The following is a 115,343-nucleotide window of genomic DNA, read 5'->3' on the forward strand; positions in this document are numbered from 1 at the left end:
GGAAGTTTGGGGACAAATTTCCAAGCCTTTTGTTTTTATTTATTTCATTTTGGACATAACTCGCTTGAAGGATGGGAGATTATTTTTGGGAAGCAGTCTCCCGAAGTGGAATTTAAGGGGCAGATCGCAGATAAAAGGAGCTCCGGGTGGGGAAACGGTGCGGCAGGCAGCTGCGCCAGGACAAAATGGCCCGGGAGGACGAAGCCGGTAGAAGGCGCACCGCGGCACTCATGACCGGTATCTTGTGCAGGTTGCATGCCGTTGGCAGCGCACCGTTGGCACCGCCGTGTTAAGCCGGCACCGCAGCATTGTAGGAGCAAATTGTATTACGGTCACCGGGGACTAAAGCGTGGTCTCTTTCGCAGCTTGTATGCCGCAGGCGCCGCCGGGCTAAACGCCCTACCGAATTCGAAATATAAGACGGCCGATCGAAGGCATCAAAGACGCTACCATTTTATAGCTTAGTTTAGGGTTTACTTAGGGTTTAGTTAGGGTTTGTTTAGGTTTAGTATAGGTTGAACCCATACTAAACCTAACTTAAGACTAAGCTATAGGTAAACAAATTCTAGACTAATGAATAAAAGAGTTATTACATTGTTTTCCATATTCAATCCACACTGAAACGGGATACGCTCAAAAAAGCCACCGCCAGCTCGCATGGCGAGAATGCTTCCACAATAGGTTCATTCAGAAAGCCATCAAATATAAATCGCAAGTACACACCTCGGTTAATCAGCGATCGACAAAATAATAGAAATAGAAACAATTTACAATCAGCTAGAACTGCTGCATTAGGAAATAAAGAAATAAATTAGTCCTTTTCATCAGTTTTAAAAACCCAAAAACGTTGAAGTGTATAGTTGAAGCCCAAAGAAACGAGCAACTCTACAACAAGTTTTGAGAAAAGGAAATTCACATGATATACATCAACTAAAAAATGAATACCTGTAGACTTCAGTGCAATGCTACCACAAACAACAATCACAAATTTCCATAGTTGGCTTCCTACAGACTTTTGTGTGCTTCCAAACGACCAGTAGCGATTGATCAGAAAATTAACAATTGCTCCAAGGCTGCCGCTAATAGCATTAGAAAAAGGAGCACTGATATGAAGTAATTTATAGCACGCTGAGTATACCCCAAAATCAAACAAACCGCCTAAAAAGGCGGAAAGTTGCGCTTTTAAAAAAGTAACAAACTTGGAAGACATCGTTAAATATTCTCCTCCTGCTGTTTCATCAATTTATCCTCTTTATCTTTTTCATCGCCCAATTTGAGAAGTAGGCGCGTATCATTTGCATTAATTATAAATAGCGCAATACAAATTACAAGTACGCACCAATTAATGGATCCAGGCATTAAGACTTCGAAGAGCATGACTAATGAAATAACCACGCGGATTTCAGTGGGGCCCAAAATCCCAGCATCTATTGTATACTTATCCGTAATTCTATACCTAAGCTGAGAAATAATCATTGCCCAACCATATAATGCCACTAATGAAAAACCCAGGTACTTGTAATCTCCTACAGTGTAAAGCACATATCCCAGTCCAATGAAAACCGTACTGATCCAATCCATTACAATATCCAACGCAAAACCGTACCACCGACGGGATTTATTCCGATAAAATGCGATCCGTCCATCCAATGAATCACCAAACCACTGCACAAAAAAACCAGGAATTCCTAGAAGTAAATAACGGATATCAACGTATTCGGCCAGTATAAAACTTCCCAATATCATTAACGAACCTAGAAATCCGATGGCTGTAAGTCCATCAGAAGTAATCCAATTTGGGATTCGGGGAACGAGATACGAAATAAGCTTTTGTTCGGGTTCACTTAAGATATTTGTTCGCTTTCTATCCTGAAAAAGCTTTTTATTTATTTTTAACTCACTCATTATCTGCTATTATAGCCATTTATTTTCTTTATACCAAGCCAATGCCTCCATTAAGCCTTTCTTCAAATCATATTTAGGTTGGTATTGTATGTGACGTTGGGCAGCAGAGATATCACAGCCCCAGTTTTCTGCTGTAAGTTCATTTAGCCTTTCCGGATATAATACAGGTATTGCTTTAGATTTTCTATACAGAAGCTCAAAAATAACGGCGATCGCTTTCACAATCCCTAAAGGAATGTGCATACGAAACATTCTCTTTTGGCTAAAATCTTTAAAAATTTTCGCCATATCATAACGGCTATATACCTGTCCGTCACTGAGGTTATACACCTGTTTTCCTCCCTGATCAAAACGGCAGGCATGAAGAATGGCCTGTACCAAGTCGGCAACATAAATGAAGCTAAGCTTCTGTGGCGAGCGGCCAACATATGCATCCATACCTCCGTTCATGGTTTTAAAAAGAATAAAGATATCCTTTTCACGGGGACCATATACTGCAGTAGGCCGCAAAATTGTTAGTGGATAATCTTTAAAGTCATTCAATATAAGTTCCGCTTTCTGCTTACTACGTCCATATGCTGTAACCGGATGATAGGGATTACCTTCATCAATCAGCATTGCATCATAGCGAACGGGACCAATAGCGGCCAAACTACTAACAAAAACAAATCTTTTGATGGGATTTTTTAATGAAAAACAAGCTGCTGCCAAACTTTTTGTATACACAACATTGACCTTTTCAAGATCTTCTTCACGTTTGGCACGTGTCATTGCCGCAGCATGAACTACATAGGAATAATTTTCAGCTTCCAACAATGTTCTGATAGATCCTTCATCAGAGAAATCTGGGTAAACAAACCTATCTACAACGGAGCGAATTTCTGAAACATCACTTGACTTTCTCACCGCAGCATGAACTTCCATCCCTGCCGCCTTCGCTGCTCTTGTCAAATGATAACCTACAAAACCACTCGCTCCGGTGATTAATATTTTTTCTATCATAATGATTTTTGATACAAACGATAACGTTTGTACAATTCTCCATTCATTTGCTCAATCGCGTGGTTCATCATATAATTGTGCTCCAACATCCATGAACATTCGGCCCCTTTAATATTGGAATCTTTTGATTCTTTTATAATTCGACCATATAAACACGCCTCAATACCTAGTTTACGGTAGTCTTCCAGCACCCCTAACATGAGTACGCGAAGCAAATTTATTTTTTTCCTTCCAAATAACAATTTAAAAATGCCCGTAGGAAGTAAACGACCCCGCTTCACCTTAATCAGGATCTGGTTAATATCCGGTATGCCCAGGCCAAAACCAACAAGTTCACCGTCTTTCTCAGCTACGATAGCAAACCGAGGATCGAGGATCATTTTTAGATCCTTGGCTGTATAATTAAACTCGTCTTCAGTCATGGGAACAAATCCCGAATTTTTATCCCATGCTCTATTGTAAATATCACGAACCCTTGCCGCCTCATTTTTAAAATCTTTCACATTGAACTGACGCAAGGTGATCCCAGATCTTTTCAGACGCTCCTCCAGCCTATCCAAAAGCAATACAGAACGCTTATCAGCAGATTTCTCCATCACCAAATAAGCGCGTAAGTCCACTTTATGACCATAGCCTGAATTGGTAATTAGATCGATGTAATAGGGTGAATTATACGGCATCATAGCTACCGGTGGCATATCAAAGCCTTCAACCAATAAACCTACAGTGTCATTGGTAGATAAGTTAATCGGCCCCACAATCGTATCACCACCTTTTGCTTTCACCCATTTTTCTGCTGTTTCAAACAATGCATTTGCGACCTCCTGATCATCTATACAGTCGAAAAATCCCCATTGCCCCTCATTCACGTGATTAAAGGCGTTATGGTTATTATTCCAGATTGCACAAATGCGGCCAACAATTTTATCGTTACGATAAGCTAGAAAAGGTTGTGCTTGAGAATGTTTATAAAAAGGATGCTTGTCAGGGGAAAGCAAATCGTTTTGTTCAAGAAATAAGGCCGGTACATAATTAGGATTTCCCTCATAAAGACTATGAGGGAAATCTATAAACAGCCGTCTTTGTTTCTTCGTTTCAACGGGTATAATCTGAATCATACGATTAGATTTTATATTAATGTTTCAACTTCAGCTTGTTTGAATACTTTAACCATCTTTTCAATAGCCTCGTCGATTTGGTCATAAGTATGTGTCGCCATCAATGAAAAACGAATTAAAGACTCTTCAGCAGGAACTGCCGGAGAAACAACCGGGTTGACAAAGACGCCATCATCTTGAAGCATTTTTGTTACCCAAAACGTTTTTTCATTGCTACGAATAAAGATCGGTAAAATTGGACTTTCCGTCGCACCTAGATCAAACCCATGATCCAATAACTGTGCTTTGGCATAATCTGTATTTTTCCATAATTTTTCAATGTGCTCTGGCTCATTTTGAATAATTTCCAATGCTTTCAATGTTGAAGCTACAGAAGCTGGAGTCATTGAAGCGCTGAACATCACCGAGCGCGCATTATGTTTTAAGAAATCAATTACATCGGCATCACCAGCTACAAAGCCACCTAAAGATGCTAAAGATTTACTAAAGGTACCCATGATCAAATCCACATCGTCATTAAGCCCAAAATGCGAAGCCGTACCAGCTCCTTTGTGACCAATAACGCCTAAACTATGTGCATCATCAACCATTACTGCCGCATCAAACTCATTGGCAATAGCAGTAAGTTCAGGCAAATTAACAATATCACCTTCCATACTAAAGATACCATCCGTACAAATTAACTTCGCACTATCCTCAGGTAGGCGAGATAACTTTGCACGCAAGTCCTCCATATTGTTGTGACCGTACTTAATTACCTTAGAAAAAGATAATCGACTACCATCAATAATAGATGCATGGTCGCGTTCATCTAATAAAATATAATCATTACGCCCCATGAGACAGGACAAAGGGCCAAGATTTGATTGAAATCCTGTACTAAAAAGAATAGCAGCTTCTTTACCCACATAAGCAGATAATTTTTCTTCCAGTTCTACGTGAATATCCAACGTACCGTTTAGAAAACGAGATCCAGCACATCCAGTACCATACTTTTCCAAAGCGTCTTGCGCTGCTTTTATAATACGTGCATCAGTCGTTAACCCTAAATAAGAGTTAGAACCAAACATCAATACACGTCTACCATCGATTTTTACCTCGGTATCTTGTTTTGATTGAATAGGTCTAAAATAGGCATATAAGCCTTTAGCTTTCAACTCCTCAACAATCTTAAATTGCGATATTTTTTCGCCTAACTTTCCTTTACTCATGCGATAAAAAGGTATTTCTAAAACTATTTCTAACTTTTAGATGTTATTGTAACAAACAAAATTATCGAACTGGACTTTTATATAAAAAACTCGGCCTCCGATGAAAAATCTGCTATATCCACAATGTAAGCTAAAATTCTACGTTGTATATATTCACAATAATTCCAAAAAAACGTTGCAAACATACGAAAACATAATCTGACTTTCACTTAAATTTAGTCATATTTTTAAGACATCGTCCAAAACAGTTAATTTTATTTTAATACTCCGCTAACATCCCTCCACATAATTCTACTTTAAAATAAGACAATTTTAATAATTATATTTGCGAACTTTAAATTATCCTATAATTAGTTACATTTAGGTTCATTGCAATAGCAATGGTGTAGACTTACTAATATACAACAATATATGGCTTTATCTTCAGATATCAATATAAAAAATAAAAAAGCTTCTTTTGAATATCACTTACTAGACAAGTACATAGCAGGAATTCGCCTATTGGGAACAGAAATAAAATCCATTCGCGAAGGCAAGGCAAATATCAACGATAGTTTCTGCAGTTTTTTTGAAGACGGACTCTACATTCGTAACATGCACATTGCCGAATACTCCATGGGTTCTTTCTATAATCACGAAGCAAAACGGGACCGTCAGCTGCTATTGACAAAAAGAGAATTAAAAAAATTGAAAGAGAAAGGGGAAGAACGTGGTTTTACCATCGTCCCTTTACGCATTTTTATCAGTCCACGTGGTTTCGCTAAAGTTGAAATTGCCTTGGCTCAGGGCAAAAAGGATTTCGACAAACGGGAAAACATTAAAGAAAGAGATGTCAAGCGTGAACTTGACCGTGTAATGAAATTCTAGGTTAACGCGCCAGGACATATGCGCCTGGCGTAATGCCCACTCTACTTTTAAAAAGCCGAACAAAATAGTTGACATCGTTAAACCCAGCACCATAGCAAGACTCCTTTACATTGCGGGTTAGCAAAAGCATCTTTTTTGCTACCTCAATACGCTGTTGGATCACATACTCCATAGGACTAAGCCCCAGCTCGCGGTTAAACATCCGCGTAAGGCTCGCCTTACTCATGTGAGCAGTCCGTTCGAGCAGTGCCATTGTAATTTTCTCCGTAATATGCTTCTGAATAAATTCCTGCAAATGTAGCAGAATTTTGTTGGGCGATTTACCAATTTTCAATGCTATCGATGACTGGGACTGCAATAACCGAATTGTAAGCTCTTTAAAAGCGAGATCGGCGAGCACATCTTTTAACGGATTTTCGCTGATAATGATCTGAAATAACTTATTCACCAAATCTGCGAGCTCCGTAGAATTATAGAGGTGAAAAAGGTCGGGATCAATACGCCAATGATTGACCTGCTCTTTGGGATAAAATTCATTCAAATAGTCTAAAACTGCCGCTATCTTCTCTTTGTGAATCGTCAAAGCAGTACACTGCGTAGGCTTTTCTAAAGTAGCTTCAGGAAAATCGATGTGCATGCCAACAAGCGCGGGCAATACCATCATCTGCCCCGGCAGATAATCAAAAGCCTTTACATTATCCAAATGCATGATCTTCTTCCCTTGGATCATATTAATCATAACAAGATCATCGAAACACAAGGGCACCTGTTCAGAAACACGATACGTTTCGTAGATGTTAAGCTCTAGGCTATCTAACGTGAATGCGCGTCGGTTTTCCACTAATGTACTCAACTCCCGAGCCTGAGAAAATGGCAATGTATGAATTAACTTCCTGTCTCCCATGATATACCAATTAAATAAATGGCTTTAGATCAAATATAACAAAAAAATGGAACGTCAGTTTTCACCCCTTTGAAACAATCGTGCTATGTTTTGCATCGATACTGCTACGGGATTGAATAATTGCTGGCTAACTTTGATAAGAAGGGAATAAAAATAATTAAAAATAACCCATATGAGCGCAATTAAAAGGCCATCGTTCAAAGAACGATATGACAACTACATTGGTGGTAAATTCGTCGCACCAGTACAAGGAAAATATTTTGATAACATCTCACCAGTAGACGGAAAGGTATTTACGCAAGTTGCCCATTCCACAAAAGAAGATCTGGATCTAGCTGTTGATACTGCAGCTAAAGCCTTTGAAACTTGGGGAAAGACTTCAGCCACTGAACGGAGCATCATCCTAAATAAAATCGCCGACCGTATTGAAGCCAATCTAGAATATATCGCGGCAGTTGAGACCATAGACAACGGAAAGGCGGTACGCGAAACGCTAAATGCTGACATCCCCTTAGCAATTGATCATTTTCGATATTTTGCGGGTGTAATCCGAGCTGAGGAAGGTTCCATAAGTGAATTGGACAGTAACACCGTATCCTTGATTGTACACGAACCAATCGGGGTAGTTGCACAGATTATTCCATGGAATTTCCCGATTCTAATGGCGGTATGGAAACTAGCTCCAGCGCTTGCTGCAGGGAATACCGTTGTACTAAAACCTGCTGAAGGCACACCGGCATCTATTCTTATTTTGATGGAAATAATTGGTGATTTGATTCCCGCAGGAGTGGTTAATATCGTCAACGGTTTCGGTGCGGAACTTGGTCGCGCCTTAGTCACCAACCCAAAGGTTTCCAAAGCCGCATTCACGGGTTCCACAGCAACAGGCCGTTTGGTGATGCAGTATGCCACTGAAAACATCATTCCAGTAACACTCGAACTCGGCGGAAAATCGCCAAATATTTTCTTCAGTTCGGTGATGGATGCCGATGACGCATTTTTGGATAAGGCGATCGAAGGCGCGGTGCTATTTGCACTCAATCAAGGAGAGATTTGTACATGTCCTTCACGTTTATTGGTACAGGAAGATATCTACGATAGATTTATAGCTAAAGTCGTTGATCGGGTCAATCAGATCAAAGTTGGAGACCCATTAGATCCATCAACCATGATGGGCGCTCAGGCATCAAAAATCCAAAAAGACAAGATCATGTCCTATATTAAACTAGGTAAAGAAGAAGGAGCAGAAGTGTTAACCGGTGGCGATGAAAACAATGTTGGCGAGGGCTTTGAAGATGGCTACTACATTAAGCCAACCCTATTCAAAGGCGATAATAAAATGCGGATTTTCCAGGAAGAAATATTTGGACCAGTACTGGCGGTCACTACCTTCAAAGATGAGGAGGAAGCAATTGCCATCGCCAACGATACAATGTATGGACTGGGAGCTGGTGTATGGACCAGAGATGCGCATCAGCTTTATCAGGTTCCACGTGCTATTCAGGCGGGCCGTGTTTGGGTAAATCAATATCATTCCTACCCTGCTGGAGCTCCGTTTGGTGGATACAAACAGTCAGGTATCGGACGGGAAAATCATAAAATGATGCTTGCACACTATAGACAGGCTAAAAACATGCTGATTTCCTACAGCAAAGAAAAACTTGGCTTCTTCTAATAGAACTTTAATCGTAAGCTGACACCGTACCAGGTGGCATCGTCAAACGCTATGCTACCTGGTACGCTTCAAAAACGCAATCGATCTTTCACGCTAAATTTGATGTGGGCTAATTTTAATAAACATGATCCAATTTTATTATGATAAATAGACTAGACGTTACGGATAAAGCAAAAGATCTTATTCATGAACTTGAAGCAAAACATGGTAAATTAATGTTCTACCAAGCGGGAGGTTGCTGTGAAGGTACTCAACCGCAGTGTTTTGAACAAGGAGGGTATTTTCCCCGTACAAATGACGCCATGATCGGACTAGCGGAAGGCTATGAATTCTGGGTTGATCGCGATCTCTTTGAGTATTGGAAACATGCACATTTCACATTAGACGTACTGGATGGCTTTGGCCCTGGAGGCTTCTCGCTGGAAACTCCACTGGGCAAAACCTTCAAAGTTCACTACAGACTGTTTACATCAGAAGAGCTCAATGAATTAAGCCCCGTCAAGAGAAACGAATAGAAAAACACGTAAATCCATAGAATCACAACCCTATCGGAGACAACAATCGAAATTCTTAGATTGATCTCTGCACAAAAAAAGGACCTTTATTACGGTCCTTTTTTATGTTATAAATTTTCAGAATTTTCGTCTTCTCCCCTAAAATAGCCTTCGAATTCTATTCAATATCCAAACCTTCAAGTACTGGAATTGGCTGCTTATTTTCATCCAGGGCAACGAATGTAAAGACACCTTCTATTGCCAACTCTCTCCCCTCCCTGTACATATGCTCCAAAAATATCTCGACCTTCACCTTCAAGCTGGTACGGCCAACATGTTGAACTCTTGCGATAGCTTCTATAATACTTCCTGAAGGAATAGCTTTATTAAAGTCTATACGATCTGTTGATACAGTGACCAACGTTTTGCGACAAAATCGTGTTGCAGCCATAAACGACACTTCATCCATAATGGACATGGCCTTGCCGCCGAATAAAGTATCGTGATGATTCGTCAAAAACGGAAACACAGTGGTACAAACATGTGTTTCAGACAAATCAATACGTTCTTGTAAAGTCATTTATTGTTTTATTTAGTGGATTTAAGAGGAGACAAATGTAAATCAATCTCCTTTCAGTTGAGTCATTTTTATTCCATATTTTCGTTGATATCTACACCGATACCCTTCAATAAGAGCGACGCATTGAATATCTTGCACTCGCCAATCTTCAGCTTATAATCAAATAGCATCTGACCTTCATCAACACGAATATCAAAATGATAATTTTTGATATCCCCAGGAAATTCCTCTTGTAAACTAGACAGCTGTAAGTCGTGTGTTGCCACCATACCTTTACCATTTAACCGCACCAATTTCTTTATGATTGCCCGCGAACCGAGGTATTTATCCACCGAATTTGTACCCCGTAACATTTCATCAATCAGAAAAAAGCTATCGCTGTTTAGGGACACCGTATCTAATATGAATTTCATCCGATTCAGTTCCGCCTTAAAGGTAGACGTACTTTCATTCAGATTATCTTTGATCCGCATATAGGATATCAGTTTGTAAATCGGCAACTGAAAAGATGTTGCTGCAACAGACGCCCCAGCATAGGCTAAAATGGCATTTATGCCCACGGTACGCAGAAAGGTACTTTTACCAGCCATGTTGGATCCCGTTACCAAAGCAATTCGATGATCCATACTGTTATAATCATTGGCGACTACCTGATTGATCGGAATCAAGGGATGATATAATCCTTGGGCATTGATCTTATCTTGCAACGGGTTATCCAAAATTATCGGATCAATATAGGTCGGATGATTTCGCTTCCAAATGGCAAGACTGGTTACCGCCTCTACTTTTGCCAAAGTATCGAATGAATTTAAAATTTCGTGCTCATATTTATTCTTCCAGTCAACAATTGCCAATACCTGCCTAAAATCCCAAAGCAGAAATAAATTTAAAAAAATACCAACAAATACATTATTGCGGGCATCCAGATTGTTAATTAGACCTGCGAGCTTTTTAAATGCAAGGGATATCGAATCAGCACCCTGACGCTGTTTAAGTTCCCCGGCGATTCCAAGCATGGAAGAGGACTTCCACTCTTTGCTTTCAATCGATTGAATCGCTTCGGCATAGGAGCCTAGCACACCACCGATCTTGTCTATTCGAGAGGAAAACAGCCCCACACTTCCCGATTTGGCTAACGCCCATAGGATATGGAATAAGCCCAATAATGTTGCAATCCCAGCTAACTTTGGAACGAAAAAACTTCCCGCTAAAGCAAGTAAAAATAGAATGGGACCTGCTTTGATGTAGAAACGCATAAAACCGTTGCCGAATTGAAAATTACGATCCTGAAAGTAATTTGTTAAGAAAGCCTTGATGTCCAGTTTATGGTTCAGGTTTGCCAAAAGTTTAGCTTGAAAATCCCAAATCCACTCCGATTCGCTTTCCAGTTCCTGAGTCGCTTCCTGATTAAGGAGAATCTGATATTTTTGAAGCGGTTTATCCAGCCATGATGCCAAAAGATCGATCCCCTGTTTTGTGGTTGCACGATTTATCTGAGCAAATAAAGCATAGGTTCCAAAGACATCCATATCAGCGCTATATGGATGAGCGCCATCCTCAAAATGCTGGCCATGATCATACATATTTAACTCTCCTTCTGCCATAGCCTGCTCATTTGCCAAAACTTTAAGATAAGCTTCAAAATAATTTTTCTGAAGTTCCAGCTTGCTCTGCTTCCGCACGAGATAAGCGAACAAAAATAACAATGCAAAAAAACAAAAAAAGACCAACGGCAGGCTTTCGAGCTGAAAGGTATAAAATAATAACGCTCCCCCTCCCAGGATTACAAATAGGCGCGACAAACTCAATGTATTGACTTGCTTATTTAACTTGAGCACGGTTGAAGCTATTTCTTGATGCTTCTGATCATATAATATTGATGTTGGAGTCATAACGTCGATTTAGTCATTCATTTTAATTTAATCGAGTATCTTATCTATTTTTTATAAAAAGAGGGGCCATAGCTGCAGAGACCTTGGACGCATATTGAGCAGTTTGAAAAGCTTTACCAGGCTTGGTCTCCCACCAAAGGAACAAAACGAAAAGTATCCAGTTCGATACGGTCAAAATCATTCTCACCTACCCGGATAATGGTGACCATTTTCTGCGACTTTTCATCTCCGACAGGGATCACAAAAATTCCGCCCATTTTCAATTGCTTTAACATCACCTCGGGCACAAATGGTGCGCCCGCGGTCACGATTATCTTGTCATAAGGAGCGTGTTCTTCTATTCCCTTAGAGCCATCACCCAAAAAGAAATTAGGTTTATAGCCCATGTAGGGCAGTACCTGAATGGTTCGATGGTACAGATTTTCTTGGCGCTCGATGGTATATACTTCAGCACCAAGTTCCATGAGAATACAGGTTTGGTATCCAGACCCCGTCCCGATTTCCAATACTTTATCCCCTTTTTTCACGTGGAGTAATTCGGACTGATAGGCAACCGTATAAGGCTGTGAAATCGTCTGCCCATCACCAATTGGAAATGCAATATCCCGATAAGCCTGATTCCAGAAAGTTTCATCAAAGAAAAAATGACGTGGTACTTTTCCAATGGCATCCAAAACTTTTTGGTCTGCAATACCTCGGCTTTTTAGATGTTCCACCAATTTCTTACGGGCACCTTTCTCCCGATAATTATCAATAAACTTGTAGGCCATGATAATTCAAATTTACCTTTTAAAAGGCACATTCAGCAGAATTAATCACAATTAATTCAATACCAATACGGTACACATTTACAAGTCAAGTTGCTTTATTTTCCAAATCACCTGCTCTTATAACCAATGTACGTTGACCGCCCGAATTTGGTAGCGAACAAAACGACAAGTGCTTGTGGCTTAACTTAACCTAGAACGCCAATCTTTAAAACCTATACGGGCAATAGCTGGCTCTAATAGGGATCCACATCGACCTGAACACGTACGCCCGTATTGCTTTTATCTATTTCAAAATCCAGCAGAACCGAACGGATCAATTCCTTGACCTTTGCAATACTAATATTTGTACGTTCTATCTTTAAGGTGATGGTCTGGATAAAATTATTGCGCACCCGCGAAACCAATGGTGGTTCCGGCCCTAATACCCTCGCTCCCAGCTGCTGGCGCAATGCTGAAGCAAAACGATTGGCCGAATCATAGCATTTCTGAAAATCAGCATGTTTAATATCAATTCGGATGAGGCGGTAAAAAGGTGGATAAAGATAATTTTTTCGTTCTGTAATTTCAGTCATAAACATATCGTCATAATCGTTATTGACAACCTGCTCAAGCACTCTATGTTTGGTTGTATAACTTTGGATAATCACCCGGCCTCCAGCTTCACGACGACCAGCCCGGCCTGCAACTTGTGAAAACAGTGAAAAAGCACGTTCATAGGAACGAAAATCAGGAAAGTTGATAATGGTATCCGCGTTGATAACACCAATCAGACTTACCCTTCCAAAATCGAGTCCTTTAGCTACCATTTGCGTTCCAATAAGGACGTCGAATTCATGCTCATCAAAGGCTGTGATAATTTTATCAAATCCATATTTGCCTTTTGTGGAATCCAGATCCAAACGGCCGATTCGAATTTCCGGCATCATAAGCTCAAGCTCCTCCTCCACCCGTTCTGTACCGAATCCTTTGCTTTCGATATGTGGCATCCCGCAGGCTGGACATACCCGCAATGGTGGTTCAACATGACCGCAATAATGACAGTGCATCATATTGGAACTCTTATGATAGGTTAAGCTGACATCACAGTTGACACATTTTGCGACAAATCCACAGGTATTACATTGGATCATGGTCGTATGTCCACGTCTATTTTGAAATAAAATAATCTGCTCCTTATTCTTTACAGCTTCTTCAATGGCCTTGAGCAAGGTACCTGAAAAATAGGAAAACATATTTTCTTTTCTCCCTTCTTCGGGGATATTTACCAGCTCAATAGTTGGTAACTGCGCATTACCGTATCGTTCCAGCAGTTGCACAAAACCGTACTTCTTCGCTTTGGCATTATAATAACTTTCCAAAGAAGGTGTGGCTGATCCTAAAAGTACCTTGGTCTGATGCAGAAAGCCTAGATAAATGGCGGTATCCCGAGCATGGTAACGTGGGGCTGGATCAAACTGTTTATAGGAGCTTTCGTGCTCTTCATCAACGATGATAATCCCTAAATCCTGAAAGGGGAGAAAAACTGACGAACGTGCTCCAATGACCACCTGGAACTCATTTTTCATCACTTTATGCCATACCTCGGCACGTTCATTATCATTAAATTTGGAGTGATACACCCCCAGTTTATCGCCAAAATGCAACTTTAAGCGCGCCGTAATCTGCGCTGTCAGCGCAATCTCGGGCAGTAGATAGAGGGCTGATTTTCCCGCAGCTATCGCCTGTTCTATCAGCCTTATATAAAGCTGTGTTTTTCCTGAAGCGGTAACACCATGCAACAGCGTCACTTCCTTATCCTCAAATGACTTCTTGATTTCATCATAAGCGCGTTGCTGATTTTCATTAAATTGAAAATTGGCATCCAATTCGATATCTTCCCCCTGAAACCGAGAGACAACCTTCTCTTTAATTTCAAAAACGCCTTTGTCAATCAAAGCTGTAATAGCGCCGTTGCCGCAGCCGGAGGCCTCGGTTAACATCGGCCGCGTAATCTCCTCCGTTTTTTTAACAAGTTGCATAAACGCCAATACGGCATCTTGCTGTTTTGGCGCGCGGTTTAGACTATCCAGTAGCGCTCTTTTAGCATCTTCATTTTTAAAATCAGGAGCCAAACGTAAAAATGCTTTGGTCTTAGGCTTATATCGCTCGGTAATCTCTTCAGAAATCAATACTATTCCCTTGTCAAATAATTGCTTTAAAATAGGAAAAACAGTTTTCTGCCCCAGCAATTTCACAATATCATTCACCTTAAGTTCGCCAGCCACCTCCAGTGCTTCAATAATAAGATATTCCTTATCTGAGAGCGTAGAACGATCAAACTCATCAGCAATCGAAGGAACCACTTTGGTCTCACTGGCCAACTTCAATGCTGCTGGGAGCGCCGCCTGCATCACTTCACCCAAGCTACACATATAATAATCGGCAAGCCAATCCCAAAGTTTAAACTGCGCCAAATTGACGATCGGATTTTCATCGAGAATGTCCAAAATATATTTTGCTTCATAGTGCTTTGGTGCTTCCCGGCTTATTGACTTAACAAGGGCTGAATAGATCTTATTTCTTCCAAATTGCACAATGACCCGTACTCCTAGCTGCACACGATCGTTCCAGTCGGCCGGAATACGATAGGTATATGTTCTTGCTAACGCTAGTGGTAAGACCACATCAACAAACAGCGTATCTCTTTCACTAAAAATCGTAGATTGTGGATTGGACATAAATTCTAATTATGGTATAAAAGTACAAAAAAACCTTCACGAAAAGAGATCGAACAACTCTAGCGATGATCAAAACCTACATCGCTTAACACTGTCGTATAAGCGAAATCAAAACAAAAAACTAATACATTCATAATGTAACTATAACCTAAAAGAGCCTTCCCCAAATCTATCCGGGAAGGCTCCTTATATTTTAGATACACGAATCGATCTGTATCGAGTGATGCAATTAGCACATGAAATTATGACTTGTTCTTCAGTGCCGCAATAAATAACGCTACCCAACCGATGATAAACGAAAGACCTCCTAAAGGTGTAATAGGGCCCAAAATCGATGGATTACCAAAACCAGTTATTGCTCGTATACTCAAAATATACAAGGATCCTGAAAAAAATAGAATACCAATGAGAAAAGCAATAAACGATACTTTAATCGAATACGTCTTGGCCCTTGAAAAAGTGGATAAAAATAACAAAGCAAAGGTATGATAGAAATGATACTGATTGGCCGTTTTCCAAGTTTCAATATGATATGTACTTACCTTTCCTTCTAGACCATGAGCACCAAAGGCACCTAATATTACAGCTAACGCTCCCAACAAAGAAGCGGCTAAAATGATTTTCTTATTCATTATGTTATTTGAATGCTGAAAATGAGTTTCTAGCGATAAATGTATTAAAAACCGATCAAAATAAGGAATTTTTTGTTAAATTTATATTACAAAGGCGCATTATAGGCACGATTTTCTATCTCTTCCCATATATTTTTATTAGGTTTGTTTCTACGTATGGGTCTTCATGAGCATTATGCTGCTCAATGGGTTATTGAAAGACGTACAATGATTTTATCTCCATGAGAAACATTGGCTTCATGAATGCTTCATCGCCATTAAAATTCGAGTTTAACGTACGCTATTGCCTGCGGAAATAGCATACTCATACATATTTGTTCTGATGAAATTTACATTAATCATATCGACGTTAAGTTAGCAACGATATAAGTCAATTTATCAGCCATAGAAAAAAATAAAAAGGATGAAAAAAACAATCATCATCACTGTGATATTATTCATCGCGGTCATCGCGGCCACGATCTACCTTTTCGGAGATTTTAATAAAAATAACAAACAAGATTCTAAAGCCTTACAATACCTTCCCGAAAATACATTAGCTATTGCTTCCTTTGCCAATGATCAGACTGTAGATACGATCTTCAATGACTATGAGCTCTTTAAAGCCATTATAGGTCAACGCAATTTTGGCAACCTGGAGCGTCTTAAAGACGAATTATTACGTAGTGAACAGTTAGCGCCTCTTGTAGCGGGGCAGCAAATCTTACTCTCTTTTCACCAGGAAAAAGACCAAATTACTCCGTTATACAGCGTTCAGGTTGGTCAAAGCATTGATAATAACTCGCTGGCATCATTGCTTGGAAACGTCGGTAAAAACTACAAAATACAACCTTTTGACACCTTAGGGCAACGATTTTATGGGCTTAATCAAGGCAGCAAGGATAGTACACTTTATTGCGCTTATTCCCACGAAATCATTTTCGCCAGCTACTCCAAACAGGTACTTTCCCAGATCTTTGATAAACAGGTTAAGAAAATAAGTACCAAACAAATCGAGTTCTTCGTAAACCATAACAATAAAAACACGCCACTTAGTCTCTATTTTTTCAATGAACAATTGTCGCAAATTGCTCGAATATTGATGAAATCCAAATTTGGCACTTATCTCAACTTAATCGATTCGCTGAAGGGCCAAACGTCCTGGAACATGAATTTCAAAAAGGATGCATTTATCTTTAAAGGTGAAACTGCACTTACGGACAGCAAAAATAGCTACCTACAGTTATTTGCTACACAGACCGCTCAGGTGCAGGCATTGGGTAATTATCTTCCTAAAAATGCAGCATCTTATATCGACTTTAGCATTTCAGATCCGCATAGTTTTCGCAGTGGATTGAAAGCTTTATTTGTACAACAAAAAGAAGACAGTCGATTAGCAAAGAGCATAAAAAACTTTGAAGACGACAGTCAAGTATCATTTGACAGTATCATCGCACCCATATTCAATGATGAATTTGCGCTTGCAGAATTGGACAACCAGGATGCTATCGGTTTGATCAGTATTTCAGATTCGACACAATTTGCAGATAACCTCAAAAAATTCAGTACTGCTGTTGGCGATTCGATCTATCAATTTAAATATTCGAATCTTTTATATGCACTCTTTGGTGAACCGTTCAAGAGTTTTAACCGCCCCTATTTCACCGTTGTTGACAATATTATGGTGATAGCCAGCCGAACAGGGATCTTGAGAGACTATCGCGAATCTTTCCAGGAGAAGCAATTTCTGTCGGGAACGGCGATTTTCAAAAATCATGCAGCATTACAGAACAGTCGTAGTAATGTGACATTTTATTTAGAACCTAAAGCGGGTAAGAGCACTATTTTGAGTAACTTAAAAACCGAGTTTGCAAAGAATTTTAGAGATGAGGAGGAATATGGCTTTCAGAATTTTTATTCGTGGTCCTATCAGCTCAGCGGCAATCAAGGCTCATTTTCCTCCAGTTTATACGCCCTCTTTAAAAGCGATACGCGATTGGGGGGCAAACCTGAGTGGACGGTGCAGCTCGAAAGCCGGATTATTAATAAGCCTTGGATTTTCGATCAAGATGGAAAGAACAAATTTATCCTGATTCAAGAACAAGATCATACCGTACACGCCTTCTCTCCGGATGGAAAAGAACTGTGGCAAAACCTTTTTCAAGGTGAAATTTTGGGCGAACCTATACAGTTACAGGATCTCAGTATTATCGCTGTAACAAAAAACCGATTGTACCGCTTTATGCCCGATGGGAAAAGTATGACCGGTTTTTCGGTTGAACTACCGGCGAAGGCAACCTACGGAGCCACACTCGCTAACTTCAATAAAGAACAATGCATTTACATTCCAGCAACAGACCGCATTCTTGCGTATACCCTGGATGGTAAAAAAGTAGACGGCTTTGAAAACAATTCTGTGGATGGCCGGATTTTATTTGATTTAAAAACCACCACCTTGGGCCAGACAAATTACATCATTGCAGGTACAAGCACGGCTTCGGTCTATTTCTTTGATCAAAACGGTAAAATTATCCGTAAAAAGACGTTGGATACGGATGGGGAAAGTGTCAAAAATCCAATTGGCTTAATGGCTGCATCCGATGAAAAAAATTCTTTCATTTATTTAGCAGACAATAAAGGCAGTATTTTCAAAGTACCATTTGAGGGTGATGCAAAAAAAATTAAATTAGGCGAATGGAGCAGAGATGCTTTCTTTAATTTCGAAGATATTAGCGGTGGTGCTGACAGAGATTTTGTCATACTGTCCAAAAACAAGCTGAATGCATATAGCGCACGAGACTCTTCTTCCTACTTTGAATATAAATTTATCGAAGATGGCAGTAATAGACCTTTGTTTTTTAAACGAATAGGAAAATCTGACATCATAGGGGTTGGTACTGACAACCGCATGATTTATGTTTTTGGGTCTGATGGTTTGGTTCAGGAGGGATTCCCGGTAGAAGGCTTCTCGAAGTTCTATTATGGACCAATTAACTATGGCGACAATGCCAATTATCTAATCTGTATGAAGCGCGATTTTAAAGTCTATGTATATAAGTTTTAAAACACTGGAAATCAATTTTTTAAAATAACCCTCAAATGCAATAAGGTGTGAAAAGATCTTTATAAAAAATTTGTCTAATCTAATTTTTTTATAGTAGGTTTGCAGACTTAATATAACTATGCTAAAATCAGAAGAATTAAAAGAATTATTGGCTAAACCAAAACGTATTGTAATTACAACGCACTACAAACCAGATGGAGACGCATTAGGCTCATCGTTAGGGTTATATTTTTGGTTGGTCGCAAAAGGACACCACGTAAATCTGATTGTGCCTTCAGACTTTCCTGCCTTTTTGGATTGGTTGCCAGGCTTAGAAAATGTACAAATTTATACGCAGGATATGAATCTGCACAATCAACAGATTGATGCGGCTGAATTCATTTTCTGCTTAGATTTTAATGGCCTTGCGCGTATTCACGACATGGCCGATCCCATTCGCCAAGCGAAAGGAATCAAATGCATGATTGATCATCATTTAGATCCAGAAGGATTTGAAGACTATGCCTTTTGGGATCCATCTGCAGCAGCTACAGCACAATTGATCTATCGCTTCCTAACCCATGAGATGGAAGATTCGGAACATATCAGTGCAGACATGGCCACCTGTCTTTACACGGGCATTATGACCGACACCGGTTCATTCCGCTTTCGTTCTACCACAGCCGAAATCCACCGTATTATAGCAACCCTCATCGATTGTGGTGCGCAAAACTGGGCGATACACGAAGAGATTTACAATAGTTCCTCTGAAAGCCGTCTGAAATTCTTAGGATTCTGCTTGCTTAATAGATTGGAAGTCATCCATGAATATAATACGGCTATTATCCATGTGACAAAAACGGACCTCACTCAGTTCGAAGTAATCACAGGTGATACGGAAGGATTGGTCAACTATGCACTCTCTATTAAAGGAATTCGATTGGCAGCTTTAATTATTGACAGAAATGAACAAATTAAACTATCTTTGCGTTCGATTGGAGAAGTTCCTTGCAATGAGATCTGTAAATTGTATTTTAATGGGGGTGGGCATCTTAATGCTTCAGGTGGTAATTCAAAAGAAAGCTTAGAAGCGGTGGTTACCAAATTCAGATCGATTTTACCAAATTATAAAGAAATATTAACAAAATAAGATATAGTAACATACATTAGAAAATGAAGAAAGCAATTCTATTTTTCGCGGCTGCCGGTCTTTTGATGACGTCATGCCAAAAATTCAAAAAGGCTGAAGGCGGTCTTGAGTATAAAATCGTAGATGATAATGCAAAAGAAAAAGCGGTATCGGGCGATTTATTAGCACTTGACATGGTTGTGAAAACGGACAGAGATTCTACAATGCAGAGTACCTATGACATGGGAGTCCCTCAGATCGTTCAATTATATCCAGATAGTATTATTGCAAAAAACCCAGGTGACCCTACAGGTTTATTCAAATACGTAGGTGAAGGCGATAGCTTGGTTTTCAAAATCAACTTGGATTCTATGGCTGCTAAAACACACCAACCAAAACCAGAATTCGCGGATAAATTCATCATTTACTCGATAAAGGTCAAAAAACATTTCAAAAAAGGAAAGTTGACCGATCAACAATTGGGTGAACAAGTTCAGAAATACTTTGAAGAAGAATTGAACAAGCATAAAACTGCAGAGCCTGCAAAATTGGAAAAATACATCAAGGATAAAAACTTGAAAACAACCAAAACAGCTTCAGGTCTTCAATATGTAATTACGAAACCCGGAACAGGCGCAAATGCTAAAGTAGGTGATTCTGTCCATGTAAACTACGTAGGTTCATTGACCACTGGAAAAGTATTTGATACAAACCTTCCTGATGTAGCTAAAAAAGAGAAAATCTTCAATGCACAACGTCCTTACGAAGCATTAAAATTCCAATTAGGTGTTGACGGAGTAATCCCAGGTTGGACTGAAGCTTTTCAATTGTTTAACAAAGGAACGAAAGCAACTTTAGTAATCCCTTCATCTTTGGCTTACGGCGATCGCCCTTCTGGTATAATTCCTCCATACGCTCCTTTAGTATTTGAAGTAGAAGTATTGGATATCAAACCTGGAAAAGTTCCAGCACCTACAGCAACAACTCCTGGTATGGTAGCACCTACAGGAACGACTGCTCCAGCTACAACAGCTCCAGCAACGAAAAAGTAATTTAACAGTATATTTTAATACAACAAAAAAGCGGTTTCATTAAGTTGAAACCGCTTTTTTGTTGTACAAGATTTTTATGATTTAATCGTCCTTTTAATCTTCCTTATTTTCATCCATAGGATAACTACAGCCAACGTAAAGCTAATGATCATAATGATGGTCAATGAAACAAGTGCTTTATTGGTGTGGTAATTTTCCGCATGCTGTATAAATAGCAATCTAAAGATCCGGAGATAATGTGTAGACGGAATAACATTGGCAATCGCCTGCACCCATTCTGGCATCAGGCTGGATGGCCAGGTAAATCCACTCAGAATAAAAGCGGGTGTTGCAATCACCATAAGGACCTCTGTCGATTTCAGCTGCGATGGCAGTAATATACTAACCAGCACACCAATAAAACACACAGCGAGTAAAAACACAAATGTACACAACACAAATCGGCCAAAATCAGCTTGTAAAGGCATACGGTAATATTGGCCAAAACCCCAATATAAAACCAGAATACCGACAGACATCAATATATATGGAAAAATCTTTACAAGAATAAGTCCGATAGGATTACCGATTTTACGCACAAGATCCGGAAACGTGTTACCTTCAAACTCTGACGAAAAAGACAAAGCCAAGCCAAGGAGCAATACCTGTTGCAAGACCGTAATTAAAACCCCCGGCAGCATAAAATAGAGGTAATTGCCGCTTCGAATATTTTGCTTCACAAAGGTTGTTTTAAAAGGTTCATATTGTTGAGCAGCGATTTTGGCAGGAACACCTCGTTTCATCTGCGCCTGAATTTGGATTCCCGCTTTAAGTGTTGAAGCGCAAACATTCACCGCCATCATCGCCGTGTTGGAGGTCAATGTATTAGCTCCATCAACAAAAACAGTCATTTCGGGCAACCTGCCTTGCTGTACTCCAGAAGCAAAACCCTTGGGAATATGTACAATCGTAGTTGCCTCATATTGCATAGCAATATCTTTTGAATCAAATAAGGACGGTAATACACGGGCAACTTCAATACTCTCATTATCGGAAAGCATATCAATGAAGGAACTGCTTAAGGGACTATTATCTTCATCGACAACAATGATCGGCATCTCCGTCACTTTGCCCTGTTGATAGACATGACCCACCAAGATACCGTACAAAACTGGCGCACCGAGAAAAAGCATCAGCAGCACTTTGTTATTGAAGAAAAGTTTAAACTCCCGTTGGATTAGTTCTATAAATTTTTTCACATTCAAACCCTTTAATTCGCATGGAGAACCACAAGCGTTTTGGTTAATAAATCTTTAGCGCCAGCACTATCCTCAGGAACAACCTTTAGCTCAAATACAGCCTGTTGCGGATCAAAATCGGGATAGGCAGAGGCTATGCTCGCATACGAATTTAACGCCTTAATACTGATCACTTTCGCTTTAACTATTTTGTGGTTCAAATAAGGGATTTCCACTTCTACAGCAGCACCTTTTTGAAATCTTCCAATTTGGTTTTCAGGCAATGTGAACCTAAAATAGGTTGAATGATCAAGAAAGCCATTAATAATCGGATAACCTGCCATCGCCAGTTCACCAACTTTCAGATTAATGGTCTCCACGCTCATATCTTGTGGGGCAATGATATATTTTTCCCCCGCAGCAACCTTCACTTCAGACACCGCTCCGAGCGCACGTTCCTTCTGTCCCAAAGCCATAAGCTGCTGTTCTTTTCTAGCTCCCTCTTGAGCTTCAGCAAGTTCAGCCTGAGCAGCGAGATATTGATTTTTGGCCCCCTGATATTTGGCGTAGGTCTCGTCGTACTTTTGCTGCGGAATCAGGCTGTCCTGCAAAAGGGCCTCCAGCCTACCTATTGATTTTTTCGCAAATTCATATTGTTCCTTAAGACCATCTACTTTTGCCTGAAGTTGTGTCAATTGCCCTTTTGTAGCACCTTTGACTGCCATATTATATTGAGCGTCAGCAGACTGCAGCGCTCCCTTTGCCTGCTCTTCTTTCGCATCTACCTCGGGAATACTCAAAATAGCCAAGGTATCACCCGCATGCACAAAGTCACCCTCTTCAACCAGAAGCTTCGCAATTTTCCCCGGAACCTTTGTCACAACCGTCACCTGCTCACGCTCCACTTTCCCTTCAATAGGCTTCTCTCTGTCTTGATTTGCACAAGAAACTAGGAAAAACAGCAATAATATCCCATATAAATTCTTCATCTTACTCATGTATGGTTTGTAATAATTTTCCTGATGTATGTAATAACTCCACTGCTGCAGTACGTTGCTGCAACACATTATTAAAATAGCCTAAATTGACCTTGTACCAATCGTTTTCGGCAGCCAATAATGCTGTAACATCTATCAATCCAGCTTGATACTGCTTCACCGCCATAGAAAGATTATTTTCAGCGACTTTTAATTGCTGTTCGCCAACCTTCAGCTTTTCATTGCCGGTTGTGTAAGTGACGGTATTCTTACTCAATAATAGCGTTAACTTTTCCTGTGTATCTTCCCGTTTGGTCGTATTGATATGTTGATCGAGTTTAACTTGCCTAATCTTATTCAGATGCTCGCCGCCCGTGTAGAGATCCCATTTGACGCCCACACCAACTATTAAGTTGGGAGTCCCCTTAATGGAATTGAGCGGTAAATTGACTGTACCCAATAGGGATTGGTCTTTAACAGTTAGCTTGGAATTGAATACATTCAGATAGTTTGCAGAACCAAAGGCAAAGACCGCAGGAAGCGCCCCTCCTTTTTCTTTTTTGTACACGTACTCGTAAGCTTTGGATGAAGCATCCAGTGCTTTGAGCTCAGATCGCTGCTCAACATCGGCGGGGAGCTCCGACAAAAATATAGGTTTGGGTATATAATGGATCCCACCAACTTTCTGAGAAGAGATTCCGGTTTCCTGTGCAAGCTTTTGACACAACAGGTCGCGGTTGCCCGAAAGCTCCACTTTTTTTTCCTCCAGCTCCAACAATGCCAATTTCAGTTTATCGCGATCATAAGGTATTGCAAGGCCATTTTGAATCGCTTTATTCACCTTTTCTTGCTCTTTCTTTAATCGCTTTTCGGAATCCACGATCAATTTATCAACTTCATCCAACAACATCAGTTGATCGAAAGAAGCAATAATATCTTTTGAAAGTGTTTCCCGGCTCGCTGATTCCAGGTACTGTTGGGCAACAGCTTTCTCCTGCAATGCTTTTATTCCATTCGGAATCTGCAGCCCCGAGAAAATAATCTGCTTCACAGACACGCCTGCATAAGCAGCTTGGCCATGTAGGCTAAATCCCGTTGCTCCTTCAAACAAGCCTAAGTTTAGTAATGGAATATTAACCGTCGGAATATCAACGCTCCCATTGCTATGAACATAACCGTATAATCCGAGTGCGGAGATATGGGGCAGCCGATTTGCTTTTACACCCTCGGCTTCCAAACGTGCTTTATCAACTTCGTAGGCCTTCAATTTCAACTCTTTATTCGTCTGAAAAGCTTTTTGAATAATATCTTTTACCGACGGGTCAATCCAGGATTGCGCATGTAGTTTGTTTAAAAACAGAACCGATGCCAAAGTCAATAAACCCAGGCTTAACTTCTTATTCATCATATGATCCATTAACTCTTATAAAATTAGGACAATAACCGCCTCGCTTATCTGTTTAACAATAAATCTAACGGTATGTTTGACTGCTAACTCTTTTTATTCAATATTCTTGCCAACGCGAATAACATGCATCAATGAGGCATTCATGTACCCATAGCACCCACCAAAAAATCGCTTTTTCGAAGAAGCAAAAAATGGAATCCAATGTTTGAGCAGTTATCCACTATTATTTTTCATTTTTGCTAATTAATAAGTTATCTTTGGAGATCGAATTGAAATTTTGGTAATTAAGCGTACTACTTTATTCGATAATAATAAAAACAAGTTTTACCCTAACCGCTGCCGCCACGCAGAAAACTATGTTGCTTACAGATACACATACACACATTTATTACCATGCAGGAACGACAAAACTGCAAGAAAATCTCCAACGTTGCTTTGATAATGATATCCAACGTCTTTTTTTGCCGAATGTGAATAGCGCTTCCATAAAACCTGTATTTGATACCGTAGCAGCTTATCCAGAACATTGTTTTCCCATGCTTGGATTACATCCCTGCGACGTAAAGAAAAACTATGTGGAAGAGTTAGAAACCATCCGAAAGAGCTTGGAAACAAACAAAGTCCATGCCATAGGTGAGATTGGGCTGGATCTTTATTGGGATAAAAGCACGCTTGAAATTCAAAAGGATGCCTTTCGAACTCAGGTTCAATGGGCTAAAGAATTAAATTTACCAATCGATATCCATTGTCGGGAAGCCTTTACTGAATTGTTCGAATTATTGGAAGAACTCCACGACGACAGACTGTTTGGCGTTCTGCACTGCTTTACGGGCAGCCTGGAGCAGGCCCATCAGGCGATCGATTTAGGGTTCGCCCTTGGTATTGGCGGGGTCGTTACCTTTAAAAAAGCGGGCTTAGATCAAGTCGTTAAAGAAATCGACTTGAAGCATATCGTTCTTGAGACCGATGCACCCTATCTGGCACCTGTCCCTTTCCGCGGTAAAGAAAATGAGAGCAGCTATTTGGTTTACGTCGCTCAAAAAGTAGCTGATCTGCATCAGATTTCCGTCGAGAAGGTCGCCGAAATCACAACAGAAAATTCAAAACGTATATTTGGTATATAATTTCAAAACTCAATGCATAATATCTTTATTATCTACACAGGTGGGACCATTGGAATGGTTAAAGATGAAACAGGAACATTCGTTCCTTTCGACTTTGAATTGATCAAACGTAATCTCCCTGATTTAAGTCGCTTAGACTATAAGCTGACCGTGCACTCTTTCGAACCTATTATCGATTCATCCAACATGAAGCCTGAAATATGGATTGAAATGGCACAAATTATTAAGGATAACTATGCGAATTACGACGGTTTTGTTATTCTACACGGTTCCGATACAATGGCTTTTACGGCCTCCGTACTGAGCTTTATGTTGGAAGGACTCCAAAAACCGGTTATATTATCGGGTTCCCAGCTGCCTATTGGCGAAATCCGAACAGATGCCCGAGAAAATATGATGACCGCCCTTGAAATCGCTTCGGCAAAACAAGATGGCGTATCTATCATACAGGAGGTATGTATTCTTTTCGACAATAAATTATTCCGTGGCAATCGCTCATTTAAATATAATTCGGCCAAATTTGAAGCCTTTAGATCGCCAAACTATCCCGTATTAGTGGAAGCCGGTATTCACCTCAAATACAATACAGATGCTTTATTGAACAATATTAATAAAGAATTTATCTTGCATACAAAACTCGATAATAGGGTCGCGGTATTGAAACTATTCCCCGGAATATCTGCGGAAACAATCAAAGCGGTATTAAACTCCGATGTCCGCTCCATTGTGATGGAAACATTTGGTTCAGGAAATACCACCACTGACACGTGGTTTCTGGATTTACTGAAGGAAGCGATTGAGCAGGGTAAAAACATCCTGAATATTTCTCAATGTAAAGTTGGATCGGTCGAATTAGGTCGTTATGAGACTTCACAAGGACTTAAATCTATCGGCGTGCTCAATGGCTACGACCTTACATTTGAAGCGGCAGTAACTAAATTGATGTATCTTCAAGGTGAGTTAGAAGATCAAAAAGAAGTCGCCTATTGGATTGAAAAGGATATCCGCGGTGAATTGACTGTAAATGACTAAGGATAAATGACAATAGATCAAAAAAGACTTATCACTCGATAAGTCTTTTTTGATCTATGTATTTCCAAAGCATAGATTTCGCTACAATGTCAATTCTTATTGTTCAGTGGGCAGACCAGCAAGCACTTCCGCAACCACAAAATTACTTCCACCCACAAAAATAAGATTGCCCTGCTGATAAGCATTTTTTGCTGCATCAAATGCGGCCGTGACACTCGGAAAGTCCAGCCCATTTAATCCAAATCCAAGAGCCTCTTTACGTAATTCACTAGCTGGCAGTGCACGCGGCATATCCGGAGCAGAGAAATAATAAGTTGCGTCTTTGGGCAAATGAGGGAGCATATGTGTTAAGTCCTTATCGCGCATCGCCCCAATGACAAAGTGAAGCTTATCATAGTTTGTAGACGCCAGGTTTTTCAACACTTCATGAATTCCGTCTTCGTTGTGTCCCGTATCACAGATAACAAAAGGTTCTTTAGACAATTGTTGCCAACGTCCTTGGATCCCTGTGGTCGTTTGTACTTTCTTCAAGGCTTCATGAACGTGATGATCACTGATCGCAAAGCCCTGTTTACGCAATTCATCCACAGCTAAGAGGACGCCAGCGAGATTCTTGACCTGATAGGAACCTTTTAGATCCAGTTGGTAGTCTACTGAATGACCCGCAGTATCTGTCGCTTGTACCGTCAAATAATCTTGGTCCACGCCCATCATTTGTGTCGCATACTTGTCAGAAGCAAATTGGATCGGTGCACGTTCAAGCGCTGCCTTATCCAAAAATACAGCAGCTGTCTCTTCAGCATATTCCGAAATAACGACAGGTGTATTTCTTTTGATAATTCCCGCCTTCTCAGCAGCAATTTCCGCCAGTGTATTACCAAGAAGATTCATGTGATCAAAACCGATATTGGTAATTACCGACAGCAAAGGCTGAATAATATTGGTGCTGTCCAAACGCCCACCAAGGCCGACTTCAATGACAGCGATATCAACCTTATTCTTCTCGAAATAATCAAAAGCCATGGCTACAGTAATTTCGAAAAACGATGGACTGACTTCTTCTATAAGCTCGCGATGGGTACTGACAAAATCAACAACAAATTCTTTCTCACATAACTGACCATTGACACGAATACGTTCTCTGAAATCCAGTAAATGTGGTGAAGTATAGAGACCTGTCTTATATCCTGCTTCGGCCAAAATAGCGGCCAACATATGGGAGGTGGATCCTTTTCCGTTTGTACCGGCAATATGTAATGTTTTGAATTTTCGCTGTGGGTTGTCCAAAGCAGCGCAAAGTTTGATGGTATTGTCAAGGTCTTTTTTGAAGGCTGAGGCGCCATCCCTTGTAAACATAGGCAATCGAGTATACAGATACTCGATTGCCTCATTATAAGCATTCATGGGAATGATTTTTATCTTAATCTAAAATTGAATACAATCCGTCCTGTCTGCGAGTCTGGCGCATTCGGCAATTGATTCAACCGAGCACCTCTAACAGCACGCTCACATTTTTCCAATAGGGAAGGATCAGTAATTGTGGTTCCCTTCACACCAGCACGCGCATACGTTATAACTCCCTGCTTGTTGACTCTGAACTCTACAGCAACCTTTCCCGCCTGCTGTCCATTGTCGTCGATACTTGGTCTCTGGGTGAAGCTGCGGTTTTCAATGGATAACATCATATTGCCGTTTCCAGATCCGCCTTCGCCATAATTACTTGCCAAGGGATCCCCTAATTTGGAACCTTGATTACCCGGTGTTGTTCCTGTGCCATCACCTGCTCCAGTACCGTTATTTTTATTGCCTTTAAAAAGTGCTTTAGCATTCGCCTGTGGAGCCACCTCTTTGACTTCTTTGGTTGTTTCTGGTGCTTTCGACACCACCTTTTTCTCCGTCTTTGTAACCGCAGGAGCATCTTCCAGATCTTGCGTGACGACTGCCTTCTCAGCAACCTGTTGGGTTGGGGTCGGTGTTGGAGTTTCCACAGGATCGATACGGTCCGGACGCTCATTATTGGCGTTCGGATCTACGGAAGGCTCTTCGACACTCATATAGTCATCACCCATGCCCTCTGGAGAGGTACCATAGTTGACAATAAGCCCTCCCATACCTATCATAGGAGGTTCTTCCGCCTTAAACACCACAAAAAAACCAATCAAAAGCAACGATGCCATGACCAAAGTCGATATCCCCAATGCCTTAGGGAAATTATTTTCTTCATGTTGAAGATGATATCTCATCGCATTAATCTCCTATATTAATAGCTGACCATTAAACAAAAAAAGTTTAATTGTTCCTATTTATCTTTTTTTGGTTCTGTTGCCAATACCACTTTAATCTTCAATCGATTCGCGACATCCATTACAGAAATAACATTTTGGATAGGAACCGTATTATCGACGTAAAGCATAATTGTCAACTCTTCTCCGGCAGCCATTTGTGATTGGATTGCAGCTTCCAACCCTTCTATAGGAACTGGAGTTTTGTCAATAAAATAACCTAAATCTTTGGTAATCGAAACCGTAACGGTCTTTTTAGCAACAGACTGCTCTCCTGCGCTGGACTTTGGCAACAAGAGCTTGACAACTTGAGGATTAGACACTGCTGAGGCCAACAGGAAGAACAACATCAAGAAAAACATGATATCATTCAGCGCTGAAGTATGAACCTCTGCAGATGGTTTATTTTTTCTACTTCGTAAATTCATTATCTTCCTGGTTCATCCAATAAATCAATAAATTCTACTGCATCCGTTTCCATACGCAAAATTAAACGCTCGACCATCATATTTAAAATATGGTAACCCAAGTAAGCTAAGATACCAACGGCAAGACCGGATGCAGATGACACCATTTTCACATATAAACCTCCTGAAACAGAAGCAATATCAATACCACCTGCTAATTCAACCTCATGGAAAATCTTAATTACCCCAAAAATCGTACCCACGAAGCCCAACATTGGAGCAATACCGGCAATGATACCCAAGATATTAATGTTTTTCTCCAATTTGGCAACTTCCAGCTTACCTACATTTTCGATGGCACCTTCAATATCTTTGATCGGTCTACCTACACGCAATAAACCTTTTTGCAACATACGTCCCAATGCAGAGTTACTTGAGCGACACACCGCTAAGGCAGAATCCAGATTTCCAGACAGTACATTCGCTTTTACCTGCGACATTAAGCTATTATCATATTTTGCGGCACGACGGATGGTTAGATAACGTTCAAAAAATATTACCAATCCAATAAAAAACAACAATAGGATTGGAATCATAATCCATCCCCCTTTGATCATCATATCGATCAAACTCATGTTTTCTGTACTTGCGGCGGCAGGTAACGGTTGTTGCGCAGCTTGATTAAATGAATCCACAGCAGCTGTTGCTGTATCCTGTACTAATGACATAATTATTAATAGTTTTATATAGTTTCAACTTCTACAAGGGATCTACCCAAGCATCCTTAATCTTATTAACCACCGATTTTTTTGCTAGCTGAGCCTCCTGGTTAGTCATATAAGTATTTAAGATAATTTTCTTTCTATCCTTTTTATTCTTGCCTTCAACGGCGCGTGCTGTCTTATAGCCCATTGCCCGCAAACGCTGTGCCTCTTGTTCGGCACTTACCATAGTTTTTGCAGATCCAATAACAACCTGATATCTTGGCTGTGCCACGGGGATAGACTCTTTGATCACCGGGTTTGCGTCCAAAGCCGTCGGTTTGGCCGTTCCATTACTCGATGGTACAATTGCTGTATTTTCAACAGAATCTTTCACTTGAAGCTTAGCCAACGAATCGACATTGCTTAAACTATCTGCTTGTGCGCTATTAGTCATGGTATCAGCAGCTATAATCGGCCGCTTTTGAGCAAGTGTATCTGCGGTTGGTATAACAGCCTTTTTAGAGCCAAATAACGAATCTTTCAACGCTGGATTAGTGTAAACGACCGCTACCGCAACCATGGCGAGCACAATAATTCCAGTCATCCAATACCAGACCGCATTTGAATTTCGTGGCTCCTCTTCATAGATATTTGGTGGATATGTCGAGCTGGCATTAGCCGTCGCTATAGCACCTATTTCCTTGCTTGAATCTGTTTCTGCTTTTGGAGTAATAGATTGACTGTTATCAGCCACCATAGGTGCATTCACAAGTTCAGACTGCTGATCTTTGTCCTCCGTTACCGAAGATCCTTCGATTTCGACATCATCGGTGCGATTGCTTGTTAATCCAGTTACCTGTGCAGGCTCATCAGCAACCGTACTCTTTACCGCTTCCAGTTCATCTGCCGCTTCAGCTTCGTCTTCGATAACTTCTTCAACCACCACCGTTTCATCTTCATCAGGCCTATCTGGAATAGAGTCTTCAACAAGCTCCTCTTGAGAAGCGACTTCTACGACGACAAGTCCTTCTTCCAAAACTGGTTCCGCATGCTCATTTTCGCCTTCCAAAGGAGAAACAACTGTTTCAATCTCTGGTGACACAAGATTCGTTACCGGTTGGAAGTCGAAACCCGATAGGTCCAAAGGTTTAAATACTAAGCTTGAACCGTAACTAATCAATAGGCCAAGATCATCCAGTTTAGCCTGTCCAAACTGACCCAAATCAGCTCTCATACTATCAACAGCATCCGATAAAATCTGCTGCGCCTGACTTAGGCCCAAATTCTCCTGTTGCTGAATATAATGAACAATATTAAATCCATGCTGCGCAGAATAGTCAAGTTCGACATAGGAAATTGGCGGCAAAAATACATTATGCTGTTTATCGAACTGAGCCGGAGAATGAATTCGTTTGAACACACCTATTCCCGGCACGTATACTTCCGCATAACGTTTTAATAAACTATTGATGTTTTTGCCTAGATTCATTGCGCACTATTTTAAGATGCAAATTTATAATCTTAATTCGTTAAAACGAATAATTAAGACCACCAATTACATTGAAGCCCAATCGTGGGTAATACATATAACGTTCGTATTCTTTTCCAAAGATATTATTTGCTTTGACGAAAATACCAAATTGCTTTTTGACCCGATATTCTGCACCTGCATTAAGATCAGCGAACGAAGCGATTGTTGCCTTATGACCACTGTCGGTAATACGGCTGCCATCTGTATTATAATCATAGATATATGCATACGTGTTACCTTGAGTAGAAAGTTCAGCATCTACGAAAAGCTTATCAGAGATATTGAAACGCGCATTGGCCTGCATGCGGAATTTTGGCAATCCCCACGCTTCCTCTTCATCGCTCAAATTATAATCGTCGATATACACCCTACCTCCTAGATTAACCAGTTGTGAAAGGCGTACATTAATTTCACCTTCAAATCCCATATGCTTCGCCTTATTGATCACGCCATCATAAACGACATCGAATGCCCAAGGAACATAACCATTTTGGGTATCGCCAAATGCACTATTTTTAAATAAAGGCAAGCCCTCGATCTGTTTGTAAAATACCTTTACTTTATAACCAAAAGTTGCTCCTGCATTTCCTTTTAATCCCGCATAAATGTTCATTTTCTCAATAGAGTTTATCATTTTAGCGTTCGGGGCCAAATAAGGATTTTCTTTCGCAAAGCTGCGGAAAGAAGCTTGCTTTACGCCCCCATTAATTCCGGCAAACAAAGAGATATATTCAGGTGCCAAAGCAAAATCAGCTTCTACTGAAGGAAAAATATTGAACCGTGAGTTATCACCAAATTCGGAAGTTAAATTTGCCCCCAAGGTAACGTTATAATTATCGCCTTTAAAACGAATATACGGATTGACTACGGCTAAATGATTCTTTACTTCAGCACTATCTTTCACGTTGTTCATCGTCACGCTCACATTTGCACCGACATTAAATGCACTTAAACGCTTGTTCAGATAACCGGACAATGCAATTGAGTTTTCTTTGGCTTTGTAGGCATCTTTAAACAAATAGCCATCAACTTTCGCCGAATAGCTTATTGCCTGTTCATTTTTGGGATCTACATTACTTGATAGTTCACCATTTAAATAGATATCAGTAAATGTCTGTTTATCTGGACTTGTATTTAACAATGTTGTTCCCGATTGATCGAAAGTTTGACCATAGAAATTTGTACCATAACGATTGTAACCAAGCGTACCCTTTACTGTTACCGCATCCAACACCCGGCGGCCAAAAACACCAATATCTTGTGTACTGAATTTCTGTCCGTCAATATTACCCTTTTGGCTCAGATGCTTTGCAAATAAGCCGAATCGCGTATTTTCATACTGTTCAGAAGCTAAATAGGCCTCGCCCAAGATACTGTTATAGTTACCGATACCAAACTTGACATAGTTGCTACTATGCTCAAACGGTTGTGCGAAAGGAATCTCCTGCACATTTAACTGTTTCAATCCAGTATTGATATCCAATTTCTTATCCAAAATATTGTTGTAGGTCAACTTGGGCTGGTATTCCCTTTTATTGGTCATATCCGGACTGCGCCGAATTTTCACAGCATCTGCAAGAATGGGTTTATAATCACGAACAACATCAAAAGAATCGATAGTGACTGGTTTCTCAGGATCATTCTTCTTGCCTGTTTCTTGTGCAAAAGAATTCAATCCCACGCCCATCAAAAGCGCTGCTAAAGTATATTTCTTCACGTTTCTATTTTGCAACTTCTTCATTATATCCTATTTCTTTTTGTTGTTCAATTTATTTAGACGTTCTTTTGCCGCAGGCAAAATATCGTCTTTCGCGTCATAGTTATCCACAATTGATTCAAGCGTAGCTTTGGCCTGGAAGGTATCACCTTTACCTGCATAAGCATCAGCCATCGTAATAAAGCTTTTCGCAACCCAATATTCGTACGAAGAGAAATTATCAGACAGATCCATTGCCGTTTTAATACAAGCATCATATTGTTTATTTTCCAATTGCAGCAAAGCAACATTGTATTTTGCTTCTGCCCCATAAACCGTACGGCTCTTCAATGCAGCTAAACTAAATTCTTTCATTGCCTCAGCTTTCTTATTTTGCTTTACGTAACATTTACCGGCATATAAGTAGGCGTTTGCGATCTCTTCTTCCGAAGATTTTTCGTAATTTTTAACCGCATTGGTATAATTTAATGCCTCTTTATAATCTCCAATTTGATAATAAGAAACCATCAGGTTGTTGATCGCAAAACCATAGTTGGATTTGTATTCAGAAGTAAGCTCGAGCTTTTTCAATAGCTGCGTAGCCTCATTGTATTTCTTTTGTTTCAAATACAAGTTAGAGACAGAAATCAGCGTGCGCTCTGTATAAGGGGAAGTCCAGTCATTCAAAATAATATTGTAATCATGTAACGCATCCTCTGTATTTCCGAGGGCAGCATTACTTTCGGCACGGATAAACCGTGCATATTTCTCTTGATTTGGTTTTGGAAATTTATCGAAGTACGCATTTACAGCTTCTACAGCACCTTTATAATTTCCTCTAGAAAATAAAGTTGTCGCGGTGGAGAATGAACGGGAATCTTGCTCTGATTTCGAAACATCACCAAGGTTGGTACCTGTTGCATATTTGATATAACCAGTCGCGTCGCCCTTGTCCAAATAGATATTCTCAATGGAGCGCATAGCCTGTCTGGCTTCGTCCGTTGAAGCATACTGATCGACCACACGTTGGAATGTTGCCAGCGCAGCATCATTGTTATCTTGATTATACTGAACCAGACCAATCGTTACCAAAGCACGTGGTACATAACTGCTGCGCGGATATTTTTCCACCATGGTTTGGAGTCCAGCAATGGCCTGATCACTTTCTCCCATTAAGAAACGCGTGTAAGGAATCTCAAAGGCAATATCGTCGGCATAATTAGAGTTCGGAAATTGCGCAATAACAGCATTCAACGTAGCAATTTTACCGTTATTATCACCTTGTAACCCTTGGATAATACCTCTTTGGAACAATGCATAATCCTGGCTAGGTGCTTTAGAAGAGATTAATTTATTGTATTCTGTTAAAGCTCGGCCGTAATTTTTGGAAGAGAAATATGAGTCACCCAAACGTGCGATGGCATCGTTACGTGTATTCATCTCTATTCCTTTTGAGCCACCCGAGGCGAGGAAACGCTCGAAATAATTAGCGGCAGTATTATAATTACCATTACGAAAGGCAGCGTAGGCTAAAGCATAATTGGCATAACCATACACATCGGTTTTACTAGCTCCAGGCAAACGTAAAAATTTATTGAAATTGGTTACGGCTTCACCGTATTTACGAACTTCATACATTGCTTCTGCTTTCCAATACGTTGCTAAAGCATAAATTTCCTCATCATAACGGAACTGTTCAGAACGCATGAATAAGGAGATTGCATTTTCAAAAGCACGTTCGTTATAATATTCCAAACCTCTATAATAGGTTACTTTTTGATAGGCGGCGTTTGCCTCTTTCCCGCGTTTAGGAATAGACTCCAAAATATCTACTGCCTCGCGGTAATTCTTTGTACTCAGCAACACTTCAGCAAGCAGCGTTTTAGCTTCCTCCAAACGTTTCGATTTTGGATATGTTTTCAGATATTCCTGTGTCGAAGCTAATGCGACCTGGTGAAATTCTAATTCATATGAAAGCTTCGCATAGTTAAACAAGCCCTCTTCTTGCATTGCCGGATCAAAATCCAGCTTCGAAGCACGGAAAAATGCGTTACGTGCAGATTGCTTATTGCCTTTCTTCAAAAAGGCATCCCCCAAGGTAATCATCGCAGACTGATAATAAGCATCTGGATCGGTCATCTTTTCCAATTCAGTGATCGCCTTATCATAATCTTTCAATTTATAAGCGATATAACCGATTTGGTAGCTATCCTGATTATTCTGGGTTTTACCTTGATCTTGTGCCTGGAATTTATCGTAATACGCTTTGGATGTTTTTAAGTCGCCTTTGATAAAGTAAGTCGCCGCGACAATACGGAACATCTCTGTTTCATTTTCTTGCTTTGTACGCGACAAAATCGGCAATGCATAATCCAACACATCGTCGTAGCGTTTATCCAAGAAATATAAAGCCGTGATATAATAAGGGTAGCTATTTTCGAACTGCTTAGATCCGTTGAGACGCTCAAATTCATTCAACGCCGTTTTATATTCGGCGTCTAGGTACGAAAGATAAGCGTAATAATAAATAGATGCCTCCTGAAATTCAGTTTTCTGATCTTTTAAGCTTTCGAATAAAGGTTTTGCGGCCTTATAATCTTTTGTCATAAAGGAAGCATAACCATACTTAAAGCGGTACTCTACATTCTCTTTACCCGCAAGATTTTTGCTATCAATCTTGTTAAACCACTCTAGCGCTTTAACGTAGTCTTTTTTAGCATAGTATGATTTACCGATCTGAAAGTAAGCTGCTTTCGCATTTGCACTAACAGGGAAATCTTTAATGTATTTCAAAAAACGATTTTCGGCATCCGACTCCCCTAATTCCAAGGCGCAAACAGCTTGATAATACCGGACATTTTCTTTCAATAAAGAAAGCTCCTCTGTCTCATCCAATTGCAAATTGGATTTTGTCCGCAAAGCTTCAACACGATCAAATTGCACTGAAGCGGCACTAAATTTTCCGCGTTCATACAACTCCATCCCCGTTTTATACGCCTTGTTGATTTGTTGCCATTCTGTCTGTTGCGCTAATGCTGGCGTCGCCATAACGGTTAATGCAACTCCCACCTGGTAAATCTTCTTATACATAATATGTGAAACCTTAATATGTTATTTATCTGCAAATGTAAATGAATCTTCTCCCAAACCCTGATAAAATTGCTCTGAAATGCGAGTATATTGAATGCTCTTTACCTTTTATAGGTGCTTAGGATCGCTTCAAATTTATCGAAATTCAATTCAAATCTCCACTGCTAAAGAGATAGTTTTATTCATTCTACTAAATTATACTTTAATTGAGCTATTTTACACAAAAGTTATTAACATCTGTGAATAATACTGTATTATAACGGAAATTTTGCACAAAAAATATGCCCGACAAAAAATAAAGTCAGGCATAATATTTCTTAAGCCAATACCGTCTATCCGCGTTGTCCTGCCAATAAGTATAAGACAGCCATACGTACAGCAACACCGTTTTCAACCTGATCCAAAATAATGGAGTGTTCACTGTCGGCAACGTCCGATGTGATTTCGACGCCACGGTTGATCGGTCCGGGGTGCATAATCGTGATGGGTTTATCCAAAGAGTCCAAAATCTCTTTATTCAGCCCATAAAGCATGGAGTACTCTCTTAATGATGGGAAATAAGCAATATCTTGGCGTTCCAATTGAATTCTTAACATATTTGCTACGTCACACCAATTCAGCGCCTTTCTCAAATCGTGCTCCACTTTTACACCCAATGAAGTGATATATTTCGGAATTAATGTAGTCGGTCCACAGACCATCACTTCCGCACCCTGCTTTTGAAGACATAAGATATTAGACAGCGCAACCCGTGAGTGGGTGATATCGCCTACTATAGCAACTTTGCGACCAGCCACATCGCCATAACGCTCGCGGATTGAAAAAGAGTCCAGTAAAGCTTGTGTCGGATGTTCATGTGCTCCGTCACCTGCATTGACAATCTGCGCATCCACATGCTTACTTAAAAATACCCCTGCACCAGCATAAGGATGTCGCATCACAATCATATCAACCTTCATCGCGAGAATATTGTTGACGGTGTCTATCAGCGTCTCTCCTTTACTTACGGAGGACGATGATGCTGCAAAATTAACAATATCTGCAGAGAGTCTCTTTTCAGCAAGTTCAAAAGATAGACGTGTGCGCGTAGAGTTTTCAAAAAAAACGTTGGCGATTGTAATATCCCGTAAGGAAGGAACCTTTTTAATCGGTCTGTTTAATACTTCTTTAAAATTACTTGCTGTATCCAGGATCAATTGGATGTCGTTTTCATTTAGATCTTTGATCCCCAATAAATGGCGGGTACTTAGTTGTTCTGCTACAGATGACATTTTAGCGTATTCAAATATTTACTAATCATTTTGTATTGAAAGTACTCGTTCCCAAGGCCAAAATAGACTTTAGAACGTTGAAGCACTTCTATTAATCGCCAGCTGACGTCTTCTTTTCTGTAATCAGGATAATGCTATCCTGATCATCTGACTCTTTCCAGTTAACAATTACTTTTTGCGAATCAATTGAATCGACCTGTATGCCGATATAATCAGGTTGAATAGGAATCTGTCTGGAGAATCTACGATCGACCAAAACAAGCAATTCTATTCGTTTTGCACGGCCAAAGGCCTGTACAGCATCCATTGCGGCACGAATAGTACGTCCTGTCCATAAGACGTCATCTATAAAAATGACCTCCTTACCTTCTACAATAAAATTGATATTTGTGCTATTTGCTAAGAGTGGACCAGCATTTCCTTTTGTGCGGAAGTCATCGCGGTAAAAGGTAATGTCCAAATCGCCAACTAAAATCTCTTTACCGATCATTTGTTTGAGCTCTTTGACAATACGTCTCGCTAAGAAAGTTCCTCGGGGTTGAATACCTATGACGACAGCATTTGAAAAATCACCGTGATTCTCAATCAATTGACGACATAGTCTTTGAATTGTGATTTGAAATTTTGGTCCGTCTAATAAAATCGACTGTTTCATTATGGGAATGTTTGAGCAAAGCTACACTTTTTTTATAGAAATAACGCCATGAGCGGCAATTAATTTCACTATTTGCATCCCATTGGCACATTATTAAAAAGTAATTTAAACAAAGTATACCTTTCTTTCCGTAAAATTTGCAAACCTATTACTTTAGCATATCAATAGATTTTTACGATCATCTATCACATTTATTAGCAACTAATTACAAAAAATGCCATAGCATCAACCTGTCATATATGGAGATTACTCATCACGCTCGACAGGTTTATTATTTCGTGCAAAAAAATACACAGGCACACCGACCAAGACAAGTATAAATCCAGGCCAGGTATATTGCGGTTTATAAATAATCAGTAACACGCAAAAAACCGTACCTATTACAAGATATAAGATTGGTGTAACCGGATATAGGAACGTCCTATAGGAGCGCTCTAAATCGGGCCTTCTAACACGCTGAATAATGACACCGAGTACCGTGATCATATAGAATATCACAATTACAAAGGATATCATATCCAGCAAATTCCCGTACTGGCCGCTTAAACAGAGTAATGAAGCCCAAATTCCCTGTAGCCACAATGATTTTGCCGGCACATCGTACTTGTTGTTGGGAATTGCCTGTTTCAAAAACAAACCATCCTTGGCCATGGTCTGAAAAACACGCGCTCCTGACAATGCAAGTCCGTTGACACAACCAAATGTCGAGATCATAACTAAAATCGCCATCGCTATTGTACCACTATGACCTAATATTTTCTCAGCGGCCGCAATCGCGACCCGATCATTGGCAGCAAAAGCGATCTCCTCTCTACTTAAAGCCGCCAGGTAAATGTAATTACAACTGATATAGAGCAGCATGACCAAGCTTGTACCGATTACCAAGGCGCGTACAACATTACGCTGCGGGTTGACAATTTCGCCGGAAACAAACGTTACATTTTCCCAGGCCACACTGCTGAACACCGAACCGACCATTGCAGCAGCTAATGCTCCCATCAAAGCGCCTCCAGAGATCTGCGACCAGCCTACACCTTTTAAATTCTGGAAAGAATCCCAGCCGTAAGCCATGTTTTCCGAAAAATGATTTTGTTTAATCAAGAACAAACCACCTAAAATCAACAAAATCAAAGCAATGATTTTTGCAGAAGTAAAAAAAGATTGGACAGTTTTTCCACTTTTAATTCCCCGGGTATTAATAAAGGTAAGCAGCATTATCACGCCCATTGCGAGAATCTGGATCCAGGTAATCTTAAATTCCCCACGCTGGAACAGTGGTGGAGCATCATTCAACTGCGGGATAAGATAGGCCGTAAACTTACCAAAAGCCACTGCTACCGCTGCTATCGTCCCTGTTTGAATGACCGTAAATAAACTCCAACCATATAAAAAGCCGATAGGTTTCCCAAATATTGCTGTCAGATAGGTGTATTGCCCACCAGCCTTTGGATACATCGATGATAATTCGCCATAGCAGATTGCAGCAGCGACCGTTGCCAAAGCCGTCAACAACCACACCACTACCAACCAATATCCGGACCCCAGCTGCCGCATCATATCGCTCGATACAATGAAAATACCACTCCCGATCATCGACCCCATGACCAGCATCACTGCATCCCACAATTTTAATTGACGTTTCATATGCTATTTGTTTAGTATGATTTTCATTGGCAAAAGAACACCTTACATCCGGCATTCTAAATCACTTGCTTCATTATTGCGCACTCGACACCTTCTTAGATAACTATAAAGACAATATAAAAGCGCCATTACTAGGCACATCTGTATAATAAGCTTTTCCATAGAAGAATCTCCTCCTCATTCGGGTCGGTTTATAAGCCCTTAAGCTAAGAAAAAATAATCAAAAAAAAAGCTGCCTTTTGCTACAAATTTCTGTTTTGAATATCTGTAGCAAAGGGCAGCCCTTATCTTAAAATGGTATCGCTAACAATTACTCAACACCATACTGTTGTTTATATAATTTCTCCAAATCGGTTACCTGCTGTAGCAACTGTTTTTCCGATGTGGTAGCCAAAATGCTCTTATAGGCACCCAATGCGCGTAAAGCTGTACCAATATTAGAATATTCCAGCTCAGGCTTCGTTTGTGCAATATCCTGATACCAACGCATATTTTGCGTCATAAACTTTAGGTTACGGTTTACGATTTCATTTGCACGCTTCGTTTCACCAGTCTCATACAACACATTGACAATTGGAATATAGCCTAAAATATCACGCATCAAATAAACACGTTTTGGCATTTTCTCAAAGGTTTCAACAGCGACTTTACGCGCCTCATCCTTATGACCTTCCATCATCAACTGTGTCGCTGTACCGCCCATTACCGTATTTGTAATCATGGTAATCATGCGGTAAGATTCAGGATCCAAGTAAGAAGCATGTGCCATATTACCCCATTGGTATTTCGTAGTAATGTCTTTGTAAGCAGACTGTGTATCAACCAATGTACCTTCTGCTCCGGCAGGAGTTGCAATCGGCATCAAGCGCAGCGCGAAGCCCTCTTGCACCAAGTATTTATCCAAACCAAGGTAGTTATCATTTGGAACTGTTGCCGCAAAATAAATCGGACGTTTCCAATCGTTATTTAACAATACGTTTAAGATAGATAATTCAGCTCTAGAGATATAATTTCTATTGTAGGTCCAGCTCATGGTATCGACAATAGATTCTTGCCATGCTTTAGGCACGACATTATTTTTCAGAACAGATTCTTTATTCACCGGAAGACTAAAGTTTTTGGTCGGCAGGAAGTTTTCAAACTTACCACCTCTCAATTCCAATTTGTTCTTCTGGTCGTCAGACAATAAAATCTGCATGATCAAATCCAGATCCACATGTCCTGGAACTTTCATATCCTGATAATAAAGCACTTCGCGAACACCTTTCTTGAATTTTTCATCGTCGATATTGATCGGTAAACCCTCGGCCTGATTCACTTTTTGTTTCATCTGGCGCATATACCAGTCCGAACTCAATAAACTTAAGTTTACGACACGTACATCCGGACGATAATTTTCAACTTCCTGAACATACCACAAAGGATACGTATCGTTGTCACCGTAGGTAAACAAGATTGCATTTGGCGCGCAAGAAGCCAGGTAGTTTTTCGCTAAATCGCGCGCAGTAGTCTTCTCCGAGCGGTCATGATCATCCCAGTTCTGGAAGCCCAACAATACTGGAGCGCCCAATAGGCAGACTACTGTAGCGGCACCAGCGGCAATTTTACCATCCACTTTTTTGCTTAAATAATCCGCGATAGCGAAAACCCCAAGCCCTATCCAAATGGCAAAGGCATAGAATGAACCCGCATACGCATAATCACGCTCACGTGGTTGGAGTGGGCTTTGATTTAGATATAATACAATTGCTAATCCTGTAAAGAAAAACAACAGACCCACAATTCCCGCATCACGTTGTCTCTTTCCAAAATGCCAGAATGCACCGATTAAACCAATGATCAAAGGCAAGAAATAATATTTATTGTTCGAAGGATCAGTTTTCAATGAATCTGGAATGGCATTCTGTCCACCGTTATGCATTTGGTCAATCGGCTTGATGCCCGCCTGCCAATTACCTTCGGTAAATGAGCCCTGACCTTGTTGGTCATTCTGACGACCGGCAAAATTCCACAAGAAATAACGGCCGTACATATGTCCGATCTGATAACTGAAAAAGAACTTGAGGTTATCGGCAAAAGTCGGAGACTGACCTTCCGGAATTTTTAAGTAATCACGATAATATCCATCATGCCCATCTCGATTGCTATAAACACGAGGGAAAAACATCGTTTTATCGTATTTATAGTCCATACCGTTTTCCACCTTCGTATATTTGTCTTTATCTTTTCTGTACGTATACGTAGGCTCGGCATCAACCACTTGTGCATCAAATGTAGGTCCATTCAAAAGTGGTTCACTTGCATATTGCTCACGTCCAAGATAACTCACAAAAGAAAATGCATTATCCGGATCACTGTTATTTAAGGTTGGATTTGCCTTGGCGCGTACCATGATCATGGCAAAAGAGCTATAACCAAAAACAATAAACGCAGTGCTGATCAAAATTAGGTTCAACATGGGTTTAACCTTTTTGATTGAATACCAAATACCATAGACAAATAAAGCGACAGCTAAAATCATGAACAGATTAAATCCTGTCCCAAAGCCCATGCCCAAACTATTCACAAAGAACAGATCAAAATAAGCTGCAACTTTCACCGTATATTGGATAATACCCCATAAAATGAGGGCCAAAACAACGACACCTATTAAGAAAGCTTTTATTGCTCCCGAAGAAGTTACTGTTTTTGAACGCTTAAAATAAATCACTAAAGCAATTGCGGGAATTACCAATAAGTTGAGTAAGTGTACCCCGATAGAAAGACCCATCACATAGGCGATAAAGATCAACCAGCGGTCCGCACCAGCCTCATCGGCATGATTTTCCCATTTTAAAATCCCCCAAAATACTACGGCTGTACATAAAGAAGACATGGCATAAACCTCAGACTCTACGGCAGAAAACCAAAAGGTATCTGTAAAAGCATAGGCCAATGCTCCTACAGCACCCGAACCAAATATCTTAATTAAATCGGTCGACGTAAACGATCCATCAACACCCTTTACAACGATTTTCTTTGCTAAGGCTGTAATTGTCCAAAACAAAAACAAAATGGTCAGACCACTACATACCGCCGATCCGACATTCATCCAGAACGCAATTCGTGTCACATCTCCACCAGCAAGGTTGGAGAATATATTCTGAATCATTAAGAATAAAGGTGCTCCCGGCTGGTGCACAATTTGAAGCTTGAAGGCTGAAGCGATAAACTCACCACAATCCCACCAACTCGTCGATCGTTCGGCAGTCATGACATATGCTACAGTTGCAATTAGCGCACATATCCATCCTAAAAGATTGTTGATTTTAGTATAGTTCATAAAATGATAACTGTAAAAAGTATTATTAATACGGCTCGAAAATAAGGATAAGTTAATAAGAAATGAACTTTATTCTGATTTTTTAACACATATTGACTGAAACAATTTTATTATGTGAACCAATATTGGCTGTAAAGAAAGTGTAAAGAAAGTATATAAAACTGCACGCATATACTTCTATTGACCGACAACAGCACTGAAAAAGGATTGATGTAAAGATTTTTCAGCGTCAAACAAAAATTATTTATTTGAAAATCAGCCGAAATGCGCTTTACAGGATATTTTTATTTGCAGAAATAAGAATAGTCCGTATATTTGCATCATCAAATGTGAACGACATCATCACGATAGCATACACCTTTGAATTGTTTGTCCGATAGTATAAGGGTAGTACGACAGTTTTTGGTTCTGTTTGTCTTGGTTCGAATCCAGGTCGGACAACAAACAATAGAAAAGGCTTGCAAATGCAAGCCTTTTCTGCGTTATATGCAAGGCTTATATTTATAAAAGGGTTCAGATTTTTTTTAAATTGAATTTTGATTTTTAAAACAAATCTCTATCTTTGCGTCGTCAAAAAGAAAAAGACGGAAACGTTGGCTTTTTAGAGACATTGTCCGATAGTATAAGGGTAGTACGACAGTTTTTGGTTCTGTTTGTCTTGGTTCGAATCCAGGTCGGACAACTTTTAAAGTTAAGCATATATGGATTGTGAAAACAATCCATTTTTTTTAACGTTTAACTTTAAAAAATAGTCAGGGAATAAAAATATTGAATAAACGACAATACAACAACCCAACATAAATATACAAAACCATGCCTTTGCAATTCAACACGGTTAAACTATTTGCAGGTTCTGGCACTACAGAACTGGCCGAAAAAATCGCACAATCTTACGGGAAACCACTAGGAGACAAAACATTATCACGTTTTAGCGACGGTGAGATTCAACCATTCTACAATGAATCAGTTCGCGGAAGCGATGTTTTCATTATCCAATCGACCAACCAACCTACCGACAATCTTTTTGAATTATTATTGATGACAGATGCAGCGAAGAGAGCTTCAGCGCATTACATCACAGCGGTAGTCCCTTACTTTGGTTTCGCAAGACAAGATCGAAAAGACAAACCAAGAGTTGCTATCGGCGCAAAAATGATTGCTAATCTGTTGACCGCTGCTGGCATTCACCGCATCATGACGATGGACCTTCACGCAGCTCAAATCCAAGGTTTTTTCGATATTCCTGTTGACCATTTGGATGGCTCTATTATCTTCGTTCCTTATATCAAATCATTAAAACTTCCGAATTTAACAATTGCTTCTCCAGATATGGGCGGCTCATACAGAGCGCGTACTTTTGCTAAATTTTTCAATGCAGAAGTTATTATCTGTGATAAACGCCGTAAGCGTGCGAATGAAATCGAATCGATGTCGATCATTGGTGAGGTTACAGGTCAAGACGTTGTTTTGATCGATGATATCTGTGATACGGCCGGTACGCTTTCAAAAGCAGCGGCATTGATTATGGAAAACGGCGCAAAATCTGTCAGAGCAGTTTGTACGCATGCTGTGCTATCAGGAAAAGCTTATGAAACCATTGAAAATTCTGTATTGTCAGAAATGATCGTGACGGATACGATTCAATTGGATCCAGAAAAAGCAAAACAATCGACCAAAATCAAAGTGTTATCCACAGCAGACTTATTTGCGAAAGCCATAAAAAGCGTCAATCAACACTCTTCTATTTCTGACTTATTTGAAGTAGAATAAGCGTTGCGATTAGCTATTAAATATTGGACTCTGGTACGTGAAGCATTTAGCGAAACGACCAGGGTCTTTTTTTTGTATGGCTCCCCACCCTTTTCTAAAAGCAACAACTATTTAAAAATACTATTTCGCATGGTTCTTCTTTTTTTAGCCCTAGGCGAATAGCTTTTTAGTTTGTGAATAAGTGAACAATACTTGATTTATATCAATTCCCACATTACCAAGGAGACAACAGGGGGTTAGCAAGGGGTTAACAGGGGGTTAGCAGGGGTAAAACCCCTGTTAATCCCCTGTTATTTCCGTACTAAAAGAGTCATATTTCGGTTTTAATATAGGAAATGGTATCAATTTGGTCTTACATTGAGCTAATCAGTAAATTAGAATAGGTATAATCATGAGAATGGAAAAGTTCATAATCTTGAATAAATGCCTGTTTTCGAAAGAATAGCAGCATCATTTTTTTTGATAATATCAGAAATTAGATTATCTTTGCACCTCAAATTTATAAAAAAATTAAAGATGAAATCAATTGCTATTAGCGGTTCTGTAAGACAGAACGTAGGGAAAAGAGATGCAAAAGAATTGCGTTACCAAGGCTTAGTACCAGCAGTACTTTACGGTGGTACAGAGCAAACAGCTCTTTCTGTATCCGCAGCTGATTTGAAACCAGTTCTTTACACTGCTGACGTAATCATTGTTGAATTAAACATTGACGGTCAAACTAAAAGAGCTATTGTTCAAGACGCACAATTCCACCCACTAACTGACTTAGTTACTCACGTTGACTTTTTAGAGTTATTTGATGATAAAGAAGTATCATTGAATATCCCTATCAAATTGACAGGAACTTCTCCAGGTGTTAAAATGGGGGGTAAATTAGTTCAAAAATTACGTAATTTACGCGTAAAAGCTTTACCTGCAAACTTACCGCAAGAAATTGAAGTACCAATGGAATCTTTAGAGGTTGGTAAATCAGTTCGTGTGGGTCAAATTCAATTGGAAAACGCAAAAGTATTGAACAATGCTGATGATACAATCGTATCAGTAATCATGTCTCGTGCATTGCGTCAAGCTGAACAAGAAGCTGCTAAAGCAACTAAAGGTGGTAAAAAATAATCTGAACAAGATTTTAAGATACTGCAGAAAGCACCGGAATTCGGTGCTTTTTTTGTTTACTAAAATTTTTATTTTTGCATCATGAATTATCTTATCGTTGGATTAGGCAATATTGGCAGTGAATATGCCGACACAAGGCATAATATCGGTTTTATGGTTGCCGATGAGCTTGTTAAACAGGCCAGTGCTAGCTTCTCCTTGCTAAAATTAGCCTATTATAGTGAATTTAAGCAAAGAGGGCATAATATCACCGTCATTAAACCTACGACTTACATGAACTTAAGTGGAAAGGCTGTTAATTATTATATGCAACAATGTAAAGTCCCAATTCAGCATGTATTGGTAATTGTAGATGATTTGGCGATCCCTTTCGGCTCACTACGCATGAAGCCTAAGGGAAGTAGCGCTGGTCATAACGGACTCAAATCCATTGAACAGCTTTGCGGTGGACAAGCATATCCCCGTTTACGTTTTGGCATTGGAGACAACTACCCAAAAGGCAGACAGGTCGATTATGTACTTGGCCCTTTTGACAAAGATGAACAAGCAGAATTACCGGCTTTAATAGACCATTCCGTCAAAATGATCCAGAGTTTTGTTAATATCGGCATCGAGCTAACCATGACAAATCTGAATACGAAATAAAAAAAGCCGACTAGATCGGCTTTTTTTATGTAACTCTTACGCGCTTCTTGTGTATAGACCTTATATTAGGCGTCGGCGTTGTGTCACTATTGTACACACCCCGATTTGAATGGATTATTCCCCCTTTTCTTTTTTCACCGCTTCACCTTTTTCTTTATCCAACTCGATCCTAATTACTTTCTTTACTTTTCCTGACAAACGATCCTCAACATCAGAAGATAATGCTTCAGGATGCTCCTTCACATAAGCCTTAGTGGTCACAATGACAACGCCATTCTCTGCCTGATCGCCATATCGTGCAGTAGCAGGATTATTTTTCAAAACCGATATGTTATCTATTGTATTCGGGTCTAACCCACTTAACTGGGCGTTTTCGACAATTTTCCCGTCGATCACAAACAGAGGGTTCCCATTAGACCCGGGAACTGCACCAATTCTTACTCTCATTGGTCCGCCAGATGTAATAACTTCTTTCGAACTCCCGCTAGCTGCTCCCCCTTTTATATTATGCTCCAATTCAGGTGCTTTAACATCTTTTATTTTATAGCTATATTCCGCCTGCATTATTTCAGGATTATTCCGTATCTCCTTTAACGTAGATAGTATAGGAACCAGACTTAAAGTTTCTTTGTTACGCTTGTTAAAATTGAGCAACGGATTTTTAATATCAAGCAAACCGTTCCCATTAAGCTTTACCAGGATAACACCATTCTTCCCTTTTTCACCATATATTGCCTTACCATTATCCTTTATTATACTGATCGATTCGATTTCCGACGACGGAATCGCCGACATCATGTTTGAATTAACCTCTTTTCCTTCCACAATATAGAGAGGCTCCTTTGCAGAATTCATATTTGTCCGAAAATGAATCGTATCCATTACACCTTTTGGCTTCAAGGTATCTTTTGTCATTTGCCTAGTAAGCAAATCTTCCGCTAAAGGCTTACTTACCTTGCTACTTATCGTTGCAGGCAAAGCAACATCAACTTGTAAGTCCTGGCCCAGCTGGATAACCCTTGTTTTATTTACCTGCTCAACGACCCCTTCTATACTTTCCTCGGCTTTACTTACTGTAAATGCTGCTCCCGTCAATAAAAATACCGGTAAAAGAAAGGCATATTTACTCAGCGCTATTTTCGATGATCGTTTCTTGTTCATCATCAAAATACGCCGTTTTAAAAGTTTAAAATTAAACTGATTGCTCAATCCCACCGAGCCCCCCTTTTTAGACACGTTCAATAAGCTGTACTGGTAGGCTTGCTTGTCCACTCCTTTATCTAAGACTTGTTGATCAGTCAAGAACTCCAAATTTTGACGAATAACCCTACGCATCAACCAAACGAAGGGATTGTACCAACAGCATACCAATATCATTTCAAACAATAAAATGTCCACACTGTGAAGACCTTTCACATGAATATCCTCATGCTTAAAAATATCTTTCAGTTCAGCATCCTGATGCTGTCCCTTATTGACATATATTTTATTCAAAAATGAAAATGGAACAACCGGAATAAGCACATTCCGGAATAAATACGTCCGCCATTGATCGGACTTAGAATTCAGATGAATCCGCAATAAACTCAATAATTGAAATACAAACTTCGCTAACAGCACCATTGCACCAACCATAAATACAATTTCCACCAACCTTCCCAAGGTCAGTTGTTGCTGCACTTCAGGCTTAGTAATATAAAGCGAAATCTGCTCGCCTACCAACCCCATATTCAACCCGCGCTGTACGAACAAAGACTTTAAATCAAGAAACGGATATACAAAAGCAAACAGCCCTCCGGCCAAAAAGTAAACGCGATTTAGCACATAGAATGTCAGCCCTTTCAATAATCCAATATATCCTAAATAAATAATACCCAACAACAGGTTGACTTGTATAATATAGGTGAGTAAGCTTTCCATGCTATCAAGATTTATTATGCTTAATCATGTCCATAATTTCCTTTAATTCATCAGCTGTTAATTTCTCTTCCTGCACAAAGAAAGATACCATCTCCTTATAGGAATTTTTAAAATAATCACCGACAAAGGAATTCATAAATTTCGCTTTATAATCTTCCTCACTCACCATTGGTTCATAGCGCTTGGCGTTGGCATAACGAACTGCTTTCACGAAATCTTTACGTTCCAGATTCTTTACTGTTGAAGCTAAGGTGGTGTAAGGCATCTTTTCACCTTTGATATTATCTAAGATCTCCTTTATAAATCCACCATTGAGACTCCAAATCGACTGCATTGCCTGTTCTTCCTGTGCTGTTAATTTTTCCATGCCTGTATCTACTTTATCTAATCTTTTACTAATCTACGAATAATTCGTACATACCAAAAATATTTTTTATTTGTTTTACAAATAAACATTAATGCCACAGTCTCCATTGATTAAAAAAACAAACAGCTCATTTCCTGCGTATTTAAACTCAAATCCTACGAATATAAGTTAGCTGGCAGAAAATTTGTTATAGGATTATTTTAATTCTAAATTCACTATAAATCGTGTCCTCCATTGGAAAAAAAAATTAACTGGATAAATTCAATACAATCCGATCGATTGGAAGCATAAAAAGTAAGAAGATGATTTAAGTTAAATACAATTAAGATAAATGGCTAAAAATATTAAAGCGATCAAATGCCCGCATTGTGGGAGTATAAAAATCACCACACTACGTCCTGATTATTATAAATGTGACAGCTGCGGAACAGAATTTTTTCTCGATAGTGACGACATCAATATCAATCACAACTACAACTATCCGCGCAACAATACAGACCAATATAAAGCCCTACGGATTGTCCTGTTCGCAGTGGTTGGATTTATCGCGGTCATGTTTATCATCGGGGCGATAAGTGCTATTTTTTCCAAGAAGCCTGAGCCAAGTTATTCGACTTATAGTGGTTCCAACTCCGCGAACGAGAAAGAAGAGGCAGAGCCGCTTGAATGGAACTATGCGAGTAATACGTTATTCATGGACAAAAATAATACGCCGCATGTGGTGGTCGTTGGTAATGTAGGAACATTTAGGAAAAGAATGGATTCAGCCAAAGACAACAAGGTATACATTGGGCTTTTTGATCCTAAAACAGGTAAAAAAGAATGGGTAAAAGCATTGATGGATACTCCTGTTGAATTATCGAGCAGCGACGTTAAACTTCAGGTATTTGAAGATCAAAACCTTTACATCATTGTCAAGTCCAAATACATCTATCAACTCGACAAAAACACGCTCACGTATAAGAGTGTTTTGGAAAATTATGTAAAAGATGCCCCATCCTTAAGTACCGGCATAGCCAAAGTTGAATTTAAGTATGAAGACTATGGTTCCGCTTATCAAATTATCAACAATGAAGGTCAAAATCTGGCCTATTACCCTTTAATAAATAAGGCTATCCCGGATAAAATGCTCTACGAGGAAAGAAGAAAGAAACTACCCAATCCAACGACAAAAACGGAGTTTACTTTTTCAAGTAAGTCCAGCTATTATCCAGAGGAAAAAATTCAGTTGATCCAGTATACTTACCATTATCAATATGGATATCCAAAAGATACCCCGCGGTTTTCTTGGGATAAGGATTATGGTGGATCGGGCATTTTTACGGACCGAGATCCCTATAAAAAGGTATTAATCAATCCGTGGCAATTTAAAGGAGCGCGTTTGATTAGCTTCAAAGACTTTACGCCAGGCAGACTTTACTTTCAGCCTATAGTGGTCGCCCAAAATGACAAAACGCTCCTTATCGCCTATAAGCCAACACCAGCTGAAGACGATCCTTTCCAGATCCAACTATTGGACATCACAACTGGGGCTATACAAAAAACGTTCACTACTGACCTCAAGTCCATCTACGGAAATGGGACACTGTTAAAAGACGGCTTTATCGTAAGAGGCTCGAGTGATTATTATTATTTTGATAATAATGGAAAACAAATCAACAAATTTGAAGGGTATAATCCCAAATTTGACACGCTAAATTAATAACTATGGGACTATTTAATCTTTTTAACAAACAACTTTCTGAAGTTATCGAGTGGAAAAACCAAGACCCTCGATTATTATGGTATAAATTTCCATCCGAAAGGAATGAGATCAAAAATTCCAGCAAACTAATCCTCGCTCCAGGGCAGGGATGCATTCTTGTGTATGAAGGAAAAGGTGAGAACCTGCTCACAGAGCCTGGAACGTATAACCTCAAAACAGACAACCATCCATTTTTTACTACCTTAGCACGACTACGGCAAAATTTCGAATCCGAACACAAACTGTATATCTACTTTTTTCGTACGGCAGCTATTGTGAATCAATCCTGGGGAACTGGATCTCCAATAAAATATATCGACCCTCATTACAACTTACCCGTAGAAATCGGCTTGAATGGTACATTCTCTTACCTCATTAAGGAACCGGTGCATTTCTATAAAAACATTGTAGCCAATCAAAATACGGTCAGCACAGCGGTGATCCAGGACATCCTCAATAATCGCATTCCCCAACACATTACGACGCAGATTGCACAGAAGAAGCTAGGTTATAACGAAATTGACAGCCAATTAGCATTACTATCCAACGATATCAAGACTGCGGTGGAACAAGATTTTAAAGATCTCGGGCTCGACATTACAGATTTTAAAATTTTAGGAACCCAATTTGATGCGAATACGCAACGTAGAATTGGAGAAATTGCCGACCTGACGACACAAAATCAAGCCGCTCAACAAGCAGGCCTAAGCTATGTCGAATTAGAAAAATTACGTGCGCTTCGAGACGCCGCTAAGAATGAAGGTGGGATTGCGGGAGTGGGAGCACAACTTGGCGTCGGCATGGAACTGGGTAAGCAGTTTGACCTTCAAAAGGAGGAGATCAAAGAGCATATACAACAAGGAGGCGACTTTGTCGAAAAACTCCAAAAAATGCAACTGCTACTTCGTGAAAATATCATTACGCAAGAAGAATTCGACACACTTAAGAAACAGATCCTCAACAAAATATAACTCATCATGAAATATATATTTGGTATACTATTCACTTTGGTGATTCTTTTCATTGCTACCTATTTCCTTTTAGGAATGTGGGGCATCCGGCTATTAGATGCCGAAAATTTCAATAAAGTTCTATGGACAACCGGGATACTGACGGTGACTTCGATCGTGCTCGTCTGCTTTGTTATCATTCCTTTCTTCGGATCAGGCAAAAATGGGAATTTTGAAGATAAGGGAAAGGTAGCCCAGCGGAAAATAGATTAATGTCCTGCACAATAAGATAATGTTAAATTTGTATACATAATTTGCTTATTTAGGTAAATAGTTCGTTAATATTATCCAAAATGACGCAGTCGTGTCATTTTAATTCCAAAAGAACTTTCAATTTTAAATATCAAATAGTTAAATTTGTGAGATTAGCATAACAAATCAGATATAAGATAATATATAAACATGTCAGATAAAGCATCTATAAATTTAGACGGAACTTCGTATGACCTTCCGGTCGTTGTCGGTACTGAGAATGAAAAAGCAGTTGATATTTCCAAATTAAGAGATCTAAGCGGATTTATTACATTAGACCCAGGATATAAAAATACGGGTGCTACGAAGAGTGCGATTACTTTTCTTGACGGTGAAAAAGGCATATTGCGATATAGAGGATATCCCATTGAACAATTGGCAGAGAAATCGACTTTCTTGGAAGTTGCTTATTTGTTGATTTATGGAGAGCTTCCCAAAAAAGAGGTATTGGAAAAATTCAGAGCTGACATCAAAAAGCAAATGATGATCCACGAGGACATGAAAAATTTCTTCGCTGGATTTCCTTCCAAATCACATCCAATGGGACAACTTTCTTGTTTAGTTGGTGCATTATCGGCATTTTACCCAGAATCTTTAAATCCAAACTTAACAGATGAAGAAGAGGATCAAACGATCATCAATCTTTTGGCAAAAATGCCAACGATCGTTTCTTGGATTCAGAAGAAATCATTAGGACACCCTGTTGTATACCCTAAAAATAATCTTGGCTACATCGACAACTTCCTGAATATGTTGTTCGGAGAAGTTAATGACGAAAAAACATTCGATCCGGTTGTCATTGATGCTATGCACAAGTTGCTGATTTTGCATGCTGATCACGAACAAAACTGTTCGACATCTACCGTTCGCATCGTAGGCTCATCAAATGCAAACCTCTATGCATCAGTCGCTTCAGGTATTAATGCATTATGGGGCCCATTGCATGGCGGTGCAAACCAGGCGGTAATTGAAATGTTAGAAGCTATTAAAAATGACGGTGGTGATGCCGAAAAATATCTTGCCAAAGCGAAAGACAAAAACGATCCTTTCCGTTTAATGGGATTCGGTCACCGCGTGTATAAAAACTTTGACCCACGTGCTAAAATCATCAAAAAAGCATGTGACGATATTTTGGAAAAATTAGGTGTGCAAGACCCTGTATTGGATATCGCTAAGAAATTAGAAGAAGCAGCATTGAATGACCAATACTTCATCGATAGAAAACTTTATCCAAATGTTGACTTCTATTCAGGTATCATCTACCGTGCATTAGGTTTCAAAGCAGATATGTTTACTGTATTATTTGCCTTAGGCCGTCTTCCAGGATGGATTGCGCAATGGAAAGAAATGCGTGAAAACAAAGAGCCTATCGGTCGTCCTAGACAGGTATATGTTGGCCACACGGAACGTGACTACGTTGAATTCTCAAATCGTTAATTCGGTTTCGATTTATATCCGAAAAAGCATCCTTATAGGATGCTTTTTTCTTTTTAATGCAGCACCTTTGAATCTTTGGATGTACGAATGAGCCATTCAATTAAACACTAAACAGGGGCTCATCGTTACGCTATTGTCACGATAAACTACTTGTTAAGTATATTTTAATTTTTCCCTATCTAAATTCCCTGTTTTTCGTTAAGTTTGCGTATTAATTGGTCTCTTATTAAAAATCATTATAAATAAGACTTGCTAGAAAATGTACTACATATCTTGGTTCCTATTGCTATTTTTACCTTTATAGCAGCATTTACCTTATTTGCAGTATATGCCGAGCGAAAGATTGCGGGATTTGTCCAAGACCGGCTAGGTCCGATGGAAACCGGAAAATATGGTAGTCTTCAAACGATTGCTGATATTCTTAAATTACTCCAAAAAGAACTGATCACCCCTTCATCGGCGGATAAGATTCTCTTTAGAGTTGCTCCTATCATTATTTTTGTTGCCGTCTTTACAGGGTTTGCCGTTATTCCTTGGGCAAAGGATTTTATTCCAGCCGATACGCATACTGGTTTATTCTTCATTATGGCGATAATTTCCATTGACGCTTTGGGTATTTTAATGGCTGGCTGGGGCTCCAACAATAAATATTCTTTGTTAGGATCCATGCGTGCTATTGCGCAGATGGTATCCTATGAAATTCCGGTAGGTCTTTCGCTGATTACAGTTGTCATGCTTACACAAACCCTAAACTTGAATGAAATTGCTATTGGGCAGGGAATTCTCACCAATGGGAGCATTAAATTCTTGGGTATTTGGGAAGTTAATGAGATTGGCGGTCTCTTCGCCTGGAATATTTTTCAGGCTCCGCATTTAATTATCACCTACCTCATATTCTTTATCGCTACCCTTGCCGAGTGCAACCGTGCTCCTTTTGATATTCCGGAAGCCGAATCTGAACTGGTGGGTGGTTTCCATACCGAATATGGTGGAATACAATTTGCCTTTATTTTTCTAGCCGAGTATGCCATGATGTTTTTGGTATCGATGTTGGGTGTTGTCCTCTTTTTAGGCGGATGGAACACAGCATTACCAAACATCGGGGCTTTACGCCTCGCAGATTGGACGACTGGTTTAGCTTGGGGAATATTTTGGACTTTAGCCAAATCATTCCTTATTGTAGGCATCCAAATGTGGATCCGATGGACATTACCGCGGTTACGTGCAGACCAGTTGATGAGTTTATGTTGGAAAGTATTGACACCGCTGGCTTTTCTGTGTATGGCCATCTCTGCCATTTGGCGAATTTTAGTTATAGCATAGGATATTATGATATTTAAAACGGCTTCGCATGCATTTCGTACGGCAATCAAAGGTTTATCTTTGACTGTCAAGCATCTATTTGGTGCACGACGATCAAGGACGGAATTGAATATCAAAAAAGACAACTATTTTGATCGGCAAGAAGGGATTGTAACAGTGCAGTATCCGCGTGAAAAAATGCCCATCCCCGATGTCGCCCGTTACCAATTGCAGGTTGATATCGACGACTGTATTGTATGTGATCTTTGCGCTAAAGCATGTCCTGTGGACTGTATCGAAATTGAAGCGATCAAATCACCGGAAGCAATCGGAAAGACTTCAGACGGTAGCGTCAAACGGTTATATCCCGCCAAATTCAATATTGACATGGCGAAATGTATGTACTGTGGCTTATGCACGGTGGTGTGTCCGACGGAATGTATTACCATGACCAATGCATATGACCGCAGCTCGCAAAAGCTGACCGATCTGATTTACGGATTCTCAGATATGACTGACGAGCAGGTAGCTCAACGCAAAGCTGAATGGACACAGTTTCAAGCTGAAAAGGAGGCAGCAAAGCAAAAATAGAAAATGGAAAGTATTTTGTTCTACGCTTTCGCTATTCTAGCAATCGGTTCGGCCCTTTTACTGGTGAATCTTAAAAATATCGCGCGCGCCTTATTCCTGTTTTTTATTGTTCTCTTTGCAATGGCAGGATTATATTTATTTGCTTTAGCTGATTTTGTGGCGATTACACAAATTATGGTCTATGTCGGCGGGGTGCTTATTCTTATGTTGTTTGCCTTTATGCTATCCAATAAAGAGCTCTTAAAAGATCTTCAAGACAACAGTGGTTCGTTCTTAAGCATGCCTAAATGGCAAGCTATTCCAGTGGTGCTTGGTTTTCTGTTACTGATGCTTTATGGCATCTCTGAGTGGCAACAGGCTCCATCAACGTGGGTCATTCAGTCCATAGAAAATGGAAATAATATTACTTCGACTGATAACAATATTCATCAAATCGGATTACGTTTTATGACTTTTTACGTATTGCCTTTTGAAATTATATCGATATTTCTGATGATGGCTTTAATTGGAGCTTCTCATTTATCCAGAAAGGAGCGTACAATATGATTACGTTGACCCATTTCTTGGTGGTGAGTGCCTGTATCTTTAGTGTTGGACTCTACACCGTTCTTTCCAAAAAAAATGCGATTATGATTTTGGTTGGTATTGAATTAATGATCAATGCAGCTATCCTGAATTTTGTTGCCTTTGGGAAATATGATAAAGTGAGTTATGGCGGACAAATTTTTGCGTTGTTTGCTATAGTACTTGCAGCAGCAGCTGTAGCCGTTGGATTGGCTATTGTATTAAATGTTTATAGACATTACAACACCATTAATCCGGATGAGGTAAACCAATTAAAAGACAAATAAACATTGGATCAAGTTGTTCACATATCGCCCCTTTTGACCGCGCTAATTACCGTAGTATCCCCATTAGCAGCGTTTTTATATCAATCTTTATTAGGCAAACGTGACCAGTCCGGTATGGTCTCCCTGCTAGCCATCACCCTCAGTTTTACCAGTGGTGCGCTCACCTGGTTTACCATCTGGAATAATGCCCCCGTAACCGTTCAGGCTGATTGGTTCACTATTGGCGAAACCTCATTTAAAGTTGGTATCCTGTTAAATAATTTAAGCACCTTAATGCTTTTTTTGGTACCTACTGTAGCGTTGCCCGTGCATATTTATTCCCGTGCATATATGAAAGGCGATCCCGGCATTCATCGCTATTGGATGTATCTAAGCCTGTTCTGTTTTGCCATGTTGGGATTGGTCATTATGGACAATCTTTTGCTGATGTATGTCTTTTGGGAATTGGTTGGGTTTGCGTCCTATCTCCTTATCGGGTTTTGGTTTACGCGCGAAACTGCTGTACAAGCCAATAAAAAGGCATTTTTGGTGAATCGCATCGGTGACCTCGGCTTTCTAATTGGCCTTGCGATAGTATTTACGCAGTTCAAGACACTTAATTTGGTTGATTTATTTGGTGATAATGGACTGATTTATCAATCCACAATCGTCGATGGCCTGTGGGTATCTCCGGTAAATAGTTTACCCCAGATCTGGTTTACCTTAGGAGGAGTAGCCTTTTTCTTGGCTGCTATGGCCAAATCAGCGCAATTTCCATTACATGTATGGCTTCCGGATGCCATGGAAGGTCCTACATCCGTATCGTCCTTGATCCATGCGGCAACAATGGTCGCAGCGGGCGTATTCCTATTGGCTACCGTATTTCCATTATTCAGCGAATCGGCATTACTATTTATCGCCATTATCGGCACCATTACGGCAGCTTCGGCAGCATACTTCGCCTTGGGCCAATACGACATCAAGCGTATTCTTGCCTTTTCGACTATATCGCAATTGGGCTTTATGATGGTTGGGATAGGTATTGGAACATGGGATGCTGCTTTGTTTCATCTCACGACGCATGCTTTCTTTAAGTGCCTTCTATTTCTTTCGGCCGGCGCAATTATTCATGAAATGGCCCACCTGAAAACACATAGCCACCTAGACTTTGATCCGCAGGATTTACGGAACATGGGTGGATTACGTCACTACATGCCCAAGACCTTTGTGCTGATGAGCATTGCTTCACTAGCACTGGCCGGATTCCCACTGACGTCAGGTTTTCTATCCAAAGACAGTATTGTTATATCTTCATTTGAATGGGCACTTTCAAAAGGTAGCGTATATCTTCTCATCCCTATTAGTTTGATTATAGTAAGTATCTTAACTGCATTCTACATCGGCCGTTTGATATTTAAAGCTTTTTTTGGGAAGTTCCGGCTTTTGGATCATCTTCAGGATAAACTTCATGATCATCCGCTACATGAAGCGCCAAAAACCATGTTGATACCCATGTTTGTTTTGGGTGTATTTTGCTTATTTCCACTATTTTCGTTCAACCCATTTTCGTACCACGATTCTTGGTTGATGAACGGACTCTTATTGGATGAATATGTCTTTGCTCCAAGCCACATTGCCCACCTGATTATTCCCGCGATCCTGCTCATTGGTTCTATCATTGTCTGGATTATCGGATGGAAATGGTATGTACAGAATAGATACCCATTCAACCCGGTCAATCCGGCACTGAAGGTTTCTTTAAATCAGGGATATATCAATCAGTTTTACGATGTTGTATTTGTTAAGGGCACATTAAAATTGGCTCAATTCTGTTATTGGTTTGACAGACATGTTGTTGATGCTTTTGTTTCTTTGATTCAGTCAATCGTGCTATCGATCTCACAATTAAGTGTTTGGATAGACAAATATATTATAGACGGCTTAGTCAATGCGGTTGCTTCAGTAACCTATTGGGCCGGCCATCAAGTCCGCCTAGTGCAGAACGGGAAAATACAGACCGCTTTGTACTCCGTCTTTTTAATAGTTTTATTTGGTTTAATTTATCTTTTATTCTTTTAGGAAATGCCTATTTTATCCTTATTGATATTTTTACCGCTATTGGCTACGGCGCTTATTCTTGCCTTGCCAACACGATATAAATCGAGTTACAAATATATTGCGTTAGCAATTACCGCAATACAATTTGTACTGGCTGGATTGTGTTACGCACATTTTGATGCAAGCAAAACGGGTATTCAAGATCTGGGAGGCTATCAATTTGTTGAACAGCTTCCATGGATTCGCTTAGATTTAGGATCAATAGGTAAACTAGAAATTGATTATCTTATTGGTATTGATGGGATATCGATGCCCTTATTATTGCTGAGCGCTTTTGTAATGTTGATGGCTATTGGAGCCTCCTGGAATATACAGAAGAGTCCAAAAGGATACTTTGCGTTACTCATGGTGCTTAATATGGCTGTTATGGGGATTTTCTGTGCACTTGATTTCTTCCTGTTCTACCTTTTCTATGAAGTTATGTTACTTCCACTATATTTCCTGATCGGTATCTGGGGTGGTGCAAGACGCGAATACGCAGCCATCAAGTTCTTTTTATACACCCTATTTGGTTCTGTATTTATGCTGTTGATCATCGTAGGACTATACTTTTCAGTCATTAACCCGATGACTGGAGCGCATACGTTCAATATGATCCATATGATGAACCCTCAGAATTACCTTGAAGGATCTATTTTTGAGTGGGGTGGTTATCAGGAAATCTTGGGTGTTTCGTCCAGGCTGGTTGGCTTCATTGTCCTCTTTTTTGCCTTTGCCATTAAAGTGCCCATCGTGCCCTTGCATACTTGGTTACCCGATGCCCACGTTGAGGCACCGACTCCAGTATCTATTATTTTAGCAGGTATTCTTTTGAAAATCGGAGGTTACGGTATCATTCGTATTTGTTATAGCATCTTTCCTGACATGGCCGCCTTATCCAATTGGTGGCTTGGACTAATAGGCGTTGTTTCCATTATCTATGGAGCCTTGAACGCCTTATCACAAAAAGACCTCAAACGAATGATTGCGTATTCATCCGTTTCCCACATGGGCTTTGTCTTATTAGGTATTGCCTCATTGACTGCAGAAGGAATTTCCGGAGCGATGTTTCAGATGATCTCCCATGGATTTTTATCCGCTGCACTCTTCTTTCTTGTCGGTGTAGTTTATGACCGTGTACATGACAGAAATATCTATAGTTTTCGAGGTCTAGCGCAAATTATGCCCAAATATACGGGTTATGTTGCTGTTGCATTTTTCGCTTCTTTAGGTTTACCAGGCTTTTCAGCATTTATTGGTGAAGCATTTGTCATTATCGGTTCATTCAACTCTGAAAGTGCTGGTACGGGTTTGCCACGTTGGATGGCGCTGGCTGGTTCTGTAGGAATCTTATTGAGCGCAGCCTACCTACTTTGGACATTGCAGCGCATGTTCTTTGGGCAGATCCGTTTAAAGGGCGGTGAATCTTGGAGCAATGCACTGACAGATGTCAATTCGCGCGAGCAGGCGATCTTATTTCCAACGTTAGCATTGGCCTTATTGCTTGGTATTATGCCTGCTTTAATCTTTAACAATTTAAACGCAAGTGTTCTGAATCTTGTGAGCTTTATTCAACAATTCATCTAACCCCACATGCTTGCTTTCAGTCCATATATCAGTTCATTCCTCGATCAGATTATCGTCAGTATACCGTATTTTAAACCCGAACTGACACTAATCCTCACATTTATTGGTACTATTCTCGCTAGTCTTTTTGCTGACAAGCACTGGAAGCATACGTCTTTTATGCTTACAATTATCGGATTATTGTTGAGTGGCTGTTACCTCGTTGGGCAAGGACTCAGTAAAGTAGAGATGGCTGGCTTTTTTGATATGATCCACGTTGATGCCTTTGCTACCTCTTCACGATTGATTATCCTGTTGTCGACACTCCTTGTTTGTCTCTTTATTCAACAAGGACATGGGAGACATGGCCGACCACTAGGAGATCTATATGCTGTTTTACTGACGGCGACGTTGGGACTGAACCTATTGACCATGTCGAGCAACTGGCTGATGATTTTTATAGCCGTTGAAACCGTTTCCATTAGTTCCTATATCATGGTGGGGTACTTTTCAGCTACTAAAGTTCAGTCGGAGGCAGCTTTAAAATATGTACTCTTTGGATCGATTTGCGCGGCAGTGATGCTTTACGGTTTATCTTTAATCTACGGTTTCACGGGGAACTTGAATTTTGATTCCCAGAGACACATTGCAGGCCTTATGGAAGCACCAAAGGTCATGATCAGCATTGCGCTATTATTTCTATTGACGGGCATTGGCTTTAAACTGAGTTTTTTCCCTTTTCATGTCTGGAGTCCAGATGTTTATCAAGGTGCTCCCACAGTGATTACCACGTATCTGGCTACGGTACCAAAAATTGCAGTCGTCGTCCTGTTATCCAAGCTCCTCTCCGCATGGCTAAATGTCTCCTTTTACTTTAGTGATTTCCTAACGTATGTGATTATTGGGGTAGCCATTGCAACCATGTTCATTGGTAATTTAGCGGCTTTACGTCAACAGGATGCCAAACGGATGATGGCCTATTCGTCCATTGGACATACGGGTATACTCCTGATGGCTGTATTGGTTTACCAAAATAATGAGTCAAATGTATTGCTATTCTATCTTTCCATCTATGCTTTGATGAATATTGCTGTATTTATTTTTATTGACGCTCTGGAAGGCAGTCTGGGGAGTACATCCATCGATTCCTATCGTGGCTTAGGAAAGCAGTCCCCCGTTTTGTTTACTTCATTTTCAATTGTTCTAATCGCTTTAGTGGGGCTCCCTCCCACCGCGGGATTTGTCGGGAAGCTGTTGGTCTTTTCCAAAGTGTTCGAACAGTATCAAAATTTTCAATCGTTCGGTTTATTGGCATTGCTTATTGTCGGCGCACTGACCTCAGTTATCTCTTTATTTTACTATTTTAAAATTCCACTGAACGCGTTTCTTAGGGACAATACCGCATCTTCAACAATAAAAGTCAATGCTGTACTTTTATGTATTGGTATCCTATGTACCTTGGCAGTGTTGTGTTTAGGAATTTTTCCGGATCTTTTGCTTTCGGCCTTTTAGAAAAACAGAGAAACTCCTATTATTCTTAACAAAGATACCATCCTATTCAATTACTACATGTGCCGGTTGAATAGTAAAGATAAACTCCATAATATATTTTATATTTCCTCAATAAAAGTATTATCTATGGTTGAGGAGAGACCATTAAATTGTTTTTTAAGCAAAGCGCAATTAAATTGCATATAAAAAGCAATTTATCTAAGTTTGTACCATGATTAGTGCAATAGCAAATCCAATATTTCAACGTGCTATCCAGGATTACCACGTATACGACCAGATTGATCATCCAATCCAAAATCCGTACGAAAAGCAATCCCTGGAGCATCTTCTCTATTTAAAATGCTGGATTGACACCGTACAATGGCATATGGAAGATGTCGTTCGTAATCCCGCTATTGATCCGAAAGAAGGCTTACATTGGAAAAGACGAATTGATAAGTCCAATCAATATCGCACAGATACCGTAGAGTATATTGACAGCTATTTTCTACAAAAATTTAAGGAGATACAGGCTCGTCCTTCCGCAACGATCAATACAGAGAGTCCGGCGTGGGCTATTGATAGGCTTTCCATTCTGGCTTTAAAAATCTACCATATGGAACAGGAGACATTACGCACAGATGCTTCTGAGGCACACATTAATACCTGCCAAGAAAAGCTTAACGTCCTATTGGAACAAAGAAAAGATTTATCTCAAAGTATTGATGAATTGATGGATGCCATATCATCGGGCGATAAATACATGAAAGTCTATAAACAGATGAAAATGTATAACGATCCTTCATTGAACCCTGTCTTATATTCATCAGGAAAGTAAACATGTCGTTACCGCAACGGATCATAGTCACGCGATTTTCAGCTATGGGCGATGTTGCCATGGTTGCCTCTGTATTGAAAGAATTTTGTATTCGCTATCCTGATGTAGAAATCATTATGGTCAGCAGACCATTCTTTTCGCCATTCTTTGATGGAATAAAAAACCTCAGGTTCCACGCGATAGAACCGAAAAGCATTCATAAAGGTTTTTGGGGCTTGTTTAGGCTAAAAAAAGAACTGGCCCAGTATAGCCCAGATGCCATAGCTGACTTACATTTTAATTTGCGTTCACGTGTGCTTGATTTATTGTTTTCCTTATCGGGTGTAAAAGTAAAGCAGCTTGACAAAGGTCGTGAAGAGAAAAAAGCGTTATCCCGTGAAAAAGACAAAATTAAAGTCCCATTGAAACTAACGGTAGAACGCTATGCAGATGTATTTCGGGCATTAGGTTTTAAATTTGAGCTCAGCCATAAATTGGTTCCCAATTTGCAGGATGTACCTAAAGCTGCATTTGGTATGTTTGCAAATTTCGATCGAAAGAAAATTGGTATAGCGCCTTTTGCGCAACATCGATATAAAATTCTTTCCTTGGTAAAAATGGGGCAGATCATAGATTACCTGACACATCACGGATATGACGTATTGCTCTTTGGAGGTGGTCAGGAAGAGTTTCAAATTGCCCAAAACTGGACCGAAAGTTTTCCCAACACTCACAATACGATTGGAAAATTTACGTTGAGAGAAGAACTTGATTTAATTTCGAATCTGGATCTTATGATCAGCATGGATTCTTCGGGTCTTCATATGGCCTCCCTAATGGGGGTACGATGCCTTTCCTTGTGGGGAGCAACACACCCTTACGCTGGATTTACGGGTTACGGTCAACGGTTAGCAGATTCCATCCAAGTTGAACATCCCAATAGACCAAGTTCGGTGTATGGGAATAAGTCGTGCATATGTGACGGGGTAGAAGCAATTGATTTAATTACGCCGGAGATGGTGATTGAAAAAATATAGGGGACGTGTAGCATTCTACAGGGGCTTAACCGTTGTAACAATGATGGACAAGAAAAAATAACTATTGTTTAGAGTTTTTAGATGGATAAAATTTGTTTTATTATTCTACGCTACGGCGATGAAGTGGATGGCGGTGCAGAGAAACATTGTCGTATGTTGGCTGAAAGGCTTGTGGGAGGATATGAAGTTGACATTTTGACAACTAAGTTTATTGATTACAACACTTTTGTTCCCTTTTATAAAAACGATATCGATTACCTAAACGGTGTACGTATTCTACGCTTCGGTTCAATTGATTTTGATAGTCGAAAACGAGATATCTTATGGAAAAAAGCGCTTCGATTTCAAAAAATAAGACGAAACTTATTTCGTTTAAAAAGTTTAAAACTTGTATCAGAGCTGTTTCCATCCTGGAAAGGAATTTCAGGAGCGGATATTGACTATTTCAAGTCGCACGGTTCTTATTCTCCTTCGATGTTGTCCTATATCAATAATAACCATCAACATTATAAGGCGATAATCGGAATTACTTATTCCCAGCCAAATACTTTCTTCGGAGCGTTAATTGCTCCCGAGAAATCCATTCTCATACCAACATTGCATGAGGAGAGAGAAGCATTTCGTCCTATATTAACTCAGCTATTCAGCAAGGTAAAACATATTGCATTTAATACAGAAGAAGAAAGAAATCTCGCTTTCAATATCTTCGGAAGTCATATAGCCAATAATAGTATTGTTGCCGTAGGTGTTGAAGTGTCCACTCCATTGGATAAAGAGACGCTTTATAGCAAGTTTCAGCTTCCAAAAAATTATCTATTATATTTTGGAAGAGTCTGCAACACGAAAGTAAGAACGTTAATCCCTTGGTTTTTACGTTACAAGCAAAAGTATCCGTCAGATCTTAAACTTGTCCTAACTGGCCGCATATTTATGGATAAGACTGAGCATCCCGATGTCATCTATACAGATTTCGTTACCGAAGAAGAGAAAACAGCATTGATTGAGAATGCCCGCGCTGTGATTAATCCTTCTCAATACGAAAGTTTATCATTATTATTGTTAGAAACAATGGTTCTCGGTAAACCGATCCTTGTAAATGGAAAATCAAAAGTAATGAAAGAGCACTGTATTAAAAGTAACTATGCCGCTCAGTACTATTCTTCAGAATCTGATTTTCAAAGAAAACTTTGCCAAATACTAGAAGGAGATGTCTCATTTATGAGATCAATATCCATATCCTATGTCGAAAACAACTACTCGTGGCCGTTAGTTATTAAAAAATTAACGCACATAATTGACTCAATTTAATGACATCTTAAATGACTATAGCTCTACTAATTTCCACTTATAACTGGCCAGAAGCTTTAGAACGCGTACTTGAAAGCGTATTGTTGCAAACAAAGAAGCCTGATGAAATTATTATTGCAGACGACGGTTCCACCGAAAGCACAAAAGAGGTCATTGACGTCTTCAGACTCAAAACCCATATTCCCGTAAAACATGCATGGCAAGAAGATAATGGTTTTCAAAAAACCAAAATATTAAATAAGGCTCTGGCGTTATGTGAAAGTGAATACATCGTCCAGATTGATGGAGATATCATTATGTCACCCCAATTTATTGCAGACCATATTAGAATAAGTAAACCACATCACGTCATTACAGGAAGTAGAGCATCTCTTACAAAAGAATTTACATTAAAGTTTTTGAAGAGTAAAAAACCCATCGATTACAATTTACTTCGAAAAAACTCTCCTTATAAAATGAATGCTGCAAGAATTCCCTTTTTAACACCTATCTTTGCTACAAGATATAAAACTAAAGGAAAACATAGATTCTACTCAAAAGGATGTAATATGGCATTTTGGATGAGCTCACTAATCAAAGTAAATGGTTTTAATGAAGATATGTACGAATGGGGACATGAAGATTCGGAATTGGTTGTAAGGTTGCTAAAAATTGGTGAGAAGAAACTCTTTATGAAATTCAGTGGAGTAACCTATCATTTATGGCACAAGGTTTCCTCCATGGAGAGAAAGAGCATAAATCAGACCATTTTAGAAAATACTGTTGCATCAGGAGATTTTAGAATTAAAAACGGTCTCGATAAATACTTAAATAAATGAATATAGCATACGATGCTAAACGATATTTTCTCAATAAAACCGGGCTAGGAAATTATAGTCGTGACTTAATACGGATATTAGAAACGCACTATCCTGAAAACAATTATATTAAATACACCACTAAATTAGGAGGACTAGATTTTTTAAATAGTCATAGATCGACAAACACAATCAGACTGCCCAAAGGCCTAATTAATAAGGTACTCCCAAGTTTATGGAGAAATAGCAGAATTGTTAATGATTTAATTCAGGATAAGATCGATATTTACCATGGTTTATCGGGCGAAATCCCAATTAATCTTAGTAAAGCGGGGGTTAAATCCATAACGACTATTCACGATTTGATTTTTATACGATATCCAGAACTTTATAAACCTATCGATCGGTATATATACAATCAAAAAGCAAAACATGCTGCTATTCATTCCGATAAAATTATTGCCATCAGTCAGCAAACCAAATCTGATTTGATCGATACCTATAACATTTCGGAAGATAAAATTGAGGTAATATATCAAACCTGCCATGCCTCATTTAAGACTACGAAAACAGAAGAAGAAAAGGATTTAATTCGATCAAAATACAATCTTCCACGACATTTTATATTAAACGTTGGCACAGTAGAACCTCGAAAAAATGCATTCCAAATTGTAAAATCCATTGAGAAGCTGGATATTGCTTTATTAATAATTGGTCGAAAGACAAATTATGCGAAAGAAATTATGCATTTCGTCGAAAAAAAAGGCATGACAAAAAGAGTAATATTTATGGAAGGATTGAGTATGCAAGAACTAGCCACCATATATGCAATGGCAGATTTGCTTATATACCCATCAAAGTTTGAAGGCTTTGGTATTCCTATTATTGAAGCGCTATATTCTAGTCTCCCCGTTATTACCTCCAATTTTGGGGTCTTTCCAGAAGCCGCAGGACCATCATCTTGTTATATTGACCCTGAAGATATCGACGCTATACAATCTGCGATAGAATCAATCCTTTCCTCTGAACCAACCCGCGCAAAAATGGTAAGTGATGGTTTAAAATTTGTAAAACGATTTGATGAAGACCAAATCGCCAGCCAGCTTATTAAATGTTACAAAAACGTCCTTTAGTTATTCAGGTTTTAAAACTGTAATCCGCTTTTGTAACCTTTTCCAATGGTTTGCACGGTCTTTATAAAGCAGTATTTTGCCCAATTTATATTTAAATTGGAGCATACCTTTATAATCGAAATGTACTAATCGATAACTCACCTCAGGATTTTCTTTTATTTCATCTTCAATTGCTTTCGTATAAACTGTGGGACCAGTCATCTTGTGTACGTCATTGGGATACTTATTTTCTTCAATATTTTCAATAATATATGCTATTGTCCTTTTCAAAAATGGATGGCCTTTGGCATAAATTAAGCCCCATTGTGCAAATAAATCTGGGTGATTCTTTTCACGAGCAATAAAAGCTACATCGTCTGCCCTAATATGTTTATCCAATGATACCAAAATATCACTGTCCATATCTAAATAAACGCCGCCATGAACATAAAGTACAGCATATCGAAAAAAATCAGCCTTAGCAGCGCCAATTTGCAACTTGGAGTATGCTTTGTACGTACGTTCATCAAAATTAGTCTTAAAAAAATCATCAATCTTCCTATCATCATAAAAATCCCTCTTCCATCCCTTATTTTTTTGAAGATACATCCAAATATAAAAGCGTGTTAAAAGAGGTATTTTTGCAGTTTTAAATGTTTGATAAATTACTTTAGGTATCGCCATAGCTATGTTATTAAGAATTTATTAAGACCATTTGAACAACGTTTCAGTTTATGATCAATTGTAAAATGAAGGATCTGATCATTTTCAGGTAAAGAAACTCGAGATGATTCATTGTGATAAAGGTGATAAGCAAGTGCAGAAAACTTGATATTATATCTTTTTATACCCTGATTAAACAGTCGCTCAACAAACTCACTGTCTTCCCTACCCCAGCCAATCATATCATTATTGAAGCCATTTACAGCTTTAACATCGTCCATAAAGAAAGACATATTGCAGCCTCGAATAGCCTTGTGGCTATATTCAATCTCTTTTTTCCAAACTTTAGTTAGCCATGGAGCCCGAAATGCAGTTAATCGCTTTTCGAATCGACTTTCAATGCCTTTTCTCATATATTGAAAATTTGGAAGTATAGAAGTATTGTTCAGAATATGTGCGGTAAAATCAGGAGTCAACATATATCGGCCGCCTTGTAGAAAGAAACCTCTTTGTGCATTGGTAATATGATCCTCTATAAAATGCTTATCTAAAATCATATCCCCATCAATCATAATAATATAGTCGCTTTCCACTAATGCTAGCGCCCGATTTCTACTTTCAGCTAATCTAAACCCTTTATCTTCGTGCCAAGAGTGCAATAATGGGATAGACCACTTTTTTTTATATTTCTGAACGACATTCAAGGTTCTATTATCAGACCCATCATCGGCTACTATAACTTGCGCAGGTTTAAGCATCTGATGTTCTACAGAATTCAATACAACTTCCAAAGCATCCGGCCTATTATACGTCGTTATTAGCAAAGAAACTCTCAAGATCAATCTTTTTTATACAAATATACAATTACATACTATTTTTCGCGAATGGATAATATTATCCGTTGTTCAAAAACATACCATTCAAAATGGATTCTTCGTGCTCCCGCGTGTAGAATGAATGATAAAACGATTGCGCATATTCCCTTTGTTTTGAATAAAAGCTGTCATTTTCTAAAAGAAGTTTAATGTCATGCGCAAATTGTACTTCGTTATCGGCTACGAGACAACCATTATTTATTTTGTTAATGAGCCCGTCAACCCCCCTTCTATTTGTGACGATTGGAAGGCCATGACTAAGCGACTCCAATACTTTAATTTTTATCCCCGTACCGCTCAGCATCGGACAAATCGTAATTTTGGCACCTGCATAAAACATCCCTAAATCTTCTACAATCCCGTATTTTATCAGTTGCGGATGATCTGGAATTTTTTCGGATATTCGCCCAATTACGTGCACCTTATATTTAGGGATAAGTGGCAATACCGATTCAACAAACCATTTCATACTTTCAGTATTATGGATATTGTCGCTGGCAACATATAGAATGTCTATAAATTTGCTCTCTAGAGTTAGTATCCCACTGTTATTTGAGGATACAGGAAGTAAAGTTACCTTCTTATTGGTGAATTGCTCATAAATATAACGTTCCTCCACTGAGTAGGTCCAGATTTCATCGTACAATGAAAGGATATCCATCTCTTCCTTAAACGCACTTCCGATATACAAACCTGACTTTTCCCTAATCCGCTGTAAAGTCATAAAGTCGTGCGTATCGATAATCTTATAAGCATTTGATGAATTCAATTCGCTTATCAATGAGCCCCAAGTGGAATAACTAATGAGAATAATATCATACTGTTTATCACCAACTAACGATTTTATTCGTTTCGATATAATAGGTGTCAATAAACTGATTTGAGTTACATGCATGACACGATTGATCAAGCGCGGAATTTTATCCGCTACCAAATACTTTATTCGATTTCTTTTGTCAGAATCAGTATTGGTAATCGTAAGATGGACATGGGGGTAAGTAGCTTTAAATTTTTCTATTGATTCAGAATCCCAAAAAAGACATGACAAAAATTCCACTTTGAGTTCCTCCGAATGTTGTTCAAAGTAGGTCAACAGCTGCTTTGCACGTGTCAGATTTCCAGCATGGCTCCAAAATGGATTATCAGGCATAAAATAGAGTACTCGTTTCTTCTTAGCCATAGCTCTTTTTATTTATTACATCGTGAATAAGTCCCAACCAACCCGCTGCCATACTATCCAGACTGTACTTTCTCATCATCTTATTTCCTGCTGTACCCATTTGTTGACGGAGCGCAGAATCATTCATCAATCGTTCAAGATAATGTTCCATTTCCATTTTATCGTTCGCCAAAAACCCATTCTCACCATGCTTTATTAATTCGTTTACCCCAGAACATGTAGCAAAACCTATACTAGGTAAACCAACGGACATTGCTTCGGCCAAAGCAAGCCCAAATCCTTCATATTTGCTTGGAAAAATAAAGATATCCGCATCCTTCATCTTTGCAATGGGATCGTCAGTAAATCCGCGAAGGAAAATTCTTTTGGATAGGCCCAGTTCAAGAATCTGTAATTTCAATCGCTCAACGTCATTACCTATACCCCAAAATTCCAAATCCCATGTCGGGTATTTTTCTACCAAATTAGAGAAAATATCTATCGCTATATGTTGTTGTTTACACGCGGTATCCAATCGTCCAATATGAACTATCTTAAATCTAGATTTTTCATTACTATGTCGAACCCAATCGGTGTCACTTACCTCCTCAATAGGATTCGTAATAACACGGCACTCACCGGCAAAATTATCGGGCAAAAATTCTCGATAACTATCAAAAAGAATTTGGACCCCATCCAACTTACTAAAACTCATGGTCAACAAATCAACCAAATACGATTTCCTTCCCCCCAAGACATTGGAGTAATCATAATCGGGCCTACCATTCACAGAATCTAAAATTGGTACGGATATATTATTTTTATAGGTAATTTCCAACAATGACCCAATAGACATGGTAACAATCAGATTCGGTCTTAACTGATCAATATATCTTTTCCAAGCAATTGCGCGATTTCTTAAATTGTATTGATATAGTTTATCCTCTCCACCCATACGCCTGATCAAACGGCGGTTATACCATTTAGCATACTTCTTTTCTATCTTATATTTTATCCAAAGAAAGGGATTTCTCCCTTTATAATTATATAGGGGGATCTCCTCTTTTTGTTCCAGATTTACGTCATATATGTTTGTAACACGTACGCTTTTAGCCAAAGTAAACACTGGCTTACCAACTACATTTTCATTAGTGGCTATTTCGACTTCATAGCCATTGGCGGATAGAATGTTAGCCAATATCGAGCAGATTTTTTCAGTGCCTCCTATTCCATTTAAAAAATACAAATGCTGTATCAATAGTATCTTCATACATCACTATATTTAGCCCTGATATTTTGACGTAATTTTCGCCTTAATGTAGAGATTGGAATAAATTTAACCCAAAACAATGAACGTTTAAAATTCCTAGCTCTATTTGTCTGATAACTTCTATAAAAATTGTCAAAATCATCGTGGCACTTCGCTGCAAGGAAATGCCTAAACGGAACCGATAATACTTCCAAATCTCCTTCAGACAAATATGGTTCAACATACCCTAACATAAATTTATGCAATAAATTGAAGAGTATTTCTCTTTGATGATCATCAAATGGCATTTTTATATACCTTAATTCAAACGGTTCATGTTCAATAAAAAGAGCCAGTTTAAGCGCTCTCGAGCTAAAAATATCATTTTGATCGTAGAAAACTCTTAGAATTTCCAACCACTGAGGTATTTGTTCTAAGATGCGTGCCGTCTCCTTATTAATGCGTACATGGTTTTGATTCTCATGCTGACGATAGAAATACAGTGCACTCGGATTAAATCCAATCTTATCAGTCATCAAAAAGAGACGATGCGAAAACAACCCATCCTCACAGGGTTGGATTCCTTCTGCAAAACGAATATCGGGATAGGTATCTAACAAGGTCTTTTGGATCAGTAATCCGCAGGTCGGTACAGCAGTCAAACGTGGCGCCCGGGAACAATAGGGCTCTCCCAAAATCAGCAAATCAAAATTTTGCTGTTTAGCAATCGCTAAAGAAGCTGACAAAAATTTGGGTTCAATAGTATCATCAGAATCCAAAAAATAGACATATTCTCCCACTGCGTGGCTTAAACCATTATTTCTCGCTACGGAAACGCCAGCATTTTCCTGATCGAAAAAGTAAATTCTCGGATCTAAAGATGCATACTTTTTACATATTGTAGCAGACGAATCCATACTGCCATCATTAACAAGAATAATTTCGAAGTCCTTTAATTCCTGATTAAGTACACTTTGAATGGTCTCATCCAAATATTTTTCGACATTATATACCGGTATCACTACCGATACAGCAACGCGAGAAGTTCCCTCCGTAATACCAGTTTTTCCCATCATTGACATTTAATATACAAAAATAGCAACAGTAATGATATATTAAATGCTGTTATTTTAATGATTGCTCGATTTTATCTTTGTTTAACGTAAATTCCCGATAACGGAATTCCCCAGATTTATTTCCAATCACAGCCCCCATCTTAATCAACGACTCGTTGCTTCCCATTGGAAAAATGGAACTTCTATAGGCATTATTTTTTAACAGGGGTTTTGGTAATACTTTGAAATTCAAACCATCTTTCGAATAAGCGACATATAGCAACTCTGCTGTATATTTTTTTACTTCACCAACAGCAATACATAGAAAGTAGTATCCGTCAGCATATGTTGCTTGGATATGCCACGGAGAATTTCCATTTCCGAACCTCAACCACGGTTTATTAAGAAAATTGACAATTTTGCTTTCCCGAAAACCTGTAAAATTAATTCCGTCTCCGGAAGTTCTACGAATAACATAAGACGGATCCTTACCCTTAAAACTCTTGGGACCGAGATTCAGCTCAATTTCATAACTTAAAAATTCACTTCCGTCATGGATAAAAGAAGGAGATAACAGGTGATCATCTTTGGGAGTGAAGGGAGGGTTACTGGTAAAAGCAATATTCAAATTCGACCACTTTATACCATCAGTTGACGTTTGCTGTACGATAGTTCGATGTGCATTTTGTTTTAATCGGTCAAAATTACTATTACTTAAAACGCATTTACCTTTCAAAGACTGCGCAGTGATAAAACTGCCTCTATAATAGAGATAGAACTGATTATTCAAATATACCCAATCGACATCCGACCAAAATCCCTGGATCGGATCAACCTTGTTTTCACCAAAACTTTCTGTCGGAAAAGGGGCATTCATGATTGGATTAGTTAGACCGGATGGATTCACCCAGTCAAGACCATCATTTGATACAACAACACTTGGGTTTTCAAATTTCTTTGAATTCTGATTAGTTCCCACTGCTCCAAAATAAGGCGTGAAAACCATCCAATATTTGTAGCCATTTAATTTGTTTGGGAAATAAATAACATCTGGATGACAATAACTAGCGTTTGATCCAGAGATGTCAATAAAATCGAGGGCATTTTTTAGCCCTTTAAAATTAGCATCAGCCATAGTATGGATATTGACAAGCCCTTCATCATTGTCAAAAATCACCGAATCAATGGGATCAACAGTCCAAATTGGGGTTTCAACATCTTGCGCAAAAAAATCCGCCGTACGGTTGCAGCTCAAAAGGGAAATACTTCCATATAGGAGTATCCAAAATTTACAATTCATAAATAAAAATCAAACGATAGAAACAAGAGAATGCTACTAGGCTATAATGTTTTTCAATAAATAAAAATAAGCAGACAACATACAAATGTATTTTTTTCGTTGCAAAATTAACATATTTCTATAAAAAAAAACAACTACTTCCATTTTGAAAATGATGAAATAAAAAACAATCCGAAATTATTTTAAAAACTTCCTGTATTATTATTTGTACTCTTATTCACGCCTGCAGTTGCAACAACACAATGAACCACGGCAACGAGCGTTAATATTTATACGAATATAGAATCAAAAAATTCAATCATGGACAACAGTAAAAAACTTTATATCATCCGACATGCCAAAGCCGAAACCATTCCGGGAATAAATGATTTTGACCGTGCACTTACCTCTGACGGAATACAGCAGGCTAAACAAGTAGCTGCTAAGCTTGCAGCTAAATTGACTCTGGGGGAAAACGCTATGGTAATCAGTTCCCCAGCAAATCGTGCGCTACAAACAACGCGTGTTTTTTTAGAGGTAATGGGCTCATCTTCTTTTGACATTAAAATTGAAGAGACGATCTATGAATGTACATTCAAACACATGTTATCTATCATTAACACAATTCCCGATCATATCGACCATGTATTGCTCTTTGGACACAACCCGACTTTGACTGATTTGGTCGAATACTTAACCCGAAAATCAGCCTATTTGCGGACATCATCCTGCGCAGAAATAAAACTCGACACCGATTTCACCTTTCAGATGCTCAGTGGCAACTGTGCCGATCTCGTACAAATCATTGATTAATCATTCGGAAAGACTATATAGATCTATGATCTGGTCAAAAAGTGAGCTTCAAGTACAAATTATCCATCAGAAATTACAGTAGATGCATTCATTTGCTGACATCAGGAGGAGCACTATGGAGACTGATATGGAGGTTGCAGCGCCCAAACATTAAAAAACATATTTTAGCCTCCATCATGGAGGCTTTTTCACTACCTTCGTCTTATGGCGAATCAATTGCAATTTGAAAATTCACCGTACCTCAAACAGCATGCAAACAATCCGGTAGATTGGATGCCATGGGGGCCGGAAGCTTTAAAAAAAGCAACAGACGAAAATAAACTGATTATCGTAAGCATTGGCTACTCCGCTTGCCATTGGTGTCATGTGATGGAGCGCGAAAGTTTTGAAAATTCTGCCATCGCCCAGACCATGAATAAATTCTTTGTCTCGATCAAAATCGACCGCGAAGAACGCCCCGACATTGACCAAGTTTATATGTTAGCTGTCCAATTGATGACGAATGGGGGCGGATGGCCTTTGAACTGTATCTGTTTACCAGATGGTCGCCCGATTTATGGCGGCACCTATTTTAAACCGCACGACTGGCAGAACATCTTGTTACAAATTGCTCAAATGTGGGAAGACAAGCCCGAAGTCGCATTGGAATATGCCGAAAAGTTAAACAACGGTATTCAAAGGGCTGAAAAACTACCTATCCACTCCATTCCCGAACAGTATACTATTGAAGACTTACGTGAAATTGTAACACCATGGACCGAAACTTTCGATAAAAAAGATGGCGGTTATCAAAGAGCGCCAAAATTTCCACTACCAAACAATTGGTTGTTTTTTCTAAAATATGGAGTACTTGCCGATGATAAAGAGATCTTGAACCATGTGCATTTTACATTGAAAAAAATCGGATCTGGCGGTATATACGACCAGATTGGTGGTGGCTTTGCGCGGTATTCAGTCGATCCCTACTGGCATATCCCTCATTTCGAAAAAATGCTCTATGATAACGGCCAATTGCTATCTTTATACGCCGAAGCTTATCAACAGCATAAAGATCCATTTTATAAAAGAATAATCGAAGAAACGATTGCTTGGGCCGAACGGGAAATGCTTGCCCCCAATCATGGTTTCTACAGCGCTCTTGATGCCGACAGTGAAGGTATTGAAGGAAAATTCTACTCCTTTTCAAAAACCGAATTCGATGAAGTGCTGGGCAAAGACGCTGGACTATTTAGTCAATACTTTAATATTACAGAATTGGGCAACTGGGAGGAAGAGCAAACGAATATTCCTATTTGCGCCATAAATGCAGACCAGTTAGCTGCAAAGGTCAATATGTCAGCTGACGAATGGTCAGAGTTTCTAAAAGATTCGAAGAAAAAATTATATGACTTCCGCGAAAAAAGAGTGCGGCCGGGACTCGACCATAAACAATTGACTTCCTGGAATGCCCTATTCTTAAAAGGACTCGTTGATGCCTATTCCAGTCTGGACAACAGACATTTTCTGGAGCTGGCCTTGAATAACGCACAATTTATATGTAATGAACTTATCCAAAATAATGGGCAATTACTGCATCAGCCAGAAGATAAAAATAGAGCGATTGCAGGCTTCCTCGATGATTATGCATTCACGGTTGAAGCGTTCATAGTATTGTATGAGGCTACATTTGATTTCAATTGGCTAACCAAAGCAAGACAGCTTGCCGACAAAGCTATTGCCTTGTTTTACGATGGATCGCAAAAAACTTTTTATTATACATCATCGGAAGCGGAGCAACTCATCGCACGAAAAAGCGAAATCATGGATAATGTAATCCCATCTTCTTCATCGACCATAACCCGTCAACTGAAACGTCTAGGTCTACTTTTTGATAATGAAAATTATATCGCCATATCAGACCAATTATTAGCGAATGTATTCCCTCAAATCAAGACTTATGGTTCGGCCTATTCAAATTGGGCAATATTATTGCTAGAAGAAAGGTATGGAATCAATGAAATTGCATTGACGGGCAAGAAAGCAATGGCTTTTAAACATGAGCTCGATCAATATTATATTCCAAATAAAATTGTTCTTGGCGGTACAGAAGAAAATCTTCCACTTCTAAAACATAGGGTTGGAAAGGAGACAAAAGCTTATATTTGTAAAAATAGGACCTGCAGTCTGCCTCAGGATTCAATAAAAGCGTTAATAAATTATATTTAATAAACGGTAGCCTCGGCTTCCAAAAATCAAAATCAGATGGCTATAAAAGCAAACGACGTCGTAGCATTGACGTACAGACTTCACACAGTAGAAAACGGTGAAAAAGTTTTCGTTGAAGAAACAACTGCAGAACAACCTTTAGATTTCTTATATGGTGTAGGTATGATGTTACCTAAATTTGAAGAAAACATCGCAGATTTAAATATTGGTGATAAAATTTCATTTGAATTGGCACCTGATGATGCTTACGGTCAAAAAGACGAAAGAGCATTCGCACAATTGCCAGTTGATATGTTCAAAGAAACAGGATTACCTCCAGTGGGAGAAGTATTACCTTTGCAAGACAACCAAGGAAACCAATTCCGTGCGGTGGTAGCTGAAGTTACTCCAGAAATTGTTGTTGCTGACTTAAACCACCCAATGGCTGGTAAAACATTAAATTTCGATATCGAAATCTTAACTGTACGTCCTGCTACTGAAGAAGAATTGTCTCATGGACACTCACATGGTGTAGACGGTACACAAGGGCACTAATTGCGGCCTAGATAACTGAATAAAATAGGGCGCCATTTTGGCGCCCTATTTTATTTATAACTTTTTAAAAAATTATACTGTCCTCAAACGCAATCGATATGTTGACATTTTCAGAAAAAGTAGTTTTATTTAACAAACAACTTCATTATCAAGGGAATTTACCTATAGGGTTCAACGTCATTAATCCTTATCTCGATAATCCCGAGACATTGGTCGTGATGGAACAGTTTTACAAAAAATTTTACCAGGATAACTTACAAAGAAAATTCATTATCGGCATTAATCCGAGCAGGCATGGCGCAGGAGTAACGGGTGTTCCTTTTACCGACACGAAAAGATTAGCTAGCGCATGTGGTATACCAATGCGTTCAGCACACACGCATGAAATATCCTCTGTTTTTATGTACGATATGATCGAAGCCTATGGAGGACCAAACATTTTCTACAAACAGTTTTATATCAATTCGCCTTTTCCCCTAGCAATTGTTCGCGAGACAAATCCGAACAACTGGATCAATGCAAACTATTATGACGATAAGCAGCTTTTTGAAATGGTGAAACCCTTTATGGTTGAATCTCTAAAACAACATATCGCCATGGGGCTCGAAACGGATAAAGTCTTTGTCCTTGGAAAGAAAAATGCTACCTTCCTTGCAAAAATTAATAAAGAAGAGAAACTATTTGAAGAGATGATTATTCTGGACCACCCACGCTATATCCAACAATATAAATCAAAGGACAAGCAACACTATATTGACAACTATATCCAATTATTAAGTGGCTTATAAAATGTGGAGAATTGTAAATCCGCAAAGTTGACACAGTAAAGCCTTTCCTATATTATTTCATCAAGAAGTCCGTGTTTTGTACGTTATTTCACTCTCCTTCGACAATGATTCGAGGCATCTTCGGGCCTTATTCGTACTTGCGAGCACATAAGAGTGTTTTCTGACAGCCTTGCTACCGCCTTATCTCCGAGCCTGACTCGTACTCACCACGGACTCATGTCGCGCTCACTACAGACTTATCTCGAGTATGTGGCGAAGCTGTATCAAAGCATATACGAGTCTCCCTCAGAGCAGCAGTTTTACGTCCATACAAAATTTAAAAACGATCCTTGTATACGTAACTGATAAAATATCCAATGCAATTTTTATAATAGACCTTTACTGGCTATTATGAATTTAATAATTGTTAGTCAAAGGCAATTTTAAATCTCCCAAAAATAAACAATTATTTGGCTTTCAGTATTTTAATTTGCAAATTCAACCCATGGCTATATTAGAAAATGGGAATCTAAAAGGCTTGGTTGGAAACCTTGTCTTTCGAAAATCAAATGAAAAAACTATTGTGCAGACTGCCCCAGGGCGTAAAACAAAACAAACGAAGGGCACAAAAGCAGCTGCTACAGATTTTGGTCATGCGAGTACTGCAGGATCCCGCATACGACATATAATGGCAGAAGTTCACCTCAAATTGCACGATAGCAATATGCACAATCGCCTCATCAATCAGTTGAAAAGAGTCACCCGCCCAAATAGAGCGCCTCTGGGTGAAAAGACGATTCGAGGCGGAAAGATCGATCGGATAGTAAACTTTCAATTCAACGACAAATGCCATATGCATGACTACATGGATTTTGATCCAGAAATAAAATTGTTGGATAAAAAACAAATTGCCATAAAGTTCCCAAAATTTGACATGCAAAACGATATTCATCGTCCAAAATACTGTAATCTCATGAAGCTAAATCTGATGATTGTCGTATTTAATTTCGACAAACAGATCTATGTCCGTAGCCACAAACACCAAATTCCGTTGAGCTTACAGGCAGATCCTAGAACTGTTGAATTGGAAGAATTACGATTTGATGTGAACGATCGAGATGCTGAAACCGTACTTATTGGAATGAATATCGAATACTATGAAAGATTTCGTGAAGATTATGCCCTGCTAAATAGTAAAGATCTGCATCCTGCGGCAATTGTTGGTGCATTTATTATTGAATCTTAAAAGCAAAATATAGACATAGGCACTATAGAGAAAGAAATACCTTAATTGTTTATTATTGATATCACCGAAGAGGCGATTTGATTAAACACGCTATTACAGTTTCTCAATCTCCTCAATTGACAATCCTATAATATCAGCTATGACCTTGGAATCAAAACCACTCTTCAACATCTTTAAGGCTGAGATTCGCTTCTCAGCTTCAGCCTTCGCTCGTTCCTCTTGCCGACCTTTTTCTATTCCCTTTTCCATGCCTTTTTTAATGCCTTTTTCCATGCCTATACGTTCCGCTGTAAGGCGAATGCTTTCCGCATCTCTTTTATCCTTAAGGCTCAATTCATATGCTTTCATATCTTCTGAATTTAGATTTGACACCTCTCCTATGTCAAAGATAAGACCAAAGACACGCTTATCCAAAAATTTCGGTATTTCATTGAGTTTAGACATATGTTTGAAAAGATAAAGCCACATGTCCATAAAACTTTTTATCTCAACCTCCTCTTTGCGAAAATTAGGCAAACAAAGAAGTTTAAAGCCTAACTTATCGTAAAACTGTTCACCTTTCTCACGATCACAAAGTACCACGTCATAATAGTATCGATCATTATCAATGTTATCCAATGCAAAATTAAGAATACCAATGAAATAAACTTCTGGTAACTCATAGGTATTTCCGCTATGTCCGCGTGGAACTAATGTATGTATAAGACGCGAGCTGTAATAAACCATACGATCACGGAAAAAATCTTGGGGAAGTTGTTGCATTTCGATAATGAAATGACTATTGTCATCACTGGTACAATAGAGGTCAAAAATGACTTTACGATTGTGTTCCCGTTCACCAATACGCTCTGTGGGGCGATATTCCAGATCGCGAATAACTTTTTCCCCAGAAAATAGGCCGTTAAGGAAATGGATCAGATTTTCTTTACCACTTCTGGGGCCAAAGTACAGTTTCATACCAAAATCGGTGCACATATCTACATATTTGCCCAAGAGATTATTCTGCTTTTTCATAAACTACATAATTGATTATTTGAATGAAAATACAAATAAAATACATTGAAAGCTAAAAATATTAGTTTTTTTTATTCTGATTAAATCGCTCGATTGTAAAGAAGTACTTTAATTTTTAACCTGCCGTATTTGCAGGCAAGAATGAATTTCTTAGCTGTTTTTCTTTGTTTAGGTGTAGCTGAGTTATGATGGGAATAGCTTAACATCCACATAAAGTCTTTTAACAGTTTTTCTACTTTAACATGGAGTATCGCACATAACATTCTGAGATTACTTGGAATATCCAATTTGAGGTCTCTAACCTTTGAACCATACATTTCGTCGATTTCGGCATACTTATGATACATGTCTACCGTTACAACCTTGTTTTAACCTTTCTTCTTCATATCAAGTCTATTTTGATTTGCACAAATAAACACATCTCTATCTACGTACCGAACCAAAACCACTTGTAAAATACCTAACATAGTTTGTATCACACTAGGATTTCTTGTTTTGTACCATCTAAAGATATTTCGTATCTTAAACACTTAATATTTGCTAACTTTGGATTTATGAGTACAACCAGCGCAACAAACCATATAGGAAGAAAAATCTGTCGTATCCGCGAACTGCGTGGTATGAAACAGGAGTTTTTGGCATTCGAATTGGGTGTAAGCCAACAAGCTGTATCCAATATGGAGCGTAGTCCTGAGATAGAAGTAAGTCTATTGGCTCAGGTAGCAGAAGCATTAGGTGTTACGCCTGAAGCCATTGAGAACTTTGATGAAGAAGCAGTGTTTAATATTATAAATAACACTTTTACAAGCCACGACACATCTACACTAAATGCAATAAATATACATCCGAACTTTAATCCGCTTGATAAACTCATCGAAGCATATGAAGAAAATAAAAGGCTCTACGAACGCCTTTTGGAAGCCGAAAAAGCTAAGGTGGAGTATTTAGAAAGGCTGCTAAAGAATAGATAATCCATTATCTAAAGCGATCTGATATCGAATGTTATTAGACGGAATAAATGATATAAATCAATGAAGTTTATGAAAACGCGGAGAATAAGCAGTTTATTCTCCGCGTTTTTTGCGGTAAATAACCCATATATTTACCACATATACTTTAGAGATCGATGAAAATTAATTGATAAACAATTTCAGCCTGATTAAAAAGTTCAGAAATGAATATTATTTCAAACTATCCAATCTACTATAGATCATTGCCTTAAAAGTTCGTTGGTGGCTCGACCAAGCGTCTGGCTTGAACAATATCTTAATGACATCGCTTTCATAATTATCGGTTATCTTGAGAATCAGTTGTTCAAGTGCGGATGGATCCGTACGATAATCAATCTGTACATTAGCTGCGATAGCACGCAAGAATCTTAGCTTATCGTGGGCATAAAGATATTTCCAAAATTTCAGTAGTACAGAAGGACGAACACGATAATCTATCACCTCAAGCATTTTTTTATAATTCTTTTCATATTCCAATATCCTGAAATACAGCTCATCATACCCTGCATATTCCATATTATTGCGAAGCATACTCAATGTCCTCGTCCTAAATTTCTTATTGAGCTCCTCATCGTTGGAATGATCCATGATAAAAATGAAATCAGCGATATTTGGATCACTTAAAAATTTTTCCATTTTAATATGGGCAAGCTTGCTAAAATCGCCAATATCAGCATATAAATCCTCTAAAATCTCCAAAAAAGGATCATTATAAGTTGAATTTACATTGCCAGCGATAACCCTGTTGCAATAATCAATCGCTTTGTTGGGATCATGATCTCTTATTGCTTCTATTAATTTCAAATTATACTTAGCTTCCCATTGGCGGGGTACAAAATAATCAGCACTGTTGTCAAACATATTATTCTCAAGCAATACATCTAAAAAAAAGCTATCGACAACTATGTCCATGCGATAGCCCCCTACTAAAAGGGATGCAATCATATCCTCTATTTTGGCAGCCAGAAATCGTTTTCGATCCGTCGAAGAGCTTTGATAGATCAGTATAAATAATTCCAACATCCCCCCCTGTGAGCTTTCATCCGCCCACATTTTATCCCAATACGCATTTGTCAATGTTACCCACTGTATGTCAGAATCAACATGAGCAATGATTCCAGCGATTTTCAAATTTCCGGTTTCAATAAACTTTCTAAAACGCGTACCGGTATAGAAAACGCTATATTCAAGATCTAAAACAGTATTATAGACTGCCGAAAACAAATCGATGATCTTCTCATTTCCAATATTCAAGGCTAAATACTCCCAAAAAGGCTCAAGAGCCTTTTCCCATAGCTGCGCAATCTTCTTTACTTCCGAAGCTTCGACTTTCTTGCGTTTCCCCACCACCGAGGCAACCGCATCTTTTAAAATCTTCGCAACATCTGTTTCTTGATATTCATGCTTATTTTTCCCAAATTTCAACAGAAACTGTAATTCAATATCTTTATTGGATTTGAAAAGTTCCAACAGCCAGGAGGCTAACACTTCCTGTTCCAAGGTCAATAATAACTGTTCACTTTCTTTAACTTTTTTTATTCTGCCTTCCTTTGTATTATTTTTCTTTATTGGGCTCTGCCTCTCCCCAGGTAAGAATTGCATTAAGATCGCTATTTGATGTAAACAATAGGCATCTTTACGCCCACAGTCGCAAGAATGACCGACAACAACATCTTTATCCAACTGGACATTAATATCATAAGATTCCTCCCCCTCATCTACATAAGCCACAAAATTTCCTTTTACTTCAACTTCTTCCAATTCACGAACGACGAGTTTTTTAGCTTGTGTAAGCTTAGTTTCACTCTGTTTAGCTAAGATCTGTGCTATTCTCATTTTGATTTCTATTTCTGCCCAACCAGTTATTGCTATCACCTGTCACCGACATACTATTGCTCATTCTAACCGTCTTAGTACGCGCATACTAATTTATATTCTCTTTCTCACATAGACATATAGGACAGTAAGCTTCTTAAAGTTTCGTCGCCCGTAACATTTCCCTTTTTCCAGGTGCACCGGGAGCCTTCTCAATAGAAAAGCCTAAAGATTTCATACTACGTTTAAGATTACCCGTAATCGCATAAGTCACAAAGACTCCCCCCGGTTTAACAAACTGCGCGACATGTGCTAATGCCGCATCGTTCCACATTTCGGGCTGATGTATGGCAGCAAAAGCATCAAAATATACGACGTCAAATTGTTTTTCTGTTTGAAAATCCATCAATAAAGTATGCGCAATAGTGAGTTGCAGGCGTTCAAGGACTTGAACTCCCTGCTGCAATGCTGATTCATAGTTATTCAGATAAGCTGACCAGACCGTTGGATCCACCGTCTCGTTATACCCTGTCTCGGCAATGGTCATCAGTGGCAAAGGAAAACCCTCAATTCCAACATAGTCTACCTGAAATGACCTGTCCCGAATGAAATCGGCTGTCTGAAGAAAATTAAGTCCGGTACCAAATCCAACTTCCAGGATAGCAACATCCAAAGCTCCTGTCTTTTGCACGTAATGATCCAAACCTGTTTTGATAAACACATGCTTACTTTCCTGTACCGCCCCATGTGTTGAATGATAACATTCGCCAATTTCGGCATTGTATAATGTCTTCGAGCCATCTCCGGTCGTTACAAAATTCATTTTTCTCATACTTGGTATTAAAAAATCTAAGGCCTTATATCCATCCCCGCAACCAGCCCCATCAAGAAGGTGTTCATAAACCTTAGGAGCCCATTGGACACAAGACGCCCCCATACTCCACCTCTCTTTCTGCAGCCGCGACAGTATGCTATCAGAATATTTGTTCAAAGATAAAAAGCCATTTCAAATAAACTCTGATTAATCTTTATCAAAGCGTAAAATGAAAATAATAGATAAAAAGATTATTTTAGCGCCTTAAATACGAAACAATCACTGAACCTAATGGCATACTCGGCAAAAACTTTTATACAGCACTATGGCAGCATCTTACTGTTGCTTCTTGGTATCAGTATCGGAAGTTTAATTGGCATCTTTTTTCCACATTTTGTGGATAACCTTAAACCAATTGGGGATATCTTTCTCAATCTGCTATTCGTCAGTGTTATACCCCTCGTCTTTTTCGCAATAGCTTCGTCTGTGGCCAATATTGAAGGTGACAGTGTGCTGGGCAGAATTATTGGCACAATGTCATTCGTATTTGTTCTGGGTATTGTCGTTGCAGGAGTATCGACCATATTCTTTCTCTACTTATTTCCAGTACAGGCCCCACTCGCCATCGAACAGGGAAACACTATCATGGATACAGCCGTTCATGACTCCTGGGGTGAAAAGATGGTTCGATTCCTGACTGTTAGTGAATTTTCCAGTCTCTTATCCCGGCAGAATATGCTTGCCTTTGTCATATTCTCATTTTTGGTAGGTATCGCCACACGCAGGTCTGGCAGCTCCGCTGATATATTCCGAAAATTCATCAATTCCGGAAATGCCGTCATGGGCAATTTACTGGTCATGGTCATGAAATTGGCTCCGATAGGTCTCGGCGCTTATTTTGCCTATCAAGTTGGTACCCTTGGCCCACAGCTCTTTGGCTTCTATGCCAAACCCATTGGCCTCTATTATCTCTTTGGGGTACTCTACTTCTTCGTGGTATTTAGTGTCTTTGCCTTTCTTGCATCTGGTCTCAAAGGTGTCAAACGCTATTGGAAAAACAATATTTTACCTTCGCTGACTGCCCTCAGCAGCTGCAGCAGTCTTGCGACCATGCCGGCCAACTTACTGGCAGCAAAACAAATTGGCATCCCCGATACGGTAGCCAGCGTCGTCATTCCTTTGGGCACGACCTTACATAAACATGGTTCAGCCATCGCCTGTATCTTTAAAATTTACATTGCGCTGCTGTTAAGTGGACAAGAGTTCTTTGAACCAAGCAATATAATCATGGCGGTCGGAATCACCTTGTTGGTCAGCATCGTTGCCGGCGGTATTCCAAACGGGGGATATATCGGTGAGATGCTCATCATATCGGTTTATCAAATGCCGACTGAGGTGATTCCTTCAATTATGATCATTGCGACATTAGTAGATCCGTTAGCGACGATGCTCAACGCGACCGGCGATACGGTCGCTGCAATGCTCACTACCCGCTTCATAGGACAAAAACTGGCAGACCCAGTCCCAGCAAATCAGGTTTAAAGCCTAACATGCAAGTTATTCAGCTTAAGTTCAATCAATCAGAGCTATAATAGTGGAAATTGGTTTTTGTCTAACATATTAAAAGCGGTAAGCAAAGAATAACTGTCCGTATTGATGTCTATGGAAGACAGACTTAAGCTCCTTGGAATTGAAAATGTAATTAATGCCGTAATTAACCTTATGGTCAGACCAGTTGAATCCTACGCGATGAGTAAGCATCCACGGTTCAATCTGATATAATTCACCGATCGGATCATCTTTCCCCAATCCCCCCTGTATAGTGGAATTATAAAAAACCCGTGTCAAACTAGGCTGATAGACAAAGTACCATTCCTTCTCGTTGTTACTTCTGGCCTGCGTTAGATGTCCACGGGTAAAGGTCGATGCATGGTACGATTTGAGTTTACCTGCACGTATCGGAATTCCTGCCTCGATGTTGGTATTGTTCATGCCCAGCACGCCTCTTCCCATTACGCCAAGATCAAAGGACTGCGAACCATTCCGGTAAATTCCTTTGAGATACTTCGCCTGCATATCCACACCAAATGCATTGTGCAGCTCCGTTTCCCAACCTGTTGCCTTATACAGTCCAAAAAGGTGGTGAATAAACTTCTGTGCTTCTTCACCATATGATCTGGAGCCAATTTGCCCAAATTCCACCTTTAGTTCCACAACTTGATCCGCCTTTAAAAACCGGGTTGCACCTGCGCTCAAATAAAGGTAACCTGCAAAAGGTCGGTCATATGTCCTATTTTGCCGACGATAGTCCACTATGCTAATGCCGTTATAGATTCGTTGTCCAATTTCAAAGTCCAAAACAGTATTGGAGGTCTCCACGTCGCTCCTGGGTTGTATTGCCACACGATAATTGACATTGATACCATTCGTATAATACCTATCTTGGCCCACCAAGAGGTAAACATCATTATCATTTTGGATAGAAAGTTCGTGATTACGGAATTTCACCTGCCCAAACACAAGAAAACACCAAGATAATAGGGACAATAGGAGCCCTAAGGATCGCAAACCAACACTCATATTAACAGGCAATTGTAAAATTCATGCGAAATCATCAGAAACAAAAAAGCAAATCTTACCTCAAATTATTGAAAAGCATTGGAATACGTCATATTTTTCAAACTAATTTAAGCTATTTAGAATAGATATAAATAATATGGAAAAGTTGCATTATTCCTTTCTTAGCGAATCTATTTGTAATTTTGCATTCGATTAGGTGTCAAATGTAAGAAATTCGGGATTTTTATAAGAAGTGATCTAAATATTTTACCTAGTAAACATCATCACCACAACAAAAAAACTGAGTGAAACGATTTATGTTTTCGATATAATCAAGCACTTATAAATAAGTAAATACAATGAAAAAAAGTTCAATTATTCTAATCGCTATCATCGCTGTCGCCATTGCCATGATACTTGTTATCTACACCGATTCAAGTACGTATTCGACATTTACCGAAGCTAAAGAAAAGAAAACCGAACTGTATGTCGTAGGTCAATTAAATAAGGAAAAAGCGCTTCACTATGATCCTAAGACCGACGCCAACAAATTCTCGTTTTTCATGTTCGACAATGATGGCACAGAGTGTGAAGTGATTTTTAAGGGCGCCAAACCTCAGGATATTGAACGTTCAGAGCAAATTGTATTGACCGGTAAAATGGATGGAAATGTGTTTAGGGCGAGTAAGATCTTAATGAAATGTCCGTCAAAATATAACGATAAATCAGTCGTTACCGAGATCAATGCGACTGCTTTCAATAATTAATTTGTAAAATCAATTTTCAATGGACGTTAATTACGTTGGTGAGCACCTGCTACCCGGGCAGATCGGACAGTTCTTTATTGTTCTTTCTTTTGGTGCCGCACTTTTATCTTGTATCGCCTATTTTTTCGCGACTAACACTCCTGAAGAGACTTCATGGAAAAAAATTGCTCGCATTGCATTCTGGGTGAATGCTGTGTCAGTCGTAGCTGTCGGCGCAACTTTATTTTATATTATTTACAATCACTATTTTGAATATAATTACGCTTTTGCACACTCTTCGAAAGACTTACCGACCTATTATATCATTTCCAGTTTCTGGGAAGGGCAGGAAGGAAGCTTTTGGCTATGGACATTCTGGCAAACCGTATTAGGCGCAATATTATTATTCAAAGCCAAAAGCTGGGAAACGTCCGTTATGACCTTTGTGATGTTGTGTCAAGCATTTTTAGCCTCGATGATCATAGGGATTGAGTTACTGGGTTTACGCATCGGAAGCTCTCCATTTATCCTCCTGCGTGATGCAATGGATTTCCCTATCCTAAAGGAAGCAAACTATTTGTCGCTACTTAAAGACGGCAATGGTCTAAACCCTTTATTGCAGAACTACTGGATGGTGATTCATCCGCCGACACTGTTTCTTGGCTTTGCGTCTATGATTGTTCCTTTTGCTTATGCAACGGGCGCTCTTTGGACCAAACGCTACAAGGAATGGATCAACGCTGCACTTCCTTGGGCACTATTTGCTGTTATGATTTTAGGAGCTGGTATTATCATGGGTTCATTCTGGGCGTACGAAGCACTTAATTTTGGCGGCTTTTGGGCATGGGATCCCGTAGAAAATGCTTCCATTATTCCATGGTTTACGTTGATCGCAGCAGTACACGTCATGGTCGCTTACAAAAATTCTGGCCATTCCTACTTTACCGCTACTTTTTTAGCGATGATCAGCTTTGTGCTGGTGATTTATGCCTCTTACCTGACGCGAAGTGGTGTTCTCGGGGAAACTTCAGTGCACTCTTTTACTGATTTGGGAATGAGCGGACAACTGATCTTGTTCAACGTCGTATTTTTAGTTATTATGGTGGTATTTCTGACAATTAAAAAGAAAGAAATGCCCATCACAGAAAAGGATGAAGATATCTACTCCAGAGAATTCTGGATGTTTATCGGCGCTTTGGTATTGACTGTCGCCTGTGCACAGATTATCGCTTCAACATCAATTCCGGTATTTAACAAAATCTTTGGTACCAAAGTAGCCCCACCTTTAGATCCGATACAACATTATAACAAATGGCAATCAGGCTTTGCTGTTATCGTCATGATCTTAACCGGATTTACGCAATTTTTAAAATATAAGCGTACCGACAGCCGAAAGTTTTTGGCGTCTACAGTAGCATCGTTCGTGGTATCTCTTCTCTTAACTGCCGCAGTTGTTTATTTGACGAAGACCTATACCAACCTGATCTATATTTTAATCACCTTCGCAAGTATTTTCTGTATTTTGGCGAATATCCGCATATTGGGAGATGCTGTTAAAGGTAAATGGAAACTTGCGGGCTCTTCCGTAGCCCATATTGGTTTCGGACTCTTACTGATCGGTGCCATGGTCGCTGCAGCAACCAATGAGGTCATCTCTGTTAACAATACAGGATACATCGCTGTATCAGGCTTTGACAAAGTGGAGAAACCCGGCGAAAATTTATTCTTAACCGAGGGTGAACCTGTACAGATGGGGGAATACAAAATCACCTATATCGGTGACAGCATCGTTGCTCCAAATACGTTTTATAAGATAAAATATGAACGAATTGACGAAGAAACAGGAAAAGTAAAGGAGCAATTTGTTCTGCAACCTTTTGCTCAAAACAATGCAAAAATGGGTGGTTTGATTGGCACACCAGCGACCAAACATTATATTACACATGATGTCTATACATTGATTACTGCTGCTGCAGCTGAAAGTCAGGCTACACATGCGAAAGTTTCGGCAGAAGAGAAAACTGGTTTTGAAGACTACGAGGAGCCAGCCACATATCAAGTAAACATCGGCGATACGCTACGCTATCGTAATGGCTATTATGTCATTGAAGGCCTAAACAAAGAAGCTCACCTAGAGAAAATTCCAAAGGGTCCCGGTGATGTTATGGTTGGATTGAAAATAAAGGTATTTTCCGCTGACAACAAACAATATGAGGTACAACCTATCTACCTCATTAAGGATGGTGGGGTTTATGACTTCAATAAAGATGTCAATGAACAAGGACTTAAATTTAGATTTACGGGTATTAAGCCCGACAAAGATAAACTGGAAATTATGGTTTATCAAAAACCCCTTCCAGAAAAAAAATGGGTCGTATTTAAAGCCATTAAATTCCCCTACATCAACTTTTTCTGGTGTGGCACAATTGTCATGACAATCGGTTTTATCATGTCCATTGTGAGAAGGAACAAAGAGGAAAAACGAAAAGCATTGAAATAATGAACATAGTGATCTTAGGGAGCGGAAATGCAGCCACACATTTCGCACGACAGTTTCAAAAAATAGGACAGCAAGTCGTTCAGATCTATAGTAAAACAAAGGCCAATGCAAACGCATTGGCCTTTGATCTTCATTGCGCGGCAATTGACCAGCTGTCTGAACTTGACTTAAATGCCGATCTTTACCTTATTGCGGTTGCGGATAAAGCTATCATACCGATAGTAGAAGCACTGCCCCCAAATTTAAAAGGAATTGTTATCCACTGTTCAGGCGCAACAGATCTGGCCGTACTCAATAGATTTAAGAACGCCGGCGTCATCTATCCACCACAGTCTTTATCTAAAGATAAAGCAGTCGATTTTTCCACCGTTCCGCTTTGTGTTGAAGGTAATACGGATAACAATAGCGCAATGCTACTCCAGCTCGCACGCAACTTAAGCCCGCACAGCTTATATTGTACTTCACACCAGCGTTTAGCTATTCATCTTGCTTCGGTCTTGGTCAATAATTTTTCGAACATCCTCTATCAGATGGCGTATGAGCTTCTCACCGAAAACAACTTATCATTTGATCTGATCAAACCAATCATCCGGGAGACGGCAGAAAAAGCTCAAAATCATATTCCGATAACAGTTCAGACAGGACCAGCCATCCGACAAGACAGCAAAACAATGCAAAAACATTTGCAATTTATTAGCAATAAACCAGATTTACAGCAAATCTATCAACTTTTATCGCAGGAGATTACTAAAAGAAAATAGTTTGTTAGAAACGGTTATAAACTTGTCAAAACTTACTGTAAACGAGTGAACATAGCTATTTACTTAGGGAACTTTAGTACATTTGCTTCGTCCAAAAGCGTGTTTTGGAATGCTAATTGAGTACTATAATAATCAGTTGGGCTAAAATTAAAAATAGCGAATCAAAAATAAATAATCGTATTTTCTATGGAAGTTAGAAAACTCATTCTTTCAATAATGATAGTGATTAATTTAATCATCTTATCATTTGGATTTATATTTACATCAAGCTGGTTTTGGCTGCTTATCATCCCATTTCCACTGCTATTGATAGCATTATATCACAGTTTCCAAACTAAACATGCCATTCTGCGCAATTATCCTTTGGTTGGATATTTCCGTTATGTTTTTGAATCTATTCGTCCTGAATTGAGACAGTATTTTTGGGAATCAGATATGGATGGACGTCCTTTTAACAGAAGACAGCGTTCGATCGTATACCAGCGTGCAAAAAACCAACGTGAAACTGTCGCATTTGGTATGCAGACTGATCCGCAAGCTGTCGGGAATGAATGGGCAGCGCACTCTGTGTTCCCTTGTCATATCGAAAATCACGACCTGCGTACTACGATTGGAAACTCCGCTTGTAAAAAGCCTTATAGTTTAAGTGTGTTCAACATTTCAGCAATGAGTTACGGTGCCTTAAGCAAAACCGCAATAACTGCCTTAAACAAAGGGGCTGCACTTCAAAACTTTGCGCACAACACGGGTGAAGGGGGTATTAGTGACTATCATAACAATGGCGGTGATTTAATTTGGCAGGTTGGTACAGGTTATTTTGGGTGCCGCAATAAAGAGGGAAAATTTGATGCCGAACTTTTCAGAGAAAAGTCACACCGTGAAAACGTGAAGATGATTGAGTTAAAACTCTCACAAGGTGCTAAACCAGGTCACGGGGGTATCCTTCCAGCAGCAAAAAATACACCGGAAGTTGCTGCCATTCGTCACGTTATTCCGGGAACAGATGTCATGTCACCTCCAGCACATAGTGCATTCTCTTCGCCAACAGAAATGATGCATTTCATACAACATATGCGTGAATTGTCGGATGGAAAACCCATCGGTTTTAAGATCTGTATCGGAGACAAACATGAGTTTATGGATATCTGTCATGCGATGCAAAACACACAGATTTTTCCAGATTTTATTTCTGTAGATGGATCGGAAGGTGGTACGGGAGCCGCGCCACTTGAATTTACGGACAATTTAGGTATGCCGCTCTATGATGCACTGGCATTTGTCACAAAAACCTTAATTTCCTTCGGCCTAAAAAAACACATCAAAGTCATCGTATCCAGTCGTATCGTCACCGGGTTTGACATTTTAAAAGTTATCGCCCTAGGAGCAGATGCATGTTATAGCGCGCGGGGTATGATGTTCGCTTTGGGTTGCATCCAGGCACTTAAATGTAATGAAGACGTTTGCCCAGTTGGGGTGGCGACACAACAACCACACCTCTACAAAGGACTAGACGTGAATGATAAATATGTGCGCGTCGCGCAGTTCCATCGTAACACTTTACGTGCTACTGTCGAAATTATGGAAGCTTGTGGATTCAAAACACTTTCTGATGTATCGGCAGATAAATTTTATCGTAAAGTAGATGCGATACGGACATTGAGCTTTCAAGAAATTTATTTCGGAAATGAAGGTAAATTGGTCAACAGCCGCACAGATTTCGAAAGTAAGCTATTCGAAGATTAAGCGGCATTTTTTAAATAAAACAGCAAGTCCCCTATGTAAAATCAGCATAGGGGACTTTTTTATAGCTTGCTTACTTCAGGAATATGCCGAACATAAATAATTATTCTAGATTAAAGAGTACACGATGTAAAATCGTATTTGAGACAGCAATCTGATCATCGTTCAACCCCTCCAAGGCCTGTTCAATTGTATTTCTAGCTTGCTTCATGCCCTCATCCTTCATCTTTCTTCCCGTTTTTGTCAAATAGATCAGATTAGACCGTCTATCGTTTTTATCGTTCACGCGAATAACCAGATTGACCCGTTCCAAATTATTTATTAGCCGAGTCACGCTCGGCTTGTCCCGAAATGTACGAATAGCTAACTCCTGCTGGGTAAGCCCCTCCTCTACCCAAAGGTTATACATGATACTCCATTGTTCAGAAGTAATGCTTAAACCGGCCTCCCGGAGATTACGCTGTAACCTTCGCATAACTGCAATGGAATATTTACCCGTTAGGAAATTATAAAAATACTCTTGTGATACTAAATCTTGGTGCAACATATAATAATGGTTATGGTTGTTTACGCAACTTATTATAGCAATAAAATGCTGTTTTTCATATGATGTAAAAAAAAGCTAAACGTATTGTGGCTAATAGTTAGCCTAAATTACACTTTAGCGTAGCATCTACAAACAAAATTTATCAACATGTCATCAGTAGATGTTGATAAATCATCAAAATTTGATTTTTTGACACACTGAATTTAGCAAATAAAAAGTATACGACCAAAATTATTACTTGCAATTATACCTAATTAAAAAGGAGTTAGCTGATCGTAAAGGAATCAGAGTCTTTCAAGAAAGGGAATTTTTCACGGGCTTCCAATAAGTCATTGGGATTTAAGGTAAATGTATATAAGTCTTCATCTTCCGGTTTGTAATATACGACATCCCCTAGCGGAGATATACACATCGAACCGCCAGAATAATAAACGTCATTACCATCGTGCCCAACCCGGTTCACACCAACGACATAGGCTTGATTTTCTATCGCGCGTGCTGGAATAAGGGCTCTCCAATGCGCAGATCGCTTGTCAGGCCAACTGGCGGTATATACTAAAATATCGTATGCACTATTTTGATTTTTAGACCAAACAGGGAATCTAAGATCATAACAAATCATTGGACAAATTTTCCAGCCTTTGATATCTACTAAAATGCGTTCATTGCCAGGTTCGAAGTATTCATTTTCTTTTGATAATCCAAAGAGATGGCGTTTGTCATATTTTACATATTTGCCATCAGGAAACATCCACACAAAACGATTATAATATTTCCCACCGTCTTCAATGATCAAAGAACCGGCGACAACACAATTAAGCGAACTAGCCATCTCAAATAGCCATCTTGTAGTAGGTCCATTTGCGGGTTCCGCACATTTCTTAACATTATTTGTGAAGCCTGTATTAAACATCTCAGGAAGAATAATAACATCCGTTTTTTCGCGCAATGCGGAAAGTCTCAACGCGAGATTATTTAGATTCTTCTCTATATTTTCCCAAAATAGGTATGCTTGAAATACGGTGATCTTTAAAGGCTCCATGAACGTAATCTAAAAATTTACTTAATTATTTTATAATAAAATAACCATTTAACGGCAAGATACAAATTTTAAAAGAAATAATACTTATTGCTGCCGTACCAAAAGGTTATTTGCTAACACTAATAACGGTTCCTTGCGATGATTTGGTACATTTAAAGCTTCCATTTTTTCGAAAGCCCGCTGTGTATAGCTATCCTTAAGTTTGTCCGCAGCAGCTTTAATTTCATATTTTCCATACAATGCAAGCATATCGTCTATCTTTGATGGAGTATCCTCAGCAGGAGCTTCCAACAAATTCTTTAAAATGGGCTTATCTTCGTTCGAAATCACCGCCATCAACTTCACCAATAAAAACGTCTTTTTATTGATCAGAATATCACCACCAACGATCTTTCCAAAGGTTTCCGGATCGCCGTAAGCATCCAAAATATCATCTTGTAACTGGAATGCTAAACCCACATTCTCACCAAAATCGTAAATCAGTTGCTGTTGCTGTTCATCTGCTCCCGACAAAATAGCGCCCAATTGCAATGCTCCGCCCAATAATACCGAAGTCTTCAAGCGGATCATTTCCAGATATTCAGCCATCGACAGCGAACTCCGACTTTCGTAATCCATATCCAATTGTTGGCCCTCACATACCTCCATGGCAACTTTACTTAAAATTTTCAACGTTGCTGGTAGATAAACCGGATTACATTTTGATATTTCCTCATAGGCTTTAACCAACAATCCGTCACCAGATAATATGGCAATATTAGCGTCCCATTTCTCGTGGACTGTCGTTTTACCTCTTCTTAAGGGTGCCTTATCCATCAGATCATCGTGGATTAGCGAAAAGTTGTGAAAAAACTCAACTGCTTTGGCAGCGGGTATAATATCGGTCATGTCGTGCATACCGAATAATTCGGCCGCCATCAAGGTCAGTACAGGTCGAACCCGCTTCCCTCCCAAAGTCAAAATATACCGTATTGGATCATATAAATTGGATGGTGTTTCAGGAAATTTACTTGTCTCTATCGCCTCCATCACGAGTTGTTGTAAATGTTGCATATATCTTTACGATCGAATCTTGCGAATATAGCAATAATCGGATAGAAATGGCAATTTTGTCCCTTTAAAGGAAGTCGCCCCAAAATTGTACATTTGTACAAGTATTTTATTATGCGCATACTGATTATCCATACATTTTACCAAGATCCTGGCGGTGAAGATACTGTGTTTCAGCAGGAAGCTTCCCTCCTTACTCAGGATCATGAAGTCCTCACGATCACTTTCCAAAATAAAAAGGGATGGAGGGGAGCCCTACAGACGGTGGGATCCTTTTGGAATATTTTCGCTGCGCAACGTGTCAAGGAAAAAATAAATACGTTTAAGCCAGATATCGTTCACATACATAACATACATTATGCAGCTGGTCCAGTCGTCGTACGTACCATCGCCAAACTCGGAATCCCACAGGTCATGACGCTCCATAACTTCCGGCTGTTATGCCCATCAGCCACCCTCTATCATCACAACCATCTCTTTTTGGACTCAATCCATGAGAACTTCCCTTGGACTGCCGTGCGACAAAAAGCATTCAATAACTCTACGGTAAAAACATTTATCCTAGCTCTGAATTATTGGGTTCACCGTAGAATTGGGACCTGGAAAAAAGTAAATCGATACATCACTTTAAGCTCTTTTGCAAAAGAGATATTTGTTAAATCTACGCTAAACCTTTTACCTCACCTATTCGCTGTTAAACCAAACTTTGTCTTTCCTACTACAGTAGCTCGCAAAGTTACCACTCCCTACTTCATTTACGTCGGTCGCCTTTCAGAAGAAAAAGGTATATTAAATCTGATAGATGCTTTTATCGGTTCAGATTTTAAACTACAGATCATTGGCGGGGGACCGCTCGAAGAGGTAGTAAACAGACGCGTCAAGGGTCAGCCTAATATTTCCTACCTTGGCTTTAAAAAGAGAGATGAAATCTTGCCCTTGGTAGCAGATGCACAAGCATTGCTGGTTCCTTCCATTTGTTTCGAGGGCATGCCGATTACAATTCTTGAAGCTTACTCTGTAGGCACAGCCGTACTCTGCTCCAATATTGGCCCACTCCCTGAATTGATTGCTACTGGCAAAACAGGGCTGACATTCGATCCCCACAATAAAAATGACATCATCCGAGCGTTGACCGCATGGAGTACAAAAATGAAAGATGAAAAAGATGAGATAACAAAGACCTGTAGTTCTTACTATTTTAGTAATTTTACGCCTGAACTAAATAAAGAAAAATTATTGGCGATCTATCAGGACGCTATTCACGATAAAAATCAGAATAAATGAGTATCATCGTATTAGATAAACTTGGTTTAGCACCGCAGATACAGACTGTACTGGAATCGATTTATGATCCTGAACTCAAACCTGCAAATATTGTAGATTTGGGGCTTGTATATGAAATCATTACGAAGGAAGAAGGCATTGCAAAGATTGTGATGACACTTACTGCTCCAGGCTGTCCGGTGGCAGGCGAAATTATGAATGAAGTTCAAGAAAAAGTTGCTGCCATAGCAGGCATCAAAGAAGCATTGGTAGAATTGACATTTGATCCGCCTTGGACCAAAGACATGATGTCGGAAGAAGCAAAGCTAGAATTGGGATTTTTGTAACGCCTAAATCCTCTGATTATTTTCTAGATCACTTAGCTTCTTTAAGGGCTTGGCACTATTGGGATCTGCTCCAAAAAGTGTTTTCCACAGCTTTCGAGACTCTTTGGTCAATAGAGGCGATACGATTGAAAGAATAAGTACATAAACAACCACAAAGGATTGAATAACCGGCAATAAGGCCCCCGCTTTGCCAATATTTGCCATGATAATAGAAAACTCTCCACGCGCAGACAAGGTGAAGCCGATATCAAAAGAAGTTTTAGGCTTCATGCCCGAAAATTTAGCCGCAAAATATCCTGATGCAAGATTACCCAGCATGGTGACCAATGCTGCGATCGAAGCCCAAAAAACGGCACCCCCTAGCGACATGATATCAATGGACAATCCGAAACTAAAGAAAAACATCGCCCCAAAAAAATCTTTATAGGGCAGTACCATGGATTCAATTTTTTTAATGTATTGAGAATCTGCAAGCACCAATCCAGCCATCAATGCACCAATAGCCTCTGCAACGTGTATCGTTTCGGAAAATCCCGCCACAATAAAAAGCAGTGCAAAGATGATCAATATAAATAATTCGGAGGTTTTCTCCTTCAATAACCGATCAATTGCAGGCACCAACTTTCTGCCTAAAATCAAAAACGCCAATATAAACCCTAAAGCCAATAAAGAAGTTCCGGCCACTGTCCAAAAAGAGCTGCTCCCCGTAAGAATCAAGCCTGAAAGAAAGGAGATATGCATCGCTATAAACAGATCATCGAACATAATCATACCCATAATGACCTCAGTCTCGGGGTTGGCAGTACGTTTGAGATCAGTCAGAACTTTTGCAACAATAGCTGTCGAGGAACTTGTCATAATACCGCAAAGCACCATCATTTCCTTAAATGGCATGTCCATCAACCAACCGATCAATAGCCCTGATGTAAAGTTCAATAAAACATAAATGGTTCCCCCTGTCACAATGGCTTTGCCAGACTTAACAAGCCGATTGACTGAAAACTCAAGACCAAGATAGAACAGCAGGAACAGTACCCCCAAACGGCCCATGAAATCGATAAAGGGCTTGCTTTCTGTAAAAGTTAAATCCACCATGCCAATCTGTGGGGCGTGCTGTCCCAACACCATTCCTATAATGATGAAAAAAGGGATAACAGAAAACTTAAGCTTATTGGCAATTAGGCCAACAATGGCAACGAGTCCTACAGCGATTCCAATTTCCAGAATTAAGGTATGTGATAGCATAAATTACAGTAAAATTTCCTTTAAAAGTTTAATATTATTCTTTTTCCCCGCGATAACCAGTGTCGTACCTGGGCTAATCAAATAAGATGGTCCTGGATTAATAACCGTATCATCATCCCGTATACCAGCAATAATCGATGCGCCGGTGCGTTGACGGACTTCCAACTCCCCAATTGTCTTTCCTGCACCTTCATTTTTGCCCTCTACTTTGTACCATTCAATGCGCAAATCGTCCAGAGCAACTTCAATCGTCTCCAAAGCCTTCGGCTTATAGGACAATCCACCGATAATTCCCGCAATCTGACGGGACTCATCGTCATTAAGTGTCATCACACAACGTGATTCATGCTCCTCGTCATCATAGCGATAAAGTTCCCGTCTGCCATCGTCATGGATAACAACAACCATGTTATCTCCCGCATCGGTTTCAATTTGAAATTTTTTCCCAATTCCAATCAGATCGGACTCTCTTACAATAGACATAATCTTCTTTTTAAAATATATACCAATAATAAAAAAACCTTCATAATTTTGTATAAACGAACTTTATGAAAGCAGACTGAAGATGTTTTCAGCCAATAAAAACAAAGACTTACAGAAAAGACAGCATCAGTACTTAGCTACTAAATACAAATTTAGCCAAAAATTCAGTCTTAAACGAATCCGTCAATAGCTAATAGGGTGGCTTCGCGAGGTGCAAATTACCCTAAGATAACAAAAAAGAACAGAGGAAACAAATCCTCTCTCCTATCCCATGGTATGCGCGAGCCCAATAAACCCGTTTTTTTTATTCCTGCAAGGAAGCATCAATCAACCGATAAGTGCCATCTTCCCGAAGCTGACTACGGCCAATGGTTATATTTTTTGAATGATAAAATAAAAAAATCCAGCCTGCTGGCGCGCCTTCTGCCCAATACTCCTGACGCAAGGCTTTGGAGCGCCGGCCGTCAAAATCATATTTTGCCACATAGTTATGGAAAATCTCTTCAGGCTCGGGCAATACATCTCCACCAAAGAAGTAATGCTGACCACCTGTTCGAATATGAAATGCCTGATGATGTTCGGTATGTCCGCCATTGAGCGCATAGCTGATTTCATCATTTATTTTTCCTTCACCTTCCACCAATATCAAATTACCGCTGCGTTGAATCACATCAAAAATCTCTGTCCGGTATGAACTGGAAATTCCCGAGTAGGCATCTTCCCATTCACCACGCTGTACAATATATTCGGCCTCAGGAAATGCTATCCGACCCGTTCCACTTTCAAATGTCACCATACCACCGGCATGATCTTTATGCAGATGGGACATCAATACATATTTTACATCATCAGGCCGATATCCTAATTTATAGATGTTATCATACAGCTGTAAATGCCCATTTTCATCCGTATAACCAAGACCAGTATCACAAAGTACTAGCCCGCCATCGGTTTGGATCAAGAAAGGATGAACATCGATAAACATAGCGCCCGGACGGTCCTGAGGGGCATCTATCGAAGGGTCGAAAGGAACAAATTTTCTGCTTTTATCTACCGAAAAAGAACCTTCGTATAAAGAATAAGCCTGTACCATATTTAAAACATTGGGAATATGCACGTTAAGCAACAGCGAATCAATACCCGGTTTAGGAATTAGGTAAGTCCAGCCTTAAAACGTATATTTACACTTAAAATATTGTGCAAAGATATGCAAAAAAGGTGGGTACTAAAATCTAAAACTGATGTCAAAATAACCAACAAACTGCGCGAGGAATTAAACATCAACACTGTATTGGCAGAGTTGCTCGTGAGCAGAGGAGTGGAGACTTTCGACGACTCAAAACAGTTTTTTAGACCTCAATTATCGAACTTGCACGATCCATTTTTGATGCGGGACATGGAGAAAGCCATCAACCGGATCATTCAAGCCATTGGCAACAAAGAAAAAATACTTATTTATGGAGACTATGATGTGGACGGTACAACTGCGGTAGCCGTTGTTTATAGTTTCTTCAGGGAATTCCATAGCCAGCTCGAGTTTTACATTCCAGACCGCTATGCCGAAGGCTATGGCATCTCGACACAAGGAATAGACTACGCCGCCGCTAACGGTTTCAGCTTAATTATTGCATTAGACTGCGGTATCAAGGCAATCGATAAAATTGATTACGCAAACAGCAAGGGGATTGATTTTATCATTGGCGATCACCACCTTCCAGGGGAAGAGCTTCCTAAAGCTTATGCTGTATTGGATCCTAAGCGTATTGACTGTGAATATCCTTATAAAGAACTTTCAGGATGTGGAATCGGCTTTAAGATTATTCAGGCTTTTATATTGACCAATGGAATGGATATCAATGCCTGCTATCAGTTTTTGGATCTCGTCGCTGTAAGTATCGCTTCGGACATAGTTCCTATTACCGGTGAAAACAGAATACTCAGCCACTTTGGCCTTATTAAACTTAATACGAATCCCTGCGTCGGATTAAAAGCACTGATTGACTTATCCAATAACCGAACGAAGATCTTTACCGTTAATGACATCGTGTTCCAGATTGGCCCACGAATAAATGCCGCGGGCAGAATAGATCATGCCAAGGACGCTGTCAAACTATTAATTTCAAAGTCGCTACAGGAAGCAAAAGATTTCAGTTCGAGCATTGATGATCAAAACAATGTGCGGAAAGACTTTGATCTTAGAATCACAGAAGAAGCGTTGGCTCTCATTGAAGATAACGCTCTACTTAAAAGCCGAAAATCCACCGTACTGTATAAAGCCGACTGGCACAAAGGCGTCATTGGGATTGTCGCTTCCCGTCTGACCGAAAAATATTACCGACCGACAATAATATTGACCGAAACAAATGGTCATATCGCCGGTTCCTGCCGCTCGGTATTGGGTTTTGATTTATATGAAGCGTTAAGCGAATGCGCCGATCTATTGGAACAATTCGGCGGACATAAATATGCTGCCGGACTAACCATGTCCGTAGAGAATGTCACACTCTTCCAAGATCGTTTTGAAGAAGTCGTATCACGACGTATCAGTCCAGAAATGCTGACGCAAGAAATTTTGATCGATGCCAAGTTAGCACTGAAAGATATCGACGCTAAGTTTTTCCGTATTCTTCAGCAATTTGAACCATTCGGTCCCCAAAACGAATCCCCTATTTTCCTCAGTAAAAAGGTAAATGCAGTAGGGCAAGCCTTTATAGTAGGCACCAATCATCTCAAGATGACCATTATTCAGGAAGACTCTCCAGCATTTGACTGCATTGGTTTTGGATTGGCAGAACATATCACGCATATCAATTCTGGACAAAGTTTCGACATCTGCTACAGCATCGAAGAGAATGTATGGCGCAACAAAAAGAACTTACAGCTAAACATCAAAGGGATTAAGTATTAGTATTGCAATAGTAAGAAGATATTAAATATATTTACACAACAATAGATATTCCACGAAGATGATTTTAAAGGCAGAACATCTTATCAAAAAGTATAAACAGCGCACCGTTGTCAACGATGTGTCTTTCTTTGTAGAGCAAGGAGAGATCGTCGGGTTATTGGGCCCGAATGGAGCTGGCAAAACGACCTCTTTCTATATGATCGTTGGTCTTATTAAGCCCAATGAAGGGAAAGTATTTCTCGACGATCAAGAGATTACGCAAGATGCGATGTACCAACGCGCTCAACGTGGGATAGGTTATCTCGCTCAGGAAGCTTCGGTGTTCCGGAAACTTTCTGTAGAAAACAACATCTTGGCAGTATTAGAAATACACTATCCGAATAAAGAAGAACGTTTGGCAAAACTGGAAGAACTACTCACAGAATTCAGCCTACACCGTGTCCGTAAAAACAGGGGTGATTTGTTATCTGGTGGTGAGCGTCGACGTACCGAAATTGCGCGAGCATTAGCGGCAAATCCATCCTTTATTCTTTTGGATGAACCTTTTGCGGGGGTCGACCCAATCGCCGTGGAAGAAATTCAGACGATCGTGGCCAAACTCAAAACACGTAATATCGGCATCTTAATTACCGATCACAACGTGCAGGAAACATTATCAATCACCGATAGGGCCTATCTCCTTACCGAAGGAAAGATTATGCTAACGGGTACACCTGAGGAGATTGCTGATAATGAGCTTGCCCGTAAATTTTATCTTGGTCGACATTTTGAGTTAAGAAGGAAAAAATTTTAAAAATTAAAGACAAACCTCCCCTATGGCCTTATTAAATTCCATTTTTACTTGGTTCATGAAAAAAAGAATTCACCAGATTGAACTTTTCATGAAATATCCGCACGATGTGCAAGAAGAATGGTTTCAAAGTTTAATTGCCACTGCGGAAGCAACAGAATGGGGGAAAAAATACGATTACACAAGTATATTAACGCCCGAAATTTTCAAAGAACGTGTCCCTATACAGGACTACGACGATATTAAGGGATATGTTGATCGTATGATCAAGGGTGAGCAAAATATTCTGTGGCCATCCGACATCAAATGGTTTGCTAAGTCTTCTGGCACTACCTCAGATCGAAGTAAATTTATTCCCGTTAGTGAAGAAGCGCTCGAAGAATGCCACTTCCAGGGGGGGAAGGATATGTTGACAATCTATTGCCATAATAGGCCCGAAAACCGTGTATTTACAGGAAAGTCGGTGGTTATCGGTGGTTCTTCGCAAATAAACAATTTTAGTCCAGATTCCTATTATGGTGATCTTTCGTCGATTCTTATTCGGAATCTGCCTTTTTGGGCCGAATTTAAACGGACACCAAATATGGAAGTGACTTTAAACCCAAACTTTGAAGAAAAAATTGAGCAAATTGCTCAAATCACGCTTAAAGAGAACGTAACGAGCCTAGCAGGTGTACCCACTTGGAATATTGTTATGGCCAAGCGTATTCTTGAAATTACAGGTAAAGACAACCTACTGGAGATATGGCCAAATCTTGAATTTTATGGGCATGGGGGCGTTAGCTTCAAACCTTACCGTGAACAATTCCAAAAATTGATTCCTTCAGAAAACATGTATTATCTGGAGAATTATAATGCTTCAGAAGGCTATTTTGGTTTACAAGACCAATCTGATTCAGAAGATCTCCTACTCATGTTGGATTATGGTATTTATTACGAGTTTTTACCTACAGAGCGAATGCAGGAAGAAAACCCGCCAACGCTACGCTTAGATCAGGTTGAGCTGGGTAAAAATTATGCGTTGATCATCTCGACCAATGCAGGTCTATGGCGTTATAAAATCGGGGATACCATAAAATTTACATCACTATCCCCTTATCGTTTTCAGATCTCCGGACGCACCAAACAATACATTAATACTTTTGGGGAAGAAGTTATCGTCGATAATGCTGAACAGGCGCTGGCCGAAGCGAGCAAACTCACGCAAGCACGAATAAAAGATTATACAGCAGGACCAGTATATTTTAAAGATGCCCAAGCTGGCGCACATGAATGGGTGATCGAATTTGAACAGCAGCCCAATGATTTTAAGCGTTTCTGTGAGATATTAGATGCAAAATTACGTGAAATTAATTCGGATTATGACGCCAAGCGTTTTAAAGATATGGCTCTCCGACAGCCCATCGTTCATAATGCACCCGTAGATACATTCTATAAGTGGATGAAATCACGCGGTAAGCTGGGGGGACAAAATAAGGTTCCTAGGTTGAGCAATAATCGCGAATATATCGAGCCACTCTTAAAACTACTCGCTAGCTGAATGATACTTTAAGTATGATTACTTCATGATACTGTCAGATGATGCAGCATACTGCCGAAATAATAGCCTACCCTCCGGCCGGAGATTAGCCAAAATTTTCTGGACTTTTTATTTTGGCTAATCTCATGGTACTCAATCGCTGTTGAAAAACTACTTCGAGTTGATTTGATGTAATAAGCCCCAAAAAGCTTACACAATAGTGGAGGTTGTTAGGGTTTAATTGCTGTTTTATATAAAAACACAAAAAAACCGAGGATAAAATTCATCGAAATGCCTTTCTTCTGAACTTCAACTTCACGCGGTAACAATGTGCGTGCATCGCCCGATGTTACTTCATTACCTTTGTCAAGACTGTGAGTCAATTCCATACTAAGTTTATTTTATGATAAGTGATTCTATAGCGTTAATGCAAACCACAAAGCCCATCAAAATGGTTGCATCCTTTACAGCCAAACTTTATGCCATATTATTGAAACCCCACATTAATTAATAAAAAATTAACACTATTAATTATGATTACTTGTACGTACTAAAAAATAAATCGAAATTCTTCCATTTCAAAAAAAAGTGTAGTAAAATGGGGAACAACTGTCCGAAATAAAAGGCATATTCTTACCTACAAATTATCCAGCTATACGTGCGACTTATATTTCATTTTTTTCCTAACTTAGCCTATGTAATTAAAAAATAAGATGAACGCGACAGAGAACTATTCAATTCGCGTAGAGCCAACTCAAAATTCAAGACTCTCGCAAGTAGATTTCGACAATCTAAAATTCGGAAAGATTTTATCCGACCACATGCTGGTCGCTAACTATGATGACGGTGAATGGAAAGATGTCAGCATCGTTCCTTATGGAGATATCAGTATTAGTCCTTCAATGTCCGCTTTACATTATGGTCAAGCGATCTTTGAAGGAATCAAAGCTTATAAATTTGCCGATGGAACAGTAAGCATTTTCCGTCCGGACAGGAACTGGGAAAGATTCAACAAATCTGCAGCTCGTTTACAAATGCCCGAGGTACCTGAAGAGATTTTTATGGATGGCTTAAGCAAGCTATTGGACATCGACCGCAATTGGATCCCGGCAAAAGAAGGTTCATCATTGTACATCCGTCCATTTATGTTCGCAACAGAAGCAGCATTAGGTGTGCACCCTTCAAAATCATACAAATTTATTGTTATCACCGGCCCAGTTGGCGCTTATTACAGCAAAGCAATCAGCTTAAAAGTCGAGACCTACTATACGCGTGCAGCCGAAGGTGGTGTCGGTTTTTCTAAGAATGCTGGTAACTATGCCTTATCACTTTATCCAACACAATTGGCAAATGATGAGGGTTATGACCAAATTATGTGGACAGATGCTTCCGAGCACAAATACATTGAAGAAGCCGGTACAGCAAATCTTATTTTCCGCATTGGTGACACAATCATCACTCCACATGGCGACACAATCCTACATGGTGTTACGCGTCGGACAATCATGGAATTGGCAGAAAAATGGGGTTATAAAACGGAGCAGAGAAAGGTATCCGTCCAAGAACTAATCAACGGTATAAAAGCAGGTATCGTGACAGAAGCTTTCGCAGCGGGCACTGCAGCCACCATTACAGATATCAGCCGTATAGGTTATGAAGGACAGGATTATAATTTGCCGCCAGTCGAAGGCCGCGAGTTTTCACATCGTGTTTTGAATTACCTCAATGATTTACGCTACGGCAAAGTAGAAGATCCGTATGGTTGGAACTACTTAGTAAAATAATTTCCAAAATGAAATAGAAAAGCCTTTGTTATTAATAACAAAGGCCTTTTTTATTGCCTATATACGTTATGCATACCTTGAAACGCGGTCTATAAACCTTACTTGCCTTAGTGGATAACGTCTAATTCTCTGCTTTTCGGTCATTAGGAATGCTCTCCTGTCAGCTCCTTTTGCACAAATTCTATAATAGCTGAAGTTTCCTGGGATTGAAACCAGTGTGTACTACCGTATTTTTTAAACCAAGTAATCTGTCGCTTCGCATAACGTCTCGAATTTTGTTTGATTTTTTCGGTCGCTTCAGCCAAAGACAGCTTACCATCAAGATAATCAAACAACTCTGCATAACCCACCGTGAGGAGTGCAGGTTTCGTCCTGAAAGGAAGTAAAGCTTTCACTTCATCCAATAAGCCTTTGGCCATCATTAGATCTACACGCGAATTGATTCTTTCATACAACCTTTCGCGGTCCATATTCAAGCCAATGGTAAGAATAGCAAAAGGTCGTTTTTCAACATCTTTCTTATGGTAAAATGACATCGGTTTACCTGTCGCCTCAAAAACTTCAAGAGCACGCACCACACGTTGCGGATTATCGATGTCTGCCGTTTCAAAATATGCGGGATCAATACTTTTCAATCGATCTTTTAAGGCTTCCAAGCCCAATACCGCAAGTTCATGATTAAGTCGCTCGCGCACTTCATCTCCCGCTTTGGGCAGATCATCCAATCCTTCGCAGAGGGCCCTTACAAACAAGCCTGATCCACCTACCATAATGACAACGTCATGCAATTGAAATAGTTCTTCTAGTTTCAGTAAAGCTTCACGTTCAAAATCGCCTGCTGAATAATCCTGCGTGATGGAGTGTGAATCAATGAAATAATGAGGAGCAGCGGCAAGTTCGTCTAGATCTGGCTTAGCCGTACCAATAGACATTTCCCGATAGAATTGACGAGAATCGGCAGAAATTATTACTGTTTTAAAATATTGTGCCAACGAAATAGCCATTGCAGTCTTACCAACAGCTGTTGGCCCCACAATGGCTATCAATGTTTTTTTATTTGCCATACTAGTTCACAGGCCTAAAAAAACCTGCAAATTTTTCTTAATTAATATTCGTCTTCGTAGCCGTTGGATTCTTCACGCTCTTCGCCTTCTTCCCCTTCTTCCTCATCGTCACTATCACTATCGAAGCCATCCAATTCATCTTCATCATCCACGCCATATTGCGTATCATCTTCCTCTACAAATTCATCCTCTTCAACAGCATCTGCTACCGGGAAATTTGCCGCAGTCATCGTCTTTGGAACCTGTCCAATAGATTTAAATAATGAAGGATAAACCTTTCCGTCCTCTTCTTTCAAAATCTTGATCAATTCAACCTGAAAATCATAAGGACGATCAAAATTGTAAACGTAGTAAAATTTCTGATGTGGGTCATCAATAAACTTGCTTAAACGGATATTCTCCATCAACAATACCTCAGTATCTTTTTTACGTTGAATAGGCTTGAATGCAATTTCAGTTCCCTTTTTCCATTGATCATTACTCACATAAAAAGAGGAAGATGCATCTGCATTATATCCTGTTGATTTATGGATTTCCTCATGTAGGTCTATAAATGTACTTTTAGAAGGCATGTCAATCTCACGGTACACATCTTCATAATCTTCAAAAGTAACTCTAAATCTATAAATTGCCATCTCTACTATTTTCTTCTTTTAACCTTTTTAAAAATAATACTATATTTTAAGAATTGGAAATTTCCAATGGGATTTCTTGTTTGATCGTCAAGTTCATTTCCCCTGCTTTTTGAACCAGAAATTGATAGGCTTCTATTCGGGAGTTTGGAATCTCGCCCTCCAGAATAGCTTCACGAATCAAATTTTTAAGCTGCCCCACGGTACGTCCTGGTGCCAGGCCAAATAAGAGCATAATATCCTCCCCACTAATTGGCGGCTGCCAATTTCGCACCTTATCCCGCTCTTCGACATCCTTCAGTTTTTGTTTGACAAGTTCAAAATTCTGTCGATATTTTTTCTTTTTAAACTCATTCTTTGTTGTCACATCCGCATGGCATAGCATCATCAGGGCTTCAATGTCGTCACCAGCCTCAAATAACAGACGGCGCACGGCCGAATCTGTTACAATATCTTGTGCCAATACAATCGGCCGGAGATGCAATTGTACCAGCTTCTGAACAAATTTCATTTTCTCGTTGAGCGGAAGCTTCAATTCAGCAAATAACTTGGGAACCATGCGGGCACCGCGATCTTCATGACCATGAAAAGTCCAGCCGAGCTTTTTATCGAAACGTTTTGTTGCTGGTTTAGCAATATCATGCATAATCGCCGCCCAACGTAACCAAAGATCATCCGATAATTCGCAGACATTATCAAGAACTTCCAACGTATGGTAGAAATTATCTTTATGTCCCTTTCCATCAATAATATCCACACCATGTAAATTATACATCGCCGGAAATATCAATTCCAATAGCCCAGTATCAAACAAGTATTTGAATCCCACCGAAGGTTTTGGCGAAAGAATAATCTTATTGATTTCATCAATAATCCGCTCTTTGGAAATAATTTTTATTCGCTCTTTGGTATCGGTAATTGCTGTAATTGCTTCGATAGCAATTTTAAAATTCAACTGTGTGGCGAATCGAATGGCGCGCATCATACGCAATGGGTCGTCCGAAAACGTTTCAATCGGATCCAAGGGAGTTCTAATGATCCGCTGCTCAAGATCGTGTACACCTCCGAATGGATCGACTAAGGTACCATAATCAGCTTTATTCAGTGAAAAGGCCATTGCATTGATTGTAAAATCACGCCTATTTTGATCATCGGATAGCGAGCCATCTTCTACGATAGGCTTGCGCGAATTAGCGCGGTAGGATTCCCTTCGCGCACCGACAAATTCTACATTGAGCCCCTCATATACAAGCATTGCTGTTCCGAAATTCTTATATACGGCAACTTTGGTCTGTAGCTTTTCACCCAGCAACGTCGCAAATTCAATTCCACTTCCGACAACAACAATGTCCACATCATTCTTAAAAGGACGCTTCATAATATGGTCGCGGACATACCCACCGATGACATAACATTCGGTATGTGTTGTCTCGGCAAGTTCCTTAATGATAGTAAAGATTGGATGTTGTAAATTATCGTACATAGTCAAAACAGCAGGTAAAAAACCAAACAGTTTGCAAAAGTAACAATTTTTTCCCTAATCCCTATCTTTGGATAATTTACGGAAAGCAAGTGGATTTTTAAGTAATTCAGCTTGTTCACGGCGACGTTTTACAATATGCAATGCAGAAAAAATTGCCTCTACAAAAGAGCTTTCAGACGCGAAATTTTTTCCGGCAATATCATATCCTGTCCCATGATCTGGCGAGGTGCGTACAATAGGTAAACCCGCTGTATAGTTTACACCGGCACCTTTGGCGATATGTTTAAAAGGAATCAACCCTTGGTCATGGTACATCGCCAATACCGCATCAAATTTCTCATATGCCCCTTTCGCGAAAAATCCATCGGCAGGATAAGGTCCGAAACAGAAAATCCCTAGTTCGTTGGCTTTTTCTACAGTAGGCCTGATGATCTGATCATCTTCGGTACCAATAATACCATGATCACCAGCATGTGGGTTAAGTCCTAAAACTGCTATTTTAGGCTTTTCCACCCAGAAATCTTTCTTCAGCGAATCATTCATCAGCGCAAGTTTTTTAAGAATGGCTTCTTCGGTAATTTGAGCAGCAACCTCATGCAATGGAATATGGCCCGTCACCACGCCAATACGCAGTTCATCACATACCATAAACATCAATACATCATCAGCTCCAACTTTCGCTTGTAGGTATTCAGTATGTCCTGGAAATTGGAACCCCTCCTGCTGAATATTATGCTTGTTGATAGGAGCAGTTACCAAAGCATCAATTTTACCGGCTTTTAAATCTTCAACGGCTTTCTCTAGAGACAGAAAAGCATATTTACCGCCAATTTCGTTTTCTTCACCCAACGAAATTTTGACATCTTCCTGCCAGCAATTGATCATATTTGCTCTTTTGGAATGCGCCTGCTCAGCATCATTAATGACGTTAAAACTAAAATCATTTACGCCGATTGCTTTACGGTGAAAAGAAGCAACCTTCGTATTTCCATAAACCACCGGCGTAAAGAAATCGCACATCCGCTGATCTACCAAAGATTTAATGATTACTTCAAGTCCAATGCCGTTAATATCGCCTACGGTAATTCCGATTTTTAATTTATCGCTCATTCTGTTTAAATGCTTTGATTCAAAAATAAGGATTTTTTTTTAGTATTGGGTATTGTCCTTTATCCTTGTTTTTTGCTTGTTGCTCTTTTTTAACACTTAGCTTTTCACAGCTGACTTCTAATTTCTGACTTTTAATTTTTAATTTTCACTACTTTTGCAACATGAGTACAGTAAGAGCAAAAAAACATTTAGGACAGCATTTCTTGAACGACAAAAATGCTGCACAGAAGATTGTGGAAGCATTGGATCCTAAACTGGGTTTTAGCCAAGTGCTTGAAGTGGGGCCTGGGATGGGTGTACTTTCAGATTTTCTCCTGCAGAAAGAGGAATATGAAACCTATTTGATCGATGTGGATGAGGAATCCATTGCTTATTTGGACGACAAATATCCCCAATTGGGCAAAAGGTTAATCCACGGGGATTTCCTAAACCTTGATTTTTCAAAATACTTTGGGGAGAAAATGGCTGTCATTGGCAATTTCCCGTACAACATCTCCTCCCAGATTCTCTTTAAAATTTTGGATGAACGCCAACGTGTCGTTCAGATGACGGGTATGTTCCAGAAAGAAGTAGCCGAACGTTGTACAGCTAAAGCGGGCAGCAAGGAATATGGTATCTTGAGTGTCTTTTTACAGGCCTATTATAAAGTAGAATATCTTTTTACTGTAAAAGCAGGAGCTTTTAATCCACCGCCAAAAGTATTGTCGGGCGTTATCCGTATGACACGCAATGACCGAGAACAATTGAATTGTGATGAAAAACTATTTTGGCGTGTTGTCAAAGCGGGCTTCAATCAACGTCGTAAAACTCTTCGGAATTCACTCTCTGGCGTTGTCCCCAAAGATAAAATGTCCGATAATCCACTCTACGAACTACGAGCAGAACGACTGACAGTAGATGATTTTGTCGGCTTAACAAATGAAATAGCAAACAGTCTTTAATATGCATTCAACAGACAGCACATTTATTATCGTTGGTGGAGGTATCGCGGGATTGTGTGCTGCAATTGGTCTGACAAAGCTCGGCATTGACGCCCAGGTTTATGAAAGTGCAGACGAGTTAAAAGGTATCGGAGCAGGATTTGGTCTTGCAGCCAATGCCATGCAAGCCTTGGAGCATTTAGGGCTCAAAGACGAAATCGTTCCAATAGGACATTATCTTGCGTCCTACAATGTCTTGGATCAAAAGGGAAATATCTTGGTTGAACCAGATACGAAGTCAATCAGCCGAAAATATCAACAGGACAACTTCGCTATTCATCGGGCAGACCTGCATCAATTTCTATTATCCAAAATCTCAAACACACAGATCCACCTTGGCAAACGCGCCGTTTCGTTCGAACGAGAGGGGGAAGATCTTCAAGTTTATTTTGCAGATGGAAGCCATGTACGGGGTCAAGCACTCTTAATTGCCGATGGGGTACATTCTCCCTTACGGCAGCAACTTATACCCGGTTCGGCACCCCGCTATTCGGGTTACACCTGCTGGCGGGCCACCATTGATAATAGCAGCATACAACTCAACAAAGGGACGGAAACCTGGGGTGCGAAAGGACGTTTTGGTATGACACCACTTGTCAATAACCGCATTTATTGGTACGCTTGTATCAATACCACTGCACGGAACCCAATCTTAAAAAAGTGGCGCACAAAAGAACTTCTTGAAAATTTTAAGAGTTATCATGCACCTATTCCAACAATCCTATCTGAAACTAAGGATAGCGAACTGATTGCAAACGATATTATCGATATTGCACCGCTTGACCGTCTTGCATTTGACAACATACTCTTGCTCGGAGATGCTGGACATGCAACAACTCCTAACCTCGGCCAGGGAGCCTGTCAGGCTATTGAAGATGTGGCTGTACTGATGGACGAGCTTCAAACCGATGTGCCTATCAATGTGGCTTTCCAACGATTCGAAAACAGAAGATTGGAGCGAGTAAATTACATTTGTAATACCTCATGGAGGATAGGAAAAATTGCACAATGGGAAAATCCACTCCTAATCGGAATACGAAATTTTATCATGAAGACTATGCCGAACCGTATGAAACAACAGCAGCTAAACAAATTACTTTCTGTGGATTTTATGCAGATCAACCGTAATCATGTCCCCCGGAACTAAATCATCGAACCATAGAAACACGACTTATTTATCGTTTCCACTAAAAAAATAATTGGATGAAAACTACTATTCTAATCGTCGACGACATTCATGAGATCATGCTAAAAAAATTCGATCAGGCAGGTATCCATTACGATTATCAGCCCAATATCAGCCGAGAAGAAGCCGAGAAAATTATTTCTAACTATTCGGGCATGGTCATCCGTTCTAAATTTCAGGTCGATAAAGCTTTTTTTGACCTGGCGCCAAACCTCCGCTTTATCGCTCGTGCCGGTGCAGGTATGGACAATATCGACGATACAATTGCTGCGCAAAGAGACGTGCTATTAATTCCTGCAAATGAAGGCAATCGGGATGCTGTTGGTGAACATATGATCGGGATGTTGCTTAGTCTTATGAACAATCTGAATCGTGGCGACCAACAAATTCGATCTGGCCAGTGGTTGCGTGAAGCCAATCGTGGTTACGAACTGAAAGGGCGCACTGTAGGATTGATTGGCTATGGGCACAATGGGATGGCCATGGCAAAAAAACTATCGGGCTTTGATGTAACGGTACTTGCCTACGATAAATACCGGATCGGCTATACCGATCAATATGCAACAGAAACACACATGGAAAAAATCTACAAAGAAGCTGATGTGATCAGTTTTCATATTCCCTTAACGGACGAAACAAAGGGGATGATTGATGTGGATTATCTGGCGAAATTTGAAAAACCTATTTTCTTTTTACTCGGGGCACGAGGCGGTATTGTACAAGTACCTGCAGTGCTTGGTGGCCTTGATTCAGGCTCCATTTTGGGTGCAGCATTTGATGTATTGCCTATAGAAAAGTTCCCAAAACTCGCTGAACAGAGCTGGTATACGGATCTTATAAGTAGAGACAATGTGATCTTATCTCCCCATGTTGCCGGATGGACATTTGAGAGTTATTATAAATTATCAGAAATCGCCGCCGATAAGATTGTTGCATTTGTGGCCTCTTGAGTTTTACACGGGCCCAATGGCCAGAATCTCTGGTGCAGCAGGCAGCTACAATACATGAAGTTCGGGTAATCTATTATTACTGCCCTAATAAAAACTCATGCTGCTGGACTAAAGACGACCGCTAGAAAGACAATGAAAAACTGCAATACTAGACTACCGTCAAGTAGGTAAGCATAGTGATAATGGTCTTTTGTTTTGAATACCGCCAACTTTAGCAGGGCAAATATCAGCACGTTTGTTAGAAGTAATCCAATTTTTATAAGCATGGTATAGGGCGCCAATAGGACCAGAATACAATGCAGGCCCAGTAACAAATAGGTAAGATTCTTAGCTTTCTGTTCGCCCAACATATTGGGTAAAGTTCGTAAGTGATAATAGGAATCCTGTTGGATATCCCGAATATCAAATGGTAATGTACAGATTAACAAAAATATGAACTTCAATACACAGAGTGCAATCAAGACCCAATGATTAATGGAGACACCTACATTGGTCAGTTCCACATAAGGAAGCACCACGCTGCTGCAGACCCACACTAGGGCAATATGAAAAATTTTGGCGCCAGGAATCTGTCGAAGTCCCACTTTACGATCCTGGAATTTAAATAGTGGCATTCCGTATAACAGGCTTAAAACTCCAATAAATCCCAAAAAAAGGAAAGAGTACATGTGTATATGCCACAAGCAATACCCCAGCACAAGCAAAGCTATACCATTATTTAACCACATGATCCATTCATGGTTAAAGATCCAGCGTGTCCGCGGGAATTTTGATTCTTTTGGATTCTTCGGCTTGGACCACCATAGGCTAAAATTATACAACAATAAAGTGGCGGTCCCCTCCACTAAAACGATGTACCAATTGATAGACCTTTCAAATATAATGTAGGTCAGTGCACATTGCGCCATGGCCGCCATGGCGATCAGAAGATTTGTATAGATAATAATATAGAATAGCTTTCTCAGAAAAGGCATCTTAATAAATCTTGATGCAAGATAACAATCTCGAAAGATAAAAGTAGTTTAACATGATATTAAACATCATTTTTTTGATAAAATGGGCAAAAACCGCTAAATTGTACACCGAAATCGAAATACCAAAAACAATTTCGCAACGATAACAATATAAATTAAAATAATTCATAATAATCCTAATAACGATGAGCCTACAAATAAAATCATTTGAAGAATATCAAAGTGAATATAAGCGAAGTGTAGAACAACCTGAGGAGTTTTGGGCGAGCATTGCAGATCATTTTTTCTGGAAGAGAAAATGGAATAACGTGCTAAATTGGAACTTTGAAGAACCCAATGTCAAATGGTTTGAGGGTGCCAAACTAAATATTACAGAAAACTGTCTTGATCGCCATATATATGCGAATGGAGATAAACCAGCCATCATCTGGGAACCCAATGATCCAAATGAAGCGCACCGCATTCTTTCCTATAAGCAATTATTGCAAAAGGTCGAACAATTTGCCAACGTACTTAAAAATAATAACATCAAAAAAGGAGACCGTGTCTGTATTTACTTACCAATGGTTCCCGAATTGGTCATTGCTGTATTGGCTTGCGCCCGTATTGGTGCTATTCATTCCGTAGTATTTGGAGGTTTTTCAGCGCGTTCTATCGCTGATCGTATCGAAGATGCCGAATGCAAACTGATTGTCACATCAGATGGCAGTTACCGCGGAAATAAAACTATTGGACTTAAAAATATTGTAGATGACGCGTTGATGCAATGTGATACGGTGGAAAAAGTCATTGTGTTAACGCGTACGCGCACCCCGGTATCGATGATCAAAGGCCGTGATGTATGGTGGGAAGATGAGATCAAGAAAGTAGAAACACAAGGAAATCCAGCGTGTCCAGCAGAAGAAATGGATGCCGAAGATACCCTCTTTATTCTCTATACATCAGGATCGACAGGAAAGCCTAAAGGAGTGGTGCACACGTGTGGTGGTTATATGGTATACACCGGTTATACCTTCATGAACACGTTCCAATACCAACCCAACGACGTATTTTTCTGCACTGCAGATATTGGCTGGATTACAGGTCACAGTTATATCGTTTACGGCCCCTTATCACAAGGCGCTACCTCATTGATGTTTGAAGGCATACCAACCTTTCCGGATGCGAGCCGCTATTGGGATATTGTGGATAAATTTAAAGTCAATATTATCTATACCTCACCGACTGCTCTACGTTCATTAATGGCTTTCGGTGACGAATTTGTAGACAAAAACAACCTTTCTTCGCTGCGTGTTTTAGGATCTGTAGGAGAGCCAATCAACGAAGAAGCTTGGAACTGGTTTAATGAGAAAGTAGGTAAAAATAATTGTCCTATTGTTGATACGTATTGGCAAACAGAGAACGGGGGCCACTTGATCACCTCATTGGCGGGCGTGACACCAGAGAAAGCAAGCTATGCGATGTTCCCAATGCCAGGTATTCAGCCTGCTTTGATGGACGAGAATGGAAAAGAAATCGAGGGCAATGATGTTACAGGAAACCTGTGTATCAAATTCCCTTGGCCGGGTATGCTACGTACGACGTGGGGAGATCACGACCGCTGTCGGCAAACCTACTTCTCGACCTATAAGGATATGTATTTTACCGGCGACGGATGTTTCCGTAGTCCGGAGGGCTATTACAAAATCACGGGTCGTGTAGATGATGTACTCAACGTTTCGGGTCACCGTATTGGCACAGCTGAAGTTGAAAATGCCATTAACATGCACGCTGACGTTGTCGAATCCGCAATCGTAGGCTATCCGCACGCTGTAAAAGGGCAAGGTATCTATGCCTATGTGATTGCCAATCACCACACAGATGCTGAAGCGACCAGACGCGATATCATGGAAACCGTTTCTCGTATTATCGGCCCGATTGCAAAACCAGACATTATTCAATTTGTCGATGATCTACCAAAAACTCGTTCAGGCAAAATCATGCGTCGAATTTTACGTAAGATAGCTGAAGGAGATACAAGCAATTTAGGAGATACTTCTACCCTACAGGATCCGAATGTAGTAGAAGGCATTATACAAGGTGCTGAAGGTCTGAAAAAATAATATATCGTATATAATATATGTAGAAATGGCTGTCCAAAAAAATCGGACAGCCATTTTCAGTTTGATTTATTAATGTAATTAAAGTTATGTATATATCTATAGAATGCCATTTCACCTCTTTAAGATCACTGTTGCCCACCTGCTAATTTCACTAGCTAAATAGGCCTAATTTGATAGGTGCAATTGTATGGGGAGCGTATACTTCACATTAACGGCCTCTCCACGCTGTATACCGGGCTTCCATTTTCCTGCCCTTTTTATCACGCGAATTCCTTCTTCTCCCGTTCCGAAACCTAGGTCATTATCTACAACCAAATCCCTTACGTTACCATCTTTGCCTACCACAAACGCTATCCTTACAACGCCAGACACCCCATTACTAATAGCGCCCCTTGGGAAGACATAATTGCTCGCGATGAAGCCCATTAGTCTCGAAATTCCACCAGGGTAATCGGGAGGATTCATAAAGTTCGACGAATCATATTTAAAAACTTCGCCCGAAGCCTTTGTTTTAATGCCTGAAATTAATCGGTTATTTGTGTAC

At 39.6% G+C, this 115,343-nt stretch carries 99 protein-coding genes (1 of these 99 running past the window's edge); 49 read left to right on the top strand and 50 right to left on the bottom strand.

Annotation, left to right across the window (positions count from 1 at the left end):
* Positions 1-234: hypothetical protein (locus tag B2107_RS16445; RefSeq protein ID WP_293956741.1), on the top strand; the 234-nt coding region annotated here is incomplete at its 5' end.
* 577 nt (positions 235-811) lie between these two features.
* On the opposite strand, the gene B2107_RS16450 is transcribed toward B2107_RS16445, so the two are convergent.
* The 5 genes from B2107_RS16450 to spt are packed head-to-tail and all read right to left on the bottom strand — an operon-like array spanning position 812 to position 5,236.
* Positions 812-1,210, bottom strand: a complete 399-nt coding sequence (locus B2107_RS16450) for a GtrA family protein (RefSeq protein WP_293956742.1) — start codon at positions 1,208-1,210, stop codon at positions 812-814.
* A gap of 2 nt (positions 1,211-1,212) precedes the next feature.
* A complete protein-coding gene (locus tag B2107_RS16455) occupies positions 1,213-1,905 on the bottom strand; it encodes a CDP-alcohol phosphatidyltransferase family protein (protein WP_293956743.1) in 693 nt (230 codons plus the stop codon).
* A 9-nt stretch (positions 1,906-1,914) separates the two neighbouring features.
* A complete protein-coding gene (locus tag B2107_RS16460; protein ID WP_293956744.1) occupies positions 1,915-2,907 on the bottom strand; it encodes an NAD-dependent epimerase/dehydratase family protein in 993 nt (330 codons plus the stop codon).
* Positions 2,904-4,025, bottom strand: coding sequence for a hypothetical protein (locus B2107_RS16465; RefSeq protein WP_293956745.1), 1,122 nt, complete (start codon positions 4,023-4,025; stop codon positions 2,904-2,906). Before B2107_RS16465 ends, B2107_RS16460 begins: the two co-directional genes overlap by 4 nt.
* A gap of 11 nt (positions 4,026-4,036) precedes the next feature.
* A complete protein-coding gene (spt, locus tag B2107_RS16470) occupies positions 4,037-5,236 on the bottom strand; it encodes a serine palmitoyltransferase (RefSeq protein ID WP_293883857.1) in 1,200 nt (399 codons plus the stop codon).
* Positions 5,237-5,647: 411 nt separating this feature from the next.
* Here spt and smpB point away from each other — a divergent pair, with 411 nt between their 5' ends.
* On the top strand, positions 5,648-6,103 hold the full coding sequence (gene smpB / locus B2107_RS16475) for an SsrA-binding protein SmpB (RefSeq protein WP_209580610.1): 456 nt from the start codon (positions 5,648-5,650) through the stop codon (positions 6,101-6,103).
* A gap of 1 nt (position 6,104) precedes the next feature.
* On the opposite strand, the gene B2107_RS16480 is transcribed toward smpB, so the two are convergent.
* Positions 6,105-7,007, bottom strand: a complete 903-nt coding sequence (locus B2107_RS16480; protein WP_293956747.1) for an AraC family transcriptional regulator — start codon at positions 7,005-7,007, stop codon at positions 6,105-6,107.
* Positions 7,008-7,179: 172 nt separating this feature from the next.
* Between B2107_RS16480 and B2107_RS16485 the strand changes: the two genes are divergently transcribed.
* Positions 7,180-8,682, top strand: coding sequence for an aldehyde dehydrogenase family protein (locus B2107_RS16485; RefSeq protein ID WP_293956748.1), 1,503 nt, complete (start codon positions 7,180-7,182; stop codon positions 8,680-8,682).
* Between the two features lie 140 nt (positions 8,683-8,822).
* A complete protein-coding gene (locus B2107_RS16490) occupies positions 8,823-9,197 on the top strand; it encodes a DUF779 domain-containing protein (RefSeq protein WP_293956749.1) in 375 nt (124 codons plus the stop codon).
* Positions 9,198-9,354: 157 nt separating this feature from the next.
* On the opposite strand, the gene B2107_RS16495 is transcribed toward B2107_RS16490, so the two are convergent.
* From B2107_RS16495 to B2107_RS16515, 5 genes are all read right to left on the bottom strand, one after another.
* The gene (locus B2107_RS16495; protein ID WP_293956750.1) at positions 9,355-9,756 is read right to left on the bottom strand and encodes an acyl-CoA thioesterase; all 402 of its coding nucleotides are present in this window, start codon (positions 9,754-9,756) and stop codon (positions 9,355-9,357) included.
* 68 nt (positions 9,757-9,824) lie between these two features.
* Positions 9,825-11,648, bottom strand: coding sequence for a MutS-related protein (locus B2107_RS16500; RefSeq protein ID WP_293956752.1), 1,824 nt, complete (start codon positions 11,646-11,648; stop codon positions 9,825-9,827).
* Between the two features lie 113 nt (positions 11,649-11,761).
* A complete protein-coding gene (locus tag B2107_RS16505; protein ID WP_293956753.1) occupies positions 11,762-12,418 on the bottom strand; it encodes a protein-L-isoaspartate(D-aspartate) O-methyltransferase in 657 nt (218 codons plus the stop codon).
* 233 nt (positions 12,419-12,651) lie between these two features.
* Positions 12,652-15,135, bottom strand: a complete 2,484-nt coding sequence (priA, locus tag B2107_RS16510) for a replication restart helicase PriA (protein WP_293956754.1) — start codon at positions 15,133-15,135, stop codon at positions 12,652-12,654.
* Positions 15,136-15,377: 242 nt separating this feature from the next.
* Positions 15,378-15,767, bottom strand: a complete 390-nt coding sequence (locus tag B2107_RS16515) for a DUF423 domain-containing protein (protein WP_293956755.1) — start codon at positions 15,765-15,767, stop codon at positions 15,378-15,380.
* A 403-nt stretch (positions 15,768-16,170) separates the two neighbouring features.
* Between B2107_RS16515 and B2107_RS16520 the strand changes: the two genes are divergently transcribed.
* The 3 genes from B2107_RS16520 (at position 16,171) to B2107_RS16530 (ending at position 20,970) form a co-directional block, all read left to right on the top strand.
* Positions 16,171-18,810 (top strand): hypothetical protein, encoded by a 2,640-nt coding sequence (locus tag B2107_RS16520; protein WP_293956756.1) that lies wholly within the window; start codon positions 16,171-16,173, stop codon positions 18,808-18,810.
* 118 nt (positions 18,811-18,928) lie between these two features.
* Positions 18,929-19,939 carry a DHH family phosphoesterase gene (locus tag B2107_RS16525; RefSeq protein WP_293956758.1) on the top strand — a complete coding sequence of 337 codons (1,011 nt, stop codon included), beginning with the start codon at positions 18,929-18,931 and terminating at the stop codon, positions 19,937-19,939.
* A gap of 23 nt (positions 19,940-19,962) precedes the next feature.
* Positions 19,963-20,970: an FKBP-type peptidyl-prolyl cis-trans isomerase gene (locus tag B2107_RS16530; RefSeq protein ID WP_293956759.1), complete on the top strand. Its 1,008-nt coding sequence runs from the start codon at positions 19,963-19,965 to the stop codon at positions 20,968-20,970.
* Between the two features lie 74 nt (positions 20,971-21,044).
* On the opposite strand, the gene B2107_RS16535 is transcribed toward B2107_RS16530, so the two are convergent.
* From B2107_RS16535 to B2107_RS16545, 3 genes are read right to left on the bottom strand one after another with little or no spacing between them, the layout of a single operon-like run.
* Positions 21,045-22,208: an ABC transporter permease gene (locus tag B2107_RS16535; RefSeq protein WP_293956760.1), complete on the bottom strand. Its 1,164-nt coding sequence runs from the start codon at positions 22,206-22,208 to the stop codon at positions 21,045-21,047.
* Between the two features lie 11 nt (positions 22,209-22,219).
* Positions 22,220-23,176, bottom strand: a complete 957-nt coding sequence (locus B2107_RS16540) for an HlyD family secretion protein (RefSeq protein ID WP_293956761.1) — start codon at positions 23,174-23,176, stop codon at positions 22,220-22,222.
* A 1-nt stretch (position 23,177) separates the two neighbouring features.
* Positions 23,178-24,572 carry a TolC family protein gene (locus B2107_RS16545; protein WP_293956762.1) on the bottom strand — a complete coding sequence of 465 codons (1,395 nt, stop codon included), beginning with the start codon at positions 24,570-24,572 and terminating at the stop codon, positions 23,178-23,180.
* A gap of 356 nt (positions 24,573-24,928) precedes the next feature.
* On the opposite strand from B2107_RS16545, the gene B2107_RS16550 reads away from it, so the two are divergent.
* On the top strand, positions 24,929-25,696 hold the full coding sequence (locus B2107_RS16550) for a TatD family hydrolase (RefSeq protein ID WP_293956763.1): 768 nt from the start codon (positions 24,929-24,931) through the stop codon (positions 25,694-25,696).
* Positions 25,697-25,708: 12 nt separating this feature from the next.
* Complete coding sequence (locus B2107_RS16555) at positions 25,709-26,728, top strand: asparaginase (protein WP_293956764.1); 1,020 nt, start codon at positions 25,709-25,711, stop codon at positions 26,726-26,728.
* Positions 26,729-26,824: 96 nt separating this feature from the next.
* On the opposite strand, the gene B2107_RS16560 is transcribed toward B2107_RS16555, so the two are convergent.
* The 11 genes from B2107_RS16560 to B2107_RS16610 form a co-directional block, all read right to left on the bottom strand.
* Positions 26,825-28,132 carry a bifunctional folylpolyglutamate synthase/dihydrofolate synthase gene (locus tag B2107_RS16560; RefSeq protein ID WP_293956766.1) on the bottom strand — a complete coding sequence of 436 codons (1,308 nt, stop codon included), beginning with the start codon at positions 28,130-28,132 and terminating at the stop codon, positions 26,825-26,827.
* Between the two features lie 11 nt (positions 28,133-28,143).
* Complete coding sequence (locus B2107_RS16565) at positions 28,144-28,971, bottom strand: energy transducer TonB (protein ID WP_293956767.1); 828 nt, start codon at positions 28,969-28,971, stop codon at positions 28,144-28,146.
* A 56-nt stretch (positions 28,972-29,027) separates the two neighbouring features.
* Positions 29,028-29,438, bottom strand: coding sequence for an ExbD/TolR family protein (locus B2107_RS16570; protein WP_293956769.1), 411 nt, complete (start codon positions 29,436-29,438; stop codon positions 29,028-29,030).
* Positions 29,438-30,145 (bottom strand): MotA/TolQ/ExbB proton channel family protein, encoded by a 708-nt coding sequence (locus B2107_RS16575; RefSeq protein WP_209580578.1) that lies wholly within the window; start codon positions 30,143-30,145, stop codon positions 29,438-29,440. Before B2107_RS16575 ends, B2107_RS16570 begins: the two co-directional genes overlap by 1 nt.
* Before the next feature lie 31 nt (positions 30,146-30,176).
* Positions 30,177-31,610, bottom strand: a complete 1,434-nt coding sequence (locus B2107_RS16580) for a hypothetical protein (protein WP_293956770.1) — start codon at positions 31,608-31,610, stop codon at positions 30,177-30,179.
* A gap of 40 nt (positions 31,611-31,650) precedes the next feature.
* Complete coding sequence (locus B2107_RS16585) at positions 31,651-33,393, bottom strand: TonB-dependent receptor (protein WP_293956771.1); 1,743 nt, start codon at positions 33,391-33,393, stop codon at positions 31,651-31,653.
* Positions 33,394-33,399: 6 nt separating this feature from the next.
* Positions 33,400-36,438 carry a tetratricopeptide repeat protein gene (locus tag B2107_RS16590; RefSeq protein ID WP_293956772.1) on the bottom strand — a complete coding sequence of 1,013 codons (3,039 nt, stop codon included), beginning with the start codon at positions 36,436-36,438 and terminating at the stop codon, positions 33,400-33,402.
* A gap of 332 nt (positions 36,439-36,770) precedes the next feature.
* Entirely contained in the window at positions 36,771-37,709 is a 939-nt protein-coding gene (locus tag B2107_RS16595) for an aspartate carbamoyltransferase catalytic subunit (protein WP_293956773.1), read from the bottom strand.
* 91 nt (positions 37,710-37,800) lie between these two features.
* Positions 37,801-38,364 (bottom strand): bifunctional pyr operon transcriptional regulator/uracil phosphoribosyltransferase PyrR, encoded by a 564-nt coding sequence (pyrR, locus tag B2107_RS16600; RefSeq protein ID WP_293956774.1) that lies wholly within the window; start codon positions 38,362-38,364, stop codon positions 37,801-37,803.
* A 246-nt stretch (positions 38,365-38,610) separates the two neighbouring features.
* Entirely contained in the window at positions 38,611-40,008 is a 1,398-nt protein-coding gene (locus B2107_RS16605) for an APC family permease (RefSeq protein WP_293956776.1), read from the bottom strand.
* A 310-nt stretch (positions 40,009-40,318) separates the two neighbouring features.
* A complete protein-coding gene (locus B2107_RS16610; protein WP_293956777.1) occupies positions 40,319-43,330 on the bottom strand; it encodes a protein O-mannosyl-transferase family in 3,012 nt (1,003 codons plus the stop codon).
* A gap of 813 nt (positions 43,331-44,143) precedes the next feature.
* On the opposite strand from B2107_RS16610, the gene B2107_RS16615 reads away from it, so the two are divergent.
* The 3 genes from B2107_RS16615 (at position 44,144) to pth (ending at position 46,858) form a co-directional block, all read left to right on the top strand.
* Positions 44,144-45,100: a ribose-phosphate pyrophosphokinase gene (locus tag B2107_RS16615; protein WP_293956778.1), complete on the top strand. Its 957-nt coding sequence runs from the start codon at positions 44,144-44,146 to the stop codon at positions 45,098-45,100.
* A 516-nt stretch (positions 45,101-45,616) separates the two neighbouring features.
* Entirely contained in the window at positions 45,617-46,213 is a 597-nt protein-coding gene (locus tag B2107_RS16620; protein WP_293956779.1) for a 50S ribosomal protein L25/general stress protein Ctc, read from the top strand.
* Positions 46,214-46,294: 81 nt separating this feature from the next.
* On the top strand, positions 46,295-46,858 hold the full coding sequence (gene pth, locus B2107_RS16625; protein WP_293956780.1) for an aminoacyl-tRNA hydrolase: 564 nt from the start codon (positions 46,295-46,297) through the stop codon (positions 46,856-46,858).
* 114 nt (positions 46,859-46,972) lie between these two features.
* Here pth and B2107_RS16630 read toward each other — a convergent pair whose 3' ends face one another.
* Both B2107_RS16630 and B2107_RS16635 read right to left on the bottom strand, forming a co-directional pair.
* Positions 46,973-48,778 (bottom strand): M56 family metallopeptidase, encoded by a 1,806-nt coding sequence (locus tag B2107_RS16630; protein ID WP_293956781.1) that lies wholly within the window; start codon positions 48,776-48,778, stop codon positions 46,973-46,975.
* Between the two features lie 4 nt (positions 48,779-48,782).
* A complete protein-coding gene (locus tag B2107_RS16635) occupies positions 48,783-49,145 on the bottom strand; it encodes a BlaI/MecI/CopY family transcriptional regulator (protein ID WP_209580554.1) in 363 nt (120 codons plus the stop codon).
* 331 nt (positions 49,146-49,476) lie between these two features.
* Here B2107_RS16635 and B2107_RS16640 point away from each other — a divergent pair, with 331 nt between their 5' ends.
* The 16 genes from B2107_RS16640 to B2107_RS16715 all read left to right on the top strand — a co-directional run bounded on the left by B2107_RS16640 (position 49,477) and on the right by B2107_RS16715 (position 66,557).
* Positions 49,477-50,847 carry a hypothetical protein gene (locus B2107_RS16640; protein ID WP_293956783.1) on the top strand — a complete coding sequence of 457 codons (1,371 nt, stop codon included), beginning with the start codon at positions 49,477-49,479 and terminating at the stop codon, positions 50,845-50,847.
* 5 nt (positions 50,848-50,852) lie between these two features.
* A complete protein-coding gene (locus tag B2107_RS16645; protein WP_293956785.1) occupies positions 50,853-51,860 on the top strand; it encodes an SPFH domain-containing protein in 1,008 nt (335 codons plus the stop codon).
* Positions 51,861-51,866: 6 nt separating this feature from the next.
* Entirely contained in the window at positions 51,867-52,112 is a 246-nt protein-coding gene (locus B2107_RS16650) for a hypothetical protein (protein WP_293956787.1), read from the top strand.
* 189 nt (positions 52,113-52,301) lie between these two features.
* A complete protein-coding gene (locus B2107_RS16655; protein WP_209580544.1) occupies positions 52,302-53,588 on the top strand; it encodes a citrate synthase in 1,287 nt (428 codons plus the stop codon).
* A 249-nt stretch (positions 53,589-53,837) separates the two neighbouring features.
* Entirely contained in the window at positions 53,838-54,911 is a 1,074-nt protein-coding gene (gene nuoH / locus B2107_RS16660; RefSeq protein WP_293956789.1) for an NADH-quinone oxidoreductase subunit NuoH, read from the top strand.
* A gap of 6 nt (positions 54,912-54,917) precedes the next feature.
* Positions 54,918-55,481 (top strand): 4Fe-4S binding protein, encoded by a 564-nt coding sequence (locus tag B2107_RS16665; RefSeq protein ID WP_293956791.1) that lies wholly within the window; start codon positions 54,918-54,920, stop codon positions 55,479-55,481.
* Between the two features lie 3 nt (positions 55,482-55,484).
* Positions 55,485-56,027, top strand: coding sequence for an NADH-quinone oxidoreductase subunit J (locus B2107_RS16670; protein ID WP_293956793.1), 543 nt, complete (start codon positions 55,485-55,487; stop codon positions 56,025-56,027).
* On the top strand, positions 56,024-56,332 hold the full coding sequence (gene nuoK / locus B2107_RS16675; RefSeq protein ID WP_293956795.1) for an NADH-quinone oxidoreductase subunit NuoK: 309 nt from the start codon (positions 56,024-56,026) through the stop codon (positions 56,330-56,332). Before B2107_RS16670 ends, nuoK begins: the two co-directional genes overlap by 4 nt.
* A 3-nt stretch (positions 56,333-56,335) precedes the next feature.
* Entirely contained in the window at positions 56,336-58,390 is a 2,055-nt protein-coding gene (locus B2107_RS16680) for an NADH-quinone oxidoreductase subunit L (protein WP_293956796.1), read from the top strand.
* Between the two features lie 3 nt (positions 58,391-58,393).
* Positions 58,394-59,995: a complex I subunit 4 family protein gene (locus tag B2107_RS16685; RefSeq protein WP_293956798.1), complete on the top strand. Its 1,602-nt coding sequence runs from the start codon at positions 58,394-58,396 to the stop codon at positions 59,993-59,995.
* Positions 59,996-60,001: 6 nt separating this feature from the next.
* On the top strand, positions 60,002-61,486 hold the full coding sequence (locus tag B2107_RS16690) for an NADH-quinone oxidoreductase subunit N (RefSeq protein WP_293956800.1): 1,485 nt from the start codon (positions 60,002-60,004) through the stop codon (positions 61,484-61,486).
* Positions 61,487-61,697: 211 nt separating this feature from the next.
* The gene (locus B2107_RS16695; RefSeq protein ID WP_293956802.1) at positions 61,698-62,303 is read left to right on the top strand and encodes a DUF4254 domain-containing protein; all 606 of its coding nucleotides are present in this window, start codon (positions 61,698-61,700) and stop codon (positions 62,301-62,303) included.
* Positions 62,304-62,305: 2 nt separating this feature from the next.
* On the top strand, positions 62,306-63,319 hold the full coding sequence (locus B2107_RS16700) for a glycosyltransferase family 9 protein (RefSeq protein ID WP_293956804.1): 1,014 nt from the start codon (positions 62,306-62,308) through the stop codon (positions 63,317-63,319).
* 81 nt (positions 63,320-63,400) lie between these two features.
* A complete protein-coding gene (locus tag B2107_RS16705; protein ID WP_293956806.1) occupies positions 63,401-64,627 on the top strand; it encodes a glycosyltransferase in 1,227 nt (408 codons plus the stop codon).
* Between the two features lie 11 nt (positions 64,628-64,638).
* Positions 64,639-65,445 (top strand): glycosyltransferase family 2 protein, encoded by an 807-nt coding sequence (locus B2107_RS16710; protein ID WP_293956808.1) that lies wholly within the window; start codon positions 64,639-64,641, stop codon positions 65,443-65,445.
* Positions 65,442-66,557 carry a glycosyltransferase family 4 protein gene (locus B2107_RS16715; protein WP_293956810.1) on the top strand — a complete coding sequence of 372 codons (1,116 nt, stop codon included), beginning with the start codon at positions 65,442-65,444 and terminating at the stop codon, positions 66,555-66,557. The genes B2107_RS16710 and B2107_RS16715 overlap by 4 nt, the downstream gene beginning before the upstream one ends.
* Here the strand turns inward: B2107_RS16715 and B2107_RS16720 are convergent, their stop codons facing one another.
* Genes B2107_RS16720 through B2107_RS16745 form a run of 6 tightly spaced genes read right to left on the bottom strand, consistent with a single transcriptional unit; the run spans position 66,558 to position 72,837 of the window.
* Positions 66,558-67,220 (bottom strand): glycosyltransferase family 32 protein, encoded by a 663-nt coding sequence (locus B2107_RS16720; RefSeq protein WP_293956812.1) that lies wholly within the window; start codon positions 67,218-67,220, stop codon positions 66,558-66,560. It lies immediately after the preceding gene.
* A gap of 2 nt (positions 67,221-67,222) precedes the next feature.
* Positions 67,223-68,041, bottom strand: a complete 819-nt coding sequence (locus tag B2107_RS16725) for a glycosyltransferase family 2 protein (RefSeq protein WP_349682265.1) — start codon at positions 68,039-68,041, stop codon at positions 67,223-67,225.
* A gap of 52 nt (positions 68,042-68,093) precedes the next feature.
* Positions 68,094-69,254, bottom strand: coding sequence for a glycosyltransferase (locus B2107_RS16730; protein WP_293956814.1), 1,161 nt, complete (start codon positions 69,252-69,254; stop codon positions 68,094-68,096).
* Complete coding sequence (locus tag B2107_RS16735) at positions 69,247-70,503, bottom strand: glycosyltransferase (protein WP_293956816.1); 1,257 nt, start codon at positions 70,501-70,503, stop codon at positions 69,247-69,249. Before B2107_RS16735 ends, B2107_RS16730 begins: the two co-directional genes overlap by 8 nt.
* Positions 70,500-71,558: a glycosyltransferase family 2 protein gene (locus B2107_RS16740; RefSeq protein WP_293956818.1), complete on the bottom strand. Its 1,059-nt coding sequence runs from the start codon at positions 71,556-71,558 to the stop codon at positions 70,500-70,502. Before B2107_RS16740 ends, B2107_RS16735 begins: the two co-directional genes overlap by 4 nt.
* Positions 71,559-71,607: 49 nt before the next feature.
* On the bottom strand, positions 71,608-72,837 hold the full coding sequence (locus tag B2107_RS16745; RefSeq protein ID WP_293956820.1) for a hypothetical protein: 1,230 nt from the start codon (positions 72,835-72,837) through the stop codon (positions 71,608-71,610).
* 300 nt (positions 72,838-73,137) lie between these two features.
* On the opposite strand from B2107_RS16745, the gene B2107_RS16750 reads away from it, so the two are divergent.
* The 5 genes from B2107_RS16750 (at position 73,138) to B2107_RS16770 (ending at position 78,381) form a co-directional block, all read left to right on the top strand.
* Complete coding sequence (locus B2107_RS16750; protein WP_293956822.1) at positions 73,138-73,629, top strand: SixA phosphatase family protein; 492 nt, start codon at positions 73,138-73,140, stop codon at positions 73,627-73,629.
* A 204-nt stretch (positions 73,630-73,833) separates the two neighbouring features.
* Complete coding sequence (locus tag B2107_RS16755) at positions 73,834-75,834, top strand: thioredoxin domain-containing protein (RefSeq protein WP_293956823.1); 2,001 nt, start codon at positions 73,834-73,836, stop codon at positions 75,832-75,834.
* A 36-nt stretch (positions 75,835-75,870) separates the two neighbouring features.
* On the top strand, positions 75,871-76,368 hold the full coding sequence (locus tag B2107_RS16760; protein WP_209580491.1) for an FKBP-type peptidyl-prolyl cis-trans isomerase: 498 nt from the start codon (positions 75,871-75,873) through the stop codon (positions 76,366-76,368).
* 98 nt (positions 76,369-76,466) lie between these two features.
* Positions 76,467-77,156: an SMUG2 DNA glycosylase family protein gene (locus tag B2107_RS16765; RefSeq protein WP_293956824.1), complete on the top strand. Its 690-nt coding sequence runs from the start codon at positions 76,467-76,469 to the stop codon at positions 77,154-77,156.
* 484 nt (positions 77,157-77,640) lie between these two features.
* A complete protein-coding gene (locus B2107_RS16770; protein WP_293956825.1) occupies positions 77,641-78,381 on the top strand; it encodes a hypothetical protein in 741 nt (246 codons plus the stop codon).
* A gap of 93 nt (positions 78,382-78,474) precedes the next feature.
* On the opposite strand, the gene B2107_RS16775 is transcribed toward B2107_RS16770, so the two are convergent.
* Positions 78,475-79,395, bottom strand: a complete 921-nt coding sequence (locus B2107_RS16775) for an Rpn family recombination-promoting nuclease/putative transposase (RefSeq protein ID WP_293956826.1) — start codon at positions 79,393-79,395, stop codon at positions 78,475-78,477.
* A 554-nt stretch (positions 79,396-79,949) separates the two neighbouring features.
* Here B2107_RS16775 and B2107_RS16780 point away from each other — a divergent pair.
* Complete coding sequence (locus B2107_RS16780) at positions 79,950-80,366, top strand: helix-turn-helix domain-containing protein (RefSeq protein WP_293956828.1); 417 nt, start codon at positions 79,950-79,952, stop codon at positions 80,364-80,366.
* 210 nt (positions 80,367-80,576) lie between these two features.
* Here the strand turns inward: B2107_RS16780 and B2107_RS16785 are convergent, their stop codons facing one another.
* Together B2107_RS16785 and mnmD are read right to left on the bottom strand one after the other, a co-directional pair.
* Positions 80,577-82,241, bottom strand: a complete 1,665-nt coding sequence (locus tag B2107_RS16785; protein ID WP_293956829.1) for a hypothetical protein — start codon at positions 82,239-82,241, stop codon at positions 80,577-80,579.
* A gap of 136 nt (positions 82,242-82,377) precedes the next feature.
* Entirely contained in the window at positions 82,378-83,043 is a 666-nt protein-coding gene (mnmD, locus tag B2107_RS16790; RefSeq protein ID WP_293957351.1) for a tRNA (5-methylaminomethyl-2-thiouridine)(34)-methyltransferase MnmD, read from the bottom strand.
* A gap of 282 nt (positions 83,044-83,325) precedes the next feature.
* Between mnmD and B2107_RS16795 the strand changes: the two genes are divergently transcribed.
* Positions 83,326-84,576 carry a dicarboxylate/amino acid:cation symporter gene (locus B2107_RS16795; protein ID WP_293956830.1) on the top strand — a complete coding sequence of 417 codons (1,251 nt, stop codon included), beginning with the start codon at positions 83,326-83,328 and terminating at the stop codon, positions 84,574-84,576.
* A 78-nt stretch (positions 84,577-84,654) separates the two neighbouring features.
* On the opposite strand, the gene B2107_RS16800 is transcribed toward B2107_RS16795, so the two are convergent.
* Positions 84,655-85,614 carry a lipid A deacylase LpxR family protein gene (locus B2107_RS16800; protein ID WP_293956831.1) on the bottom strand — a complete coding sequence of 320 codons (960 nt, stop codon included), beginning with the start codon at positions 85,612-85,614 and terminating at the stop codon, positions 84,655-84,657.
* A 338-nt stretch (positions 85,615-85,952) separates the two neighbouring features.
* On the opposite strand from B2107_RS16800, the gene B2107_RS16805 reads away from it, so the two are divergent.
* The 4 genes from B2107_RS16805 (at position 85,953) to B2107_RS16820 (ending at position 91,343) form a co-directional block, all read left to right on the top strand.
* Positions 85,953-86,360, top strand: coding sequence for a cytochrome c maturation protein CcmE (locus B2107_RS16805; protein WP_293956832.1), 408 nt, complete (start codon positions 85,953-85,955; stop codon positions 86,358-86,360).
* Between the two features lie 19 nt (positions 86,361-86,379).
* Positions 86,380-88,839 carry a heme lyase CcmF/NrfE family subunit gene (locus B2107_RS16810; RefSeq protein ID WP_293956833.1) on the top strand — a complete coding sequence of 820 codons (2,460 nt, stop codon included), beginning with the start codon at positions 86,380-86,382 and terminating at the stop codon, positions 88,837-88,839.
* Positions 88,839-89,600: a Rossmann-like and DUF2520 domain-containing protein gene (locus B2107_RS16815; protein ID WP_293956834.1), complete on the top strand. Its 762-nt coding sequence runs from the start codon at positions 88,839-88,841 to the stop codon at positions 89,598-89,600. The genes B2107_RS16810 and B2107_RS16815 overlap by 1 nt, the downstream gene beginning before the upstream one ends.
* Before the next feature lie 186 nt (positions 89,601-89,786).
* Positions 89,787-91,343: an FMN-binding glutamate synthase family protein gene (locus B2107_RS16820; protein WP_293956835.1), complete on the top strand. Its 1,557-nt coding sequence runs from the start codon at positions 89,787-89,789 to the stop codon at positions 91,341-91,343.
* A gap of 100 nt (positions 91,344-91,443) precedes the next feature.
* Here B2107_RS16820 and B2107_RS16825 read toward each other — a convergent pair whose 3' ends face one another.
* The 3 genes from B2107_RS16825 to B2107_RS16835 all read right to left on the bottom strand — a co-directional run bounded on the left by B2107_RS16825 (position 91,444) and on the right by B2107_RS16835 (position 93,982).
* Positions 91,444-91,887, bottom strand: a complete 444-nt coding sequence (locus tag B2107_RS16825; RefSeq protein WP_293936729.1) for a MarR family winged helix-turn-helix transcriptional regulator — start codon at positions 91,885-91,887, stop codon at positions 91,444-91,446.
* A gap of 265 nt (positions 91,888-92,152) precedes the next feature.
* Complete coding sequence (locus tag B2107_RS16830; RefSeq protein ID WP_293956836.1) at positions 92,153-92,929, bottom strand: amidohydrolase; 777 nt, start codon at positions 92,927-92,929, stop codon at positions 92,153-92,155.
* A gap of 84 nt (positions 92,930-93,013) precedes the next feature.
* A complete protein-coding gene (locus B2107_RS16835; RefSeq protein WP_293956837.1) occupies positions 93,014-93,982 on the bottom strand; it encodes a polyprenyl synthetase family protein in 969 nt (322 codons plus the stop codon).
* A 111-nt stretch (positions 93,983-94,093) separates the two neighbouring features.
* Between B2107_RS16835 and B2107_RS16840 the strand changes: the two genes are divergently transcribed.
* Positions 94,094-95,263: a glycosyltransferase family 4 protein gene (locus tag B2107_RS16840; RefSeq protein ID WP_293956838.1), complete on the top strand. Its 1,170-nt coding sequence runs from the start codon at positions 94,094-94,096 to the stop codon at positions 95,261-95,263.
* Positions 95,260-95,589 carry a metal-sulfur cluster assembly factor gene (locus tag B2107_RS16845; protein ID WP_293956839.1) on the top strand — a complete coding sequence of 110 codons (330 nt, stop codon included), beginning with the start codon at positions 95,260-95,262 and terminating at the stop codon, positions 95,587-95,589. Before B2107_RS16840 ends, B2107_RS16845 begins: the two co-directional genes overlap by 4 nt.
* 3 nt (positions 95,590-95,592) lie before the next feature.
* Here the strand turns inward: B2107_RS16845 and B2107_RS16850 are convergent, their stop codons facing one another.
* From B2107_RS16850 to B2107_RS16860, 3 genes are all read right to left on the bottom strand, one after another.
* Entirely contained in the window at positions 95,593-96,834 is a 1,242-nt protein-coding gene (locus B2107_RS16850) for a cation:proton antiporter (RefSeq protein ID WP_293956840.1), read from the bottom strand.
* Between the two features lie 3 nt (positions 96,835-96,837).
* The gene (locus B2107_RS16855) at positions 96,838-97,317 is read right to left on the bottom strand and encodes a cation:proton antiporter regulatory subunit (protein WP_046672804.1); all 480 of its coding nucleotides are present in this window, start codon (positions 97,315-97,317) and stop codon (positions 96,838-96,840) included.
* A gap of 304 nt (positions 97,318-97,621) precedes the next feature.
* Entirely contained in the window at positions 97,622-98,410 is a 789-nt protein-coding gene (locus B2107_RS16860; RefSeq protein ID WP_293956841.1) for an MBL fold metallo-hydrolase, read from the bottom strand.
* A gap of 114 nt (positions 98,411-98,524) precedes the next feature.
* Between B2107_RS16860 and recJ the strand changes: the two genes are divergently transcribed.
* From recJ to B2107_RS16875, 3 genes are read left to right on the top strand one after another with little or no spacing between them, the layout of a single operon-like run.
* Positions 98,525-100,225 carry a single-stranded-DNA-specific exonuclease RecJ gene (gene recJ / locus B2107_RS16865; protein WP_293956842.1) on the top strand — a complete coding sequence of 567 codons (1,701 nt, stop codon included), beginning with the start codon at positions 98,525-98,527 and terminating at the stop codon, positions 100,223-100,225.
* A gap of 58 nt (positions 100,226-100,283) precedes the next feature.
* Positions 100,284-101,018, top strand: a complete 735-nt coding sequence (gene lptB / locus B2107_RS16870; protein ID WP_209580433.1) for an LPS export ABC transporter ATP-binding protein — start codon at positions 100,284-100,286, stop codon at positions 101,016-101,018.
* A gap of 22 nt (positions 101,019-101,040) precedes the next feature.
* The gene (locus B2107_RS16875; protein WP_293956843.1) at positions 101,041-102,555 is read left to right on the top strand and encodes a GH3 auxin-responsive promoter family protein; all 1,515 of its coding nucleotides are present in this window, start codon (positions 101,041-101,043) and stop codon (positions 102,553-102,555) included.
* Positions 102,556-102,764: 209 nt separating this feature from the next.
* Here B2107_RS16875 and B2107_RS16880 read toward each other — a convergent pair whose 3' ends face one another.
* Positions 102,765-102,923 (bottom strand): hypothetical protein, encoded by a 159-nt coding sequence (locus B2107_RS16880; protein WP_293956844.1) that lies wholly within the window; start codon positions 102,921-102,923, stop codon positions 102,765-102,767.
* Between the two features lie 324 nt (positions 102,924-103,247).
* On the opposite strand from B2107_RS16880, the gene B2107_RS16885 reads away from it, so the two are divergent.
* Positions 103,248-104,318, top strand: a complete 1,071-nt coding sequence (locus B2107_RS16885; protein WP_293956845.1) for a branched-chain amino acid aminotransferase — start codon at positions 103,248-103,250, stop codon at positions 104,316-104,318.
* Between the two features lie 143 nt (positions 104,319-104,461).
* Here B2107_RS16885 and miaA read toward each other — a convergent pair whose 3' ends face one another.
* Genes miaA through pdxA form a run of 4 tightly spaced genes read right to left on the bottom strand, consistent with a single transcriptional unit; the run spans position 104,462 to position 108,607 of the window.
* Positions 104,462-105,382 carry a tRNA (adenosine(37)-N6)-dimethylallyltransferase MiaA gene (gene miaA, locus B2107_RS16890; RefSeq protein ID WP_293956846.1) on the bottom strand — a complete coding sequence of 307 codons (921 nt, stop codon included), beginning with the start codon at positions 105,380-105,382 and terminating at the stop codon, positions 104,462-104,464.
* Between the two features lie 41 nt (positions 105,383-105,423).
* Positions 105,424-106,017, bottom strand: a complete 594-nt coding sequence (locus B2107_RS16895; protein ID WP_293956847.1) for an IS1096 element passenger TnpR family protein — start codon at positions 106,015-106,017, stop codon at positions 105,424-105,426.
* Positions 106,018-106,063: 46 nt separating this feature from the next.
* Entirely contained in the window at positions 106,064-107,497 is a 1,434-nt protein-coding gene (locus B2107_RS16900; RefSeq protein ID WP_293956848.1) for a CCA tRNA nucleotidyltransferase, read from the bottom strand.
* 54 nt (positions 107,498-107,551) lie between these two features.
* Positions 107,552-108,607, bottom strand: coding sequence for a 4-hydroxythreonine-4-phosphate dehydrogenase PdxA (gene pdxA / locus B2107_RS16905; RefSeq protein ID WP_293956849.1), 1,056 nt, complete (start codon positions 108,605-108,607; stop codon positions 107,552-107,554).
* Positions 108,608-108,768: 161 nt separating this feature from the next.
* Here pdxA and rsmA point away from each other — a divergent pair, with 161 nt between their 5' ends.
* Genes rsmA through B2107_RS16920 form a run of 3 tightly spaced genes read left to right on the top strand, consistent with a single transcriptional unit; the run spans position 108,769 to position 111,723 of the window.
* Positions 108,769-109,548: a 16S rRNA (adenine(1518)-N(6)/adenine(1519)-N(6))-dimethyltransferase RsmA gene (gene rsmA, locus B2107_RS16910; RefSeq protein ID WP_293956851.1), complete on the top strand. Its 780-nt coding sequence runs from the start codon at positions 108,769-108,771 to the stop codon at positions 109,546-109,548.
* Between the two features lies 1 nt (position 109,549).
* The gene (locus tag B2107_RS16915) at positions 109,550-110,734 is read left to right on the top strand and encodes an FAD-dependent monooxygenase (protein ID WP_293956852.1); all 1,185 of its coding nucleotides are present in this window, start codon (positions 109,550-109,552) and stop codon (positions 110,732-110,734) included.
* Between the two features lie 56 nt (positions 110,735-110,790).
* Positions 110,791-111,723, top strand: a complete 933-nt coding sequence (locus B2107_RS16920; RefSeq protein WP_293956853.1) for an NAD(P)-dependent oxidoreductase — start codon at positions 110,791-110,793, stop codon at positions 111,721-111,723.
* Positions 111,724-111,818: 95 nt separating this feature from the next.
* Here B2107_RS16920 and B2107_RS16925 read toward each other — a convergent pair whose 3' ends face one another.
* The gene (locus tag B2107_RS16925) at positions 111,819-112,697 is read right to left on the bottom strand and encodes a hypothetical protein (RefSeq protein ID WP_293956854.1); all 879 of its coding nucleotides are present in this window, start codon (positions 112,695-112,697) and stop codon (positions 111,819-111,821) included.
* Between the two features lie 185 nt (positions 112,698-112,882).
* Between B2107_RS16925 and acs the strand changes: the two genes are divergently transcribed.
* Positions 112,883-114,799 carry an acetate--CoA ligase gene (gene acs / locus B2107_RS16930; RefSeq protein WP_293956855.1) on the top strand — a complete coding sequence of 639 codons (1,917 nt, stop codon included), beginning with the start codon at positions 112,883-112,885 and terminating at the stop codon, positions 114,797-114,799.
* A 165-nt stretch (positions 114,800-114,964) separates the two neighbouring features.
* Here the strand turns inward: acs and B2107_RS16935 are convergent, their stop codons facing one another.
* On the bottom strand, positions 114,965-115,343 hold the final stretch of the coding sequence (locus B2107_RS16935) for an energy transducer TonB (RefSeq protein WP_293956857.1). The gene runs 614 nt beyond the window's last position; 379 of the gene's 993 nt are visible here — the last part of the coding sequence; the start codon falls outside the window, past its right edge; the stop codon is at positions 114,965-114,967.

It is taken from the genome of Sphingobacterium sp. UBA7855, from assembly GCA_002500745.1.
In the GTDB taxonomy this organism is placed as follows: domain Bacteria; phylum Bacteroidota; class Bacteroidia; order Sphingobacteriales; family Sphingobacteriaceae; genus Sphingobacterium.

Coding starts and splice junctions, on each gene's coding strand:
- B2107_RS16450 (WP_293956742.1), bottom strand. CDS start 1,210: ATGTCTTCCAAGTTTGTTACTTTTTTAAAAGCGCAACTTTCCGCCTTT.
- B2107_RS16455 (WP_293956743.1), bottom strand. CDS start 1,905: ATGAGTGAGTTAAAAATAAATAAAAAGCTTTTTCAGGATAGAAAGCGA.
- B2107_RS16460 (WP_293956744.1), bottom strand. CDS start 2,907: ATGATAGAAAAAATATTAATCACCGGAGCGAGTGGTTTTGTAGGTTAT.
- B2107_RS16465 (WP_293956745.1), bottom strand. CDS start 4,025: ATGATTCAGATTATACCCGTTGAAACGAAGAAACAAAGACGGCTGTTT.
- spt (WP_293883857.1), bottom strand. CDS start 5,236: ATGAGTAAAGGAAAGTTAGGCGAAAAAATATCGCAATTTAAGATTGTT.
- smpB (WP_209580610.1), top strand. CDS start 5,648: ATGGCTTTATCTTCAGATATCAATATAAAAAATAAAAAAGCTTCTTTT.
- B2107_RS16480 (WP_293956747.1), bottom strand. CDS start 7,007: ATGGGAGACAGGAAGTTAATTCATACATTGCCATTTTCTCAGGCTCGG.
- B2107_RS16485 (WP_293956748.1), top strand. CDS start 7,180: ATGAGCGCAATTAAAAGGCCATCGTTCAAAGAACGATATGACAACTAC.
- B2107_RS16490 (WP_293956749.1), top strand. CDS start 8,823: ATGATAAATAGACTAGACGTTACGGATAAAGCAAAAGATCTTATTCAT.
- B2107_RS16495 (WP_293956750.1), bottom strand. CDS start 9,756: ATGACTTTACAAGAACGTATTGATTTGTCTGAAACACATGTTTGTACC.
- B2107_RS16500 (WP_293956752.1), bottom strand. CDS start 11,648: ATGACTCCAACATCAATATTATATGATCAGAAGCATCAAGAAATAGCT.
- B2107_RS16505 (WP_293956753.1), bottom strand. CDS start 12,418: ATGGCCTACAAGTTTATTGATAATTATCGGGAGAAAGGTGCCCGTAAG.
- priA (WP_293956754.1), bottom strand. CDS start 15,135: ATGTCCAATCCACAATCTACGATTTTTAGTGAAAGAGATACGCTGTTT.
- B2107_RS16515 (WP_293956755.1), bottom strand. CDS start 15,767: ATGAATAAGAAAATCATTTTAGCCGCTTCTTTGTTGGGAGCGTTAGCT.
- B2107_RS16520 (WP_293956756.1), top strand. CDS start 16,171: ATGAAAAAAACAATCATCATCACTGTGATATTATTCATCGCGGTCATC.
- B2107_RS16525 (WP_293956758.1), top strand. CDS start 18,929: ATGCTAAAATCAGAAGAATTAAAAGAATTATTGGCTAAACCAAAACGT.
- B2107_RS16530 (WP_293956759.1), top strand. CDS start 19,963: ATGAAGAAAGCAATTCTATTTTTCGCGGCTGCCGGTCTTTTGATGACG.
- B2107_RS16540 (WP_293956761.1), bottom strand. CDS start 23,176: ATGAAGAATTTATATGGGATATTATTGCTGTTTTTCCTAGTTTCTTGT.
- B2107_RS16545 (WP_293956762.1), bottom strand. CDS start 24,572: ATGATGAATAAGAAGTTAAGCCTGGGTTTATTGACTTTGGCATCGGTT.
- B2107_RS16550 (WP_293956763.1), top strand. CDS start 24,929: ATGTTGCTTACAGATACACATACACACATTTATTACCATGCAGGAACG.
- B2107_RS16555 (WP_293956764.1), top strand. CDS start 25,709: ATGCATAATATCTTTATTATCTACACAGGTGGGACCATTGGAATGGTT.
- B2107_RS16560 (WP_293956766.1), bottom strand. CDS start 28,132: ATGAATGCTTATAATGAGGCAATCGAGTATCTGTATACTCGATTGCCT.
- B2107_RS16565 (WP_293956767.1), bottom strand. CDS start 28,971: ATGAGATATCATCTTCAACATGAAGAAAATAATTTCCCTAAGGCATTG.
- B2107_RS16570 (WP_293956769.1), bottom strand. CDS start 29,438: ATGAATTTACGAAGTAGAAAAAATAAACCATCTGCAGAGGTTCATACT.
- B2107_RS16575 (WP_209580578.1), bottom strand. CDS start 30,145: ATGTCATTAGTACAGGATACAGCAACAGCTGCTGTGGATTCATTTAAT.
- B2107_RS16580 (WP_293956770.1), bottom strand. CDS start 31,610: ATGAATCTAGGCAAAAACATCAATAGTTTATTAAAACGTTATGCGGAA.
- B2107_RS16585 (WP_293956771.1), bottom strand. CDS start 33,393: ATGAAGAAGTTGCAAAATAGAAACGTGAAGAAATATACTTTAGCAGCG.
- B2107_RS16590 (WP_293956772.1), bottom strand. CDS start 36,438: ATGTATAAGAAGATTTACCAGGTGGGAGTTGCATTAACCGTTATGGCG.
- B2107_RS16595 (WP_293956773.1), bottom strand. CDS start 37,709: ATGTCATCTGTAGCAGAACAACTAAGTACCCGCCATTTATTGGGGATC.
- pyrR (WP_293956774.1), bottom strand. CDS start 38,364: ATGAAACAGTCGATTTTATTAGACGGACCAAAATTTCAAATCACAATT.
- B2107_RS16605 (WP_293956776.1), bottom strand. CDS start 40,008: ATGAAACGTCAATTAAAATTGTGGGATGCAGTGATGCTGGTCATGGGG.
- B2107_RS16610 (WP_293956777.1), bottom strand. CDS start 43,330: ATGAACTATACTAAAATCAACAATCTTTTAGGATGGATATGTGCGCTA.
- B2107_RS16615 (WP_293956778.1), top strand. CDS start 44,144: ATGCCTTTGCAATTCAACACGGTTAAACTATTTGCAGGTTCTGGCACT.
- B2107_RS16620 (WP_293956779.1), top strand. CDS start 45,617: ATGAAATCAATTGCTATTAGCGGTTCTGTAAGACAGAACGTAGGGAAA.
- pth (WP_293956780.1), top strand. CDS start 46,295: ATGAATTATCTTATCGTTGGATTAGGCAATATTGGCAGTGAATATGCC.
- B2107_RS16630 (WP_293956781.1), bottom strand. CDS start 48,778: ATGGAAAGCTTACTCACCTATATTATACAAGTCAACCTGTTGTTGGGT.
- B2107_RS16635 (WP_209580554.1), bottom strand. CDS start 49,145: ATGGAAAAATTAACAGCACAGGAAGAACAGGCAATGCAGTCGATTTGG.
- B2107_RS16640 (WP_293956783.1), top strand. CDS start 49,477: ATGGCTAAAAATATTAAAGCGATCAAATGCCCGCATTGTGGGAGTATA.
- B2107_RS16645 (WP_293956785.1), top strand. CDS start 50,853: ATGGGACTATTTAATCTTTTTAACAAACAACTTTCTGAAGTTATCGAG.
- B2107_RS16650 (WP_293956787.1), top strand. CDS start 51,867: ATGAAATATATATTTGGTATACTATTCACTTTGGTGATTCTTTTCATT.
- B2107_RS16655 (WP_209580544.1), top strand. CDS start 52,302: ATGTCAGATAAAGCATCTATAAATTTAGACGGAACTTCGTATGACCTT.
- B2107_RS16665 (WP_293956791.1), top strand. CDS start 54,918: ATGATATTTAAAACGGCTTCGCATGCATTTCGTACGGCAATCAAAGGT.
- B2107_RS16670 (WP_293956793.1), top strand. CDS start 55,485: ATGGAAAGTATTTTGTTCTACGCTTTCGCTATTCTAGCAATCGGTTCG.
- nuoK (WP_293956795.1), top strand. CDS start 56,024: ATGATTACGTTGACCCATTTCTTGGTGGTGAGTGCCTGTATCTTTAGT.
- B2107_RS16685 (WP_293956798.1), top strand. CDS start 58,394: ATGCCTATTTTATCCTTATTGATATTTTTACCGCTATTGGCTACGGCG.
- B2107_RS16690 (WP_293956800.1), top strand. CDS start 60,002: ATGCTTGCTTTCAGTCCATATATCAGTTCATTCCTCGATCAGATTATC.
- B2107_RS16695 (WP_293956802.1), top strand. CDS start 61,698: ATGATTAGTGCAATAGCAAATCCAATATTTCAACGTGCTATCCAGGAT.
- B2107_RS16700 (WP_293956804.1), top strand. CDS start 62,306: ATGTCGTTACCGCAACGGATCATAGTCACGCGATTTTCAGCTATGGGC.
- B2107_RS16705 (WP_293956806.1), top strand. CDS start 63,401: ATGGATAAAATTTGTTTTATTATTCTACGCTACGGCGATGAAGTGGAT.
- B2107_RS16710 (WP_293956808.1), top strand. CDS start 64,639: ATGACTATAGCTCTACTAATTTCCACTTATAACTGGCCAGAAGCTTTA.
- B2107_RS16715 (WP_293956810.1), top strand. CDS start 65,442: ATGAATATAGCATACGATGCTAAACGATATTTTCTCAATAAAACCGGG.
- B2107_RS16720 (WP_293956812.1), bottom strand. CDS start 67,220: ATGGCGATACCTAAAGTAATTTATCAAACATTTAAAACTGCAAAAATA.
- B2107_RS16730 (WP_293956814.1), bottom strand. CDS start 69,254: ATGGCTAAGAAGAAACGAGTACTCTATTTTATGCCTGATAATCCATTT.
- B2107_RS16735 (WP_293956816.1), bottom strand. CDS start 70,503: ATGAAGATACTATTGATACAGCATTTGTATTTTTTAAATGGAATAGGA.
- B2107_RS16740 (WP_293956818.1), bottom strand. CDS start 71,558: ATGATGGGAAAAACTGGTATTACGGAGGGAACTTCTCGCGTTGCTGTA.
- B2107_RS16745 (WP_293956820.1), bottom strand. CDS start 72,837: ATGAATTGTAAATTTTGGATACTCCTATATGGAAGTATTTCCCTTTTG.
- B2107_RS16750 (WP_293956822.1), top strand. CDS start 73,138: ATGGACAACAGTAAAAAACTTTATATCATCCGACATGCCAAAGCCGAA.
- B2107_RS16755 (WP_293956823.1), top strand. CDS start 73,834: ATGGCGAATCAATTGCAATTTGAAAATTCACCGTACCTCAAACAGCAT.
- B2107_RS16760 (WP_209580491.1), top strand. CDS start 75,871: ATGGCTATAAAAGCAAACGACGTCGTAGCATTGACGTACAGACTTCAC.
- B2107_RS16765 (WP_293956824.1), top strand. CDS start 76,467: ATGTTGACATTTTCAGAAAAAGTAGTTTTATTTAACAAACAACTTCAT.
- B2107_RS16770 (WP_293956825.1), top strand. CDS start 77,641: ATGGCTATATTAGAAAATGGGAATCTAAAAGGCTTGGTTGGAAACCTT.
- B2107_RS16775 (WP_293956826.1), bottom strand. CDS start 79,395: ATGAAAAAGCAGAATAATCTCTTGGGCAAATATGTAGATATGTGCACC.
- B2107_RS16780 (WP_293956828.1), top strand. CDS start 79,950: ATGAGTACAACCAGCGCAACAAACCATATAGGAAGAAAAATCTGTCGT.
- B2107_RS16785 (WP_293956829.1), bottom strand. CDS start 82,241: ATGAGAATAGCACAGATCTTAGCTAAACAGAGTGAAACTAAGCTTACA.
- mnmD (WP_293957351.1), bottom strand. CDS start 83,043: ATGAATTTTGTAACGACCGGAGATGGCTCGAAGACATTATACAATGCC.
- B2107_RS16795 (WP_293956830.1), top strand. CDS start 83,326: ATGGCATACTCGGCAAAAACTTTTATACAGCACTATGGCAGCATCTTA.
- B2107_RS16800 (WP_293956831.1), bottom strand. CDS start 85,614: ATGAGTGTTGGTTTGCGATCCTTAGGGCTCCTATTGTCCCTATTATCT.
- B2107_RS16805 (WP_293956832.1), top strand. CDS start 85,953: ATGAAAAAAAGTTCAATTATTCTAATCGCTATCATCGCTGTCGCCATT.
- B2107_RS16810 (WP_293956833.1), top strand. CDS start 86,380: ATGGACGTTAATTACGTTGGTGAGCACCTGCTACCCGGGCAGATCGGA.
- B2107_RS16815 (WP_293956834.1), top strand. CDS start 88,839: ATGAACATAGTGATCTTAGGGAGCGGAAATGCAGCCACACATTTCGCA.
- B2107_RS16820 (WP_293956835.1), top strand. CDS start 89,787: ATGGAAGTTAGAAAACTCATTCTTTCAATAATGATAGTGATTAATTTA.
- B2107_RS16825 (WP_293936729.1), bottom strand. CDS start 91,887: ATGTTGCACCAAGATTTAGTATCACAAGAGTATTTTTATAATTTCCTA.
- B2107_RS16830 (WP_293956836.1), bottom strand. CDS start 92,929: ATGGAGCCTTTAAAGATCACCGTATTTCAAGCATACCTATTTTGGGAA.
- B2107_RS16835 (WP_293956837.1), bottom strand. CDS start 93,982: ATGCAACATTTACAACAACTCGTGATGGAGGCGATAGAGACAAGTAAA.
- B2107_RS16840 (WP_293956838.1), top strand. CDS start 94,094: ATGCGCATACTGATTATCCATACATTTTACCAAGATCCTGGCGGTGAA.
- B2107_RS16845 (WP_293956839.1), top strand. CDS start 95,260: ATGAGTATCATCGTATTAGATAAACTTGGTTTAGCACCGCAGATACAG.
- B2107_RS16850 (WP_293956840.1), bottom strand. CDS start 96,834: ATGCTATCACATACCTTAATTCTGGAAATTGGAATCGCTGTAGGACTC.
- B2107_RS16855 (WP_046672804.1), bottom strand. CDS start 97,317: ATGTCTATTGTAAGAGAGTCCGATCTGATTGGAATTGGGAAAAAATTT.
- B2107_RS16860 (WP_293956841.1), bottom strand. CDS start 98,410: ATGGTACAGGCTTATTCTTTATACGAAGGTTCTTTTTCGGTAGATAAA.
- recJ (WP_293956842.1), top strand. CDS start 98,525: ATGCAAAAAAGGTGGGTACTAAAATCTAAAACTGATGTCAAAATAACC.
- lptB (WP_209580433.1), top strand. CDS start 100,284: ATGATTTTAAAGGCAGAACATCTTATCAAAAAGTATAAACAGCGCACC.
- B2107_RS16875 (WP_293956843.1), top strand. CDS start 101,041: ATGGCCTTATTAAATTCCATTTTTACTTGGTTCATGAAAAAAAGAATT.
- B2107_RS16880 (WP_293956844.1), bottom strand. CDS start 102,923: ATGGAATTGACTCACAGTCTTGACAAAGGTAATGAAGTAACATCGGGC.
- B2107_RS16885 (WP_293956845.1), top strand. CDS start 103,248: ATGAACGCGACAGAGAACTATTCAATTCGCGTAGAGCCAACTCAAAAT.
- miaA (WP_293956846.1), bottom strand. CDS start 105,382: ATGGCAAATAAAAAAACATTGATAGCCATTGTGGGGCCAACAGCTGTT.
- B2107_RS16895 (WP_293956847.1), bottom strand. CDS start 106,017: ATGGCAATTTATAGATTTAGAGTTACTTTTGAAGATTATGAAGATGTG.
- B2107_RS16900 (WP_293956848.1), bottom strand. CDS start 107,497: ATGTACGATAATTTACAACATCCAATCTTTACTATCATTAAGGAACTT.
- pdxA (WP_293956849.1), bottom strand. CDS start 108,607: ATGAGCGATAAATTAAAAATCGGAATTACCGTAGGCGATATTAACGGC.
- rsmA (WP_293956851.1), top strand. CDS start 108,769: ATGAGTACAGTAAGAGCAAAAAAACATTTAGGACAGCATTTCTTGAAC.
- B2107_RS16915 (WP_293956852.1), top strand. CDS start 109,550: ATGCATTCAACAGACAGCACATTTATTATCGTTGGTGGAGGTATCGCG.
- B2107_RS16920 (WP_293956853.1), top strand. CDS start 110,791: ATGAAAACTACTATTCTAATCGTCGACGACATTCATGAGATCATGCTA.
- B2107_RS16925 (WP_293956854.1), bottom strand. CDS start 112,697: ATGCCTTTTCTGAGAAAGCTATTCTATATTATTATCTATACAAATCTT.
- acs (WP_293956855.1), top strand. CDS start 112,883: ATGAGCCTACAAATAAAATCATTTGAAGAATATCAAAGTGAATATAAG.